Here is a 111,959-nt window from a genome sequence, read left to right as displayed (position 1 = left end):
GTCGTTCACGAACCGGCGCAGCTTGTACTCCACCTGCGGCTGCGGCGGCCCGCCCGGGTGGCGCAGCGGACGGTAGATCAGCTCGTGCGCGGCGCGGATCTGGTCCTCGGGCAGCGCCCCCGCGCCCCCCGCGTCGCCCGCGTTCCCCGCGCCGCGGCCGGGCCCGAGGTTCGCGGACGCGTGCGCGCCCGCCAGGTCGCCGAACACGAACGCGCCGATCATGTAGTTGTGCGGGACGCAGGCCAGGTCGCCCGCCGCGTACAGGCCGGGGACGGTGGTGCGGGCGTTCTCGTCCACCCACACGCCCGACGCCGAGTGGCCGCCGCACAGCCCGACCTCGGAGATGTGCATCTCCACGTCGTGGGTGCGGTAGTCGTGGCCGCGCCCGGAGTGGAAGGTGCCGCGGGTGGGCCGCTCGGTGGTGTGCAGGATCCCCTCGAGGGCGGTGAGGGTCTCGTCGGGCAGGTGGCTGAGCTTGAGGTAGATGGGGCCGCGCGCGGAGTCGATCTCCCGCTTCACCTCGGCCATCATCTGCCCGGACCAGTAGTCGCAGTCCACGAACCGCTCGCCGCCCGCGTTCACCTGGTAGCCCCCGAACGGATTGGCGACGTAGGCGCACGCGGGGCCGTTGTAGTCCTTGATCAGCGGGTTGATCTGGAAGCACTCGATGCCGCTCAGCTCGGCGCCCGCGTGGTAGGCCATCGCGTAGCCGTCGCCGGCGTTGGTGGGGTTCTCGTAGGTGCCGTACAGGTAGCCGCTCGCGGGCAGGCCCAGCCGCCCGCACGCCCCGGTCGCCAGGATCACCGCGCCCGCCGACACCGTCACGAACTCGCCGCTGCGGGTGTCGAACCCGACCGCGCCCACCGCCCGGCCCCCGGAGGTGAGGACGCGCACGGGCATCACGCGGTTCTCGATCCGCACCTTCTCCCGGATCGACCGCCGCCGCAGCACCCGGTACAGGACCTTCTTGACGTCCTTGCCCTCCGGCATCGGCAGCACGTACGACCCCGACCGGTGGACGCGCCGCACCGCGTACTCGCCGTGCTCGTCCTTCTCGAACTTCACCCCGTACCGCTCCAGCCGCTTGACCATGGCGAAGCCGCGGGTGGCGGTCTGGTGGACGGTCACCTGGTTGACGATGCCGTCGTTGGCGCGGGTGATCTCGGCGACGTAGTCCTCGGGCGTGGCCTTGCCGGGGATGACCGCGTTGTTGACGCCGTCCATGCCCATGGCCAGCGCGCCGGAGTGCCGCACGTGCGCCTTCTCCAGCAGCAGCACCGACGCGCCGTGCTCGGCGGCGGTGATCGCGGCCATGGTCCCGGCGGTGCCGCCGCCGACGACCAGCACGTCGCACTCCAGCTCCCGCCGTTCGGTCACGGAGGGGATGTCCATCACACGGTCTCCTTCGCTTCACCGCGGGCGCCGAGCGCCACGAGGATGCGGTCGCGCAGTTCCTCCACCTCGACGCCGTCGCCGGAGCCGGCCCCGACCCCGGCGCCCGCCTCCCGCGGGGCGCGCGGGTTCGGCACGGTGACCTCGGCGGCGATCCCGGCGGGGCCGAGCACGACCACCCGGTCGCCGAGGAGGAGCGCCTCGTCCACGTCGTGGGTGACGAAGACGACGGTGGCGGGGGCGTCGGAGAGCACCTCCACGAGCAGGCGCTGCATTCCGGCGCGGGTCTGGGCGTCCAGGGCGCCGAACGGCTCGTCCATGAGGACGGCCCTGGGCGCCCCCGCGAGCGTGCGGGCGAGCTGGACGCGCTGCCGCATGCCTCCCGACAGCTCGCGCGGCAGGCGGTCCCCCGCGTCGTCCAGACCGACCCTGCCGAGCCACTGCGCCGCCTGGTCGCGGCGGCGCCCGCGTGGGACGCCCCTCATCGCCAGGGGGAGTTCCACGTTGCGGCGCGCGTTCCGCCAGGGCAGCAGCGCGTCGTCCTGGAAGACCAGCGCCCGGTCTCGGGACGGGCCGGTGATGGGCTCGCCGTCCGCCAGCACCCGGCCCGCCCGCACGGGCAGCAGCCCGGCGAACGCGCGCAGCAGCGTCGACTTGCCGCATCCGGACGGGCCCACGACCACCAGCACCTCTCCGGCGCGCACCTCCAGGTCGAGCCCGGTGACCACGGCGGCCGGGCCGCCGTAGCCGAGCGTCACGTCCTCCGCGCGCAGCGACAGCCCGGTCACCGGCGCCTCCTCTCGGTCGAGCGGAACGGGCGGCGCCGCCGGGCCCCGGGCAGCCAGTGGGTGGCGCGGCGCCCGGCCACCTCGACCGCGCCCGAGGTCAGCCACCCCAGCAGCCCGATGGTGATCATCCCGACCAGCACCCCGGGGTAGTCGACGATCGTGTACGCCTGCCAGGTGCGGTAGCCGACGCCGAAGTCCCCGGAGATCATCTCGGCGGAGATCACGCAGATCCAGGAGACGCCCATGCCGACCGACAGCCCGCCGAACACGCCGGGCAGCACCCCGGGCAGCACCACCTGGGTGATGACGCGGACCCGGCCGCCGCCCAGCGTCCGCACCGCCTCCTCCCACACGGTCGGCAGGGCGCGGACCGCGTGCCGGGTGCTGACCAGGATCGGGAAGAACGCCGCGACGAAGGTGATGAAGACGATGCCCTGCTCGTTCTGCGGGAACAGCAGGATCGCCACCGGCACCAGCGCGATCGCCGGGATCGGGCGGACCACCTCGATCAGCGGTTGCAGCAGATCCCCGGCCCAACGGGAACGGGCGATCGCGATGCCCAGCGCCACGCCGAACACCGCCGCCAGCCCGAACCCGGACAGGATCCGCACCAGGCTCTGGGCGATGTCGGCGTAGAACTGGCCGTTCTGCGCCTGGCGGCCGAACTCCCGGGCCACTTCCAGCGGCCCCGGGAAGCGGTCGAAGCGCACCCACAGCCGCACGTCGCCCGCGGTCAGCAGGTGCCAGGCCGTCAGCGCGCCCGCCAGGGACGCCGCCCGCACCGCCCAGCTCGGCACCCGCCGGCCCCCGGCGCCCCCAACGACGGGCCCGCCCGTCCTGGGCTCCTCCAGCGTGACCGTCATGAGCGCCGCACCGCGTCCGCATAAGGGACGACCTTGGCCCCGGAGTGGGCGGCGATGTACTTGTCGGCGCCCTCCTGGGTGGCGAAGGGCTTGAACCGCTGCTCGGCCTTGGCGGAGGGGTCCTCGACCCAGATCTCCTTGTCGGCGAACCACCGGGTGCCGGTCACGGCGTCGGGCGCGTACACGGCCCGGACGGTCTTGCCCTCCGCCTGGACGGCCCGCACGTTGCGCAGCAGGCACACCGGGTCGGCCACCGGACGGGTCGCCGCCTCGCCCGACACCCACACCTCCCCCGCGGTCGCGGCGTCGTCCACCTGCCGCCTGCAGACCCGGTCCTCGCCCTTGATGGCCGCCGGATTGGCGGTGGACGCGGCGTCGCGGTCGTATCCGGCGCCGTAGGCCTCGCGCAGGTAGCTCTCGTTCACGAACGTGGACAGGTCCAGCGGCTGCTGGAGCACCCCGATCGACTTCAGGAACGGGACGTCCTGCGCGTGCGCGTCGCGCAGCGGCTTCTTGATCGTCGTGTCGAACGTCGCGACGCCGCCCGCGCCGTTGTAGAGGTAGACCGTCTCGGCGGGCAGCCCGGTCGTCGAGGCGACCGACTCGGCCGCCTTCATCGGCTCCTTGTGCAGGTAGGCCGTCGCCTCGATCTGCGCCTTCAGGAACTCCCGCAGCACGGCCGGGCTCTGCTTGGCGTAGGTCTTGCGGACCACGGTGCCGTGGAAGGTCGGCACGTTCAGGTCGCCGCCGTCGTACAGGAGCCGCGCCTGGCCCCGGTTCACCAGCAGGCCGGGCCAGGCGACGAACTGCGCCAGGCCCGCGACGCCGCCGGACTGGAGCGCCGAGGTCCCGACCGTGGGCTGCTGGTTCTCGACCTTGACGTCCTTGGCCGGGTCGAGGCCGTACCTCTGCAGGGCCTGGACGAGCGTGCCGTGCCCGGCGGAGCCGACGCTCGCCGAGACCGACTCGCCCTTGAGGTCGCGCAGCGTGCGGGCCTTCGAGCCGTTGGCGACGACCACGCCGTTCAGCGAGCCGCGCAGGTTGTAGCCGGTCGTGGCGACCATCTCGGTGAGGGCGTCGCCGCCCTGCGCCTGCGCCCGGGAGCCGTTGATCAGCAGCGGGTAGTCGCCCATCGAACCGATGTCGATCTTCCCGGCCAGCATCTGGGCGGTGATCGGCGCGCCCGTGTCGTAGTCCTGCCAGACGACCGTGTACGTGCGGTCCTCCGCCTTGCCCAGCGCGGCCAGGCGCTTCTCGAACAGGCCGAGGGTGCGCAGCAGCGTGCCCGCGGTGACGGTGTTGATGGTCTTGGACTGGTAGCCGATCACGACGCGGACCGCGTCGCCGCCGCCGCCCGCGGCGTTGCCCGCCACGGTGCACCCGGCCAGCACGGGGAGCACGGCGGCGGCGGCCGCCCACCGGAGTCGCGCCGGTCCTCTCATCGGGTTCGGCCCTCTCATCGGATCAGGTACGGCATGTTGACGGTGACGGCGCCGGTCGGGCAGCGGTCCGCGCAGGGGCCGCAGTACCAGCACTCGTCGACGTGCATGTACGCCTTGCCGGTCTCGGGGTGGACGGCCAGCGCGTCCAGAGGGCAGACGTCGATGCACAGGGTGCAGCCGTCGATGCAGAGGGCCTCGTCCACCGTCACGGGGACGTCGGCCCGGTACTCGACCAGGGACATGGGGCTAGCTCCAGACGCGGGGGCGGCGCAGGGTGCCGCTCATCGTGATGCGGTCGCCGCGGAACCGGATGAACTCCAGGTCGACCGGGCGGCCGTCGGACAGGTGGGTGAGGCGCTCGACCATGAGCAGCGCGGCGCCGCGCGGGGCCTCAAGGGTGGCGGCCGAGTGCGGGTCGGCGTTGACCGCCTCGACCGTGAGCTCGCCCAGGCCCAGCGGACGGCCGGAGATCCGTTCGAGCAGGACGAAGATGTCGTTGTGCGCGAGGTCCTCGGCCAGCAGCGGCTCGCCGAGGTCGCGGACGACGTAGGTGAGGTCCAGGGAGAGCGGCAGCCCGTTGAGGCGGCGCAGCCGCTCGATGTAGACCACCGGCTCGCCGGGCGGGGTGCCGAGCCGGTCGGAGATCTCGCGGGGCGGCGCGATCAGCCCGGTGGTGCGGACCTCGTTGGTGACCTCGCCGTGCTCGCGCAGCGTCTCGGCCAGGCCGAGGAGCCGCTCCAGGCCGTGCGGGTACTTCTCGGAGACGGCGACGGTGCCGACGCCGGGACAGCGCTCGATCAGGCCCTCGGCGCGCAGCAGGTCGAGGGCCTCGCGGACGGTGTTGCGGGAGGTGGCGAACTCGCGGGTGAGGTCGGCCTCGGAGGGGAGGGGCCCGGTGCGGAACTCCCCGTACAGCACCTGGCGGCGCAGCACGTCGGCCACCTGGCGGGCGCGGTCGGCGCGCAGCCGCCGGGCGTCGCCCAGCGTGAGCGCGGCGGCGGCCGCGCCTTGCGCGGTCACGGCGTCTTTCCTGGTCACACCGTTAACCTACTAAAACGGTCTGAATTACGGAATAGGCCCGGAATAACGCCACCCCGGGACAGGGCGAAGGCGCGCCCGGCCTGGCCGGACGCGCCCCAAGATCTTGATTCCGCCACCCCCGCGCCGCCCGCAGCGGCGGCGCGGGCCGGGCCGCTCGCTACTCGCGCAGCGCGTTGAGCAGCGCGGCGCCGCGCTCGGCGTCGTCCACGCTGACCGCGAACCGAGCGTCCCCGGGGCCGTGCTGGACGACCAGGCACTCGCCCTTGCGCAGCATCACCGTGGTCCCCTTCCCGCTGAGGCGGTAGCCCCACCCGCCGACCTCGACCGGACGGCGCTCCTCCACCCAGGCGCTGGAGACGGTCTCCAGCGGGATCCGCCGGACCGGTCGGCCGATCGGACCGAAGGCGACGGCGAGGCCGCGGCCGTCCACGGTCACCCGCGCCGAGGAGAGCGTGAGCCCGGCCAGCCCGGCGACGGCCAGCGCGAGCAGCGGCCCGGCCAGCGGCATGCCCGGCGTGAGCGGCTCGGGGAGGACCAGGGCCAGCAGCGCGCCCAGCACGCCCGCCACCGCGAGCGCCCCGCCGAGCAGGAACACCCAGCGGCTGCGCACGTACCCGACCCAGACCGGGCGCTGCCCGCGGCCCAACCGCGTCCGCAACCGCGGCTCCTCGCCGGGCGGCGGCGCGTCCGGCCGATCGGGGCCGGTGGCGCCCAGCATCCAGCCGACCAGCGCGATCACCACGGCGCCCAGGAGGACCAGCGCGACCGGCCCGCCGCCCAGCTCCCCGGCCTCGCGGTACGAAGGGCGGTCGAGGTTGGCGCGCACGGTCGTGGCGATCATGCCCGCGGTCAGCCCGGCACCGGCCCCCAGCGTCGCGCCGGTGAAGCCGCGCACCTTCCGGCGCCCCCAGCCGGAGAGTCCGACCGCCACCGCCGACGCGCAGAAGACCAGCCAGGTCACCGCGCACATCAGCGTCCAGGCGGTGAACGACGAGTGCCCGTCGGGGACGCCGGAACCGTCCCAGTGGGTGGCGAGCGGATCGGGCAGCCGGTCCCGCAGCGCCAGCGGCGCGACCGGGATCAGGGCCGAACCCGCCAGGGCGGCGATTCCGGCGGTCATGTACAAGGACCGTCGCGCGGCCATGCTCACACTCCTTCGATCATGGTGGCCAGCTCGGCGCGGGTGACTCCCATCCGCTCGGCCGCGGTGACCAACTCCCGTACGCGCTCCATCAGCTCCCCTTGCTCCGGGCGGGCCGCGACGCGGATGCCGCGCCCGCGGCGGAAGTCCAGCAGGCCCTCCTCGCGCAGCTCGCGCAGGGCGCGCAGCACGGTGTTGGCGTTGACGCCCAGCGCCGCCGCCAGCTCGCGGGCGGGCGGCACGCGCTCGCCCGGGGCGCACTCCCCGGCGGCGATCGCGCGCCGGACGGCCGCCGCCACCTGCTCGTGCAGCGGGCGCGCGTCGTCGTCGGCCAGGATCAGCAACATGATGCTAATGATATTAGCATCATTAGTTCCATGCAAGATGGTCCGGACCCCGCCCGTCCCGAGGTCACAGGAGGTCGCCCGGGGGTAAGGCTTGATCCAAAAGGGCGAAACCGGTCACCGGGAGGACTAACATCGTGCTACGTGACGAGCATCAGCCTGGACAGCGCAGCACCCGCCTCCCTCGACGTCGACGCGATCGTGATCGGCGTCACCCCGGCCGGCTCCGGTGACGGCTCACAGAACGGCTCGGACAGCGGCTCCGGCCCCCGCCCGGCGGGCGCCGCCGACCTGGACGAGGCCCTCAACGGCGGCCTGGCCGCCGCGCTCAAGGCGCTGGGCGCCACCGGCAAGGCCGGCGAGGTCACCAAGCTGCCCACGCTCGGCGCCGTCCCCGCCGGCGTGATCGTCGCCGTCGGCCTGGGCGGGGCGCCCTCCGCCGAGGACCTGCGCCGCGCCGCCGGCGCCGCCCTGCGCGCGCTGGCCGGCACCCGCCGGGTCGCCGTCGCGCTGCCCGCCTCCTCCGCCGAGGAGGTCGAGGCCGTCGCGCTCGGCGCGCTGCTCGGCAACTACAGCTTCGGCACCTACCGCACCGGAGAGCGCACCGAGCCGGTCGCCGAGATCACCGTCCTCGGCGACTCCGGCGACGCCTCCGTCGAGCGCGCCCGCACCCTGGCCGAGTCGGTCACCCTCGTCCGCGACCTGGTCAACACCCCGCCCTCCGACCTCACCCCCGAGGACCTGTCCGGCACCGCCGAGCGGATCGCCGGCGAGACCGGCCTGGCCGTCGAGGTCCTCGACGAGAAGGCCCTGGTCGAGGGCGGCTACGGCGGCCTCGCCGGGGTCGGGCAGGGCTCGGTCAACCCGCCCCGCCTGGTCCGCCTCGCCTACACCCACCCCGAGGCGTCCAAGACCCTCGCCCTGGTCGGCAAGGGCATCACCTTCGACTCCGGCGGCCTGTCCCTCAAGCCCGCCGACGCCATGGACTGGATGAAGTCCGACATGGGCGGCGCCGCGGCCGTGCTCGGCGCGCTGGCCGCCATCGCCCGGCTGGCTCCCAAGGTCAACGTGGTCGGCTACCTCGCCATCGCCGAGAACATGCCCAGCGGCACCGCCCAGCGCCCCTCCGACGTGCTGCGGGTGTACGGCGGCACGACCGTCGAGGTCCTCAACACCGACGCCGAGGGCCGCCTCGTCCTGGCCGACGCCCTGGTCCGCTCCGGCGAGGACTCCCCCGACCTGATCGTGGACGTGGCCACCCTCACCGGCGCCCAGCTGGTGGCGCTCGGCACCCGTACCACCGGAGTGATGGCCAACGACGACGAGGTCCGTGAGAAGGTGGTGGCGGCGGCCGACCGCGCCGGGGAGGCCTCCTGGGGGATGCCGCTGCCGGCCGAGCTGCGCAAGGGGCTCGACTCGGCGGTGGCCGACATCGCCAACATCAGCGGCGAGCGCTGGGGCGGCATGCTGGTCGCGGGCGTCTTCCTCAAGGAGTTCGTCCCGGACGGCGTCCGCTGGGCCCACCTGGACATCGCCGGTCCCGCGTTCAACAAGGGCGAGCCGTACGGCTACACCCCCAAGGGCGGCACCGGCGCCGCGACCCGCACCCTGGTGCAGATCGCCGAGGACCTGGCGGCCGGGATCCTCTGACCCGCGCCGGGTGCCGGCCGGGAGAAGTGAATAGGTTCCTCGGAACCGCGCGCAGGGCGACCCGCGACCGGCCACGGCCCGGCCGGCGGCGGTCGCGCCGGGCCCGCGGTTCGGGCACGGCAGCGACAGCGCGAGACGGGAAAAGGGAGCGTCCAGTGGCCAACAGCGGCCCCTTCGACATCGTCGTCCTGGGTGGTGGCAGCGGCGGTTACGCGTGCGCGCTGCGGGCGGCCGAGCTCGGCATGACCGTGGCGCTGATCGAGCGCGACAAGCTCGGCGGCACCTGCCTCAACCGCGGGTGCATCCCCACCAAGGCCCTCCTGCACGCGGCCGAGGTGGCCGACCAGACCCGCGAGGCCGCCGCGTTCGGCGTCAGGGCCGCCTTCGAGGGCATCGACATCGAGGGCGTCAACGCCTACAAGGACAAGGTGGTCTCCACCACCGTCAAGGGCCTCACCGGGCTGATCAAGTCCAAGGGCATCACGCTCGTCGAGGGCGAGGGGCGGCTGGCCGGGCCCACCTCGGTCACCGTCACCGAGCCCGGCGGCGGCACCGCCACGATCGAGGGCGGCCACATCGTGCTGGCCACCGGCTCCCGGCCCAACACCCTGCCCGGCCTGGAGATCGACGGCGAGCGGATCATCTCCAGCGACGACGCGCTGGAGCTGGGGCACGTGCCCGGCTCGGTCGTCATCCTCGGCGGCGGCGTGATCGGCGTGGAGTTCGCCAGCGTCTGGCGCTCGTTCGGCGCCGAGGTCACCATCGTCGAGGCCCTCCCCCACCTGCTTCCGCTGGAGGAGGAGTCCAGCTCCAAGCGGCTGGAGCGGGCGTTCCGCCGCCGCGGCATCAAGTACGAGGTCGGCACCCGCTTCCAGGAGGCCAAGCCCACCCAGGGCGGCGTCGCGGTCACCCTGGAGAACGGCACCACCATCGACGCCGAGCTGCTGCTGGTCGCCGTCGGCCGCGGCCCGGTCTCCGACGGCATCGGCCTGGCCGAGGCCGGGGTGGAGACCGAGCGCGGCTTCGTCAAGGTCGACGAGTACTGCCGGACCAGCGTCCCCACGATCTACGCGGTCGGCGACCTGATCCCGACCCTCCAGCTGGCGCACGCCGGCTTCGCCGAGGGCATCCTGGTCGCCGAGCGGCTGTGCGGGCTGGGCCCGGTGCCGATCGACTACGCCGGGGTGCCGCGGATCACCTACTCCGACCCCGAGGTCGCCTCGGTGGGACTCACCTCCGCGGTGGCCCGCGAGCGCGGCCACGAGGTCCGGGAGATCACCTACGACCTGGCCGGGAACCCCAGGAGCAAGATCCTGGGCACCCAGGGCGAGGTCAAGGTGATCGCGGCCGTGGACGGTCCCGTCCTCGGCGTCCACATGGTCGGCGCGCGCGTCGGCGAGCTCATCGCGGAGGGCCAGCTCATCTACAACTGGGAGGCGCTGCCCGCGGAGGTCGCCCAGCTCATCCACCCCCACCCGACCCAGTCCGAAGCCGTCGGCGAGGCCCTCCTGGCGCTCGCCGGCAAGCCCTTGCACGTGCACGGCTGAACGCCCGCACAGTATTTGAGAGATCTCGAAGGAGTCGCTGAGAGCCATGCCGGTCTCCGTCACTATGCCCCAGCTCGGCGAGAGCGTCACCGAGGGCACCGTCACCCGCTGGCTGAAGAAGGAGGGTGAGCACGTCGAGACCGACGAGCCGCTTCTCGAAGTGTCCACCGACAAGGTCGACACCGAGATCCCCTCCCCCGCCTCGGGCACCCTGACCAGCATCAAGGTCGCCGAGGACGAGACCGTCGAGGTCGGCGCCGAGCTGGCGATCATCGGTGAGGGCGGCGAGGCCGCCGCCCCCGCCGCCGAACCCGAGCAGCCCGCGCAGCAGGAGGAGCCGCAGCAGGCCCCGGCCGAGCCCGCCGCGCAGCAGCCCGCTCCCCCGGCCGCCCCGCAGGATCAGGCTTCCGCGCAGGAGCCGCCCGCCCAGCAGGGCCCGCCGCCCTCGGCCTGGCCGCCGCCCGCCGCCCCGCAGCAGCCGTCCCCGCCGGCGCCCGCGCCCGCCGCGCAGGAGCCCGCCGCCCCGGCGCCCGCGCCGGCCCCCGCCCCCTCGGGGGAGGGCCCGTACGTGACGCCGCTGGTGCGCAAGCTCGCCGCCGAGCACGAGGTCGACCTGGGCACCGTCAAGGGCACCGGCGTCGGCGGCCGCATCCGCAAGCAGGACGTGCTGGAGGCCGCCCGCGCCCAGCAGCAGGCCGCCCAGCAGGCCGCCCAGGCCCCCGCCGCACCCGCGGCCCCGGCCCCGGCCGCCCCCGCGGCGCCCGCCGCCCCGGCCGCCGCCGCCCGGCCCGCGCCGGCCACCGCGCCCGCCGAGCAGATCGCGCTGCGCGGCAAGACCGAGAAGATGTCCCGGATCCGGCAGACCATCGCCCGCCGGATGGTGGAGTCGCTGCACGTCTCCGCGCAGCTCACCACGGTCGTCGAGGTGGACATCACCAAGATCGCCCGGCTGCGCGACCGGGCCAGGGCCGACTTCCAGGCCCGCGAGGGCGTCAAGCTGTCGTTCCTGCCGTTCTTCGCGCTGGCGACGGTCGAGGCCCTCAAGGTCCACCCCAAGCTCAACGCCGTCATCAACAGCGAGACCAACGAGGTCACCTACCACGACGTGGAGAACCTCGCCCTCGCCGTCGACGTGCCCGAGCGCGGCCTGATGGTCCCGGTCGTCCACAACGCCGGCCAGCTCAACCTGGGCGGCCTCGCCCAGCGCATCGCCGACCTGGCCGAGCGGACCCGCACCAACAAGGTCAGCCCGGACGAGCTGGCGGGCGGCACGTTCACGCTCACCAACACCGGCAGCCGCGGCGCGCTGTTCGACACCCCGATCCTCAACCAGCCGCAGGTCGGCATGCTCGGTACCGGCGCCGTCGTCAAGCGGCCCGCCGTGATCGAGGACCCGAACCTGGGCGAGGTCATCGCGGTGCGCTCGATCGTGTACCTGGCGCTGAGCTACGACCACCGCCTCATCGACGGCGCCGACGCGGCCCGCTTCCTGGGCACGATCAAGCACCGTCTGGAGGAGGGCAACTTCGAGGCCGAGCTCGGCCTCTGAGCCCCTTCCCCCGCTCCACGCGGCCACGGCCGCCGGGGACCCCGCCGTTCCGCGAACGGCGGGGTCCCCGCGCGTTCGCACGGCCTAGGGTGGGGCCATGCGGGTGGTCGTGACAGGCGCGAGCGGACTGATCGGCACGGCCCTCGTCCGGGCCCTGGAGGACGGCGGGGACGAGGTCGTGCGGCTCGTCCGCCGCGCCCCCTCGGGCCCCGGCGAGGCACGCTGGGACCCCATGGGCGGCACCGTCGACGGCAAGGCCCTGGACGGCGCGGACGCGGTCGTCCACCTGGCCGGCGCGGGCGTCGGTGACCGGCCCTGGACGCGCGCCCGCAAGAAGCTGATCTACGACAGCCGGATCACCGGGACGCGCACCCTCGCGGAGGCGATCGCGCGGGCCGGCGACCCGCCGCGGGTGCTGGTGTCGGGGTCGGCGATCGGCTTCTACGGCGACACCGGAGGCCGCGCGGTCGACGAGTCGGCGCCCATCGGCGAGGGCTTCCTGGCCGGGCTGGTGCGCGACTGGGAGGCCGCGGCGGCGCCCGCCGCCGAGGCCGGGGTGCGGGTCGCGCACCCGCGGACCGGGATCGTGCTCTCCGCGGGCGGCGGGCTGTTCGGCCGCCTGCTGCCGCTGTTCCGGCTGGGGCTGGGCGGCAGGATCGGGAACGGCCGCCAGTGGGTCAGCTGGATCGCCCTGGACGACACCGTCGCGGCCCTGCGCCACCTGATCGGCCCGGACGCGCCCCGGGACGGCCTGGCCGGTCCGGTGAACCTGGTGGCGCCGGAGGCGGTCACCAACGCCGCGTACACCCGGGCGGTCGGCCGCGTCCTGCACCGCCCCGCGGTGGTGCCGGTGCCCGCGTTCGCGCTGCGCGCCGCGCTGCTGGGCTTCGCCGACGAGGGGCCGCTGATCAGCCAGCGGGTCGTCCCGCGGCGCCTGGAGGAGTCCGGGTTCTCCTTCGCCCACCCGGAGCTGGAGGGTGCGCTGGCCGCCGTCCTGGGGGCGCGGTGAGTCCTTCCAACATTCGTCAAAGTCCTGCCCCGCCCCAGGCCCCGGCCATAGCGTGAGGACATGAGCACCGACGGACAGCCGCACATCCTCGCCATCGGCGGCGGGAGCTTCATCCCCGACGACCGGTACGGCCTGACCCCGAGCCCCCTGCTGCGCTACGCCGTCGACCTCACCGGCCAGGACCGGCCCCGGATCTGCTTCCTGACCACCGCCACCGGCGACGGCGCCGACCAGATCGGGCGCGCCTACGCGGCGTTCAGCCGGATCGAGGCCGAGGTCAGCCATATCGCGCTGTTCCCGATGCCCAACATCGCCGACATGCGCGCCCACCTGCTGGCCCAGGACCTGGTGTACGTGTTCGGCGGCAGCGTCGCCAACCTGCTGGCCCTGTGGCGGCTGCACGGCCTGGACGAGATCATGCGCGAGGCGTGGAACGAGGGCGTGGTGCTGTCCGGGCAGAGCGCCGGGGCGCTGTGCTGGCACGTGGGCGGGAACACCGACTCCTACGGCCCGCAGCTGCGCCCGCTGACCGACGGGCTGGGCTTCCTGCCCTACTCCTGCGGCGTCCACTACGACAGTGACGCGCAGCGGCGCCCGCTGCTGCAGCAGCTGGTGGGCGAGGGCACGCTGCCGGGCGGGTACGCGGCCGACGAGGCGGTGGCGCTGCACTACGTGGGCACCGAGTTCGTCCAGGCGGTGTCGTACGTGAAGGAGGCCGGCGCCTACCGGGTGGAGCCCGACGGCTCGGGCGCGGCCAAGGAGTCGCCGATCGCCCCCCGGCTGCTCGCCTCGCTCTGACGCATAAGCTGAACGGCGTGAGCGAGCTGAAGGTAGAGCTGAAGGTACGCGGGGCGGGCGGTCAGGGCACCGGGGGCGAGGCGGGCGCGAAGGTCTCCTCCGAGAGCGCGGCGGGCGCCGCGCCGGTATCGCGCACGGGCGAGCTGGTGTTCGTGCACGCGGGCTTCGGGACGGCGGCCGTCGACTACCAGGACGGCTGGGACCTGCAGCGGCGCACGCTCGACCGGCGCGCCGACGACGAGATCCCCGACACCGTGCTGCTGCTGGAGCACCGGCCCGTCTACACCGCGGGCAAGCGCACGGGCGCGGCCGACCGTCCGATCGGCGACCCCGGCGCGCCGGTGGTGGACGTCGACCGCGGCGGCAAGATCACCTGGCACGGGCCCGGCCAGCTCACCGGCTACCCCATCCTGCGGCTGCCCGACCCGGTGGACGTGGTCGCCTACGTGCGGCTGCTGGAGCGCATGATGCAGGCGGTCTGCGCCGAGCTGGGACTGCCCACGACCGTGGTCGAGGGGCACAGCGGGCTGTGGGTGGAGGGCACCCCCCACCGCAAGATCGGCTCCATCGGGATCCGGGTCTCGCGCGGGATCACCATGCACGGCTTCATGCTCAACTGCGACTGCGACATGGGCTGGTTCGACAAGATCATCCCGTGCGGCATCCGCGATGTCGGCTCCACCTCGCTCAGCCGCGAGCTGGGCCGCCCGGTCACCGTCGCCGAGGTCACCCCGCTGGTCGAGCGGCACCTCGCCGAGGCCCTGGGCGCGACGGAGTCGTTCCACCGCACCACCGCCCAGCTCGACCTGCGCGGCTGAACGGCCGTCGCGCGATCACCGCGGACGGCCCAGGACGGTTCAGGACGGCTCGGACATGACCTTGTAGACGGCCTGCCCGTCGGTGGCCGCGCCCTGGAAGAACCGGGTCAGCCCCTCGTAGGCCGGGCGGAGCGCCGCCGCGTCGTTCCCGAGCGCCTCCGCCTCCTGCACCCCGGCGGCGGCCATGGCGGCCGGGTCGTACCGCTCGGCGGCCTTCGCGTACGGGGTGGCCACCAGATGGTCGGCGGCCGGCTTGACCCGGTCGGGCGCCAGGTAGATCACGTCCAGGCCCAGCTCGGCGGTGCCGTCCTCGGTGAGCAGCCGCCCCCCGCACACGACGTCGGCCTCCGGCGGCCGCCCGTCCCACGGGTCGCCGGTGATCAGGTAGTGCAGCGCCTGCCAGCCCCCGCCCAGGTCCAGGACCTGCGGGGCGGGCTGGCGGCGCCGCCAGTCGGCGGTACCGAAGATCAGGCGTGCGATCGCGCCGGGATCACGCTCGCCCTCCAGCACGGGCGGCACCCTGAGGTACGACATGGCCAGGCCCACGGTGGATCCTCCTGCGAACGCTCTGCGTGACGACAGGGAGTCACCTTAGGAGATCAGGTGCCGTCCTTGGCGGAAACCCGGATATCGACGGAACATGGATATCCGCCGGGTGCCGAACGTGTGATCTTCGTTGCGGGGGGCGGGGGCAGCGCCGATCGGGACGTACCCTGAAGGGGTGACGTCGGTGACACCCGAGGGGCGCAAGCTCCTGCGCATTGAAGCCCGCAACAGCCAGACCCCGATCGAGCGCAAGCCCGAGTGGATCAAGACCCGGCTGAAGATGGGACCGCAGTATCGGGAACTCATCGGGCTGGTGAAGTCCGAGGGGCTGCACACCGTGTGCCAGGAGGCCGCCTGTCCCAACATCTTCGAATGCTGGGAGGACCGCGAGGCCACCTTCCTCATCGGCGGCGACCAGTGCACCCGGCGCTGCGACTTCTGCAACATCGACACCGGGAAGCCGGCCGCGCTCGACCGCGACGAGCCGCGCCGGGTGGCCGAGTCGGTGGTGACGATGGGGCTGCACTACGCCACCGTCACCGGCGTGGCCCGCGACGACCTGGAGGACGGCGGCGCCTGGCTGTACGCCGAGACCGTGCGGCAGATCCACCAGGCCGTCCCCGGCTGCGGCGTGGAGCTGCTGATCCCCGACTTCAACGCCGACCCCGGGCAGCTGGCCGAGGTGTTCGGCTCGCGGCCGGAGGTGCTGGCGCACAACGTGGAGACCGTGCCGCGGATCTTCAAGCGGATCCGGCCCGGGTTCCGGTACGAGCGGTCCCTGGAGGTCATCACCCGGGCCCGCGAGGACGGCCTGGTCACCAAGTCCAACCTCATCCTCGGCATGGGCGAGACCCGCGAGGAGATCTCCGAGGCGCTGCGCGACCTGCACGCGGCGGGCTGCGAACTGGTCACCATCACCCAGTACCTGCGCCCCTCGCCGCGCCACCACCCGGTGGAGCGGTGGGTCAAGCCCGAGGAGTTCGTGGAGCTGTCGGCCGAGGCCGAGGAGATCGGGTTCGCCGGCGTGATGTCGGGCCCGCTGGTGCGCTCCAGCTACCGCGCCGGCCGCCTCTACAAGAAGGCCGTCGAAGCCCGCGCGTAGCCTGCCGCCCCGATCCGCACGCGAGGCATAACAACCTCAACCAGCCTGATCAGGTTGAACGGACCTCAAGCGTTGCGAGCGCGTCCGAAGGCAGGTTCAAGCGAAGCGAGAACCTGATCGCGAAGCGAGCCGCCAGGCGAGTTCGGAGCGATGCAGCGCTCGCCGCAGGCGCGACAAGCGAGGAGCGCTGGCGACGAGCGCAGCTCGCGCTTGCAATAAACTAGAGTCCATGTCGAAGAAGCCCACGGACGGGGCCCAGGAGCGTCCGGGCCGCCTCAAGCAGATCCGCATGGTCGCCCAGGTCCTCCGCCAGGCCGACCCGAAGGCCCTGCCGATCGTGTTCGCCGCCGCGATCGGCACCCTGGTCGTCGTCATCCTGATCGGGTACCTGATCGGCCAGTTGTGGTTCACGATCCCGCTGGGCATCCTGGCGGCCGCCGCCGTGGGCATGATCGTGTTCGGCCAGATGGCGCAGCGCGCCCAGTACAAGGTGATCGCCGGGCAGCCCGGCGCGGCCGCCGCGATCCTGAAGAACATGCGCGGGGGCTGGACGGTCACCGAGGCGGTCAGCGGCAACCGCAACCTCGACATGGTGCACCGCGCGGTCGGGCGTCCGGGCGTGGTGCTGGTGTCGGAGGGCCCGCGCAACCGGGTCGGCCCGCTGCTGGGCGCGGAGAAGAAGCGCATCTCCCGGGCCGCGCAGCAGGTGCCGATCTACGACGTGCAGGTGGGCACCGAGGAGGGCCAGATCCCGGTCGACAAGCTGCAGCGCCACCTGATGAAGCTCCCCCGCAACCTGACCAAGGGCCAGGTCGCCGAGCTGAACGACCGGCTGCAGGCGCTGCCGCGCTCCATGCAGATGCCGAAGGGCCCGATGCCCAAGGGCGTGCGGATGCCGAAGGGCCCCAAGCCGAAGACGCGCTGACCGCGCCGCGCCGTCCCGAACACCGAAAGCGCCCGTCTCGTCCGCCGGGCGCTTTCGCCGTTCCCGAGGGGTGGTCAGAGGTTGACGACGATGGTGTCGGCGGCCCGGTCGTGCAGGCCGCGGTTGTCGCGGTCCCAGATCAGCGCGGGCACGACCAGCAGGATCAGCACCGTCCGCGCCAGGGACCAGAGGGGGCCGACCGGGCGGCCGTCGAGGCGGACCACCCGGATGCCGCACAGGCGCTTGCCGATGGTGGTGCCGATGAGCCCGACCAGCAGCCACACCTGGATGCCGAAGATCACCAGCGTCCACAGGCTGCGCTGCGGCGGCGTCCACTCGAACAGCCGCGAGAAGAAGCTCGCCACCAGCAGCGACAGGCCCCAGTCGATGAAGAGGGCCAGGAGCCGGCGGCCGTAGCCCGCGGCCGCTCCGCTGCCCTTCTCCGGGAGGCCGAGCCGCGTCCCGGGGACGCCGAGGTCGGCCCCGGCCGAGCGCGCGCCGCCCAGCCACGTCTGCGTCCACCGCGGACCGGCGGCCTGCCGCCCCTTACCCGTGCTCATGGCCCTACGCTATCCGGTCCCCGGGCGGACTCTTTACCGGGTGGGGCCGCCACGGCGGCGCCGGGCGGGTCTACCGTGGCCGTGCGCGCCCGGTGGAGTGACGCAATCCACAGAGTGATGCGTAACACAGTAGAAACATATGAGACATGGCCGGGAAACGGCCGGTCCGTAGGCTGCCAAGAGCCAAAAAAGCGCCCCAAGGAGGCTGGATGTTCAGCAGCGCCGACGAGGTCCTGAGCTATATCAGGAACGAAGGTGTGCGATTCGTCGACTGCCGGTTCGTGGACCTGCCCGGGAAGATGCAGCACTTCACGTTCCCCGTCGAGAGCTTCGGCGAGAACGTCTTCACCGAGGGGCTGATGTTCGACGGGTCCTCGGTCCGCGGATTCCAGGAGATCCACGAGTCGGACATGCTCCTGCTCCCGGACCCGGGCACGGCGGTGCTCGACCCGTTCCGCCAGCACAAGACGCTGATCCTGAACTTCTTCGTGCACGACCCGCTGACCGGCGAGCCCTACAGCCGGGACCCCCGCAACGTCGCCAAGAAGGCGCAGGACTACCTCCGCGGCACCGGGATCGCCGACACCTGCTACTTCGGGCCCGAGGCCGAGTTCTACATCTTCGACGACGTCCGCTTCGAGACCAAGGAGCAGGCGGGCTACTACTACCTCGACTCGATCGAGGGCGCGTGGAACACCGGCCGCGAGGAGCCGGGCGGCAACCTGGGCGCCAAGCCCCCCTACAAGGGCGGCTACTTCCCCGTCCCGCCGATGGACCACTACACCGACCTCCGCTCGGAGATGGTGTCCCAGCTGCTCCAGTCCGGCATCCACGTCGAGATGCAGCACCACGAGGTCGGCACGGCGGGCCAGGCGGAGATCGACTTCCGCTTCGACACGCTGCTGAAGACGGCCGACAACCTGATGCTGTACAAGTACATCGTCAAGAACGTCGCGCGCGAGGCGGGCAAGACGGTGACGTTCATGCCCAAGCCGATCTTCGGTGACAACGGGTCGGGCATGCACTGCCACCAGTCGCTGTGGAAGGACGGCTCGCCGCTGTTCTACGACGAGGTCGGCTACGCCGGGCTGTCGGACAACGCCCGCTACTACATCGGCGGCCTGCTCAAGCACGCGCCGTCGCTGCTGGCGTTCACCAACCCGACCGTGAACTCCTACCACCGCCTGGTGCCGGGCTACGAGGCGCCGGTCAACCTGGTGTACTCGCAGCGGAACCGGTCGGCCTGCATCCGCGTGCCGATCACCGGCTCCAACCCGAAGGCCAAGCGGCTCGAGTTCCGGGTGCCCGACCCGTCCTGCAACCCGTACCTGGCCTTCTCGGCGATGCTGATGGCCGGCCTGGACGGCATCAAGAACAAGATCGAGCCCGCGGAGCCGGTGGACAAGGACCTCTACGAGCTGCCGCCGGAGGAGGCCCGCGCGATCCCGCAGGTGCCCGGCTCGCTGGAGGCCGTGCTGGAGTCCCTGGAGAGCGACCACGACTTCCTGCTGGAGGGCGGCGTCTTCACGCCCGACCTGATCGAGACCTACGTCTCGATGAAGCGGGAGTTCGAGATCGACCCGATCCGCCTCCGCCCGCACCCCCACGAGTTCGAGCTGTACTACGACATCTAAGGCATCGGGGGCGCGCTGACCTGGCCGATCCTCAGCGCGCCCCCGCCTGGTTCCGCCCCTGTTCCGCGCGAGCCTTCAGCACCGCGCCCACCGCGGAACGGGTCGACTCGTCGCGGTCCGGCCACAGATGCGCGTAGACGTCCAAAGTCGTCTTGGCGGACGCGTGCCGTAGCCGCGCCTGGACGGTCTTGACGTCGGCACCGCTGGCGATCAGCAGCGACGCAAAGTAGTGCCGTAGGTCGTGGAACCGGAAGTCCGCGGGGAGGACCGGGACGTCCTGGCCCTCCTCGCGAGCTTTCTCGGCGTCGGCCCGTACCTTGTCCCGCGCCCGGCGGAACTGCCGTTCCAGGGACCACGGGGTGAGCTGCTGCTTCCATGCGTTCGTGAGCAGCGACTCGGCCGAGTAGCCCGCGGCCACGTGCGCGGACAGCTCGGCCGACAGCTCGGCCGGGATGGGGATGGGGGTCCGCGAGACCTCCGTCTTCAGCGGCTCGGCCGGGTACTGCACGGCAGGGCTGATGACGCCCCGCATGTAGTCGACGTCTCCCTTGGTCCGTAGCCCGCATGCCTCGGCGACCCGCAGGCCGGCGAACGCCCCGAGCAGCACACCCGCGCGGTACCGCTCCCCCGTCGCGTCGAACAGCGCCCAGATCTGATCGGTCGTCGCCACGAACGGCCGAGGCTTGCCGGCGCCGGGCGAGGTACGGCGCGAGCACGGAGACTTCACCAGCACGCCGTCATGCACGGCATCGCTCATGATCTGGGCGAGGCGCGCGTGCAGCGCGTAGACGTAGGACGGGGCCGCGCCGTCCTCCTTCAGCCGGGCACACCACGCCTTCACCTGTGACGGCCGGACGGCCCCGAGCGGGAAGTCTCCGAACTCGATCTTGATCAGGGTGATGTGCACCTGGGCCTGACGCACCGTGGACGCCCGGCGGGTCGCGTAGCCCTTAAGCCAGGTGTCGCACCACTCCCCCACGGTCGTCCGGGCCGCCTTCGGGTCAATGTAGGTCTGACGCCGTACGTCGCCCTCCTGGTCCTCGGCGTACTTCTTCGCCTTCGCCTTGACCGCGAACGCCTGCGTCTTCTCCTTGCCGTCCGGCCCCTCCCAGCAGGCGAGCCACCGCTTCGCCTTCGGGTTCCCGCCCTCCTCCGGGTGCCGCTTCGTACGGACCTTGATCTTCCGCTTGCCCTCGGGATCGCTCGGGTCCCTGACCTCGGAGAACCACAGATCCTTAACCCTGGCCACGGTCGCCCCCGGCATCGACCCGGCGCCACTCCGGCCGGCGACGGAGCCGGAGTTCCTGACGACTGCCGAGGTCGACCGTCCACCGCTCCGGATCGCCCTCGGTGCGCTCGTACGTCACCGTCTCCGGCCAGTCGACCGGCCGGCCGAACTCGTGCTCCGGAACGTAGCTGGCGAAGATCCGAGCGTCCATGCCATCGAGTTCGTGCTCCCCGCGGATCCACGACCGCACGGCACGGGTGCCTTCCATGTGCTTCGGGGTGACCGGGTACTCCATGTCGTGCAACGGGATGAGCAGGTGCATGGGTGAGACCTGGAAGACGTAGGCCAGCGCGAGCCACTCGGTAACGCTCACGGCCTGCCGCTTCCCGTTCTCCAGCTTCGTGACAACCAGCCGGCCCCAGGGGACGCCGACCTTCGTCATCTCCTCGGCCAGTCGCTCGGCCGACCAACCGTTGCGGTCGCGGAGCGCCCGTACGTGTGCGGCGAGGAACGCCGTTGCTACATCTACTTCCGATCCGCTCTGTTCCATGAAGGAACAGTATCGATCCGCGTTGACACGCACAAGGGCGCCGTGCTCTGATCGGTCACGCAACGTTCGTGGTCTATCAGAGAGCAGAGATGTTTCATGGAGGAACAGTGACTGCTGTGCGACAGCCCCTCGGCGACTCGCTGGAGGTGGCGGAGTACCTCAAGGTCTCCGTGCGCACCCTGGACGACTGGGCGCACAAGGGTGTCGGTCCCGTCTACCACCGGGTTGGGAAGCATCGGCGCTACCGCTGGAGCGAGATCGAGAAGTGGCTCGACCAGCAGAGCAACGGCGGGGAGGCCGCCTGACATGGCCACCAACGAGAACCGCCCCGGCGACCAGACCGGGGCGGTGGAGGACGAGCGGCCGGGCAGGCAGGACGTCACGTCGAGTCTACGCCAGTCGGTCGTCATGGCCGCCGAGATGCTCAGCCAGGCCGCCGACCGCGAGCGGGCGATCTTCGAGATGGCATGGGCCGAGGGATACCGGGACGGCTTCGAGACCGGGGCCGAGGTAGGCCGCGGGCAGGCCGAGAACGCCATGGAGCGCGCCTGGTCGGACCTCGCCGCCAAGATCCGCCGGACGGCCAGCACGCCCAAGCACGCCGAGCTGGAGCTGATCCGCTGGGACGGCCGCCGGGAGGACTTCGGACGGCCGCGGCCCGGAGACCACCCCGGCGGGCCCAAGCCATGGAACGGCGCCGGTGCCGGACAGGAGTCGGCAGCGTGAAGCGCAGCGAGGCGGAGCGTGCGGCGGGTGCTGCCGTTCTCACGGTCATCAGCGAGATCGGGGGAAGTGGACCGCCCTTGACCAGGCAACCTCACACTTCTCACGGTTCTCACGCCGACTCCGAGGAAGTCGAGGATGACGCGCTGCTGGCCGACGTGCGCGACGGGGCATGGCTCGATGGCCAGGAGTTCCCGCCGCTGCAGTGGGCAGTGCCCGGACTCATCCCCGAGGGCCTGACGCTACTGGTCGGGCCACCCAAGGCCGGAAAGTCGTGGCTGCTGGCAAACCTGCTACTGGCCATCGCCGCCGGGAGGAACGCGGTGGGGAAGCTGGCCACCGGGCCCGCCCGCCGCGTGTTGTATCTCGCCCTGGAGGACGGCGACCGCCGGATGCAATCGCGCTGCCGAATCATCCTGGACGGCGAGCCGATCCCCGGCCTGTTCCACTACAAGACCACCGTGCCGCCTGGCCGGATCATCGCGGTGATCAACGCGTGGATGCGCCGGTACCCCGACACCGCCATGGTCGTCCTGGACACCCTCGGCAAGGTCATGCCGCAGGCGATGCAGGGGGAGTCGTCTTACCAGCGCGACTACCGGGTCGGGTCGGGACTCAAGCGGGCTGCCGATGGTACGCCCGGCCTGTCGGTGGTCGTCGTCCACCACGACCGCAAGGCCGCTTCCGAGGACTTCGTCGACAGCGTGTCAGGCACCAACGGTCTGGCCGGTTCCGCGGACTCCATCATCGTGCTGGCCCGTCAGCGCAAGTCGTCCGATGCCGTGCTGAAGGTGACCGGGCGGGACGTGCCGGAGGAGGAGTACGCCCTCCGGTTGGAGGGGGGCACCCGGTGGGTTTTGGACGGCGGGACGCTCGCCGAGGCCGCGGCCGCTGTGGAGCGGCGCGAGGAGAGCCAGAACCTCGGCGAGACGTCAACGGCGATCCTGGACTTCATCTCCCGCCGCGGCGGGACCGCACGCGCCGGTGAGGTCACCGGCGAGTTCGGCCCCAGCGCCGCCGAGTACCTCAGCCGTCTCACCTCGTCCGGGCGCCTTCTCAAGCCCAAGCGCGGGATCTACGTCCTGCCGCCGCCGCCCGGCCACCCCGAACTCGACTTCACCCCCGAGGGATGAGTGTGAGAACCGTGAGAACTGTGAGAACTGCAGGTCAGAAGCCTGTCGAAACCTCACAGTCCGATGACCAGATGGACGCCGAGCTACGGCAGGCCGTTGACGAGCGGCTCGCCGAACGGCTGGAGAGCGCCCGGCGCCGACGGGAACGGCGCGAGGCCGAACGCGCGGAACGGGCCGAGCGGAGAGCGGCCGGGTTGAGGGCCCGGCACGCCACCAAGCTCGCCCGGATCAACGACAAGGAGAAGACCATGCCCAACGCCAGGACCCCGGACGACATCGCCGCGCACATCGCCAAGCGCTACCTCGCTCACGTCAGCGTCTCCCCCGACGGCGAGTTCGGTGAGCACCTCGCACCCGAGGCCATCACGGCCGCCCTGGCGAACGTCCAGGAGGTCGCTGCCGGGCTCGACGGGCCGGTCCCGTGCTGGGAGCACGTGCCGTTCCTGGACGACAACGGCGAGGAGAAGTGGATCCTCCTGGACCACGCCGACGCCGACCGGCTGAACGAGGCGTTGATGTACGCGGCCGCCGAGCTGGCCGCACTGGTGGCCGAGATGAACAACACCGCTTCGCGCGCCGTCGGCCTGATCCGGCTGATCAAGGCCAAGCAGACCACCTGACCAACGACCGGGCCGGGCCCGCCCGAACCGGGCCCGGCCTCGGAAGGAGCATCGCATGAGAACCGAACCCGTACCTGGTGCTGAGGACCTGTACCCGCACGTCTCGCAGATCGACGCCCCCGGCGACCCCATGCACGGCGAACCCGTGATGTCCCCGCGCGTCATGGGCCTGCTGATCGCCCCGTCCATCCCGGAGTTCCTGGAGTGGTGGGAGGGCCACAAGGAGGCCGTCAGCGAGGGCCTGGCCGCCGGCCGGTGCGAGCTGCCGGAGGAGTGGCAGCGCGGCGCGCGGCGCCGGTCCAACGAGCTGCAAGCCATCTACAACTCCACCGACGTCCTGGACATCCTGCGGGGGCTCCACCGCGATCACGGCGTCTTCCCGACCGGGGCCCTGGCATGAGCAGAGAGGAGACCACCGTGCCCGAGGAGACCACCGAGATCCCGGCCGAGCCGGAGGCGCCCGAGGAGGCGCCCCCCGCCGCCGAGGCCGCCGAGGTCGAGCAGGACGGCGACCAGGAGGGCGGGAAGGCCAACCGGGAGGCCGCCCGGTACCGTACCCAACTGCGCGAGACGCGGACGCAGCTCGAGCAGGCCACCGGCCGCCTGGCCGCGATGCAGCGCGCCGAGGTCGAGCGGCTCGCCGGCCAGGGCCTGGCGCGCGGGGCCGACCTGATGGTGTACCGCGGGGAGGACATCGCCGGGTACCTCAGCGAGGACGGCACCGTGAACGCCGAGGCGGTCCAGGCCGCCGTCGCCGAGCTGGTGAAGGAGCGCGCGTACCTGTCGAGCAAGCCCAGGTTCCAGGGCGGGGCCGACCAGGGGCCCCGCCGGTCGGTGAAGGCGCCCCCGAGCCGCATGGGTGCCATCTTCGACCGCAAGCCGTCCTAGGCCGTCTGACGGCCCTGGGCGGTATCCTGGGTGACGAGGTGGCGGGCCCCCGACCCGTGGTCGGTCCCGCCGCCACGTCCGCCCCGAGGGCGACCGGCATGACGGCCCGTGGCCGCGCCGGAGACGACACTCCGTCTCTACGCACCACGGGAGAACCCTGTGACCTGGTTGACCACCACCGGCACGGCGGGCGGATCCTTCGCCCCGACCGAGGCCGCCGACTACTTCTTCGACCGCCTGGCCGCCATGTCGGTGGGGCTGGAGTCCGGCTTCCGCCGCGTTCCCACCCTCGCCGCCCGGCTCGCGATCCCGCGCGTCCTGGCCGACGGCGTGGCCAACTGGACGGCCGAGGGTGCCGAGATCACCCCGACCGACCCGAACGCCGACGTGGTGACCGCCACGCCCCGCAAGCTGGCCGCCCTCACCTACGCCAGCAACGAGCTGGTGAGCGACTCCAACCCCGAGGCGCAGAACGTCCTCGCCGAGAACCTCGCCCGCGCGGTCGCCCTCAAGCTCGACAAGTCCTTCTATGAGGGCACCGGCACCGCGCCGGAGATCCGCGGGCTGAAGAACCAGAGCGGCATTCAGACCGTGTCCATGGGCGCCAACGGGGCCGCCCTGACCACGCTGGACCCGTTCGCCGACGCGCTGGGCCTGCTCGCCGAGGCCGACGCCGAGGGCACGGCCATCGTGATGCACCCGCGCAACTGGCGGGCCATCAGCAAGATCAAGGAAGCCACCGGCTCCAACAAGCCGGTCATCACCGACGGGGCCGGCTCGCCGACCGAGGGCCCGCGCCGGTCGATCTACGGCGTCCCGGTCTGGCTGACCTCGCAGCTGGCCGTCAACGAGACCCAGGGCAGCGCCAGCACCGCCAACTCGATCTACGTCTACCAGGCCGACCAGGTGGTCGCCGTGATCCGCAAGGACACCACGGTCGACGTGGACACCTCGGCCGCGTTCTCCTCCGACCGGACCGCGGTACGGGTCACGCTGCGCGCCGACCTCGTGCTGCCCAACCCCGCCGCCGTCGTCCGCATCCTGGGAGTGATTCCGTGACCAAGGTCCGTATCGCCGAGAACCGCCAGGTCGTCACCGACCTCGGCCACCACCAGGGGGGCACCGAACTGGACGTGCCCCAGGACCTCGCCGACCAGTGGATCCGCTACGGCTGGGCCGAGCCGGTCCGCGAGCCCGGCAAGCGCGCCGGCGTCCGGGCCCGGATCCGCGAGCAGCTGGCCGCCGACCCTTCCCAGTCCAACCGCGCGGTCGCCGAGACGGTCGGGTGCGACCACAAGACCGTGGGCAGCGTACGGGCCGAGATGGAGCGCGACGGGGAGATTCCCCAGCAGCACCAGGAGCAGGAGACCGCAGGGTGATCGAGGAGACCGTGACCACCGTGCGGCGCCTCCCAGTCGACCGGCCGCACGTCATCGCCCGAGGTCAGGTGACCGAGCGCGGGCTCATGGTCGACGCCGAGGGCGGGCCCGCGGGCGTGGTCGAGCTGGGCGTGGTCACGTGGGAGACCGGTGATGCCCGGCCGTCCGGTCACCCCCTCCCGGTGGACCCCTTGATCATCTAGGGGGCTCGACCGTGCGGGAGGGCGCTGACCGGTCCGTCAGGTCCAAGGCTTCATGATCATCTCTGGTCCAACCGCTGCAGCGGTCCCCTGGAGCCCTCTCGGGCGGTCCCTCCTCGCCGTCCGAGAGGGCTCCACCCCCAGACACGGGACGGGGGCGACCGGCCGCTTCCCCAACCGGTCGCCCCCTGTAGGCCCTGGCCGTCCCCTCCCCGCGATGGATCGGCCGGCCAGGACCCACGTCCAGCCTCGCCCCCGTCCGCGCGCCGCTAGCCGGGGGCGAGGGGTTCAGGGCAGCAGCGCCGCCTGCGCTGCCTCCTCGACGCTCTCGGCGTCCACCTCGGTCAGGTTGAACGGCTCGCCGAGGTCGGTACGGACGACCTTCCACCGGTCGTCGCCGAGGTCGAGCAGGATCGCCAGGCGCTCGCCGCCGTCGGCGTCCCGGACGTTGAACAGCGTGGGCACCGTGCCGTAGGGCTGGACGATCCGCACGGCCCGACCGGCGATCGTCGCCGCGATCTCCTGGTCACTCACAGGTTGATCCCGCTTCCCGGCTCGAGCTGCGCGCGGCGGGCGTCCTCCTGGCGCTTGATCTCCGCTTCGGCCATGCCTTCGGCGAGCCGTTCAGCGGCCCGTACAAGGCCCGCTTTGACGTCCTCGGTCGTGCACGCAAGCTCCAACTCGGCGCGGCTGTTGGCGCCGACCAGGGCGCGGCATCCGTACTCGACCTGCAGGGCGCTGAGCGTGCCGCGCCGGCGGGCGAGCCATGTCCCGTTCTGGCCGGGCTCGACGTGCCAGCCGGGTATCTCGTCGTGGGGATCGTGAGCCATGAGGTTCCTCCCTGCCGGATCAGGGTCGGTCCCGCGGTCGCGGAACGTGGGCACGATGCTACGTAACCTTGCACCTCCTGTCACCGCTATGGAGGTGCTTACACCACCTGTGGAGCATTAGTGCAGGTCAGCTAGCGTCAGGATCATGGAGTGGCTTGGGCCTGAGCCGATCTATCGGCAGCTTGCGGCGTTGCTCATCGAGCGCATCGAGAGCGGCACCTACCGGCCTGGCTACCCGATCCCGTCCACGGCCGCGCTGTGCGATGAGTTCGACATCTCACACAAGACCGTGCGGGCCGCTACGGCGATCCTGGTGGAGCGCGGCCTCCTGGTTGGTGCGCCGGGCCGCGGGATGTTCGTCGTCGACCAGGACGCCCCGCCGGCCGAGTAGGGACCTGCGTTACGTTCATCAGAACGCAGGTCCTGACCATCTCCGCGGCGCCGCGGAGATGGTTCCGGACGCGAAAGAGCCCCGCCGGTCGGGACCGTACGGGGCTCTCCTCGGCGAGGTCCTTCCGGGACCTCGCGGACGAACTACCCGGCGATCTCGTCCAGCCGGGCCGCCGCCCGGTCGATCTCGCCCCGGCTCACCTCGCGTAGCAGGGCGATGCCCTCGACCTCGGGAACGGTCTCGTCGACGACCACGGCCCTGATGAGTCGCAGCGCGACGTTCGACGCCTTGGGCCCGTGGTCGCGCTCGACGCGCTTGATGCCCTCGAAGAGAGCCCACTGCGCGTCGTCGGCGATCTCCTCCAGGGTGCGCACACCGCGGGGCTCCCCGCCCGGCCAGTCGGACGACTTCCCCGCGGTGGCGTCCTGGGTATGGCGCGTGCACGCGAACACCATGGCGCCCTTGACGACGCCCACGGGGACGCTCGGCAGGCCGGTGACGGCGAGGTCGGTCCCGCACGCCACGCACGCGGTCCCGTCGCGCTGCTCGTCGGTGAGGGTGCCAGCGTCGAAGCTGATGGAGTAGGTAGGCTCGATGCCCATGGGGTGATGCCTCCTCGTAAGGCTGATCTCCTAGGGCCCGTCCAGCGCCGGAATCGCTGCGGCGGGCCCGTCCTGTTTCGGCATAGCTGCTGCTCACGCCGAATTACTGCCATTGCAGAATAAGCGGGCATAGCGGCATACGTCAACGCCGAAACCGCAGGTAGACCTAGAATCGTGCCATGGCAGAAAAGAAGCGTGGCCGTCCGGCGACCGGCCAGACCCCCAACCGCACCGTGCGCGTGCCCGATGCGGTCTGGGAGGAGGCGAAGAAGAAGGCCGCCGACGAGGGAAAGAACGTCTCGGACGTGGTGAACGACTGCCTGCGGGCCTACCTCCGCAAGAAGAAGTAGGCCCGCTCAGTTCCGCCCCAGTTCCGCCAGAGGCTCGGAAACGCTCGGAATCGACCGGAAGCGTTAGGAAGACAATGACCAGGTCAGGGGGCATGTCGCCGGATCGGCCCTGGTCACAAACCCGCAGGTCTCAGTTCGAGCTGTACTACGACATCTGAGTCGTTCGCCGGGAGCCCCGCCGCCCTGCGCAGGGCGGCGGGGCTTCGCCGTGCGCCGGGAAGAACGGGGGCGGGGAGCGTGTTGCCCCGATCAGACATCGAAAACGATCAAAGGGGCTCCGATGGCCGGCGTGAACGTGGAACGTACCGGGGACGTCTTCGAGGCGACCAACGACCGCGGGGCGCGGGTGGCGATCGGCACGGCGGAGCAGGACGGGGTGTTCTCGCCCGTGGAGCTGCTGCTGGCGGCGCTGGGCGGCTGCGAGCTGGTGACCGTGGAGCCGCTGACGGCCAAGCGCGGGCACCGGCTGGCGCGGCTGTCGGCCACGGTGCGGGCCGACAAGATCGCCACCAGCCGGCTGGGCGACATCACGATCACCTACGACGTGGAGCTGCCCGAGGGCGACGAGAAGGCGGCCGAGGTGTTCGCCAAGGTGGCGGGGCGCGTCCACGAGAGCTACTGCACGGTCGGGAACGCGCTGAAGGAGCCGATGAAGGTCGAGCAGGTCCTGCCCGAGCTCGCCGCCGACTGAGCACGGCTCAGCCGCAGACGGTGCCGTTCGGCGGGACGACGCCGTCCAGGAGGTAGCGGTCGACGGCCTTGCGGACGCAGGCGTTGCCCGTGTCGTACGCGCCGTGGCCCTGGCCCTTGAGGGTGAGCAGGACGGTCCGGCCGCCGATCTCGTCGACGAGGCCGGGCGCCCACGCGTACGGGGTGGCGGGGTCGCCGGTGTTGCCGACGACGACCATCGGCGGCGCGGACGGCGCGCTCACCTCCTTGTTGGCGTCGTCGCCCCGGACCGGCCAGCCGCTGCACTGGAGCAGGCTCCAGGCCATCGACGGCCCGAAGATCGGTGAGGCGCCGCGGAAGCGGGGCTCCAGCCGCCGCACCTCCTCGGCGGTGTGGCGTTCGGTGGTGTCGGCGCAGCTGATCGCGGTGTTGGCGGCCTGGAGGTTGGTGTAGCGGCCGTCCTCGCGGCGGCCGAGCTGGGCGTCGGCCAGGGCCAGGAGGGTGCTGCCGTCCTTGGCCCGGGTCGCCTCGGTGAGGCCGCGGGCGAGGAGCGGCCACAGCTGCTCGGAGTACAGCGCGGCCAGCACGCCCGTGGTGCCCAGGCTCTGGGTGAGGGGGGCGGGTGCGGTCGCGGGTGGGCAGGGGGTGGGCGTCCAGGCCGTTCAGGAGCCTGCCGGTGGTGGCGACGACGGCGCGGGAATCGCGGCCGAGGGGGCAGGCGGTGGTGCCGAGGCGGGCGCAGGTGGCGCCGAACGCGCCGAGCGCGCGCTGGAACGCGGCGGCCTGCTGCAGGTCCAGCTGGACGTCGCCGATCTTGGTGTCGACGGCGCCGTCGAGGACGGCGCGTCCCACGTTGCGGGGCAGCTGGTTGGCGTAGCTGCCGCCCAGCCAGGTGCCGTAGGAGACGCCGAAGTAGGAGAGGCCGCGGTCGCCGAGCGCGTCGCGGATCACGTCCATGTCGCGGGCCGCCGACCGGGTCCCGACGTAGGGGAGGACCGTTCCGGCGCGGGCCTCGCAGCCCTGGTCGTAGGAGACGCGGGTGTCGGCGAGGGCGCGTTCCTCGGCGGGGGTGTCGGGCGAGTCGTCCATGGCGGTGATCTGGTCCATCCGCCGGTCGTCCACGCAGGTGACCGGGGTGCTGCGGCCGACGCCGCGCGGGTCGAAGCCGACCAGGTCGTAGCGGGTGTTGAGGGCGGAGTAGTCGGCGGCGGACTGGGCGAGGGCGTCGACGCCGGAGCCGCCGGGCCCGCCGAAGTTGAACAGCAGCGAGCCGATGCGGCTCTCCGGCCGCGTCGCCTTGGCGCGGATCAGCGCGATGCCGATCGTGCGCTCGTCGGGCTTGGCGTAGTTGAGCGGCACCTTCACGGTCGCGCATTGGAAGGCGGGGGCGGGCTGCGCGGAGCCGGTCCCGCCGCCGGGCAGATCGCGGCACGGGCCCCAGGTCGGCCGCTGCGCGGCGATCGAGGACGGGAGGCGTTCGTGGCCGGCCAGACCCGTCCCCGCAGCCGGGGAATCGGCGCCGCCGCCCGTGCACGCGACCGTCCCGGTGCCGGTCAGCCCGCAGGCGGCCAGGGCCAGGAACGCGATCGCCGTCCGGGTCATGACTCCCCTCCGTTCCACCGCGGGGGGATGCCACTGCCCTACCCATCGTCCTGGAGGACGACTCCTCGACCGCCTCTGACCTGGCTTTCCTTCCGAACCCTGAATTAACTCACCCGAAAGTCCGGATAAAGCCTGAGGGTCGTACTACTCAAGTCTGAGAAAAAGACCGTTCGCCGCGGTGATCTCAAACTGATCACATCGCGGCAAAGTTGCCAGCATGGCGCACACCGCCCCGGCCCCCCTGGAGGGGCGCACCGACCAGGACCGACGCGCCACCGCGCGTACGGGCCGTCCCCCCCTTCCGCGAGCGCTCACCGCGCCGCCGATCTGGCGCGAGCTCCTGCTGATCGTCCTTTTCTACTCCGCCTATACGCTGACGCGGCTGCTCCTGGTTCAGGACGGCACCGGTCCGGCGTTCGCGCACGCGGACCAGATCCTGGGGGCCGAGCGGGTCCTGGGCATCGACGTCGAGCTGTGGATGAACCAGGCGCTGCTGCAGGTGCCGTGGCTGGCGCGCGCCGCCAACGTCTTCTACGCCACCGCGCACTTCGCGGTGACGCTGGCGACGGTGGTGTGGATCTACCGCAGCCGCCCGCACGACTACCGCTGGCTGCGTACGGGGATCATGGTGGCCACCGGTGTCGCGCTGGTCGGGTACTGGCTGTACCCGCTGGCCCCGCCGCGCTTCCTGGCCGACGAGGGGTTCGTCGACCCGGTCACCGCGCTGCAGTCGCTGGGCCTGTACGCGGGCGACGCCTCGGCGACGTTCACCAACCAGTACGCGGCGATGCCGTCGATGCACGCCGGCTGGGCGCTGTGGTGCGGGTTCGCGCTGGTCCGGCTGGCCACGCCGCGCTGGGCGAAGGTGTTCGGGGTGCTGTACCCGCTGACGACGGTGCTGGTCATCCTGGGCACCGCCAACCACTACGTGCTGGACGCCGTCGCCGGCTGGGCGCTGATCGGCGCCGCACTGGGCCTGTCCTGGCTGCTGTACCACCGCTACCCGGCCGAGCTGAAGGAGATGTGCCGGCAGGTGGCGGGGGTGCTGGTCCGCCGGGTGGCGTGGCCGGCGCTGATGGCGCGGCGGGCCGCCGGGCCCGCCGCGGCCTGGACCTCGTCCACCGGACGGGCGCCCGCCGCCCCGCCCGGCCCGGAGACCGTCGGGGGCGTCTCCGGGCCGGAGCAGGGGGCCCGCTCGACCGATCAGGTGACGCCGTAGAAGACCCGGTCCACGACCGCCCTGGCGCGGCGGGCGTGCCGGCGGTAGTCCTCCAGCAGGTCGCCCGTCCCGGGGTAGCCGAGGACGCGGGTGACGGCGCTGCGCTCCTTGTGGTGGTCGGTGGGGAGCAGGTCGGACGCCCGCCCGCGGACCAGCATCATCGTGCCCCTGATCCGCGTGGCGAGCTGCCACGCCTCCGACAGCACCCGGGCGTCGTCCTCGGCCAGGAGGCGGGCGGACGCGGCGGCGTCGAGGGTGGCCAGGGTGCGGGTGGTGCGCAGTGCCGGGAACTCGTGCGCGTGCCGGAGCTGGAGGAGCTGGGCGACCCACTCCACGTCCGACAGCCCGCCCGGCCCCAGCTTGGTGTGCAGCCGCCGGTCCACCCCGCGCGGCAGCCGCTCGGACTCCATCCGCGCCTTGAGCCGCCGGATCTGCCGCACGGCGTCGTCGTCGATGCCGTCCTCCGGCCAGCGGACCGGGTCGATCAGGGCGCGGAACCGCTCGCACAGCTCCGGGTCGCCGATGATCGGGTCGGCGCGCAGCAGCGCCTGGCTCTCCCAGGGCGCCGACCAGCGGGCGTAGTACGCGGCGTAGGAGGCCAGCGTGCGCACCAGCGGGCCCTGCCGCCCCTCGGGGCGCAGGTTGGGGTCGATCTCCAGCGGCGGGTCGGGGGCGGGCAGCGCCAGCAGCCTGCGCATCTCCTCGGCCACGGCGTGCGCGGCGCGTCCGGCGTCCCGCTCGTCGGCGCCGGGCAGCGGGTCGTGCACGAACATCACGTCGGCGTCGCTGCCGTAGCCGAGCTCGTGGCCGCCGAACCGGCCCATCGCCACCACCGCCATCCGGGTGGGCAGCGGCGCGCGCAGCTCCGCCTCCACCTTGCTGACGGCGGCGCGCAGCCCGGCCTCGACGGTGACGGTGGCGATGTCGGTGAGCGCCTCGCCGACGGCGCGGACGTCGGCCAGGCCGAGCAGGTCGGCGACCGCGACCCGGAACAGCTCGCGGCGGCGCAGCCCGCGGACGACGGCGACGGCGTCCTCGGCCGGCATCGCCTTGCCGCCCGGCGCTCCCTTGCCGCCCTGTGCTCCCGGCGCCCCCTTACCGCCCGGCGCCCCCCTACCTCCCGGAGTCCCCTCGCCGGCGCCCTCGGCGTGGCGGCGCACGGCCGCGAGCGCCTCGGTACGGAGCGCGTCGTACGAGCGCGGGGCCAGCTCGGCGCTCTTGCCGAGCATGGTGACCGCCTCGGGCGCGCGCAGCAGCAGGTCGGTGGCGTACTGGCTGGACCCCAGCAGCCACGCCATCCGCTCGGCCACGGTGACCTCGTCGCGCAGCAGCCGCAGGTACCAGGGGGTGGTGCCGAGCGCGTCGCTGACCTTGCGGAACCCCAGCAGCCCGGCGTCGGGGTCGGGGGCGTCGGCGAACCAGCCGAGCATCACCGGCAGCAGGGTGCGCTGGATGGCCGCGCGCCGCGACACCCCCGAGGTGAGCGCCTCGATGTGCCGCAGCGCCCCGGCCGGGTCGTTGTAGCCGAGGGCCACCAGGCGGGTGCGGGCGGCCTCGGGGGTGAGCCGGGCCCCCTCTCCGGGGAGCCGGGCCACGGCGCGCAGCAGCGGCCGGTAGAAGAGCTTCTCGTGGATGCGCCGGACCTCGCGGGCGTGCCGCCGCCACAGCGCGGTGAACTCGCCGATCGGCTCGGTGCGCAGCCCCAGGGCCCGGCCGAGGCGGCGCAGGTCGTCGGGGTCGTCGGGCACCAGGTGGGTGCGGCGGAGCCGGTGCAGCTGGACGAGGTGCTCCACGCGCCGCAGGAAGCGGTAGGCGGAGGTGAGCGCCGCGGCGTCGTCCCGGCCCACGTACCCGCCCTCCGACAGCCGGGTCAGCGCCTCCAGCGTGTTGGGCGTGTGCAGGGCCTCGTCGGCCCGGCCGTGGACGAGCTGGAGCAGCTGGACGGCGAACTCCACGTCCCGCAGCCCGCCCGGGCCGAGCTTGAGCTGCCGCTCGGCCTCGGCGCTGCGCTGGTTGAGGTGGGCCTCCACGCGGCGGCGCATGGCCTGGATGTCCTCGACGAAGCCCACGCCCGCCGCGGCCTTCCAGACCAGCGGGGTGATGGTGTCGAGGTAGCGCGCGCCCAGCTCGGCGTCGCCCGCGACGGGGCGCGCCTTGAGCAGGGCCTGGAACTCCCAGGTCTTGGCCCAGCGCTCGTAGTAGGCGCGGTGGCTGGCCAGCGTGCGGGCCAGCGGGCCGGACTTGCCCTCGGGACGCAGCGCCGCGTCCACCTCCCACAGCGAGCCCTCGATCGTGCTGGCCGAGCAGGCGCGCATCATGGCGGAGGCGAGGCGGTTGGCGGCGCGCAGGGCGACGTCCTCGGCGGCGCCGTCGCGGGCTTCCGCCACGAAGATCACGTCCACGTCGCTGACGTAGTTGAGCTCGCGCCCGCCGCACTTGCCCATGCCGATGACCGCCAGCCGGCAGGCGCCGTGGCCGGGGACCTCGGCGCGGGCCACGGCCAGGCCGGCCTCCAGCGCGGCGGCGGCCAGGTCGGCCAGCTCTGCGGCCACCTCCCCCACGCCGGCCACGCCGGTCAGGTCGCGGCCGGCCAGCGCCAGCAGGTGCCGCCGGTACTCGGCGCGCAGCGCGACCAGCGTGTCGGGGGTGGCGTCGCGGGCGACGGGCTCGGACGCGGCCGGGTCGGCGCCCACGGCGAGCAGGAGCGCCGCGCGGAGCGCTTCGGGGGGCGGACCGCCCGAGGCGCTCGGCCCCTCCCCCTCCGCCGCCTGCCGGACGGCGCCGGGGCCGCTCTCCTGGGCGAGGCCGTCCGGGGACGCGGCGTCCGCGGCGGGGGCGTCGCCGGCGGGGGCGTCGGTCGCGGAGGCGCCGGCCGCCGGGGCGAGGACCCCGACTTGGATCGGTCCATCGCCGTCCAGGGCTCGCCAGTGCCCGGGATGGCGGGCCAGGTGGTCGCCCAGGGCCGCGCTCACCCCCAGCACGACCGGCAGCCGCTCCCGGACGGGGCCGTCCTTGCCCAGCGCCCGGCGCAGTTCCTCCCCCTGCCCGGCCTGGTCGGCGGCCGCCAGCAGCCGCACCAGCCCGTCGAGGGCGAGATCGGGATCGGCCGTGGCGCCCAGTGCGTCCAGCAGATCGTCGGACGGCGCGGCGCCCCCCTCGCGCCCGGCCTCCAGCAGCGCCCGCTCGGCGCGGCCCGCATCGGTGAAACCCAGTCTGGCCAGGCGCCCGGCCAGGGTGGGACGGCGATCAGGTGTCCACGGCTCGCTCACGGCCTCAACCGTAATCGGGCGACCCCGCCCTGGAAGGCGATCCGGGCCGCGAAAGGTTTCAATTTCGCTGCGTTCGTCTCACAGCGCTCATCGGCCACGGTGGCCTCGACCATCTTGACGTGCTTTGACCGGCGTGTCCGATTCTGCGAACGCGTTGCGGGCGCGGGACGGACCTGGCCGGGTGTGGCCTGGTGCGGCCGGACGGCCGCGCGCCCGCCCCGCGCTCGCTTCGGAGTCTCGCTAGAGCACCGCGATCAGGCGCTTGCGCTCGAACTCGGTGACCTGGCGGCGGTACTCCTCCCACTCGGCGCGCTTGTTGCGCAGGAAGAAGTCGAACACGTGCTCGCCCAGCACGTCGGCCATCAGCTCGCTGCGCTCCATCGCGTGGATGGCCTCGTCCAGGCTCTGCGGCAGCGGCTGGATGCCCAGCGCCCGCCGCTCGGCCGAGGTCAGCGCCCACACGTCGTCCTCGGCGCCCGGGGGCAGCTCGTAGCCCTCCTCGATGCCCTTCAGGCCCGCGCCCAGGATCGCCGCGAACGCCAGGTAGGGGTTGGTGGCGGTGTCCAGGGAGCGGAACTCGATCCGGGTGGCGTGACCCTTGTGCGGCTTGTACATCGGGACGCGGACCAGCGCGGAGCGGTTGTTGTGGCCCCAGCAGATGTAGGACGGGGCCTCGCCGCCGGCGCCCGCCGTGGACCCCACGCCGCCCCACAGCCGCTTGTAGGAGTTGACGAACTGGTTGCAGACGGCGGTGATCTCGGCCGAGTGCCGCAGGATGCCCGCGATGAACGCGCGGCCCACCTTCGACAGCTGGAACTCGGCGCCGGGCTCGTAGAAGGCGTTGCGGTCGCCCTCGAACAGCGACATGTGGGTGTGCATGCCCGAACCGGGGTACTCGGTGAACGGCTTGGGCATGAACGAGGCGAACACCCCCTGCTCCAGCGCCACCTCCTTCATCACCAGCCGGAAGGTCATGATGTTGTCGGCGGTGGTGAGCGCGTCGGCGTAGCGCAGGTCGATCTCCTGCTGGCCGGGCGCGCCCTCGTGGTGGCTGAACTCCACCGAGATGCCCATCGACTCCAGCATCATGATCGCGTTGCGCCGGAAGTCGTGCGCCGCGCTGTGCGGGGTGTGGTCGAAGTAGCCGCCGGCGTCGACCGGCTCGGGCTCGCGGCCGTCCTCGGGCTTGTCCTTGAGGAGGAAGAACTCCACCTCGGGATGGGTGTAGAAGGTGAAGCCCAGGTCGGCGGCGCGGGCCAGCGCGCGCTTGAGGACGTACCGCGGGTCGGCGAAGCTGGGCGTGCCGTCCGGCATGAGGATGTCGCAGAACATGCGGGCGACGCCGGGCGCCTCGCTGCGCCAGGGCAGCACCTGGAACGTGGCGGGGTCCGGCTGGGCGATCATGTCGGCCTCGTAGACCCGGGCGAAGCCCTCGATCGCCGACCCGTCGAAACCGATGCCCTCGGCGAAGGCCCCCTCCAGCTCGGCGGGCGCCACCGCAACGGACTTCAGGAACCCGAGCACGTCGGTGAACCACAGCCGGATGAAGCGGATGTCGCGCTCCTCCAGCGTGCGGAGCACGAACTCCTGCTGACGGTCCAAAGCCTTCTCCCTCGACGATGCCGTGCCTGTGCCTCGTGTCGCGTGCCGTGCCGTATTCGTGCCTTGTGCGAGCCGTACCCGGTGGCGGCCGTCCGTCACCCGGACCGCCGCCGACCGGCCGCCGCCTCCCGCTCCGCCGCGTGTTTGCGCAGGTACGGGGCAGGAACCGACAGTCCAGCCACCTTGCAGTATGCCCGGCCGCTGTTACCGCGACGTTACAGGTGATGATCTCCGCGGCGGCACGGTGCAAAACCGCTCATAACACCGTTCCAAACTCTGCCATACATCCCGGAGTGCCCGTCACCGCGGCCCGGCCCCGCGCGTCGGGGGCCGGACCGCGGCCGGATCGGCGTCCCGCGGGGTCACGGAACGTTCACGCGGCGGTCACGGGGACGGCGGCCCGGCCTCGCCGACCCGCGCCGCCGCCGGGTCCAGGACGCGGGACAGGAACGCGCGGGTGCGCTCGTGCCGCGGATCGGCGATCACCCGTTCCGGCGGCCCCTCCTCCACCACGACCCCGCCGTCCATGAACACCACCCGGTCGGCCACCTCGCGGGCGAAGCTCATCTCGTGGGTGACCACCAGCATGGTCATCCCCTCCTCGGCCAGCTCCCGCATGACGCCCAGCACGTCCCCGACCAGCTCCGGGTCCAGCGCGGAGGTCGGCTCGTCGAACAGCATGACCTCCGGGCCCATCGCCAGCGCCCGCGCGATGGCCACCCGCTGCTGCTGGCCGCCCGACAGCTGCGCCGGGTAGGAGCCGAACTTGTCGCCCAGGCCGACCCGTTCCAGCACCTCCCGGGCGGTCCGGTCGGCCGCGCCCCGGTCCCGCCGCAGCACCTTGCGCTGCGCGATGGTGACGTTCCCGAGCGCGGTCAGGTGCGGGAACAGGTTGAACGACTGGAACACCATCCCGATCCGGCGGCGCACCGCGTCGATGTCGACCTCCGGGTCGGTGATCTCGGCGCCGGCCACCCGGACCGTCCCGGAACTCGGCTCCTCCAGCAGGTTCACGCAGCGCAGCAGGGTGGACTTGCCGGAGCCGGACGGCCCGATCACGCAGACCACCTCGCCCGCGCCGACGTGGAAGTCGATGCCGCGCAGCACCTCGTGCAGGCCGAACGACTTGTGCAGGTCCCTGATCTCGATGACGCCGGGGACCGCGTCCGCGGGCTCGCTCATCGCCGCTCCCTCCGTTGCCGGGCCTCCAGCCGCCGGGCCAGCAGGCTCAGCGGGATCGTCAGCAGCAGGTAGCAGATGCCCGCCACGATGATCGGGGTGGTGTTGCCCTGCTGCCCCGCCAGGTCCCGCCCGAACTTGGTCAGCTCCCGCTGCTCCAGCGTGACGCCGAGGAACAGCACCAGCGAGGAGTCCTTGCACAGCAGCACCAGCTGGTTGGTCAGCGGCGGGATGATGATCCGGAACGCCTGCGGGATGATGATCGACCGCATCGCCCGGCCGTACGACATGCCCAGCGACCGGGCCGCCTCCATCTGGCCGCGCGGCACCGCCTCGATCCCGGCCCGGATCGTCTCGGCCATGTACGCGGCGGCGGCCAGGCCCAGCGCGAGCCCGGCCTGCCCGGCCACGCCGCCGGGCACGTTGCTGCCCGGGAAGGCCAGCGGCACCCCCACGCTGACGAAGATGAAGATCAGCAGCAGCGGCAGGCCGCGGAAGATCTCGATGTAGACGGTGGCGAACCAGCGGTAGGGCGCCACCGACGACAGCCGCATCAGCGCGACGACCAGCCCGGCCACCAGCCCGAACGCGAAGCCGAGGCCGGTGTAGAGGGCGGTGTTGAGCAGCCCGACGGTCAGGATCTGCGGGAACAACTCCTTGGCCACGTCCCAGTTGGCGAAGTTGACCCGCAGCTGCGGCCAGTCGGCCAGCAGCACCACCACCAGGACGACCGCGGCGAACAGCGCGTACTGGCCGCCGAGCACGAGCCGGCGGCGGGTGCGCCGGGACAGGCCCGGGGGCGCCGCCGCCTTCGCCGGCTCGGCCGTCACGAGGTGCCGCCGGACGTGGGCATCGGCCCGATCCACTTCTCGTAGATCTTCTTGTACGTGCCGTTCGCCCTGCTCTCGGCGATCGCCTGGTTGGTCAGCTCGACGAGCTTGGCGTTGTGGCCCTTGCGCGTCCAGAAGCCGTACTGCTCACCGGTCTCCAGGTTGGCGACGATCGCGTACTTGGCGTTGTCGGCCGGGTTCTTCAGCCAGCCCTGGACGACCGGGTAGTCCTGCACGATGACGTCGACCTGGCCGGTGCGCAGCCCGTCGAGCTCGGCGAGGGAGTTGTCGAACGAGCGCGGGTCCAGGCCCTTGCCCTTGACGAAGTCCTCACCGGTGGTGGACGCCTGGGAGCCGAGCTTGAGCTTGCGGTTCTTCACGTCGTCCAGCGAGGTGATCCCGCTGTCCTTCTTGGCCATGAGGGCCTGGGTGGCGTCGAAGTAGGGCTTGCTGACGTCCATGTGCTGGACCCGGTCCGGCTTGATCGTCATGCCGCCCATGACGATGTCGCACTTGCCGGCGTTGAGCGCCGAGCCGGTCTTCATCGTCTCGAACGGGGTGTCCACGATCTTCTGGGTGACGCCGAGCTTCTTGGCCACCAGGTCGATCATGTCGACGTCGAAGCCGACCACCTTGCCGCCCTGCTCCACCTGGAACGGCGGGTAGGGCAGGTGGGTGCACGAGGTGAGCTCGCCCTTCTTGATCAGCTTGACGCCCTGCACGGTGGCGCCCTCGTCTCCGCCGCAGGCCGCGGCGGAGGTCAGGGCCAGGGCGAGCGCCGCCGCTGCGGCCATGAGGCGGCGGGGGGTCGGTCCGGACACGATTCCTCCAGTGATCGATCACGGACCGCCGTGTCGGCGCCGCGCGGCTCACCGCGCGGGACGGTCCACCCTCAGTCTCACCCATCCATTTCCCTAAAATTGACGTGGCGATCATCGGTCCGACAACGGAATGATCACTACGGTGAAGTGGTCGTGAACACCTCACTGCTGCACTCGCTCGCCGACCGGTCCGCCGCGCTGGCCGTCCCGTCGGCCATGCACGCCGACGTCTGGCAGCTCGGCGAGCGCGTCGACGCCTGGGCGCGCGGCCGGGGCCTGGTGCTCGGCGATCCGGACACCTCGCCGCTGGGCCGCGCGCGCTGCGAACGGCTGGCCGCCCGGCTGTTCCCGGACGCCGAACCGGTCCGGGTGGAACTGTTCGCCCGCTGGCTGACCTGGACCTTCGCGCTGGACGACACGCTCGACCAGGCGTCGGTGTCGGGCAGCGCCACCGCCGTCCACGCGGTCTGCGACGACCTGCTGCGGGCGATCCGGCGCGGCCAGCCCAGCCCGGGGGCGCGGCCCCTGGAGAGCACCCTGATCGAGCTGTGGCAGGACACCTCGGCGCGGATGAGCCGGGAGTGGCGGCGCCGGTTCCTGGGGCACCTGGAGGAGCACCGGACGGGCTGCTCCGAGCAGGCCGTGTTCCGCCGGATCCGCCAGACGCCCACGCCCGAGGAGTACCCGGCGCTGCGCCGCCGCGCCGCCGGCCCGTTCCTGTACGACCTGATGGAGCCCGTGCTCGACGTGGAGCTGCCGACCCGGCCGCTGGCCCTGCCCGCCTGGCAGGCGCTGCTGGAGGGCACCGCCGACGTGGTCACCTGGTCGAACGACATCGTCTCCTACGGCCGCGAGGCGGTGCAGGGGGACGTGCACAACCACGTGATCGTGCTGGCCGAGGCGTACGGTCTCGAGCCGGCGCAGGCGATGCGCCGGGTCGCCGAGCGGATCGCGGTCCTGGCGGACGAGCTGCGCGACGCGGCCGGCGCGCTGAAGGCCACCGTCGCCCGGCTGGGCCTGTCGGCACCGGACCGGGACGCGGCGGACCGGGTGATCGAGGTCCTGCTGCGGGCGCCCCGCGCGCACATCGACTGGCTCGCCGAGTCGGGACGCTACAGCCCCCCGGAGGGGACCTCCCCCGGCTACTACGGCCGGGACGGCCTCCGCCTGGACGGCCTCGCCTCGCTCCGCTAGCCCGCGTCACCGGCCGCCGCGAGGGCGTCGCCCGCACCCGTCCGCGAGTAGAGGACCCGGCGGCCCAGCCGGTGCCCGGTGACCAGGCCGCACGCGCGCAGCACGCCGAGATGCTGGCTGACCGCCCCCGCCGTCACCCCGAGCCGGCGGGCCAGCTCGGTGGTGGAGGCCGGGGTCTCCAGCGCCGCCAGCAGCTGGGCGCGGCGGCGTCCGACCAGGGCGGCCAGCGCGTCCGGCGGCGCCGCGGGCCTCGACTCCCACAGCGTCGCCACGCCGAGCGGCGGGTAGCTGAGCATCGGCTGGTACGGCGGCACCATCACCGACACCCGCGGCCACACGAACGCGCTGGGTACCAGCAGCAGTCCCCGGCCGCGCAGCTCGCTGCGGAAACTCCACGGCCGGTCCACGACCAGGGTGTCGGTGCGCCACGCCACGCCCCGGTGCAGGTCGGCGAACACGCCCTCGGCGCCGTGCGCGGCCAGCGCGCGGGTGCGGCGCAGCACATCGCCTTCGAGCAGGTCCCGGATCGGCTCCCAGTACGGCTCGACCGCCTGCGTCCAGAAACGCTCCAGCTGGTCGGCGACGCGTTCCAGGGTGCGGTCCGGCTCGCCGGCGAGGGCGCGGCGCCGCGCCCCCACGGCGACCCCCGGCCGCGCCCAGGTGATCTCCTCGGCGACGGTGCACGGCGGCGTCGCCCGCACGGTCTCCAGCTCGGCGGCGAAGTCGGGCAGCGGGGTGGCCGGGGGCGGGGTGAGGAAGTCGGGGACGTACCCCTCGGCCGGGACGAGCTCGCCGAGCAGCTCCAGGTCGAGCCCGCGCAGCCGCGGCCGCACCCGGCGCACCCACGGCAGGTGCAGCGCGTGCCGGGAGGGGTCGGCGAGGACGCGCAGGCCGTGCACGAGCTCCCACAGCGGGGAGAAGGCGAACCGCACCCGCGCGACGTCGTCCGGCGCGAACACGAACTCGATCATTTAGCCCAGGCTAAATCACTGTGCACCGCCCCGCCGCGCTCCGAGGATCGCGGTCGTGTCCACCCTCGAACCCCCCGCCCCCGCGCCCGGTCGCGTGGCCGCGTTCCTCGCCCCCCGCCTCGGCGGCCTCCCCCGCCCCTTCTGGGTGCTGTGGTCGGGCCAGCTCCTCAACCGGCTCGGCACCATGGTGGAGCCGTTCCTCGGCCTGTACCTGACCACCGTCCGCGGCCTGTCGCTGGTCCAGGCGGGCGCGGTGATGGCCGTGCTCGGCGCCGGCTCGCTGGCCGGCCAGCTGGCCGGCGGGGCCCTCGCCGACCGGATCGGACGCCGCGCCACCCTCACCGCCGCCACGGTCGCCACCGGCGCCGGGATGCTCGCGCTCGGCTACGCCGAAGGGCTCCCCGCGATCATCACGGCCGCGTTCGTGCTGGGACTCGTCCTGGACATGTACCGCCCGGCGGCCGCCGCCATGGTCGCCGACCTCATCGGCCCCGAGGACCGGCCGCGCGCCTTCGGGCTGCTGTTCTGGGCGGTCAACCTGGGCTGGGCCGCCGCGATGGTGCTCGGCGGAACCCTGGCCGGGCACGGCTTCATGTGGCTGTTCTGGATCGACGCGCTCAGCTGCGCCGCGTTCGGGATCCTGGTGTGGCGCGCCGTCCCCGAGACCCGTCCGGCCTCACCGCCCGAGGACCGGGCCGCCGGCACCTGGAGCGCGGCGCTGCGCGACCGGGTGATGGTCGCGTACACGCTGATCACCCTGGTCTACACCTTCGTGCTCATGCAGGGCCTGACCACGATGCCGCTGGCGATGAAGGAGCAGGGCCTCGGACCGCAGGCGTACGGGCTGGCGATCGCCGCCAACGGCCTGGTGATCATCGCCGTCCAGCCGCTGGTCGGCGCCTGGCTCGCCCGGCGCGACCACAGCCGCGTGCTGGCCGCCGGCTTCGCCGTCGTCGGCCTGGGCTACGGCCTCACCACCGCGGCCACCACCGTGTGGGCCTACACCGGCGCCATCCTGGTCTGGACGCTCGGCGAGGTGGTCGCCGCGTCCGTGCTGCAGGCCGTGGTCGCCGACCTCGCCCCCGAACACCTGCGCGGCCGCTACAGCGGACTGTACGGGCTGTCGTGGTCGGGCGGCTTCCTGCTCGCACCGCTCGGCGGCACCTGGCTGCTCGGCCTCGGAGCGCCCGCGCTGTGGCTGTCGTGCCTGGCCCTGGGCCTGGCCGCCGCCGCCGCACAGCTGGCCCTGGGCCCCGCCATCCGCCGCCGCACTGGCACCCCGACCCACTTTTCGTCATAATGACGATACCTATTCCCGTCACTTAGGCTGGTGGACGTGGCACAGCTCAGGATCGCTCTCGCGCAGGTGAACCCGACGGTCGGCGACCTGGAGGGCAACGCCGGCCTCCTGGTGGAATGGACCCGGCGCGCCGCCGAGGCCGGCGCGCACCTGGTCGCCTTCCCCGAGATGATGCTGACCGGCTACCCCGTCGAGGACCTCGCGCTGCGCTCCTCGTTCGTGGAGGCCTCCCAGCGCACCCTCGCCCGCGCCGCCCGCACCCTCGCCGACGAGGGCCTGGGCGACGTCCCCGTCGTCACCGGCTACCTCGACCGCCGCCCGGTCAGCATGATCCGCGCCGGACTCCCCGCCGGATCCCCCCTCGACGCCGCCGCCTGGCTCCACCACGGCGAGGTGCTGATCCGCTCCGCCAAGCACCACCTGCCCAACTACGGCGTCTTCGACGAGTACCGCATCTTCGTCCGCGGCGACACCCTCCCCGTCGTCCGCGTCCACGGCGTCGACGTCGCCACCGTCATCTGCGAGGACCTCTGGCAGGACGGCGGCCCCGTCAGCGTCACCTCCACCGCCGACGCCGGCCTGCTCCTGGCCATCAACGCCTCCCCCTACGAGCGCAACAAGGACGACGTCCGCCTCGAACTGTGCGCCACCCGCGCCCGCGAGGCCGGCTGCGCCCTCGCCTACGTCAACATGGTCGGCGGCCAGGACGAACTCGTCTTCGACGGCGACTCGGTCATCGTCGGCGCCGACGGCGAACTCCTCGCCCGCGCCCCCCAGTTCACCGAGCACCTCCTCGTCGCCGACCTCGACCTGCCCGCCGCCGCCATCGAACCCGTCACCGGCCCCGTCAACGCCCTCGACGGCACCACCATCAGCATCGACCACCACGTCGTCACCGAGGACCCCGTCCCCGCCTACGACCCGTCCCCGCCCACCGCCGCCCGGCCCCTCGACGACCTCGCCGAGGTCTACGGCGCGCTCGTCCTCGGCACCCGCGACTACGTCCGCAAGAACGGCTTCCGCTCCGTCCTGCTCGGCCTGTCCGGCGGCATCGACTCCGCCCTCGTCGCCACCATCGCCGCCGACGCCATCGGCCCCGACCTCGTCCACGTGGTCCTGCTCCCCAGCCGCTACTCCACCGAAGGCTCCGTCACCGACGCCGAAGACCTCGTCAAACGCCAGGGCCTGCACTCCCGCATCGTCCCCATCCGCGGCATGGTGGACGCCTTCGAATCCGAGCTCGAACTCCACGGCCTCGCCGCCGAGAACCTCCAGGCCCGCATCCGCGCCAACATCTGGATGGGCCTCTCCAACGAGCACGGCCACCTCGTCCTCACCGGCGGGAACAAGAGCGAGCTCGCCACCGGCTACTCCACCCTCTACGGCGACTCCGCCGGCGGCTTCGGCCCCATCAAGGACCTCACCAAGACGATGGTCTGGGCCCTGGCCCGCTGGCGCAACGACCAGGCCGGCAAGGACCACCCCGCCCTCCACCCCTTCGAGGTCGAACCCATCCCCGAGGCCATCATCGTCAAGGAGCCCTCCGCCGAACTCCGTCCCGACCAGAAGGACCGCGACACCCTCCCCCCGTACGACGTCCTCGACCCCCTCCTGGTCGACTACGTCGAACGCGACATGGGCCGCGACGCCCTCATCGCCGCCGGCCACGACCCCGCCCTGGTCGAACGCGTCATCCGCCTCGTCGACCTGGCCGAATACAAGCGCCGCCAGTACCCGCCCGGCCCCAAGATCACCCCCAAGAACTTCGGCCGCGACCGCCGCCTCCCGATAACCAACCGCTGGCGAGAGCTGCGTTGACCTGGGGGGCCACCCCCCAGACCCCCAGGGCGGGGCGATCGGCCCCTCCAGTCGCTGGCGCTCCTTACGGGTCCGCCCACCCCGGCAAGGGGCTCCGCCCCCTGCACCCCCGGCAGGAGGGGCTCCGCCCCCCTGCACCCCCCGACAAGCAACACCGCAGGGTGAACTGAGGGGACCAAGACCTTGCACAAGGCCATTGGTGCTGCGTGGGCTTGGGGGATTGAAGTCCACGTACGGATGGCCGTTGGGGGTGCAGGGGGCGGAGCCCCTTGCCGGGGGCGTGGGGGCGGAGCCCCCACCGGGGGGTGCGCGCCCTGGAGCGAGCCCCCAGGCGAGCGGAAGGGCGCGAACGCCCCGCCCCGGGGGTCTGGGGGGTGGCCCCCCAGATAAACACAGCCCGGGGGTGCAGGGGGGCGGAGCCCTCCCTGCCGGGGGGCGTGGGGGGCGGAGCCCACCACCGGGGGGAGTGGGGGGCTGCCCCCCACCGGGGTGAGGGGCCGCGTAGCGAGCCCCCAGGCGAGCGAAGGGGCCGCTCACCCCGCCTGGGGTCTGGGGGTGGCCCCCAGTTAGATGCTGTGGTGGGCCTGGCCTGGCCAGGTGCTTTGGGGTTCTGGGGGGTCCGGGTCGACGCCGGGGATGGTCTGTTCGCACCAGACGACCTTGCCGGTGGCGGTGCGGCGGGTGCCCCAGCGGTGGGCGAGCTGGCTGACGACGAGGAGGCCGCGGCCGTTCTCGTCGTCGTCGGCGGCGCGGCGGAGGCGGGGCAGGGCGGCGGAGCGGTCGAGGACCTCGCAGACGAGGGTGCGTTCGTAGAGGAGGCGCAGCTCGATGGGGCCGCTGGGGGCGTACCGCCAGGCGTTGGTGATGAGCTCGGAGGCCAGGAGCTCGGTGGTGTAGGCGAGTTCGCCGAGGTCCCATTCGTCGAGCTGGGTGCGGACGAGGCCGCGGGCGCGGCGGACGGCGGCGGGGTCGGCGGGCAGCGTCCAGGTGGTGAAGCGGTCGCCGGGGATACGGCGGAGCCGGGCGAGGAGGACGGCGATGTCGTCGCGGTGGCGGTCGGCGTAGACGCCGGCGAGGGTGGCCTTGGCGAGTTCCTCCATGGGACGGTCCACGGTGTCGGGGCCGAAGACGCCCTGGAGGCGTTCGAGGCCGTCGTCGATGTCGCGGCCGCGGTTCTCCACGAGGCCGTCGGTGTAGATGACGAAGACGCTGCCGTCCTCGACCTCGAACTCGCGGCTCTCGATGGTGGCCGAGCCGGCGACGCCGAGCGGCGGGGCGGGTGGGACCTCCAGGTACCGGGTGGTGCCGTCGGGGCCGACGAGCAGGGGCGGCAGGTGGCCGGCGGAGGCGACCTCGAGGGTGCCCGAGGTGGCGTCGTAGACCGCGTACAGGCAGGTGGCGAAGTGCGGTTCCTGCTCGCCGAGCTCGACCATCAGCTCGTGCATGACGTGCAGGGCGTCGGCGGGCGGGTGCTCGAGGTTGGCGAGGGTGTGGAGCGCGGTGCGGAGCCGGCCCATGGTGACGGCGGCGCGGACGCCGTGCCCGGCGACGTCGCCGACGATGAGGGCGACGCGGGCGCCGGGGAGCGCGATGGACTCGTACCAGTCGCCGCCGACCTCGACCAGCTGGCTGCCGGGGAGGTAGCGGTGCCGGACCTCGACGGAGGAGGGGGCCGACAGCCGGTGCGGCAGCAGGCTGCGCTGCAGCGCGAGGGCTGTGGCGCGTTCCCGGCTGAAGCGGCGGGCGTTGTCGATGACGATGGCGGCGCGGGCGGCGAACTCCATGCCGATCTCGACGTCGTAGGCGTCGAAGCGGCGGAAGCCGGGCACGCGGGTGCAGGAGATGAAGCCGAGGAGGGTGTCGCGGGCGATCATCGGCAGCAGCACCATGGAGACGCCGGTGAGCAGCTCTCCCGCGGGGGTGCGCCGCCAGCGGGCGGCGATGTCGCCGGCGACGCCGGCGTCGACGTGCGGGAGGTGGACGGGGCGGGCGCTCTCCAGGACCTCGCGGAAGGGGGTGCCCTCGGGGTAGACGAGCACCTCGCCGACCGGGAACGTGGACGTCCACAGGGCGTTGCCGTCGTCGGAGGTGACGGCGATGCGGCGCAGGACGGCCGAGCCCGACTCGCTGTGCACCTCGTCGGCGGCGACCAGGCTCTCCAGCACCAGCACCGAGGCGGTGGTGCAGAAGTGCGGGACGATCACGTCGACCAGGCCCTTGGCGGACTGGTCGAGGTCGAGGGAGGCGCCGAAGCGGGTGAGGGGGTCGTCCAGGAGGGCGCGGCGCATGAGGGCCGGGTCCTGGTAGCGCTCGCTGAGCGGGAGCGCGACGCGGACGTGCAGGAGGCCCATCGGGGCGGCGCCGGTGTCGCCGCCGACCATGGGCTGGGCGGTGACGACGGCGTCGGTGGTGCCGCCCTCGCCGTCGGGCTCCGCGTCGCCGCGGCGGACGGCCAGGACGGCGGTGCGCTCCTGGCCGGAGGCGATGGCCTCCAGCAGCGTCTCCAGCTCGGCCTTGGCCTCGTCGCAGGCCAGTTCGCCCGCGGCGCGGCCGATCAGGTCTCCGGGGGCGTAGCCCAGCACGGCGCGGGCGTTGGGCCCGCACTGCACGATCCGGCGCGTCCCGTCGATGCCCAGAACGAGGGTGCGGGACGCGGAATCGGCGGTGGACGCATCGCCTCGCGACGCCATGACGGATCTCACCAGACGCGCTCCAGACAGCCGGTCGTCCTAGCACTCCAAGCGCCAGTATGGGGCATGAGGCGCGATCAAGGGAGAAGATCACGTGCCGGACGCCGAATTAGTGCGGAAGTTCTCTTGGATGGGGCCGCGATTCTAGCGTTCGGCATTCGTCCCAAGGGCGGCTTCGGTGCCGATACCCCCGAGTACGGTGTCGACGACCGCTTCGGGAAAGCCCTCGGGCAGCCGGTCCCGCGGGGTCTTGTGGGCGAGCGCGCCGACGAGCAGCGCGATGGCGACCTCGGGGTCGACGCCGGGACGCAGCTCGCCGCGCTCCAGGCCGCGGCGCAGCACCCGCCGGAGCACTTCGCGGCGCGGTTCGATGACGTCGTTGCGGTAGCGGGCGTAGAGCCGGGGGTGCTTCTCGGCGCCGCCGACCACGTTCCAGAAGCAGCGGGCGTGCCGGTCGCCGCGCTCGGCGCCGATCTGGCGGGCGAGTTCGACCAGGTCGGCGCGCAGGGAGCCGTGCTCGGGGTCGTGCAGGGGGCGCTTGGCCGCGGCCAGCGCCCCGACGATCAGCGCCTCCTTGTTGGGCCAGCGGCGGTAGATGGTGGTCTTGCCGACGCCGGCGCGGGCGGCGACGGCCTCGATGGAGACGGCGGCCACCCCCGACTCCTCGGCCAGCAGGTCGAGGACGGCCTCGATGATCGCCTTCTCGGCGCGCTCGCTGCGGGGGCGGCCGGGGGCGCGGGCGGCGGGGTCGCGTGTCGTCGTCTCGCTCATCGGAGTCCCATTGTCACACCCCGGCGCGTTCGCGGGACGCCGCGTCGGTCCCCTCCGGTTCGGGCGTGTCGCGGGCGGCGCGGCCCGGCATCCACTTGAGCACGACCAGGGCGCCGAGCAGCGCCACGACGGCGGCGCCGCCCGCGGTAGTGCGCATGGCCTCGACGAACGCGGCGTCGGCCTGTCCGGCCAGGCCGTGCCCGGCGGCGCCGAGCCGGGCGGCGACCGCGTGCGCGCCCTCGATCGACTCCCCCGCCGCGGCGCGGGCGCCGGCCGGGAGCGCGGCCAGCGGCTCGGCGAGCCGGTCGCGGTAGATCGCGGCGAGCGCCGAGCCGAGGACGGCGACGCCCATGGCGACCGCGACCTGCCGGGCGGTGTTGTTGAGGGCCGAGCCCGCGCCGGCCTTCTCGCGGGGCAGCGCGGACATGACCGACTCGGTGGCGGGCGGCATGACGTTGGCCATCCCGGCGCCCTGCACGAAGAAGATCACGCCCAGCGCCCACAGCGGCGTCCCGGTGCCGACGCCGATCAGCGGGTAGGTGGCCAGCGCCGCGGCGATCATCAGCAGCCCGGCGGTGCAGACGGCCCTGGCGCCGAAGCGGTGGACCATGGCGGCGCTGCGGGTGGAGAAGATCAGCTGGGCGGCGGCGAACGGCAGCAGCATCGCGCCCGACTGCAGGGCGCTGAGGCCGCGCACCGACTGCAGGTAGAAGCCGGTGAAGAAGAACATCCCGGAGGCGGCGAAGAAGCACAGCGCGATCGCGGCGACGGCGGCCGACAGCCGCGGGTCGCGGAACAGCCGCACGTCGAAGGCCGGGTGGTCGATGCGCGCCTCGTTCCAGGCGAAGGCCGCGAGCACGGCGAGGCCGGCGGCGATCGGCCCGAGCACACCGGGTTCCAGCCAGGCGCCGCGCTCGCCGCCCTGGATGATGCCGTACGAGAGGGTGACCAGGCCGGCGATCGACAGCAGCACCCCGGCGGGGTCGAGGCCGCCCGGGTCGGGGTTGCGGGACTCGGGCACCAGGAGGGCGATCAGGACGGCGCCGAGCACGATGACCGGCACGTTGATCAGGAACACCGAGCCCCACCAGAAGTGCTGCAGCAGCAGCCCGCCGGTGACCGGGCCGATGGCGATGGCCAGGCCGACCGCGCCGCTCCAGATGCCGATGGCGCGGGCCCGCTCGTGCGGTTCGAAGACGTTGGTGATGATCGACAGGGTCTGCGGCATGATCGCCGCGCCGCCCAGTCCCATCAGGGCGCGGGCCGCGATCAGCTGGCCGGGGCTCTGCGCGTACGACGACAGCAGAGAGGCCACCGCGAACAGGGCCATGCCCGCGACCAGGACCCGCTTGCGGCCCAGCCGGTCGCCGATCACGCCGAAGGTGAACAGCAGCCCGGCGAACACCAGCGTGTAGGAGTTGATCGCCCATTCCAGCTGGCTCTGGGTGGCGCCGAGGCCCGCCTCGGGGTCGGCGATGGTCTTCAGGGCCACGTTGAGGATGGTGTTGTCCAGCACCACCACGAGCAGGCTGAAGTTCAGCACGCCGAGGATGTACCAGCGGCGGCGGTGGACGGTCTCGCGGTTCACGGCCCTCCCGGGGGGCTCCGATACGGAAGCGTTTCGTAATCTCGTGACGAGCGTACGCCCGGGTCGATCCGATACGCAACCGTAGCGTTTCGTAACGGCCGGGCCCCTGCTGGAACGGTCCGGCGAAGGAATCTGGGGGCTACCCGAATCGTTGGGTGAGTGGGATCATCGGATCCGTCCGGGTACGCCACCGTGGCGCCTCGAGACTGGAGGTTCTTCACCGTGTCTTCTTCCGCTGCCCCGGCCCAGCAGAACGCCCAGCAGCCGACCGCCCTGTACGGCGGCAAGGGCGGGCGACGGGTCACCGTGCGCGACATCGCCGCCGCCAAGGAGCGGCACGAGAAGTGGCCGATGCTCACCGCGTACGACGCCCTCACCGCGCGCGTGTTCGACGAGGCGGGCATCCCCGTGCTCCTGGTCGGCGACTCCGCCGCCATGGTCGTCTACGGGTACGACTCCACCATCCCCGTCACCGTCGACGACCTCATCCCGCTCACCGCCGCCGTCGTCCGCGGCTCCCAGCGCGCGATGGTCGTCGCCGACCTCCCCTTCGGCTCCTACCAGAGCGGCACCGGCGAGGCGCTCGCCACCGCCACCCGCTTCCTCAAGGAGACCGGCGCCCACGCCGTCAAGCTCGAAGGCGGCCGCCGCATCCTGCCCCAGGTCGAGGCGATGGTCGCCGCGGGCATCCCGGTCATGGCCCACCTCGGCCTCACCCCGCAGTCGGTGAACGTCTTCGGCGGCTACCGCGTCCAGGGCCGCGGCCAGGCCGGCGACGAGCTCATGGCCGACGCCAAGGCCCTCGAGGCGGCCGGGGCCTTCTCCGTCGTCCTCGAATGCGTCCCCGAGGACCTCGCCGCCAAGGTCACCACCTCCCTGTCCATCCCGACCATCGGCATCGGCGCCGGCGACAACACCGACGCCCAGGTCCTCGTCTGGCAGGACATGGCCGGCCTCACCCCGCGCACCGCCAAGTTCGTCAAGAAGTACGCCGACCTCGCGACCATCCTGGGCGACGCCGCCCGCAGCTACGCCGACGACGTCGTCGGAGGCGTGTTCCCGGCTCCCGAGCACACCTACCACTGAGCCATCCCGGGAAACCCCACCCCCGCTCGCGAGGCCGTGTCCGTGAGGACGCGGCCTCGCGGGCGTGTGGAGCGGCTACCGGGGCGCCGGGACGGCGGCGGGGACGCCGGCGATGGAGATCTCTTCGCGGAGGGTGTCCACGGCGGCGCTCAGGACGTCGGGGCCCGCCACGTTCATGAGGAGCAGGCCCAGGTTGAGGGCCATCTGGGCGTCGGTCATCTCGCTGCCCGCCAGGGCGTCCACGGCGGTTCTCAGGTCGGCCTGGTCCTCGGCGGAGACGTTCTGGAGGAGGCCCAGGCAGTAGGTGGGGAGGGCCAGGCGGGACTTGGCGAAGGAGACGCCGCGCATGATCTCGCCGGCCTCGTGCGCGCGGGTCTTGGCCTGCATGCGGTCGACGCCGCGGTCGGCGGCCGCCAGCAGCGAGGTCAGCAGCGTGCTCGGGCCGACGGCCACGTCCTCGTCGCCGACGCGGACGGTGAAGACCGCGCTGCGGAAGACCATCATCGAGCCCAGGCTGGCCACCAGGACCTGGGTGGCGCCGGCGACGTCCGGCGACTTCACGCCGAACTTCCAGTCGAAGGTGTGCAGGAGCAGCAGCGAACCGGCCCCCGCGGCCCCGTTGATCAGGACGTAGGCCCAGGTGCTGGGCACCCGTACCAGGGTGGTCGGCCGGTCCCGGTAGCGGCTGATCAGCTCGGCGACGCCGACCAGGCAGCTGAGCGAGACCGCGACCAGATAGCCGATCATTCCCGCAGCCGCACCAGCTCGTCGACCTCGCGCTCCACGGTCACCACGCCGCGATCGAGCAGCCGCTCGACGGCGTCGGCGACCTCCAGCAGGCCGAGGCCGGTGGAGTGGTGGAGCTGCTCCAGGCTCAGCGGGCCGCGCCCCTCGCCCAGCCTGGCGACCACCAGCCGGCACGCCTCGGGGAGGTCGGCGGCGTCGGGCGCGTCACCGTGGTCGGGGTGGGTCGCGGGGGGCCTCGCGGAGGTCGCGGCCAGGGCGCTGCCCCGGCCGGACGCGGTCAGGAACGTGCTCCACGGGTCGGCCGACCGGATCTGCCTCATCTTCACCTGCCCTGGGGGGCTTCCGATCATACGGGGGTCCGGCACTTGGACGCGCGGACGCCCGCTACCGCTCCCGCCACCGTCCGTTGGAGCGGGCCACGATGACGCGGTCGCCGGGCTCCAGGCGGGCGCAGGCGCCGTCGTCGTACGGCAGCGTCCGCCCGTCCCGGACCAGCGCGATCGCGGGTTCGGGCAGGTCCCGCAGCGGGCCGCCGACCTCGCCGGGGCGCACCTCGCGCTCGACCAGGTCGAGCCCGGTGCCCTGTTCGAGGAGGTCCTCGATGACCTCGCTCACGTTGGGCTGGCTGGTGGAGACGCCCAGCAGCCGTCCCGCGGCCTCGGAGGTGGTGATGACGTGGTCGGCGCCGCTCTGCCGCAGGAGGGGGACGTTCTCCGACTCCCGCACCGCCGCCTGGATCTTGGCGGACGGGTTGAGCTGCCGGGCGGTGAGCGTGATCAGCACGGAGGTGTCGTCGCGGGCGCTGGCCACCACCACGACCCTGGCGCGGTCCACGGCCGCCTGGCGCAGCACCGAGCTGCGGGTGGCGTCCCCGATGACGCCCACCAGCCCCGCCTCGGTGGCCTCGGCCACGACGCGCGGATCGGGGTCGACCACCACGATGTGCTCGCGGTCGACGCCGGCGGTCAGCAGGGTCTTGATGGCGCTACGGCCCTTGGTTCCGTAGCCGGCCACCACGATGTGGTCGCGCACCCGGCCCCTCCAGCGGGACAGCCGCCAGTCCGCGCGGGTGCGTTCGGCCAGCACCTCGAGGGTCGTGCCCACGAGGACGATCAGGAACAGCACCCGCACCGGAGTGACGAAGACGATGTTGACCAGCCGCGCGCCCTGGCTGACCGGCGTGATGTCACCGTAGCCGGTCGTGGAGACGGTCACGGTGGCGTAGTAGAAGCAGTCGAGCAGCGACAGCGGGCCGCCCGCGTTGTCGCGGTAGCCGTCGCGGTCCGCGTAGACCGCGGCGACGACCGCGAACAGCAGGAGCAGGGCGATCCCGACCCGCCGCAGCACGGCCCGCATCGGCCCGGGCCGGGACGACGGAAGCAGGACCCGGGCCGCCCCGCGCTCCGGCACGTCAGACGTCGGTGACGCGGAGCCCGGCGTGCGCCTTGTAGCGCCGGTTCATGGAGATCAGGTTGGCGGTGAACGCCTCCACCTGGCCCGCGTTGCGCAGCCGCCCGCCGTACACCCCGCGCATCCCGGGGATCCGGCCGGCCAGCGCCTGGACCAGGTCGGTGGCCTCCCGGTCGTCGCCGAGCACCAGCACGTCCAGCTCCATCTCCGCCACCTCGGGATCGAGCAGCAGCACCGCCGAGACGTGGTGGAAAGCGGCGACCACCCGGCTGTCCTCCAGGACGGCGGCGGCCTGCTGGGCGGCGCTGCCCTCCTCGACCGGCAACGGGTAGGCACCGCGCTTGTCGAAGCCGAGCGGGTTCACGCAGTCGACCACGATCTTCCCGGCGAGCTCGGCGCGCAGCGACTCCAGCGTGGGCCGGTGCCCTTCCCACGGCACCGCGATCACGACCACGTCCGCCTCGGACGCCGCGACCGGGTTCTCCGCGCCGCGCACCGGCAGCCCCTCGTCCAGGTCGTCGGCGGCCTCCTGGGCCCGCTCCGCCTTGCGCGAGCCGATGATCACCTCGTGGCCGGCCAGCGCGAACCGCCGGGCCAGCCCCTTGCCCTGGTCGCCGGTGCCGCCCAGGATCCCGATCTTCAGGCCGGTCACGTCGGGGAGGTCGTACGGGGTCTTCTGCGCCTCAGTCATGCGATCGAGTCTGCCAGGTGGGGTCACCCGCGGGTCAGACCGCCCTGCCGCATGCCGAAAACCGCCTGCGCGCGCGGCCGCGTCGGGCACCATGGAGGCCGTGGACGCCGAGCAGGTCACGATGCTGCGCGAGGTGCTGGCCGCCACCGGATGGCTGGAGCGCACCGGGGAGTTCGGGAGCGCGCTGCGCACCAGCGCGCGCACCCCCGGCGGGCTGCTGCTGGTGGGGACCCCCGCCGGGGACCCCTGGCACATGGCCGCCCATCTCGACGACGAGAGCCGCCTGGGCGGGCTGCCGGGCCTGTCCCCCACCCTGGTGCGCTGGTCGCCGCCGCCGGGCGCGCCGTCCCACCTGGCGGTGGGCCTGGAGCGCCTGGAGTCGGCCGGGCGCGGCGAGACGCTCTTCGTCGTCGCCGAGGACGAGGCCCCGGTGCCGCTGCTGGAGCGGGTCGACGACGCGCGCCGCACCGGCGCGGTCGTCCTGGCCCTGGAGGGCGGCGACCGCGACCTGCGCGGCCTGGCGCACGAGGCTCTGACCGTCCCGGCCGGGGAGGGGCTGATCACCTTCGACGGGGCCCAGCATCTGGTCAGCGCCGCCGCGGGGGACGCCGCCCCGCGGAGCGGCGGCCCCCGCGGCCTCAGGGGACGGCTCGCCCGCCTGCTGGAGGCGGTGAGCGGCCCCACGGTCGACTGACTCGCGGGGTCAGTCCTCCGGGCTCAGTCCTCTTCGTCCTGGCGGGCCCACTGCTCGTTGCGCTGGCGGGCCAGTTCCAGGGCTCCGGCGGCGGCGGTCTCGGACGCGTAGGGGCCCATCCGGTCCTTGTTGGGGCAGCCGGGCCCGTGCTCGACCTTCATGTGCTTGAGGCAGAACCACCAGTCGCCGTCGTCCTTGGCAGAGTCGCCCTTCATACCGCCTCCTCGTTTCTCGCCGCCGCCTAGGGATTCGTGCCCGGGGCGCGCTGACTACACTCCCTCACTATGACGACCCAACTACTCCGGCCTGGCCGCGTCTCCCCCATGCGCAAGGTACCGGCGCACATTCCGCGTCCGGAGTACGTAGGGAAGAAGCGCCCCAGAACGGGTGAACCGGACGTGAAGTCGCCCGAGATCATCGAGCGGATGCGGGTGGCGGGGCGGATCGCGGCGCAGGCTCTGGAGGAGGTCGGCAAGCACATCCGGCCGGGGATCACGACCGACGAACTCGACGTGATCGGCCACAAGTTCCTGCTGGAGCGCGACGCCTACCCGTCCACACTGGGGTACCGGGGGTTCCCGAAGTCGCTGTGCACCTCGATCAACGAGGTGATCTGCCACGGCATCCCGGACGACACGGTGCTGCGGGACGGCGACATCATCAACATCGACATCACGGCGTTCGTGGACGGGGTGCACGGCGACACCGACGCGACGTTCCTGTGCGGGAGCGTGGACGAGGAGTCGCGGCTGCTGGTGGAGCGGACGCACGAGGCGATGATGCGGGGCATCCGGGCGGTGGCGCCGGGCCGGGCGCTGAACGTGGTCGGCCGGGTGATCCAGTCGTACGCCAAGCGGTTCGGGTACGGGGTGGTGCGCGACTTCACCGGGCACGGGATCGGGACGACGTTCCACTCCGGGCTGGTGGTGCCGCACTTCGACGACCCGACGGCGACGACGGTCATCGAGCCGGGGATGACGTTCACGGTCGAGCCGATGCTGACGCTGGGCGTGCACGACTACGACATCTGGAACGACGGCTGGACGGTCGTCACGAAGGACCGCAGGCGCACCGCGCAGTTCGAGCACACCGTGCTGGTGACGGAGGACGGCCACGAGATCCTGACCCTTCCCTGACCCTTCCACGACCATGACCACGGGTACAAAAAGGATCTAGAGCCCAATCTCCCCAGACCGGCTCGGGAGTGCGCTTCTGATGAAAGCCCCAGTGCCGTACGAACCGCGGGTACCTTCGGACAGCATGCCGCCGGGACGCGCGGCGATGAGCGTGACCTGGGCGGCCCTGCCCTTCCTGACACTCGGTTACGCGACCCCGTTCACCTTCGCCGTCGCGGCCGTGTGGCGGCGCAGCACCCACCTGGCGGTGGCCTCGGCGGTCTACGTCGCGGTGTTCGTGCTGATGCTGACGCTGCTGCCGGGGATCGACAAGGAGCCGGACAGCACGCAGGGCGCGGTGGGGGTGCTGACGTTCCTGCTGGCGTTCGTGGGGTGCGGGCACGCGTTCGCGGTCCGGCGGAAGGTGTTCGACCCGCACGGGCTGTCGGGGGTCGACAACGAGGCGGCGATCGAGGCGGTGCGGCGGCAGCGGGCGCTGCGGCAGAAGGCCCGCGAGCTGGCCGCCGGGGATCCGGGGCTGGCCAAGGAACTGCGGATCGGCCGTCCCGACCTGCCCCGCAAGTACAACGACGGCGGCCTGGTGGACGTCAACCACGCGCCGGCGGAGGCGCTGACGCTGCTGCCGGGGGTGACGCCGGAGCTGGCGGTGCGGATCGAGCGGGTGCGGGCGGAGACCGGCGGGTTCATGTCCGCCGAGGAGCTGTCGGCGCTGGCGGGCCTGCCCGCGACGCTGACGGCGGAGGTGGCCGACTACGCCGTCTTCATCCCCTGAGGATGGGTAGGCACCGGGTGTGGCGACCGCGAAGAAGGGTGACCGGCTCGCCGAGTACCGGGGCAGGAGGGCCGCCGCGCGGACCCCTGAGCCGGTTCCGGCGGAGGGGCCGCTGCCCGAGGGCGACGACGACACGTTCGTGATCCAGGAGCACCACGCCCGGAGCCTGCACTGGGACGTGCGGCTGGAGCGGGACGGGGTGCTGGTGTCCTGGGCGGTGCCCAAGGGCGTCCCGGCCGATCCGGAGAACAACCATCTGGCCGTGCGCACCGAGGACCATCCGCTGGAGTACGCGGCGTTCGAGGGCGATATCCCCAAGGGCGAGTACGGCGCCGGGAAAATGATGATCTGGGATCGCGGGACGTACGAGACCGAGAAATGGTCGGACCGCGAGGTGAAGGTGGTCCTGCACGGCTCGCGCGTGTCCGGCCGGTACGTGCTCTTCCGGACCCGCGGGAAGAACTGGATGATCCACCGCATGGACCCGCCCGCGGATCCGGACGCCGAGCCGGTGCCCGAGGCGGTGCGGCCGATGCTGCCGGAGGAGCACGGGCGGCTGCCGCGCGACCGCACGCGGTACGCCTTCGAGTTCGCGTGGGGCGGGCGGCGGCTGCTGGCCTACGTCGAGGGCGGGCGGACCCGTTTCACCGACGGCCGCGCCCGCGAGACCGGCGGCCCGGCGGGTCTCGGGTCGCGGCTGGGGGCGGCGCTGGGCGCCCGTCCGGCCGTGCTGGACGGTGAACTGGCCGAGGTGGAGGGGCAGGAGACGTACCTGCTGTCCGACCTGCTGTACCTGGACGGGCGGCCGCTGCTGGACGAGCCGTACCGGCGGCGCCGCGAGCTGCTGGACGACCTGGACCTCAACGGCCCGCGCTGGCAGACCGCGCCGTGGTACCCGGGCGAGGCGGACGCGGTGCGGAAGGCGGCGCGGTCCCAGGGGCTTCCCGGAGTGCTCGCCAAGCGGCTGGACGCGCCGTACGAGCCGGGGAAGCGGTCCGGGGCCTGGCGCTACGTGCCGGTCTGAGCGGAATCGCCGGAGAACGGGAACCGGAAACGCCCGTACCCAATCCAAATGGACACAAGGCGTCATCGGCGCGCCGCCCCTGAAAACAGTCCTTCAGGGGTTAGAGTCCGCGAGGAGAAGGGCGGGGACGACGGGGTTGGCACAAGTGGATATCGGGGGTGACCGCGGATGATGGGGCAGACGCACGCCCTCAGCGGGGCGCTGGTGTGGCTGGGCACCGTACCGCTTCTCAGCCAGGAAAGGCTGCTCGGAGACCACGCGCTGTCGCTGTCCCCCGGTCAGCTCCTCGCGGGCGCCGTGGTGTGCGCGGGCGCGGCGCTGCTGCCCGACATCGACCACCACAACGGCCGCATCGCCAACACCTTCGGCCCGATCACCAAGAACCTGTGCAAGTGGGTCGGCAAGGCGTCGGGCGGGCACCGGCAGGCCACCCACTCGATCCTGTTCGCGGTCCTGATGGGCCTGGCGATGGACGCGCTGGCCACCCATTTCGTGTACGGCTGGTGGGCCGCCCTGTTCGTGATCGTCGGTTTCGGGCTGCGCGGCATCGGCCTGGACTTCGAGGGCAAGGAGCCGCAGTCCGCGCTGGCCGACTGCGCGGTCGCCGCCCTGGCCGTCTATCTCATGCACGACCTGGACATGAGCTTCGCGGGCTTCGCCGTCGCGCTGGGCTGCCTGGCGCACGTGGTCGGGGACTGCCTGACGCCGCGCGGCTGCCCGGTGTTCTGGCCGATGAAGTGGCGCATCGACATCCCCGTGATCCCGCGCACCGACGGCAAGGTGGAGCGCTGGGTCATCACCCCGCTGCTCACGCTCGGGGTCGCCGTGCTGACCATCCGCTCGATGCTGGGCGACATCGCCACCAACTGGCTCACCCGCGGCTAGCCCCGCCCGCGCGGGCGGGGCGGGCGGTCAGAAGCGGGTGACCAGGGCGATGCGGTCGTGGTCGACCAGGAAGCCGTCGGAGACGAAGGTGACCTCGCCGCCGTACTCCAGCGCGGTCTCGATGACGCGGTCGACCACGTCGTCCACGACGCCGTGGCCCTTGAGCGCGCCGACGGGGCCCTCGACCGGGATGGTCTCGCCGTGGTCGAGGACCGCCGCGGAGTAGAAGCCGCGCTCGACCACCAGGTGCTCGCCGCGCCCCTCCTCGACCAGGCCCATGACCTCCTCCAGGCCGCCGGCGTAGCGGCGCAGGCCGCGGGCCGCCTCCAGCTCGGCCAGCACCGCCACCTCCCGCAGGTCCTCGTAGGCCTGCAGCACCGGGCGCACCAGGTCGGCCAGGGCGCCCGCGGAGGCGCCCTCGTAGCCGCCGTCGATCCGTCCCGCCACGGTCACGTGGGGACCGGCCATCTCGTCGAAGAACGCCTGGTGCCGGGTGACGCCCGCGACGATCACCGGCCGCCGGTCGCGGGCCAGCACGGCGTCCAGGCCGGCCAGCACGTCGCGGATCAGCGCGCGGTGCCGCCGCTCCTCGGAGTGCCCGGTGCGCGGGGACCGGCGGCCCGCCTCGCCCTCCTCGCCGGGCGGCTCGGCGGTCATCGGGAACCCGCCGCGCGCCGTCTCGGTGAGCTCGCCGCCGCGCCCGTCCCACAGCCGGGTGCCGTGGTCCGACAGGACCAGCAGCCAGTAGCGGCGGGTCCGGGTGTGCGCGGCGACCAGGTCGCGGATGGCGAAGCCGGAGTCGACGATGACGCGCTCGTCCACCGGCTGGTCGATCGTGAAGGTGTGGTGCTCGCCGCCCGGGGCGGCGAACAGCAGCAGCGCGTCGGCGGCGTGCCGGGGGTCGAACTCGCCGGCCGCCCGCTCCAGGCCGCGCAGCACCTCCTCGGCGGTGTCCGGCGCGATCCGCGCGTCGGCGCGCAGCCGCCGCCGCGTCTCGGCGAGCAGGTTGCGGAGGCGGATGGGGTCCTGGCGGTTCTCCGGGGTGCGGCGGCAGGTCGGCATCAGCACCGAGACCGCCGGGTAGTCGCGCGGCTTGCGCAGGTCGGACAGGGCGACGGCGTCCATGATCCCCCGATCGGATGGCCTTCTCTGCTGTCTCTTTTGTAACGAATCGCAGGTAAATCATGCGTAAGACGGGCGGGAGAATCGGGCCGCCGCGGCGTGGGAACGCTCACACCGCGCCGATCACACCTGCCGATCACACCGTGCCGAGCAGGGCCGCGCTCGCCTCCCGCAGGCGGCGCCGCACCTCCGGGTCGTAGGCGTCGCGATGGGCCCGGGACTCCCGCGGGCCGTCGTAGAAGCGGCCGGTGACCTCCGGGGGCGCGTCGATCAGCCGGAGCACCGCCGCCGCGCCCTCGTCGACCGTCGACAGCGGCGTGACCCCCGCGTCCCGCACCATCGCGGTGTCCATGAACGTCGCCGGGTGGACGCAGTTCACCGCGATCCGGTCGGCGCGCAGTTCCTCGGCCAGGTCGAAGCTCCACGCGGCCAGGGCCAGCTTGCTCCGCCGGTACGCGACCACGCCGTCGTAGTCCCGCTCCATGTCCAGGTCGCCGAAGTCGATCGGCTCCTGGCCGAGCGAGCCCTCGTTGACGATCCTGGACGGGGCGGCGGCCCGCAGCAGCGGCAGCAGCGACCGGGTGAGCAGCACGGGCGCCAGGTAGTTGACCGACAGCCGGAGCTCGTGGCCGTCCGCGCCGGTCTCGCGGCCCGCCCCCTGCCCGCCGAAGCCCACCCCGGCGTTGTTGACCAGCACGTCCAGCCGGTCGCGGGTCTCGGCGACGCGGGCGGCCAGGGCCCGGACGCCGGCGAGGGAGGCCAGGTCGGCGGTGAAGGTGGTGAGGCGCGCGCCGTCCAGCTCCTTGGCCAGCAGGTCGAGCTTGGCGGCGTCGCGGCCGTGCGCGAGGACGGTGTCGCCCCGCTCGGCCAGGCTCCGGGCCAGGCGGCGGCCCACGCCCGCGGTCGATCCGGTGATCAGTACGGTCGTCATCACTCCATCCTCGGCGCCGGCGGAAGGGGTCAGCCAGGTTCCGCCGTACCCAGGACGGCCCGTCCTCCCCTCATCCCGGGGCCCGGTTCCTGAGACCGTCGAGCATCACGCGGGTGAGGGGGTCGTCGAAGCGGGCGCCGGGACGGCACACGGCCGCGCTGAGCACGGCGACGACCTCGTCCGGCGCCAGGTCGCCGCGGAGCGTGCCCTCCTTCTGGGCGCGCCCGGCCAGCTCGGCGATCAGCGCGTCGGAGGCTCGCTCCTTCTCGTGCCGGTCCGGGTTCGCGGAGGTCCCGCCGGACAGCTGCTTGACCAGGGCGAGCGGCTGGAGGGTGCAGTACTCGACGAAGCGCACCAGCGCGTCCCAGTGCGGCGTCGCGTCCGGGCCTTCCGGGGCGCCGCGTCCGGCCTCGCCGGCCGCCTCGGCCTCGTCGGCCACCTCGCGGCCGAAGCCGAGGAGCCGGTCGAGCGCGGTGACGGCGATCTCGTCCAGCAGCGCGCGCCGGTCGGGGAAGTGCCGGTAGAGGGTGCCGACGCCGACCTCGGCCGCCCGCGCGACCTCCTCCATCGACGCGGCGGCCCCGCGTTCGGCGAACAGCCGGAGCGCCGCGGCGGCGATGCGCTCGCGGTTCCTGCGCGCGTCGGCCCGCACGGGCGCCCTCCCCCTCAACCGGAATTTCACGTTCAGGTTAGTGTACCGTGGACGACCGGAAGCGGAATCTCCGCTTCACCTTGCTGCGTATCGGGAGGCATCATGCGGATCGGACGGTTCGTCGGCGGCGGCGGAGCCACGCTGGAGGAGCTGGTCGGGGAGATCAGGGAGGCGGCCGAGGCGGGGCTCGACAGCGCGTTCCTGAGCCAGCTGACCGACTGGGACGCGATCACGGTGGCCGGTATCGCGGGCCGCGACGTCCCCGGGATCGAGGTCGGCACCGGCATCGTCCCGACCTATCCCCGGCACCCGGTCGCGCTGGCCGGCCAGGCGCTGACCGCCCAGGTCCTCAGCGGCGGGCGGTTCACCCTCGGCGTCGGCCCGAGCCACCCGCCGCTGATCGAGGACCGGCTGGGCTACTCCTACGCCAGGCCGCTGCGGCACACCCGCGAATACCTCACGGCCCTGCTCCCGCTGCTGAACGGCCAGGAGGTCGACTACCGCGGCGAGACCATCACCGCCGTGGCCAAGGTGTCGGTGCCGGGCGCCGCTCCCCCGCCCGTCCTGCTGGCCGCGCTCGGCCCCAAGATGCTGCGGCTGGCGGGCGAGCTGGCCGGCGGCACCATCACCACCTGGGTCGGGGCGGAGGCCACCGGCGACCACATCGTGCCGGCGATCACCAAGGCGGCCGAGGAGGCGGGCCGGCCCGCGCCGCGGATCGTGTCCTCGGTGATCATCGAGCTGACCGGCGACCCGGACGGCGCCCGCCGCTCCCTGGCCGGCGAGCTCGGCTTCGCCTCCGACTTCCCCGCCTACCGCGCGATCCTGGACCGCCAGGGCCTGGACGGCGTCCAGGAGACCATCGTCGCGGGCGACGAGCGCGCCGTGACCGCGGCGATCCGCCGCTTCGCCGACGCCGGGACGACCGACCTGCTGGTCAGCCCGCGGGGCGACGCGGCCGCGCGGGCCCGCGTGATCGAGCTGGCCGGCTCGCTGCGCCGCGGCGCCTGACCGCTCCCGGACCTCATGAGGGGACGATGTAGCCGGTCTCGTAGGCGAAGATCACCGCTTGGGTGCGGTCCCGCGCCTGCAGCTTGGCCAGCACGTTCCCGACGTGCGTCTTCACCGTCTGCGGGCTGACGAACAGCTCCGCGGCGATCTCGGCGTTGGAGTGCCCGCGCGCCATCAGCCGCAGCACGTCGCCCTCCCGCTCGGTGAGCCGCCCGTGCCAGCGGGCACCGCCCGTCGCGCCGCCCCCGCCGGCGGCGCGGTGCTCGGCCGCCAGCGCCCGGATCGCCGCCGGGAACAGCAGCGTGTCGCCGTCCACCACCATCCGGACGGCCCGCAGGATGTCCTCCGGCCTGGTCCGCTTGAGCAGGAAGCCGTGCGCGCCGGCCTTGAGCGCGTCGTAGACGTACTCGTCGTTCTCGAACGTGGTGACCACGATGATGCGGGGCGGCTCCGGGACGGTCTCCAGGATGTGCCGGGTGGCCTGGATGCCGTCCAGCCTGGGCATCCGCACGTCCATCAGGATCACGTCGGGCCGCAGCCGGGACACCTGCCCGGGCACCTCGGCGCCGTCGCCGGCCTCGCCGACCACCTCCAGGTCGGGCTCGGCGTCGATGATCGCCTTCAGCCCGGCCCGGATCAGCCGCTCGTCGTCCACCAGGAGCACGCCGATCGTCATGACGCCTCACCGTGGAACGCGCGCAGCGGCAGCGCGACCTCCAGCCGCCAGTCGCCGTCGGCGCCGGGCCCGGCGTCCATGGCGCCGCCCAGCACGGTGACGCGCTCGCGCACGCCGCCGAGCCCGCGCCCGCCGCCGTGATGCCCGGCGGGCCGGGCGCCCGCCAGCGGATTGCTCATCTCCACCTCCAGCCGGTCGCCGCGCACCCCGATCCGGAGCCGGACCGGCACCTTCCCGGCGTGCCGCAGCGCGTTGGTCAGTCCTTCCTGGACGATCCGGTACGCCTCCCGCGAGACCGCGGCGGGCAGCTGCTCCAGCTCGGCGCCCACCGCCGCGTCCAGGTCGACGCCCGCGATCCTGGTCTGCTCCAGCAGCCGGTCCAGGTCCTTCAGGGTCGGCTGGGGCGCGGTGCGCGAGGAGGCGTCCTCGCGCAGCAGCCCGAGCACGTGGTCGAGATCCTCCAGCGCCGAGCGGGCCGACTCCTCGATCGCGCCGAGCGCCTCCCGGGCGAACTCCGGGTCGCTGTCCAGGACGCGTCCCGCCGCGCCCGCCTGCAGCGTGACCACGCTGAGCGCGTGGCCGACCGAGTCGTGCAGCTCGCGGGCCAGCCGGTTGCGCTCGGCCAGCCGCACCGCGCGGGCCTCCAGCTCCTCCAGCCGTTCGGCGGCGGAGGGGCCCAGCAGGCGCGGCGCCAGCCGGGACAGCAGCGCCCCCGTCACGCCGATCAGCGCCAGCACGGCGGCGAGCATGGCCACGCCGCAGAACGGCATGATCCAGTCCCACCCCGCCGGCAGGCCGTAGGGGGCGGTGAGCCGGTCCTCCCAGGACACCATCGGCGCCAGGACCAGCACCACGGCGAACGGGGGGACGGCCAGGCTCAGCCCGCTGATCACCACCCCGGCGTGCAGGTGCAGCATGAACCAGGCGCAGGCGCGGATCCGGTTCTCCCAGGTGCGGGCGGCACCGACCGGCAGCGCGGCGATGGGCCCGCCCAGCAGCTCCTTGGTCCCGGCCCCCTCCAGCAGCCGCACCGCCGGGACCAGGCCGGTGACGAACGTGCCGATCAGCGGCAGCACGATCAGGATCAGCACCAGGTTGACGGCGGCCCCCTCCAGCCGCAGGGCGGGGGTGATGCCGATGCCCAGGAACCAGTACGGCATCAGCAGCGCCCCGCCGGTGACCAGGTAGGACCAGCGCCGCCAGTACGTCCGGGTGATCAGGGGCCGGAGGAGCGCGGCGGGGCGGAGGGGGCTGCGGAACACCCCTCGATCCTGGCAGACCGCCGAGGCGGCGGCCTCATCCGCGAGACTCCGTCCCCTCCCCCGCACGGGGGAGGCGCCGGCCCGGGCGGACCGGCCGGGGCGGGCCGCTCAGGATCTGCGGGACCGTTCGTCGCGCTCGGCGAGTTTGGCCAGCCGGGCGTTGTACGCGGCGAGCTCGTCGTCCTCGTCGATCGGCTCCGGGCCTCCGCCCGCGTCCCCGCCGGCGGCGGCGCGGGCGGCGCGGCGCTCCTCGGCGCGGTCGGCCTTGCGGTCGAGCCGGCGGGCCTGCCGCTGGTCGTCGAAGTACCACTGGAACGCCATCGCGATCAGCACGATGAAGGTGGGGATCTCACCGAAGCCCCAGGCGATGGCGCCGCCGGTGTGCTGGTCGCTGATCAGCGAGGCGCCCCACGGCGGGTCGACCGCGGTGTACCAGCCGCGGGCCAGCGGCTCGCCCAGGTTCATCAGCGCGATGCCGAAGAAGGCGTGGAACGGCATCGTGACGAACAGCAGCAGGATCCGCCCGGGGTAGGGCAGCTTGCGCGGCGCCGGGTCGACCCCGATCAGCACCCAGAAGAACAGCGCGCCGGCGGCCAGGAAGTGCGCGCTCATCGCGATGTGCCCGAGGTGGTTGCGCATCGCGGACTCGAACAGCGGGGTGAAGTACAGCGCGAACGTGCCCGCCACGAAGATCACCGTGGCCACCGCCGGGTGCGCGATGACCGCCGTGGCGGGGCTGTGCAGCGCCGCGACCAGCCATTCGCGCGGGCCGCGGTCGCCGCGGGCCCGGGCCGGCTTCAGGGCGCGCAGCGCCAGCGTGACGGGCGCGCCCAGCACCAGCAGGATCGGCGTGAGCATGTTGAGCACCATGTGCTGGACCATGTGCACGCTGAACAGGATCGGCGCGTACCTGGCGATCCCGGTCTGGGTGACGATCACCATGGTGAGCACGCCGAGCAGCCAGGCGGCGGTGCGGCCGGCGGGCCAGCGGTCGCCGCGCCGCCGCAGCCGGACGACCCCGGCCAGGTAGAGCGCGGTGAGCACGGCGGCCAGCGCGGCGAAGAAGAAGTCGAACTGCCACAGCGTCGCCAGCCGGCCCGGGGTGAGCGCGGGCGGCATGTCGTACCCGATGAGGACCTTGACGGCCGACTCGTCGGCGGTGGGCGGGGGCGGCGCGGTCCGGGCCAGCGCCACCGCGAGCCCGGCGGTGGCGCCCATGACCGCGACCTCCACGGTGGCCAGCCGGGTGAACGCGCCGGGCCTGCGCTCGGCGAGGGCGGGCAGCGTCCGCCCGCGGTGCCACCAGCCGAACCAGCCGAGCAGCGCGAACGCGATCATCTTCCCGATGGCCAGCCGCCCGTAGTTGGTGCCGACCAGCTCGCCGGGATCGGGCATGCGGGCGAGGACGTTGACCAGCCCGCTGGCTCCGACGACCACGAAGCACCACAGGGCCATCCGGCTGAACCGGTCGGCGACCACGTCCAGCCGGTCGCGGCGGAGCATCGCGTGCGCGCCGACCACGGCCAGGCCGCCGACCCACGGCGCGACCGCCAGGACGTGCAGCGCCACCCCGGTGGTGGCGACCGAGTGGTTGGCCGCCGAGGAGGAGTGCCCGGTCAGCGGCGGCGGCAGCAGCGCGATCCCGGCCATGACCAGCAGGCCGAACGCGGCGGCGGGCGTGGTGGTGGTGCGGGCGAGCAGCGCCACCACCACGGCCAGCAGGACCACGATCATCAGCGCGGTGCCCTGCGGGAGCTGGCCGACGTAGCTGCTCAGCTCGCTGCCGGTGAGGATCTGCCCGACCGGCTGGCCGAGCACGTCGGCGACGGTGAACACCAGCGTCGCCGCGGCGGCGGCGGCCCAGGCGGCGGCCAGCCAGGACGCGGCGCGCAGGTAGCCGGTCGCGTCGTCGGTCAGCCGCGGCGCGTCCCTGCGCCCGCCGTTCCCGCCGCGTCCGCCGTTCAGGGGCAGCAGGGCCGCGGCGGCCAGCAGCGCGCCGACGGTGACGGCGGCCGTGAGGTTCATCGCCAGCCGCGACAGCGGCAGGCCCCAGCGGGTGACGGTGCCGGCGTCGCCCAGCCCGGGGATCACCTTCTCCGCCGCCGCGCCGCCCAGCACCAGCGCGGCCACCAGCCCGGCGACCGAGGCGGCGACGGCGATCGCGGCGGCGCGCAGCAGGTCGGGCCCGCCGCTCCGGGCGGTCCCGGACGCCGTTGCGGCCGCTTTACTCACCGCGTCCCCGCTTCCGCTCGCCCGCGCCGGGGCCGGGCATCGGGTGGTTGCGCTTCGCACGGAACACGATCACCATCCCGATGCCGATCCCGACCAGCGAGCCGACGCCGATCATGATCCAGGGGGGCGCCCCGGAGTCCTTCTTCTCGCCCTCCGCCGGCGCGGCCCCGTGCGCCGGGGCGGCGGCGACCGAGGCGGCGGCGCCGACCGGGACGGCACTGGCGGGCGCCGCGACGGCCGTGAGCGCGCCGAGGGACAGGACGAGCGCGGCGACGGCGCGGCGCGCCCGCGGCAGGGATATGAGGGTCGTCATGGGAGGCCGGGTTCTCTCGTGCGAAAGGAAGACGCTTCCTACCCTACTGAGCCCCTGTCATAGGGTCGTCAGTACGTGCGCCCGGCCGTTGGCCCGGAACTCCTCGCGCAGGGCTCCGGCCTGTTCGGGGGTGAGGGGCTCGTAGGCCAGGGCCCGCCCCGGCCGCCACCACACGTCCTCTCCCCCGCCGGGGACGTCCCAGCGGGCCTTCCGCAGGGGCCGCTTGTCGACCTTGCCGGTGGCGGTGAGGGGCATCGCCCCGACGATCCGGACGAACCGCGGCGCCCACTTGGTGCCGAGATCGGGCCTGGCCGCGAGGAAGGCGGCGAACGCCCCGGCGTCGAACGGCCGCCCGTCCCGCAGTTCCAGCGCGGCCATCACCTGGTCCCCCGTGCGCGGGTCCGGCACCGGGTAGACGGCGCACATCACCACCGGGTCCCAGCACGACAGGATGCGCTCGACCGGCGCGGCGGCGAAGTTCTCGCTGTCGACGCGGAGCCGGTCCGAGCTCCGCCCGGCGAAGTAGAAGTAGCCCTCGGCGTCCCGGTAGCCCAGGTCGCCGCTCCAGAACTTGCCGTCGCGCACCCGCTCGGCGTCGGCCTCGGGGTTGTTGTAGTAGCCCTCGAACGCGCCCGCCGCGTTGAGCCCGACGATCTCGCCGATGGCCGCGCCCGGGTTGAGCAGGCCGCCGCCGGCGTCGAAGCGGGCCCGCTCGCACTCGGCACCGGACTCCGGGTCGAGGACGGCCACCTCCACGCCCTCCTGCGGCACGCCGAGGGCGTCGGGCGGCGTGTCCGGGGTCTTCCGCAGCGAGATCGCGCCCTCGCTGGACCCGTACCCCTCGATGACGCGGCAGCCGAAGCGGGCGGCGAACCCGGCCAGGTCCTGCGCGGACGCCTCCGTCCCGAACAGGGCCTGGAGGGTGTTGTCGGCGTCGTCGGGGCGTTCGGGCGTGGCGAGGATGTAGGCCAGCGCGCGGCCGACGTAGTTGAAGTAGGTGACGCCGTACCTGCGCACGTCGGGCAGGAAGCCGGAGGCGGAGAACCTGCGGCGCAGCGCGACGGCGGCCCCGGCGTGCACGGCCATCGCCAGGTTGGCCATCACGGCGTTGCCGTGGAAGAGCGGCATCGCGGCGTAGGTGACCGCGTCGCGGGTGATGCCCATCCGCTCGGCGTGCCGGGCGATCGCGGCGAGCCTGCCCTGCCCGCACGCCACCGCCTTGGGGGCGCCGGTGGAGCCGGAGGTGAACAGCAGGAGCAGCCGGTCCGCCGGGTCGGCCGGCACCGGGTCGGCGGGCTCGGGCAGGGCGGCGGCGTACGCGGCGGACCCGGTGAGCAGGACGCGGCCGTCCGGCACGCCGGTGTCGAGGCCGTCCAGGAGCCCGGCGCGGCCGGGATCGGTGACGATCAGGTCGCAGTCGGTGTGCCGGATGTCGGCGGCCAGCTCCGCCCCGCGCCGCGTCGGGTTGATCCCGACGACGGTGGCCCCGGCCAGCGCCGCGGCGCCGATCCAGAAGACGTACTCGGGGACGTTCTCCAGCAGGACGCCGACGTGCGCGGGACGGCGGCCGGGCGAGGGCCGGCCGGGCGGGGCGGGCGCGAGGGCCGCCAGCAGCCCGGCGCGCCGCCGGGCCTCCCGGACGACCTCGGCCCAGGTGCGGGACTCGTCCTCGAACAGCAGCCCGGGACGGTCGTCGCCGGCCCGGGCCAGCAGCATCTCGGCGAAGGTCGCGTGCGCCACCCCGCGAGCGTGTCACCAAGCAGGCGCTTGGTCAAGAGCGGGTCACCCGTCGCAGGGGCAGCAGCAGCAGTCGCAGCAACCGTCGCAGCCGTCGCAGCCGTCGCAGTGCCGGGTGCACCAGCACCGCTTGCCGCAGCTCTTGCCGTGGTACTTGCTCCACTTCGGCTGGTAGACACCGCACGTGAGGCAGACCAGGGAGCCGGTGAAGCAGGGGATGGGCAGGCCCGGCCGCTGCGGCCGACCACCGTGCCCGCCGCCGTGCCCGCCACCACCGAAGCCCCAGCCACCGCCGCCACCACCGCCGCCGGACCAGTCGCCGCCACCGCCGTGGTGCCCGCCGTGCGCCGGCTGGCCGGGCTGCGGGGGCGGCGGGTAAGCACCGCCGTGCGGCTGCTGCGGCGGGTAGGGCTGCTGCGGACCGTACGCCCCCTGCTGCGGCGGCTGGCCCGGACCGCCAGGAGGCGGCGGGTACGCGGCGAAGACGCGCTCGACCGAGCGCCCCACCTCGCGCTCCAGCAGCGCCCGCACCAGCCGCGGCTGCTCCAACTCCAGGTCGGCCAGCGCCAGCCGCAGCCCGTGCAGCGCGTCATCGCAGTGGCGGCGCGCCTCGTCCGGGCCCGTCCCGGTGGCCAGGAGCGGGTTGAACGCGCCCGACTCCAGATCGTCCTGGACGTCCTCGACCGCGTCGATCAGGTGGGCCAGCCGCCCGAAGAACCGGCCCGCCTCGGCCAGGGTCTCGGCGTTGCCCTCCCGGCCCGCCAGCACCGCGGTGTGCGCGAACACCGCGGCGACGGCGGTCTCGGTCGGCTCGGTCAGCTCCACCAGGCCCAGCCCGGCGCCCGCTGCGGAGCGCGCCTCCAGCTCGGGCTGCCGGGCGACCGCCTCGCGCAGCACCGACGGGTCGAACCCGACCGCCGCGCCCGTCCCGGCGCCCGCGGCGTCCCAGCGGTCGGCCATCCGGCCCGCGGCCGCCGCGACCAGCCGCCGCCCGTACGGGCCGTCCCCGTCGGCGACGTGATCACGGGTCTTGCCCGCCGCCAGCAGCAGCGACACCGCCGCCGCGAGCCGCGCCCCCTGCGCCCGCGTCTCGACCACCTCGGCCGCCTTCATCCCGCGCAGCGCGCACGGCCCGGCCTTGCGGCGCGGCGACAGCTCCGGGCGCTGCGCCTCGACCAGCACCGAGACCAGCAGCCCGTCGTAGTTGGTGACGAGGCGGGCGGCCTGGCCGTGCTGGTCGCGCAGCGTCAGGCAGAGCCCGCACAGGTGGGCCATCCAGTCCTTGAACAGGGAACCGCACAAGACGTGCTTGCACGGCCGTACCACTCCGAACATCGGCGGCGCGCTCCTTGGTGTGGCGAGGGTGGTCGCGTCGCGACGGAACGTCGACGACACACCATCGACGCGATCATGCCGGGCCGGGTTCCTCCCGATCCGCGGGCGCCCCTCCGGCCCGGCGCCGGACACCGCCGCCGGGCCGCGCCGCCGTCAGACTCCCGCGCAGGTCAGGGCGCGGCGGTAGGCGTCCAGCCGGGGCCGCTCGGGGGCGTCGGTCTCGGCGAGCAGCTCGGCCAGGTCGAACCAGGTCTGCGCCGCCTCCCGGGACGACTCCATCTGCTCCAGGTGGGTCGCGGCCCGGGTGAGCACCTCGATCGCCCGCTCGCGGCGGCCCAGCCGGGCGCACGCCTCGCCCAGCACGGTCAGCGCCCACGCGGTCGCCCGGCGCGGCGCGTCGCCCAGCAGCTCCAGCGCCTGCTCGGCCAGCGCCACCGCCTCCCCCGGACGGCCCAGCGCCGTCTCGGCACGGGCCAGCTCGGTCAGGCACCAGGCCACGTCGATCTCCCCCGCCGAGCTGGCGTTGATCTCGGCGCGGACCTGGCCGAGCAGGTCGCGGGCGCGCGCGGCCTCGGCGGGACGGGCGCGCAGCAGCAGCCCGGCGTAGACGATCCGGAGCCGGGCCAGGTCGCGCGGGTCGTCGCTGGGCGTGACCCCGCCGGGCCCCTCCTTGCCCGCCAGCATGAGCGCGCGCTCGGCCAGCGCGACGCCGTCCTCGTACTCGCCGCGGATCTCGGCGACGTAGGCGGCCTCCCAGTACGCGGCCATCCGCGCCCGCGCGCTGCCGATCCGCTCGGCCCGCTCGACCAGCTGCAGCGCCAGCTGCCGGGCCCGGACCAGGTCGCCGCGCTCGATGAAGGCGGCCAGCAGCGCCGCGCCCAGGTGCACCGCGGCGTCGGTGGAGTCGGCGCCGCTGGCGATCAGGTGCCGCATCGCCTCCTCGGCCACCTCCACGCCCGCGCTGATGTCGCCGCGCTCGCGCAGGCAGCGGCTCAGCGCGACGTGCACCCTGGCCCAGTGGTCCAGGTCGGCCTCCGCGGACGCCTCGGCGGTGAGGGCGCGCAGCCCGGAGATCGCGTCCTCCAGCTCGCCGGCCGCCTCCAGCGCCATCGCGTGGCCCCAGCGCGCCTGGTGCAGCATGTCGGGCAGCGCCACCGCGTCGGCGTTGGCCAGCACCTCGGCGAACCGGGCCCTGGCCTCCTCCGCCGCGCCGTTCTGCAGCGCGATCTCGGCGTAGTCCAGGGTCACCCGCAGCTGGTCGACCACGTCCTCGCTGACCCCGCTCACCAGGTAGGTGGGCGAGCAGTTCAGCTTGGCGGCGAGCAGTTCGATCACGCTGGGCGCCGGCACCCGCTTGTCGCTCTCGATCAGCGAGATATAGCTGTCGGACAGCTCCGGGAAGGCCAGCTGCGCCTGGCTGACGCCCTGCCTGATCCGCAGCGCTCTGATGCGCTGTCCCAGTGTCTCCCGATCCATCGTGTGACCACCGCCTACGAGGTTGTGCTCCGAGGGTTCCCCACCGGGTCCCGCGCTCCGGCCCATCACCGCCGCGTCGCCCGCAGCGCGAGGAAGAAGTCGACCCGATCTTCCAGTGTGCCCAGATCGCGCCCCGTCAGCTCCTCGATTCGCCGGATCCGGTACCGAAGCGTGTTCACATGGACGTGCAACCGGGTGGCCGTGCGGTTCCAGGACCCCGAGCAGGACAGGAAGACCTCCAGGGTGTGCAGCAGCTCGGCCTGCCGGACGCTGTCGTACTCCTCCAGCGGCCCGAGCAGCCGGGTCCGGAACGACCAGCGGGTCTGCTCGGGCACCGAGGCGAGCAGCAGCGCGTAGGAGTCGACGTCGCCCCGGTCGCCCCGGTCGCCCCGATCACCGCCGTGCCCCGGGCCGCCGTGCCCGGTGCCGCCGCCGTGCCCGGGCTCGCCGCCGTTCCTGGAACGGTCCCTCACCCGGCCGCGGACGCCGCCTCCCGCACCCGCACGGTCGCCGAGCGCACCCACAGACTGTCGCATTCGCACCAAGGCAGGCTATAGCGGACTTGGTCCGTTACGCAGCGCTCCCCCGAAGTCGGCGGAGAGTTCACGGGCTGCTGTACTAGCCGCATGACCCCGTCCACCCCTGCGACCGAACCGGCGCCCGGGCCCGCGCCCGTCCACGTCTCCACCCATGTCCTCGACACCCAGCGCGGGCGTCCCGCGGCCGAGGTGCCGGTACGGCTCGACGCCTACGACGGCACCACCTGGCGTCCGCTCGCGGTGGGCGCGACCGACGCAGACGGCCGCTGGAGCGCCCCGTCCGGCGGCGCCGCGGATGACGGGACCGGCGGCGGAACCCCTTCCCCGGCGCCGGGGAACGGCACCTACCGGCTGCGTTTCGGCACCGGGATGTACTTCGCCGGGCTGGACACGGCCACCTTCTATCCCGAGGTGAGCATCATCTTCACCATCGCCGACACGGCCGAGCGGCACCACGTCCCGCTGCTGCTGAGCCCCTACGGCTACTCCACGTACCGCGGCAGTTAGGCGGGGCGGTCAGAGCGGGCAGCGAGACCGGGCGCCCCCTGCCGGTCCTCGGGTTTGAGCGCCGCGGCACGCGATCTGGGTGTCAAATAGTGCCTTCATGACGTAAGCAGAAGGTAGGGCCTTCCCTCCCGGCTTGAAAGGCGTGGCTGTGTCGTCCCCGGACTCTCCCCCCGACCACCCCCCGGGCGGTCACGTCCTGCTCGCGCCGGACAAGTTCAAGGGATCGCTCACCGCGCCCGAGGTCGCCCGCCATCTGGGCGCCGGGCTGCGCCGCGCCAGGCCGGGGGCGCCGATCGTGGAGCTGCCGGTCGCCGACGGCGGCGACGGCACCGCCGAGGCGGTCATCGCCGCGGGCTGGCGCCGGGTCGAGGTCGAGGTGCGCGGCCCCACCGGCCGCCCGGTCACCGCGTCGCTGGCCCTGGACGGCCGCAGCGCTGTGGTGGAGCTGGCCGAGGCGTCCGGGCTGCGCCGGCTGCCGGGCGGCAGGCCCAGCCCGCTCACCGCCACCAGCCTCGGCACCGGCCAGATGCTCGCGCACGCGCTGCGGCTCGGGGCGCGCCGGATCGTGCTCGGCGTGGGCGGCGCCGCCTGCGCCGACGGCGGCGCCGGGCTGGTGCAGGGCCTGGGCGGGCGGCTGCTGGACGGGCTCGGCAAGGACCTGCCGCCGGGCGGGGCGGCGCTGCGCGGGCTGCACCGCCTGGACCTGCGCGGGATGCCGGACCTGTCCGGGGTGGAGGTGATCGTCGCCGGGGAGCCGGAGGGCACGCTGCTGGGCCGCAACGGCTCGGCCACCGGCCAGGCGCTGCGCCGCGGCGCGGGCCGCGAGGAGGTCCGGGCCCTGGACGCGGGGCTGCGCCGCTGGGCCGATCTGGCGGAGGCGGCGTCCCGCACCGCCGCGCGCGACCGGCCGGGCGCCGGGGCCGCGGGCGGGGTGGGGTTCGCCGCGCTGGCGTTCCTGGGCGCGACCGTCGAGCCCGGCATCGGCCTGATGCTCGACCTGCTCGGCTTCGTGGACAAGGCCAGGGGCGCCCGCCTGGTGGTGACCGGGGAGGGCTGCCTGGACGTGCAGTCGCTGCGCGGCCGGGCGCCGATCGGGGTGGCCCGCGCCGCGGCCCGCGCCGGGGTCCCGGTGGTCGCCGCGGTCGGACGCCGCGGGCTGACCGGCGAGCAGGCCCGCAAGGCCCGCGTCCAGGCGGTGTACGCGCTGACCGACATCGAGCCGGACGCGGCGCGCTGCATGCGGCAGGCGGGCCCGCTGCTGGAGCAGCTGACCGTCGCGATCGCCGACGAGTGGCTGCCGCCCGGCCGCACGCCCGGCGCGGCGCGACTGTGAGCACCGTCACTTCGGACAAAGATCCATAACCGGGCGGCGCGGCGGCCCGCCCGCGTTTACGATCGTTCCGACACGGCCGTACGGGGGTCGCGCGAGGGTGGAGGGCCCGCTGATGGCGGAGCAGGAGTACGACTGGGCCTCGCTCGGGATCGACGTGACCAAGCCCAGCATCGCCCGGGCCTACGACGTCGTCCTGAAGGGCAAGGACAACTTCGAGGTCGACCGCGCCTTCGTGGACCAGATCGTGAAGATCATCCCGGAGCTGTACGACGTCGCCGCCTACAACCGCGAGATCCTCGGCCGCGGCGTGCGGTACCTGGCCGGCGAGGTGGGCCTGCGGCAGTTCCTCGACCTGGGGTCGGGGCTGCCGACCGTGCGGAACACCCACCAGGTCGCCCAGGAGGTGGCCGCCGACGCCCGCGTGGCCTACGTCGACAACGACCCGATCGTGCTGGCGCACGGCCGGGCGCTGCTGGCCGAGAACGACCGCACCACGGTCGTCACCGCCGACCTGCGCGAGCCGGAGAAGGTGCTGGCCGACGCCGACGTGCGGCGGCTGATCGACTTCGACCGGCCGGTGGCGGTGATGCTGGTCGGGATCCTGCACCACCTGCACGACGAGGAGGGGCCGCAGCGGATCGTGGAGACGCTGCTGGACGCGGTGCCCTCGGGCAGCCACCTGTTCGTCACCCACTTCTGCGCCTCCAGCGAGGAGGCCCGCGCCGCCGAGGAGCAGTACCTGGCGCTGCTGGGCACCGGCCGCTTCCGCACCCCCGAGGAGATCACCGCCTACTTCGGCGGCCTGGAGCTGCTGGAGCCGGGCGTGGTGCCGCTGCCGCTGTGGCGTCCCGACGGGGAGGTCCCGGCCGAGCTGACGGTGGGGCAGCGCCTCATGTACGGCGGCATCGCCCGCAAGCCCTGATCCTCTCCCCCGCCCACTTACAGCCTGTAAGCAAGCCGCGCCCTTCCTTTACATGCTGCCGATGGCAGCGCGGGTGCCGCAGGCCGCACCCTTGAGCGTAGAGACCGCACTCTTGAGGCGTGGAGACGGGAAGTCCTGAGGCGCGGAGGCCGGATCGCGGGCAAAGATCCGGCGGCCGCGGCCCCGGAGGGCGCAGAGGGGCAGCGATGAAGGTCGGCGTACCGCGCGAGGTCAAGAACCACGAGTACCGGGTGGCGATCACCCCCGCGGGGGCGCACGAGCTCGCCCGCCGCGGGCACGAGGTGTTCGTCGAACGCGGCGCCGGCCTGGGCTCGGCCATCCCCGACGACGACTACACCGCCGCCGGCGCCAAGATCCTGGAGGGCGCGGACGAGGTCTGGGCCGAGGGCGAGCTGATCCTCAAGGTCAAGGAGCCGATCGCCGCCGAGTACCACCGGATGCGGCGCGGCCAGATCCTGTTCACCTACCTCCACCTGGCCGCGTCCCGCGGGCTCACCGAGGCGCTGCTGGCCTCCGGCGTGACCGCCGTCGCCTACGAGACCGTGCAGCTGCCCGGCGGCGCCCTCCCGCTGCTGGCCCCCATGTCGGAGGTGGCCGGGCGGCTGGCGCCGCAGGTCGGCGCGTACTCGCTGATGCGCTCCAACGGCGGCCGCGGGGTGCTGCCCGGCGGCGTCCCGGGCGTGGCCCCGGCCCGCGTCACGGTGATCGGCGGCGGCGTCTCCGGCCTGAACGCGGCGCAGATCGCCGTCGGGATGGGCGCCGCGGTGACCGTCCTGGACGTCAACGTCGACCGGCTCCGCCGGATCGACGAGATCTACCAGGGCCGGCTGCGCACGCTGGTGTCCAACGCCTACACGGTCGAGGAGGAGGTCCGCGCCGCCGACCTGGTGATCGGCGCGGTGCTGATCCCCGGCGCCAAGGCGCCCACGCTGGTCCCCAACACGCTGGTGGCCGCGATGAAGCCGGGCTCGGTGCTGGTCGACATCGCGATCGACCAGGGCGGCTGCTTCGCCGACTCCCGCCCCACCACGCACGACGCGCCCACCTACAGGGTGCACGAGTCGATCTTCTACTGCGTGGCGAACATGCCCGGCTCGGTGCCCAACACCTCCACGCACGCGCTGACCAACGTCACGCTGCCGTACGCGCTGGAGATCGCCGACCGGGGCTGGCGGGACGCGCTGCGCGCCGATCCCGCGCTGGTCCACGGCCTGAACGCGCACGACGGCCGGCTCACCTACGACCACGTCGCCGAGGCGCACGGCCTGCCCCACGTGCCCGCGGAGGCCGTCCTCGCCTGACCCGTAGAGTGGATCGCATGGGGGAAGTGATCGTTCTGCGGCACGGCGAGACCGAGTGGAGCCGCGACAGGCGGCACACCGGACGCACCGACCTCCCGCTGACCGAGCGCGGCGAGGAGCAGGCCCGGGCGCTGGCGCCGGTGCTGCGCGACCGGCCGTTCGCCCGGGTGCTGTGCAGCCCCGCCTCCCGCGCGCTGCGCACCGCCGAGCTGGCCGGGCTGAGCGTGGACGCGACCGACCCGGACCTGTGGGAGTGGGACTACGGCGGCTACGAGGGGATCACCAGCGCGCGGATCCGCGAGGACCGCCCCGGCTGGTACCTGTGGGCCGACGGCGTGATCCCCGGCGACGCCGACCACCCCGGCGAGACGGTCGAGCAGGTGGGCGAGCGGGTCGACGCGGTGCTGGCCCGGATCCGGCCGCTGCTGGCCGATGGTGACGTGGCGCTGGTCGCGCACGGGCACGTGCTGCGCGTCCTGACCGCGCGCCGGCTCGGACTGGAGCCCGCCGACGGGCGGCTGTTCGCGCTGGAGACCGGCACCCTGTCCGCGCTCGGCACCGAGCACGACCGGCCGGTGATCAGCGCGTGGAACGTCCCGCCGTCCGCCGCGGCCGAGCACGGCTGACCGCCGCCCGCGACCCCGCCGAGAACGGTCACCGGGGGACGAAACCGGCCGGTCGCAGGGGGGACGGAACGTCGGCGCGGGCATATACGGTACCCCTAGAGGGTTGATCCCCCGGCGGGTCCCACGGAACGGCACCCTCCGGAGTGATTGCGAGGACGACGATGGCCACCAGCGAGACCCCCACCAGGGACGACAGGCCCGCACCGGAGCAGCCCGCGGCGCAGGAGCGGCCCGCGGCGCAGGGCGACAGCGCGCCCGGCGCCGCCGCCCCGGCGCGCGGCGACACTCCCACGCGGGGCTACACCGCCACCAAGGACCAGCTGCAGACGCGCCTGCGGCGGATCGAGGGCCAGGTGCGCGGCATCGAGCGGATGGTCGACGACGACCGCTACTGCATCGACGTCCTGACCCAGATCAGCGCCGTGCAGGCCGCCCTGGACAAGGTGGCGCTGGGCCTGCTCGACGGGCATGTGCGGCACTGCGTGGCCGAGGGCGCCGAAGAGGGCAAGTCGGACGTCATGTCGACCGAGCTGATGGCCGCCGTCGGCCGCCTGATGCGCCGCGGCTGAGCCCCGGCCCCTCTCCTCTTCAGGAGGCGATGACGAGGGGGCGGGCGCCGTCCTCGCGCTCGCGGATCAGCTCGCGGGCCCGCAGCGCGTCCGGCTGGTAGCGCAGCCGCTCGGGGATGACGTGGGTGGTCCGGTAGAGGCCCTTGAGCGTCAGCGTCGCCGCCAGGTCCGAGGTGGGCAGCCCGGGCAGCCCGTACATCCGCCGCGCCCAGCGCGGCAGCGTGGAGACGACCAGCAGGCCGATGCCGGGCGCCGCCAGCTTGAGCGGCAGCAGCTGCCTCGGCACGTTCGGGTTGAACATGCGCAGCAGGCCCTCGCGCGCCTCCCGGCAGGCCCAGATTCGGCCGCGCATGTCCTGGTAGTACTCCTCCATCTCGGCGACCGAGGCGGGCACGCCGGCGGGGTCGAGGCCGACGACCGCGGCGGCGCGGCGCTGCTCGTCCACGAAGCGGTCGGCGTCGGCGTCGCTGAGCGGCACCCCGGCGCGGCGGGCGACGTCGAGGTAGGAGTCGACCTCGCCCATGTGCACCCAGAGCAGGTTCTCCGGTTCGTCCACCCGGAACGTCTCGCCGGTGCGCAGGTTGAGGGCGGTCAGCTTGGAGTGCAGCTTGCGGACCCGGCGGCCCACCCGCTCGACCTCCTCGCGCGTGCCCCACGTCCGCACCCGGACGAACTCCACCGTGCGGCCGAGCCGGGCCCAGGCGGCGTGCGGGTCCATCAGCTCGGAGTTCTGCGCGGTGCCCCACATCGACTGGGGATGCAGCGCCTGCAGCAGCAGGGCGCGGATGCCGCCCACCATCAGCACGGGCTCGCCCATCACCCGCCACGTCACCGACTCCGGCCCGAACAGGCCGTGATCGCCGCGCTCGCCGTGCTCGTCCTCGTGCACCGTCGCCGACCTCCTCGCCCGGGATCTGCCGCACCCCGAACGTAACCAAGGACTTATTCTCCCCACTATGCCCCACGTCACACAAAAAGTGCATAGCGGGCGGCGGTCCGGCGAGAGATCCGCGGGCGGGGGCGGCGGTCAGTCCACCGGGACGGAGTCGTCGTCGAGGTCGCCGCCGAGGTCGTCCTCGTCCTCGTCCTCGTCCTCGTCACCGGCGGGCTCGGTCTGCTCGCTGACCCAGGCCAGGTAGTCCATGCTGCCCGCGACCACCGGGGTGGCGATGATCTCGGGGCTGTCGTAGGAGTGGCCCTCGGTGATGAGGCTGGCCAGCTCGTCGAAGCGGGCGCCGGTGGTCTTGAACACCACCATCCACTCCTCGGCCGACTCGATCTCGCCCTCCCACCAGTAGGTGCTGGCGATGGGGCCGACCAGCTGGGCGCACGCCGCGAGCCGTTCGGCGACCGCCGACCGGGCCAGCTCCGCGGCCTCCGGACGCGAGTCGGTCGTCGTCGTCACCTGTACGTACGACTGGGCCATGGCACGACTCCTTCCCCCATCGCCTGATCGTAGTCGTGCCGCCGCGGCCGCCGCGGCTACTTGGACGGGCGGACGACCAGGGCGCTCCCGCCCCCGCGCCGCACCGGCTCGGCGACGGCCTGCACCAGGCCCGGACGCAGGAACTCCAGCCCGGTCGCGGCGCCGATCACCCCGGCGGGCGGACCGGCGAACAGCTCGACCAGGTGGCCCCGTTCGGCCAGCGCCCTGCCGTACCGGTCGATGAACGCCTGCTCGGCGAACACCTGCGGGGTGTTGCGCTGGGTGGCGCGCGGCGCGGCCACCGCGGCGGGCAGGTCCATGCCGAGGTCGATCCGGTTGAGGAGGATCTGCAGCACGGTGGTGATGATCGTGGAGCCGCCTGGGGTGCCGAGCGCGAGCCGGGGCCTGCCGTCCTGCAGCACGATCGTGGGGGCCATGCTGCTGCGGGGCCGCTTGCCCGGGCCGGGCAGGTTCGGGTCGGGCGGGCTCCCCGGCGCGGGCGGCTGGAGGGTGAAGTCGGTCAGCTCGTTGTTGAGGATGAACCCGCGGCCGGGGACGGTGATGCCGCTGCCGCCGAACTGCTCGATGGTCACGTTGTAGGCGACGACGTTGCCCCACTTGTCGGCGACGACGAGGTGGGTGGTCTGCGGGCCCTCGTACGCGAGCGCGCGGGTGGCGCCGCCCGGCGGGACGCACGGGGCGTAGTCGCCGTCCGGCGAGCCGGGCGCGACGGGCGCGGCGGCGGCCCGGTCGGGCTTGATGAGGCAGGCGCGCTCGCGCGCGAAGCCGTCGGACAGCAGTTCCTTCAGGGGGACGTCGACCTTGTCCGGGTCGCCGACGTAGCGGCCGCGGTCGGCGTAGGCGAGCTTGGACGCCTCCAGGTAGTAGTGCAGCGCCTTGACCGGGTCGCCGGCGCCGAGCTGGAAGTCGTCGAGGATGTTGAGGGCCTCGCCGATGGTGGAGCCGCCCGAGGACGACGGCGGCATCCCGTACACCTCCAGGCCCCGGTACGAGACGCGGGTGGGTGCGGGCGTCCGGGACCGGTAGGCGCCGAGGTCGCCGTCCTTCATGAGGCCGGGGCGCACGTTGCGGGTGGCGGCGGGGTCGACCGGCGGCTTCTGCACGGTGCGCGCGATCTCGCGGCCGAGCCCGCCCTCGTACATCCAGGCGGGGCCGCGCCGGGCCAGTTCGCGGTAGGTGCGGGCGAGGTCGGGGTTGCGGAAGGTGGAGCCGACCGCGGGCGGCTTGCCGCCGGGCAGGAACAGCTCGCGGGTCGGGACGATGTCGCGGAAGCGGGCCTCGTTGACGGCGGTCTGGTCTCGGAACTCCTGGTCGACGGTGAAGCCGCGCTCGGCGACCCTGATCGCGGGCTTGAGCAGCGTGCCCAGGTCGCGGGTGCCGAAGCGGCGCAGCGCGGTGTCCCACTGGGCGAGGGTGCCGGGGACGCCGACGCCGAGCCCGCTGGTGACCGCCTGGTCGAACGGGATGGCCTTGCCGGTGGCCGGGTCGACGAAGGAGTCCGCGCGCATGGCCTTGGGCGCGGTCTCGCGGCCGTCGACGGTGTAGACCTTGCGGCGCTTGGCGTCGTAGTAGGTCATGTAGCCGCCCCCGCCGATCGCGGCGACGTACGGCTCGGTCACGCCCAGGGTGGCGCCCGCGGCGACGGCCGCGTCCATGGCGTTGCCGCCGTTCTTGAGCACCTCGATGGCGGTGCGGCTGGCGTCGAGGTCGACCGTGGCGACCGCGCCGCCGTATCCGGTGGCCACGGCCTGCTTGCCCGGCGCGGCGGGCGCCGCGGGCAGGACGGGCGCGGCCGGCGCGGAGGGCGCGGCGGCGGCCTGGCCGGGAACGGCCAGGGTGGCCGACAGCACCAGCGCCGCCAGCGGGGCGAGCCGCCTGCGGCGCCGGGACGCGCCCGTGGCGGACGGGCCCGACGGGCCCGACGGGCCTGATGGGGCGGCGGACGAGGCGGCGGACGCGGTCAACGGCACGGGACCTCCCGGGAGCTCAGCGGCACCACAGTGTCATTGATCTCTCCGGGGCGCCAGCGTCCCGACCGCCCCCGGCCCCGCGGGGGACCCCGCGTCCCCTCCCGTCCCGTTCCCCGCCCCCGGAACCGATCAGGGCAAAGTAATTGCGGTTTTACCGAAATGTGGTGAAGTGTTAGGGGCTTAGACATCGACTGTCTCGCGAACAGCGGCGCGGGTTCAGGGCTTGGGGAGAACCTATGACCTGGGATGGCCGCATGCGCAACACCATGTTCCGGAGACTGCCGGTCGAGCAGGCGACCGGGCAGCTGTACGGCGGCCGGCACCGGCTGCGCGTGGTCTACCGGACCCGCGACCTGGTGGTGCTCGGCCTGGGCGTCATGATCGGCGCCGGTATCTTCAAGATCTCCGGGGTGCAGGCGGCCGCCAGCGCCGGGCCCGCGGTGATCCTGTCCTTCCTCATCGCCGGCGGGGTCTGCCTGCTGGCCGCGCTCGCCTACGCCGAGCTGTCCTCGATCGTGCCGGTGGCGGGCAGCGCCTACTCCTTCAGCTACGTGGCGTTCGGCGAGGTCTGGGCGTGGGTGGTCGGCTGGTCGCTGATCCTCGAACTGCTGCTGGCCGCCTCGGTGGTGGCGCGGGCCTGGTCGCTGTACGCCGCGCAGGCCCTGTCCGACCTGGGCGTGCCGGTCCCGGAGTGGCTCGCGGGGGTGATCGGGCAGCCCAAGGGCTTCGACGTGTTCGCGCTCGGCATCCTGGTGCTGCTCGTCGTGCTGCTGGCGACCGGGAGCAGGCTCGGGCTGCGCACGCTGTGGTTCATGGTGATGGCCAAGGTGATCGTGATCGGCCTGGTCATCGCGGTCGGGCTCACCTACTTCGACCCGGGCAACCTGCGGCCGTTCGTCCCGCCCGCGCGGCCCGCCGGGGACGGCGGCGGGCAGAGCGTGCTGGACGCGCTCACCGGCGCGATCACCGGCGGTTCCCCGCAGGTGTTCGGCGTCTGGGGGATCCTGGCGGCGGCGCCCGCGATCGCGTTCGCCTACATCGGCTTCGACCTGATCGCCACCGCCTCCGAGGAGACCGACGACGCCCCGCGCAAGGTGCCCCGCGGCATGCTGACCAGCCTGGTCGTGGCGGTCGTGCTGTACGTCGGGGTGGCGGTGACCATGGTCGGGATGGTGTCCTACCGCCGGCTCGACCCGGACAAGGTCGTGCTGACCACGCCGTTCACCATGGTCGGCGCCGGCTCCATGGGGAAGATCATCGACATCGGCGCGGTGATCGCGCTGACCACGGTGATCCTGGTGGTGCTGATCAGCCTGACCCGGGTGGTGTTCTCGATGTCCCGGGACGGGCTGCTGCCGCGCGGGCTGGCCGGGATGAGCCGCTACCGGGTGCCGTCGCGGGCGACGCTGGCCGCGGGCGGCGCGGCGGCGGTGATGTCGCAGACCCTCGACGTGCTCACGCTGGAGCAGATGGTCGTGATCGGGACGCTGTTCGCGTTCCTGTTCGTGTGCGCGGCGGTGCTGGCGCTGCGCCGCGGCCGGCCCGACCTGCACCGGCCGTTCCGGATGCCGGCGGCCCCGCTCACGGCGGTGCTGGCGATGCTGGCGACCGGCTGGCTGATGCTCAACCTCAAGGTCGAGACCTGGGTCTACTTCCTGGTGTGGATGGCGGCCGGGCTGGCGCTCTACCTGCTGTACGGGCGGCGCAGCAGCGAGATGCGGCGCCTCCTCGACCTGCCCCCGCCGCCGCGCCCGGTGGCCGCCCCGATGTCGGCGCCGCCGCCGGACCTGGCCGGGCTGGCCCCGCCCGCGCCCGGCTCCCGGGTCGCGGGCCGGCCTCCGGTGATGGCCCCGCAGGCGACGGCCGGCCGGCGGGTGGACACCGTGCCGCCCGGCGGAAGCGCCCCGTACGGGACGGACGCCTACCCGGCCGCACGTCCGGCGCAGTCGCCGTACCAGGACCCGCACCAGGGCCCGCACCGGGGCCCGCACCAGGGGCAGGGGCACGGCCCGGCCCAGCCGCAGCCGCCCGCGCGGCAGTCGCCGGAGCGGCGGCCGTGGCAGCCGCAGCGCCCGCCGCAGCCGGAGCTGTCGCAGCCGCTCGAGCCCCGGGAGCCGCGCTACCGGCGGCGCCCGGACGGGCCGCAGGCGGAGCCGCCCCGGCAGGACCCGCCGCACCGGGAGCCGCCGCACCCGGGCGGACGACACCGCCGCTGACCCGCACGAACGCCGCTCCTCCCGGCCACCGGGAGGGGCGGCGTCCCCGTTTCGCCGGAATTCAGGCTGGACGAACGGTCCACCATGACCTATGTTCTTCTCATAGAGAGATGAACTCAACTTGAGACTGACTTGGATGGAGACCGGCCGCGATGACCGAGAGCGAGAGCGAGTTCCTGGAGTCCTACGACCCCCGTGACTACGACCCGGTCTCGGTCACGGTCGACGTCGTCGCGCTGACCATCCGCGACGGCGAGCTGCACGTGCTGCTGGTCCGGCGCGGGCACGCCCCGCACGCCGGGATGTGGGCGCTGCCGGGCGGCTTCGTGCGGGGCGTGCGCGACGCCGAGGACCTGCCGGACGCGGCCGTGCGGGAGCTGGCCGAGGAGACCGGGCTCAGCGCGAAGCAGGGGCCGCTGGAGCGCATCCACCTGGAGCAGCTCCGCACGTACGGGAAGCCCGGCCGCGACCCGCGCATGCGCATCATCTCCGTCGCCTACCTCGCCTTCGCGCCCGAGCTGCCCGACCCCGAGGCGGGCGGGGACGCGGCCGACGCGGCCTGGACGCCGGTCGGCCGGCTCGGCCTCACCGACGGGGGCGACCAGGCCCCGGGCACCACGCGCAGGCTCGCGTTCGACCACGCGCGGATCCTCAGCGACGGCCTGGAGCGCGCTCGCGCCAAGCTGGAGTACACCCCGCTGGCGACGGCGTTCTGCGCGCCCGAGTTCACGATCCCCGAGCTGAGGGCCGTGTACGAGGCGGTCTGGGGCGAGGAGCTGCACGCGGGCAACTTCCACCGGAAGGTGCTGTCGGTCCCCGGGTTCGTGGAGAGCACCGGCACCACCTCCGACAAGGCGGGCCGCAAGGGCGGGCCGCGTCCCAAGCTCTACCGCGCGGGGGACGCGCGCCTGCTGCACCCCGCGCTGCTCCGGCCCAGCCGGGAGGAGGAGATCCGATGACGGGCGCCCTCGGCGAGGCGCTGGCCCGGCTCGGCCGCGCCCGCACGCCCGCCGACCTGTTCGGCCTCGACACCGCAGAGGCGGCCCGCACGTACCGGCAGCTGGCCCGGCTCGTGCACCCCGACGCCACCGGCGGCCGTACCGGCGACGACTTCACCCGGCTGAACGCGCTGTGGCGCAGCTACAACCGCTCCGGCCCGGTCACCATCACCACCCGGCGCCACACCTTCCACGTGGGCGACAAGCGGGCGGGCGGCGATCTGGCCGACCTCTACGACGCGAAGCACGATAGGCCCCGCGATGGGCCCCGCGCCCAGGCCGTGGTCATCAAGCTGCCGCGCGACCCTGGAGACGGCGACCTGCTGGAGCGCGAGGCGGTGGCGCTCAGGCAGCTCCCCAAGGACGGCGACGGACGGTTCCTGCCGTACGTGCCGCGCCTGGTGGAGTCGTTCCGCCACCGCGACGCCGACACGGGGGCCGAACGGCGGGCCAACGCCATCGTGGCCCTCGACGGCTTCTCCACCCTGGCCGAGGTGCACGACGCCTACCCCGGCGGCCTCGACCCCCGGGACGCGGCATGGATGTGGCGCCGCCTCCTGGTGGGCCTCGGCTTCGCCCACCGCGCGGGCGTGCTGCACGGGGCGGTGCTGCCCGAGCACGTGCTCATCCATCCGGAGGAGCACGGCCTGGTGCTCGTCGACTGGTGCTACTCGGTGCCCGGGTGCTACGCGCCGGTCGACTCCAGCGGCCGCGTCCCGGCGCTGGTGACCCGCTACGCCGACTGGTACCCGCCGGAGGTCCCGGCCAGGGAGCGGGCGAGCGCGGCCACCGACATCTACATGGCCACCCGATGCATGACCCACCTGATGGGCGACAAGGCGCCCAAGCCGATGCGGCTGTTCGCGAAGGGCTGCCTGACGGCCCTGCAGCGCCGCCGCCCCGACGACGCCTGGCGGCTGCTGGCCGAGTTCGACGAAGTGCTCGAACGCCTCTACGGCCCGCGCCGGTTCCGCCCGTTCACCATGCCCGGCCGCTGAGCGCGGCCCCTCTCTGGGAGGAAAGCCCCAATGGGAAGCGGACACTGGTCCACCAACGTCTACGACGCGGCGAGCTCCTACCGCGCCCGTACCGGCGCCAGCGCCTTCGCCTACAGCGACGGCGGCGCCACCACCACCCACCCGTCCCTGGACCCGCGCGGCGTGACCGTCCGGGAGAGCCGCGACTCCGACGACCACCCCGAGTCGCTGGCCATCGCGGTGCTGTTCGACGTCACCGGGTCCATGGGCACGGTGCCGCGCACCCTGCAGACCAAGCTGCCCAGCCTGCTCGGGCTGCTGCAGCGCAAGGGCTACGTGGAGCACCCGCACATCATGTTCGGCGGGATCGGGGACGCGACCTGCGACCGGGCGCCGCTGCAGGTCGGCCAGTTCGAGGCCGACAACCGGATGGACGACGACCTCGGCAGAATCCTGCTGGAGGGCGGCGGTGGCGGCCAGATGATGGAGTCCTACGAGCTGGCCATGTACTTCATGTCCCGGCACACCGCGATCGACTGCCACGAGAAGCGCGGCCGCCGCGGGTACCTGTTCATGATCGGCGACGAGCTCGCGTACCCGGCCGCCAAGCGCCGCGAGATCGAGAAGGTGATCGGCGAAAGCGTCCCCGAGGACGTCCCGGTCCGGGAGCTGGTGCGCGAGCTCCAGACCCGCTTCGACGTGTACTTCATCATCCCCGAGGGCGCCCACCACGCGCGCAGCCGCAAGCTGAAGGACTTCTGGCAGGACCTGCTCGGCCAGAACGTGCTCTACCTGGACGACCTGGACGCGGTCTGCGAGACGATCGCGCTCACGGTCGGGCTGGGCGAGGAGGCCATCGACCTGGAGGAGGGGCTGGGCCACCTGGACGAGGTGGGCTCGGAGGCAGGTGCCTCGGTGTCGCGCGCGCTGGCCCGGCTGGAGGCCTCCCGCGCGTCGGTGGCGGTGTCGCCGGGGCCGCGCGGGCTGGGGTCCGCCCCGTCCGGCACGACCCGCCTGTGAGCCGGCGGAGGCCGCGGAGGGCAGCGGGCACATGGGGCACGTGATCGTCGTCGACCTCGGGTTCGGGGACGCCGGCAAGGGCACGGTGGTGGACTGGCTCTGCTCGCGGGGGCCGGAGCCGGTTCACGCCGTCGTCCGCTTCAACGGCGGCGCGCAGGCGGCGCACAACGTGGTGGCGCCGGACGGCCGCCACCACACGTTCGCGCAGTTCGGGTCCGGGACGTTCGTTCCGGGCGTGCGGACCCACCTGTCGCGGTTCATGCTGGTCGACCCGCTGGCGCTGGCCGCCGAGGCCGCCCATCTGCGGGACCTGGGCGTGCACGACGCGCTGGACCGCCTCACCGTCGACCGCGGGGCGCTGCTCACGACGCCGTACCACCGGGCCGCCAACCGGGCGCGCGAGAGCGCCCGTGGCGGGGCCCGGCACGGGTCGTGCGGCATGGGCATCGGCGAGACCGTCGCATACTCCCTCGCGCACGTGGACGCGCCCCGCGCGGGCGACTGCCTCTCCCCCGCGCGCCTGCGCCGCGGCCTCACCGCCGTGCGCGACTGGTATCGCGAGGAGTTCCCGGGCGGGGAGGCGGTGCCGCCGGTGGACGACTGCGTGGACGCCTTCACCGCGTTCGCCGAGCGGGTCCGCATCGTGGGCGAGGAGCACCTCCACCACCTCCTCCGCACCGGCGACGTGGTGTTCGAGGGGGCGCAGGGGGTTCTCCTGGACGAGTGGCACGGCTTCCACCCGTACACCACCTGGTCCACCACCACGTTCGCGAACGCGGACACGCTCCTGGCGGAGGCGGGCGTGGCGCCCGGATCCGCGACCCGTCTGGGCGTGCTCAGGACCTACGCCACGCGCCACGGCCCCGGGCCCTTCGTCACGGAGGACCCCGCGCTCACGGCGGACCTGCCCGACCGCCACAACGGCACGGGGCCGTGGCAGGGCGCCTTCCGCGTCGGGCACCTGGACGCGGTGGCCCTGCGCTACGCCCTCGACGTCACCGGCCCAGTCGACGCACTGGCCGTCACGCACCTGGACGTGGCGCAGGAGCGCACGGACCTGAAACTGTGCGTCGCCTACGAGGGCATGGAGCGCATCCCCGTGCACCCTGCGGGCGACCTGGAAGCCCAGGCCGCGCTCACCGAACGCCTTCTGACGGCCCGTCCCGTCTACGCGCCGCTCACGTCCAACCCCCTGGCGACGATCTCAGAGGCCCTGGACACGCCCGTGGCGCTGGGGTCGTACGGTCCCACCGCCTTCGACAAGAGCAGGGCCTACTCCTTCGGGGAACTCGGGCGCCAGACCCGGCGCAGTGCGATGTAGCCGAGCGCGGCCAGGAGGAAGCCCACGAGGGCGGTGATGTCACCGACCGACTCGACGTGCTTGGGCACGAGCCCCACGTACAGCTCCTGGTTGGAGAACAGCAGGACCGACACGGCGATGGCCGCGGCCATCGCGATCGGCCCGGCCGGGTTGCGGTGCCGGGTGTCGAAGAAGAGGGCGTCGACGGGCTCGCCTCCCCGCCGCAGCCACAGGTCGGCCAGGACGACTCCAAGCCACGGCGCGATCCAGTACGCGATGATCAGTAGGAACGCCTCGTAGTCGTGGCCCGCGTCGTCCAGCCCGAAGTAGGCCACGACCAGGCCCAGGACGCCGAACGCGAGCGCGGCCATCGCGCGCTGCAGCGCCACCGGCAGCCGCACGCCCAGCGTCACGAACGACATCGCGCCCGAGTAGATGTTGATGGCGTTGGCGCAGATGGCGCCGAGGGTGATGGCCAGCAGCGTCAGGTCGGCGACCAGCGCGGGCAGGTGGCCGGTGAACGTCCCGGTCGGGTCGCCCAGCGCGTCGCCGCCGATGGTGACGGCCGCGGCCCCGACGATCTGCAGGCTGACGCAGCCGAGGAAGACGCCCAGCCCGGCGTAGAGGCCGACGGAGCGCCGGTCGGTGCCGGGCGGCAGGTAGCGGGTGAAGTCGGCGGCGTAGGGGTTCCAGCCGGCCGCGTACCCGAAGGCGGCGGCGGTCGCGATGATGAACCCGCCCAGGCCCCCGCCCTCGCCGCTCGCCGGGGCGCCGAAATTCGCCTTGCTGAGGATGATGAAGGAGGCGACGGCGAACACGACCGCCAGCACCGGGAACGCGTAGCGCTCCACGGTGTGCACCAGGTTGTGCCCGAAGAACCCGATCGTCACCTGGAGCGCGACGACGACGAGCAGGCACAGCGGCTTGGGCAGTCCGGTGAGGGTGGCCAGGGCGAGGGTGGCGCTGACGCTGTTGACGGCGAACCAGCCGACGCCGCCGGCGATGGTGTTGAGCGTCGCGGGCAGCGCGTTGCCCCGGTAGCCGAACGGGACGCGTCCGAGCACCATCTGGCCGACCCCGTGCCGGGGGCCGCGGGCCGACAGCACGCCGTGCGTGAGCGCGCCCAGCGCGGTGCCCAGGACCGCCGCGGCCGCCGCCTGCCAGAACGACAGGCCGAACGCGGCGACGGCCAGCACGCCGAGGAAGATGGTGGCGAACTCCAGCTGCGGCGACGTCCACGTCCACAGCAGCTTGAGCGGGCGGCCGTGCCGCTGGTCGAGCGGGATGAACTCGGCGCCGCCCGGTTCCACGGCGGCGAGCCGGTCGCCGTAGTCGCCTTCCCGCACGACCACGCCGGCGGGCGGATCGGTGTGCTGCCTACCGGCCTGGAGGTCGGTCATGTGGAGCCTTTCAGTCAGCCGACGGTGATGGCGTCGAGCCTTTCGAGCAGGAAGTCGTGGGCGCGCACCGGTTCGAGCGCGGTGCGGCCGATCGGCGGGGCCAGGGGCTGGATGCGGGCGCCGGGGTCGCACTCGTAGAAGAAGATGAGCGACAGCAGCTCCTCGTCGGGCGCGCTGGGATCGGGCGGCAGGACGCGGTGCCGGTTGGACTTCCAGCGGTTCCCCGACCAGACGGCCAGCAGGTCGCCCACGTTGATGGTGAAGGAGTCCTCGACGTAGGGCGCGTTCACCCACCCCGACTCCTCCGAGTACACCTGCAGGCCGCCCACGCCGTCCTGGCGGTCCAGCACCGTGACGGTGCCGAAGTCGGTGTGCGGCCCGATCCGGAACTGCCCGGGCTCGGGCTCGCCGAGCTGCGACAGCGGCGGGTAGCGGTTGATGTTGAGCGTGTACGAGGGGTGCCCGGTGTAGTCGGTGAAGTGGCCGGGGTCGAGCCCCAGCGCGGCCGCGCAGAGGACGAGGAGCTCGTCGGAGAGTGCGCGCATCCGCGCGAGGTAGTCGGTGAGGAGCCCCTCCAGCTCGGGCACCTCGGAGGGCCAGACGTTGGGCAGGAACCACTCCCGGTCGAAGAGCGGGTCGCCGATCCGCCGGTCGGCGCCCACGGCGAAGGTCTCCTTGAGGTCGGGCGGGGTCTCGGTGCCCTCGGCGTAGGCGTTGGCCTCCACGCCCGGGGGCAGCCAGCCGCGCTCCCCCACGGTGACCGCGTAGGCGCGTTTGACCTCCTCGGGCTGGGCGAAGAACCGCCGGGCGGCGTCCCGGATGGCGCTCCTGACGCCGGGCGGCACCCCGTGCCCGGTGACCACCAGGAAGCCGATCGCGCTGAGCGCGGCGTCGACCCGGGCGGCCACCGCCCTGCGGTCGTCCTCGCCGCCGTGGAACCAGGGGGTGAGATCGATGGTCGGGACCGCGTCCATGGAACGTTCCTCCTCGGTGACTCCGCAGACGACGGGCCAACTATCACCCGACGGCGGCGTCTTGAGAAGCCCCGAAACCGACCCGCAACGGCCCGGCCGGGCGATTTAACACCCGCGAAACAAGATCGTTTCGGCCGCGCGGCGGGGGCGGGCGGGAAAAGTGCGAACGCACAAGGCCGCCGGCCGTCCGTTGTGCGAAGGCCGATTGACCGGTCCAGGGCCATGCGGTCTGATCACCACGGAATCCCCGATGGCGACGTCAGGGCCAGCCCGCGGCGTCCGGCAATGGAGGTCGGCCTTGCGCACCCGAGTCCTGCGCGTCGCGGCGGCGGCCCTGGCGCTCTTCACGGCGGTGCTCGTCGCGCCGTCGTCCCCGGAGGCCCAGGCCGCGCCCGGCGCCGCGTCCGCGTCCCCGGCGTCGGGCGACGGATGCGACCCGATCGACCCGGCGGCGTGCCTGCTGCCGTTCCCCAGCGACTGGTACACGGTCCGGGACGGCTCCACCGCCACCGGGCGCCGCGTGAACATGCGGACCACGCTCCGCAACGCGCTCGGCGTCCCGGTCCGCCCGGAGGAGTGGAACCGCGCCGACGGCTTCTCCCCCGGCTCGATGCTGCTCGGCCACGTACCGGGCGTCGACCTGGCGCGCAGCGGCGCCGCGCCCGTCACCGACATCGGCGCCTCGCTGCGCCGCGACGCGCCCATCGTCGTCATCGACACCGCGACCGGCGAGCGCTGGCCGTACTGGGCGGAGCTGGACGCGAACGCGGACCGGCCCGAGCGGCGGGCGCTGATCGTCCGGCCCGCCCGCAACTTCCGCGAGGGCCACCGGTACGTGGTCGCGCTGCGCGGCCTGCGGGACTCCGGCGGGGATCTCCTCAGGCCGAACGCGGCGTTCGCCAAGGTCCTCGGCCCCACGCTGCCCTCCTCCGACCCGCTGCACGAGCGGCAGCGCGCCGGCCGCGCCGTGCTGGCCGACCTGGACCGCCACGGCATCGGCCGGGACGGGCTCTACCTGGCCTGGGACTTCACCGTCGCCAGCCGGCAGAGCCTGACCTCGCGGATGCTGCACATCCGCGACGACGCCCTGAAGCGCCTCGGCCGCTCCTCCCCCACGTTCCTCGTCACCCAGGTGACCGACGACGTCGACGAGCGGATCGGCCGCGAGGTCAAGGGCCTGGTCTTCGCCCCCAGCTACCTCGACCTGCCCGGCGGGCCGCCCGGGTCGCGGTTCCACCTCGGCCGCGACGGCAGGCCCGCCCGCCTGCCCGGCAACACCCAGCCCGTCCCGTTCCAGTGCGAGATCCCGCGGTCGGCGTTCGACGGGCGACCGGCCAGGCCCGCCCTGTACGGGCACGGTCTGCTCGGCGGCGAGGGCGAGGTGGCGGCGGGCAACGTCAAGGCCATGGCGGCCGAGCACGGCTTCGCGTTCTGCGCCACCAAGTGGATCGGCATGGCCAGTGAGGACATACCCAACGTCGTGACCGCGCTGGCCGACCTGACCCGCTTCCAGACGGTCGCGGACCGCCTCCAGCAGGGCATGCTCGGCTTCACCTTCCTCGGCCGCGCCATGACGCGGGGGTTCACCGGGCACGAGGCGTTCCAGACCGCCGACGGACGGCCGCTCATCGACACCCGCGCCGAGCTCACCTTCGACGGCAACAGCCAGGGCGGCATCATGGGCGGCGCGCTCACCGCCGTCTCCCCCGACATCCGCCGCGCCGTCCTGGGCGTGCCCGCGATGAACTACAGCACGCTGCTCAACCGCAGCTCCGACTACCCGACCTACGGGCAGGTCCTGGGCACCTTCTACCCGGACAAGCTCGACCAGCAGATCGCCTTCGGGCTCATCCAGATGCTGTGGGACCGCGGCGAGGCCAACGGCTACGCGCACCACATGACCAACCGGCCCCTCCCGGGCACGCCCCGGCACAGGGTCCTGATGCACGTCGCGTTCGGCGACCACCAGGTGGCGCCGGTCGCCGCGGAGGTCCAGGCCCGTACGATCGGCGCCCGCATCCACACCCCGGCCGTGCGCCCCGGACGCCTGCCCGACAAGGTGCCGTACTGGGGGATCCCGTCCATCCCCTCCTCCCCCTACAACGGGTCCGCGCTCGTCATCTGGGACAGCGGCGCCCCTGTGCCGCCCCTGACGAACACCCCGCCCACGGAGGGACGCGACCCGCACTCCGACCCGCGCAACACACCCGAGGCGCGCCGCCAGAAGGCGGTCTTCCTCACCACGGGACAGGTCGTGGACGTCTGCGGCGGGGCGCCCTGCGTCATCACCCCCGCCCGGTAGCGCAGCCCGCTACCTGTTGAGCCTCTGGTGGGCCAGCGCCCACCAGAGCTCGGCGAGGGTCCGGTGGTCGCGCAGGTCCGCGCCGGTCAGCTCCTCGAAGCGCCGCAGCCGGTTCCGCAGCGTGTTCGGGTGGACGAACAGGCTGCGCGCGGTGTCCTCCACGTGCATCCCGCCCTCCAGGTACGTGACGACAGTGCGCTCGATGTCGGGGAGCCCCTTCAGGGGCGCGAGGTAGCGCTCGTGAAGGAACTCCCCGACCTCGGACTCCGCGACGACCGCCGCGTGCAGGCCCAGATCGGCCAGGTCGTACACGCCGTTCATGCTGAACCGCGACGCGGTGTCCAGCGCGCGTGTGGCGCGTTCGAAGGCTCCCGCCGCCTCCGCGAGCCGCACGGCCGGGCCGATCCCCACCACCAGGTCGCCGCGCGCACGGCCGACCGGCCGCCGGGCGAGGAGCCCCGCCACGTCCCCGTCGATGAGGGTGACGGGCGGGGTCGTGTGGGGGAAGTAGGGCACCAGTGCCTTCACCACCGCCCGCACGTCCCGGCCGCCCCGCGCGCGGAACGGCACGTACTCCCTGTCCGGGTCCAGCCCGAACGCCGCCGACTGCAGGTGCAGCCCGGCCCGGTCGAGCGTGCCCGACAGCAGGGCGCGGATGAAGGCGCCGCGCCTCTGCTGCGCGTCCAGGGCCGCCTCCAGGTCGACCCTGCGATGCTCCCTGGCGGCCCGTACCATCACGCCGTCGGCCCACTCCCACACCCGCTCGGCCAGGGCGAGGACCTCTCCGGGGTCCGCGTCGTTGCGCCTGGCCGCCGTGGCGAACCGCTCCCAGACCGTGCGGACGCCGATCCGGTAGGCGTGCAGAAGGTCCTCCACCGGGATGCCGCGCTCGGCCCGGTCGGCGCCCACGGCCGCCGCGTCCACCGCGGCGGCCAGGGACGTCCCGCCGGGGAACCCGCCGTCCAGGAGGAAGCCGATCCCGTCGTGCACGCTGGCCGCCACCCCGGGGCGCAGCCGCTCGCGCGGCACGGCGGCGTACGACGGGATCTCCTCGACGATGCGGTCGACCACCAGGTCCACGACCGTCTCCGCCTCCTGCCGCAGCGACGCGACGGTCGCGGCGACCACCGTGGACCTGTCCACCGGGAGCCTCCGGAACGGTGTCGGGACGTGCGCGGCGTCGGGAGCGCCGCCGCAAGGAATGTCTGACAGGTTACGAAGATCTACCCGCCCGGTACAGGGGCAGCAGACGCAGGTCGAACGCGATCGCGTCGCCGGGCTCGGTCTCCAGCACGACCGCGGGCACCGGCCGACCGGGAAAAACCCTGGCAGGACGGGTCGCGCCGGAAGTAGGCGGCGCACCGGCGCGCGAAGCCCGGCTCATGGGACCCCGGCACGACCAGCAGCGCGACCGCCGAACGCCTCGCGCGGCACCACGTACCCGAAGGTCTCGAAATGCATGATCTCCTGCTGGCCGAACACGATCCTCTCCTTCGTCGTCTCGAAGCCGTCGTGTGCGAACCGGATCGAGACGGACGAGGGGCACGTGCGCGGGGAGGTCAGCGTCAAGTGAAGCCGGAGCTCATGCCCCGCCCCTGACCCGGGGAGCGGGTCAGCGGACCTCGATGGGTGCGGTGGGATCGTCGTGGTCCTGCTGGGCCACCTCCGCGACGCCGTTGCCCGGCACCGACACGGGACCGGGCAGCCGCCAGCCGTGCGCGTCGAGGGCGCGCAGGAACGCGGCCACCACCACCGGGTCGAAGTCGGAGCCGGAGCAGCGCCGCAGCTCCTCGACGGCCTCCTCCACGGAGCGGGCGGGCCGGTAGGAGCGGGTGGAGGTCATCGAGTCGAACGCGTCGGCCACCGAGATCACCCGCGCGAACTCGGGGATCTCGTCGCCGGCCAGGCCCATCGGGTAGCCGCGGCCGTTCATCTTCTCGTGGTGGTGCATGATCCCGGCCAGCGCCTCGTCCAGGAACCCGATCTCCCGCACGATCTCCAGCCCCCGCATCGGATGCAGCTGGATCGCCGCGAACTCCTCCTCCGACAGCGACCCCGACTTCTGCAGCACCTTGGTGGGGACGCCGAGTTTGCCCACGTCGTGCAGCATGCCCGCGTACCGGATGGCCTCCACCCGGTCCGGGCGCATCCCGATCTCGCGCGCGATCATCACCGAGCCGCGCGACACCCGCTCGGAGTGGCCGCGGGTGTAGTAGTCCTTGGTCTCCACCGCCTGGCACAGCGCCGCCAGCGTCGCCGCGTGCGCCTGCTGCTGCGCCTGCGTCTGCTCGAGCGCCCACCGCGCGATGAACAGCGGCAGCAGCACCAGCACCGCCGCGAGCGGACCGACGCCCACCCGCGACCACAGCCCGGCGACCAGCAGCCCGAACATGCCGTACCCGAGGCATCCGGTCGCCAGCCGGCCGCTCCCGCTCACCAGCTCCCGCACCGACGCCTGCCTGCTCAGCAGCAGCGCTCCGCCGGTGAGCGCGAGGTTGACGAAGACGAAGGTGACCAGGGAGCCCAGGAACGGCCCGATCACCTGCTCCACCCACCGGGCGTGGCCGGGCCGCACCCGGTCGCCGCCCAGCAGCGCGAACACCGTCCCCGCGAAGTAGCCGCTGAGGGCGAACTGGGCGCCGTTGAACAGCCGCTTGACGAACGGGACGAGGCGCTGGCAGGTGACGACCGCGCACACCCCCAGCAGCGCCGCCCCGGCCGGACCCAGCAGCACCACCGACGCCAGGCTGGCCGCGAAGCCCAGCGACACCCGCGCGCGGCGGACGGTGAGCCGGGCGGGCGCCGAGTCGCAGACCAGGAAGAGCAGGGCCAGCACGACCAGCGTGGGCCAGTCCATCCCCTCGAACGACGCCGTCGCGATCAGCCCGGCGGCCAGCGCGACCACTCCGCAGACGTACGCCCAGGCGGCGAGCGGGAGTCCGGGCACTCGGCCTCCTCCACGGTCGACTCTCCCGCGCCAGCCTAACCGATCCGTGCGCGCTAGGTGAGCGATTCGTCACCTACAGCATCGGAGGTCGCGTCGAGCGTCTTCGCCCGTGGCGGTGACGGCGGCGAGAAGTCCTGCTTCACTTGAGGGGCGAACGTGGAGGAACTCTTGTGTCACCGCGAGCCAGAGTGAGGACACCATGAAGGACACCGCCGTCGACATGGTCGTCGTGGAGGGTGAGCGGCACACCCACGTGCTCCTCTCCGGCGAGATGGACCTGCTCTCCGCGCCGTCGGTACGGGAACGCCTGTGGGAACTGGTCTCCGAGCGCCCGCTCGTGGTCGACGTCTCCGGCGTCTCGTTCTTCGACGCGGAGGGGCTGCGCATCGTGGCGGCCACCGCCCGGCGCGGCCTGGAGTGCGGCACCGGGATGGCGCTGGTCGGGATGCGGCCCTTCCCCGAGAAGATGTTCCGCATCCTGCGGATGCACGAGGAGGTGCCGCTGTGCTCGTCGGCACGCGAGGCGCTGTGGTGCCTGCTGCCGCGCACCGACGAGGAGATCGAGGGCTGGCTGGACTGAGCCGGGTCACCCCCCGGCCAGATGCCGCTCCACGCTCTCGACCTTGGCGTTCAGCGCGTCGGTGACCCCGGGGCGCAGGTCGGCCTTCAGCACCAGGCTGACCCGCGGCGCGACCGCCGCCACCGCCTCGGTGGCGGCCTTCACCACCGCCATCACCTCGTCCCACTCCCCCTCGACGGTGGTGAACATGGCGTCGGTGCGGTTGGGCAGGCCACTGGCCCGCACCACCCGGACCGCCTCCGCCACGGCGGCTCCGACTTCCTCCCCCGTGCCGAGCGGGGTCACCGAGAACGCGACGAGCACAGCGCACCTTCCGTCAAGGCTGGACGACCTGCCGTACCACGATCTCATCCAGCCGCCGCTCGACGATCACCCCCACCGGCCAGTCGCGCACCAGGATCCGCAGCAGCGCGGCCTCGTGCTCGGCGAAGGAGGGGTCGCAGCCCTGCTGCTCCAGGCTGGAGCGGATGGCCAGCACGTAGTCGGCGTCGCTGAACCCGGGCACCTCGCGGACCATCGCGGTCGTGGTGGCCCGGTGCGAGTTGAGCCCCGCGAACGAGCGCCCGCAGCCGCACCCGCCGTCGGGGTCGCCCTCGTCGCGCGGGCAGACCACGCCGATGTGCACGAGCTCGCCCTCCACGCACCAGGCGAAGTCGTTGTCGCGGTAGCCCTGGGTGGCGTTCGTGGCGGTGAGCAGCTTCAAGGCACTACCCCCTTGCGCGTCCATCGACCACGCCTACCGTACGACGCGGCTCCGACATCACGAGCAGGCGCCTCGGGCACCGGCCGGATCCGGCACCAGCGCGGGCACCAGCTCCGGCAGTTCGGCGGCCCGGCCCGTCTCCACCCGGGCGTACACCACGCCGTAGAGCGCGTTGACCGTCAACTCGGCGGCCAGGTCGGGCGAGCGGGCCCCCGACCGCCGCATCTCCGCGGCGAGCAGCCCGGTGAGCGTGCGCAGCAGCGCGTCCTGCCGCCGCATGGCCTCCGGGCCCGCGGCGGCGACGACCCCCGCCAGGATGCGGCGCCGCTGGTCGTCCCGTACGACGTGGCGCGGCAGGCCGTGCCGGCCCCCGGGCAGCTTCCCGCCGACGATGGACTCCACCACGTGCCGTCACGCGCCCTTCCCGTGCTCGCCAGGACTCCCCAGCCTAGGCACCTCCGGCCGCCCGTGCGGGAGAAGCGACGATGACGTAGCGTCACATTATGAGCGATGTCCTCGTCGAGCGCGACGGCCCCTTCATCACGATCACGATGGACCGCCCGCGGCGCCGCAACGCGCTGTCCCGGGACTTCCTCCTCACCCTGACGGAGGCGTTCCGCGAAGCGGGCGGAACGGACGCGCGCGGGATCGTCCTGGCGGCCAACGGCCCGGCCTTCTCCGCCGGGCACGACTTCGCCGACATGGCCGGGGCCGCGCACGCCGACGTGCGCTCCCTGCTCCAGACCTGCACCGACCTCATGCGGACGATCCAGTCCGTGCCGCAGGTGGTGGTGGCCCGGGTGCACGCGCTGGCCACCGCGGCGGGCTGCCAGCTGGTGGCCTCCTGCGACCTGGCCGTCGCCGCCGAGAGCGCCGCCTTCGCCGCCCCCGGCGGCAAGGGCGGCTGGTTCTGCCACACCCCGATGGTCCCGATCTCCAGGAACGTGGGCCGCAAGCGCGCCATGGAGATGGCGCTGACCGGTGACGTCATCGACGCCCGGACGGCCGCCGACTGGGGCCTGATCAACTACGCGGTCCCCGACGACGAACTGGAGAAGGCCACGCGGGAACTGCTCGAACGCGCCACACGGGGCAGCGCCCGCAGCAAGGCGCTGGGCAAGCAGGCCCTGTACGCGCAACTGGACCGTCCGGAACAGGACGCCTACACCTACGCGATCGAAGTGATGGCCGCCTCCAGCCAGACACCGGAAGCACAGGAGGGCATGCGGGCCTTCCTGGACAAGCGCCCACCCACCTGGCCCGCCTGACCGCCGCCCCGGCATGATGCGGCCATGGACCTCAGCCAGTTCCTCGGCCGATCCCCCGGCCCGTTCGACGGCCTGATCGGCCTGACCCTCACCAGCGCCGACACCACACGCGTCGAGGCGGCCCTGCCGGTCACCCCCGACCTGCTCCAGGGCCACGGCATCGTGCACGGCGGCGTCTACTGCTCGGCCATCGAGACGACCACCAGCATCGGCGCCTCCCTCCGCGCCGGCCTGGACCGCCAGGTCGTGGGCATCAGCAACCGCACGCAGTTCCTCCGCGCCACGTCCGGCGGCACGCTCACCATCGTGGCCACCCTGAACTCCGACGACGACGGCCGCTACCTGTGGGACGCGGAGATCACCGACGACCAGACCCGCAAAGTGGCCGTAGGCCAGGTCCAACTCCTACGCCTGGAAAAGCCGACCCCCACGCCCTGACCAACCCGCCCCCAAGGGGGGCAAGGGGGCGAAGCCCCCAGGAAACCGGGGGCTAGGGGCGAAGCCCCAGCGGGGGGTGCGGGGGGCGAAGCCCCCTGCCAAGGGCCGGGTGCCCCCGTAAGGAGCGCCAGCGACTGGAGGGGGCGCGCGGCCCGGCCTGGGGTCTGGGGGTGGCCCCCAGTTAGACACAGTAGGGCGGGCGGGACTCGAACCCGCGACCCAGAGATTATGAGTCTCCTGCTCTGACCAGCTGAGCTACCGCCCCGTGCGTGCGGGCCTTGGATCGCGGTGATGGATGATCCCGGGCACGCCGGGATTCATCCTAGCGGCGGCGCCGGTTCGGGGGCCACTGGGAATGGGCCGGGTGGCGGGGGTCGGCCGTCCGGGGGATCGCGAGGGGGCGCCGAATCATACTCGGTACGGAGTGACGGGGCGTGGGGGTGGTCTGTAGGGTCCCGCCTATGTCCAGTGCGCGCGGTCGTCTTGTGCTGCTGATCCCGGTTCTGTGCCTGCTGCTGGTGGGTTCGGTGCTGACCGGCTGTGACGGGGACGGTGGTGGGGGCGGTGACGGCGGGGCGGCGGCGAAGCCCGCGTTCGACGCCGCGGAGACGCTGCGCAAGTCGTCGGCCGCGATGGCGAACGTGAAGAGCGCGGCGTTCACGCTGGCCGCGGAGGGCAAGCCGCCGATCATGGTGCAGGGCGGTGATCTGAAGCTGCTGCGCGAGGGTGACGCCGAGGGGACGCTGACGATCGAGCAGTCGGGCCAGGCGGTCGAGATGCGGGTCGTGGTGCTGGGCGACGCGGTGTACATCAAGGCGGTGACGGGCGGCTGGCGGCAGGTGCCGAAGGCGCTGGTGGCGACGTGGTACGACCCGTCGGCGGTGCTGGATCCGCAGCGGGGGATCTCCAAGCTGCTGGGGTCGGTGACGCAGCCGAAGGCGGAGGCGACGGAGAAGGTCGGGGGGAAGGACGCGCACCGGGTGGGCGTGGTGCTGCCGCGGGCGGCGATCGGCGGGCTGGTTCCGGGGGTCGACTCGGACGTGCGCGGGCAGGTGTGGGTCGGTGCGGCCGACCACCGGCTGCTGAAGGTGCGGGGGGAGATCCCGTCGGCGGCCGAGGGCGGTGACAAGGGGGCGGTGGTCATCACGTTCACCGAGTTCGACGCGCCGTACTCGATCAAAGCGCCGGCGTGAACCGGCGCCGCATCGCCGTCGGGGCGGGCGGCGCGGTGGTGCTGCTGGCCGCGCTGGACGCCTATGTGGTGACCACGATCCTGGTGTCGGTGGTGGAGGATCTGCGGATCCCGGTCAACCGGCTGGAGCGGGTGACCCCGGTGCTGACGGGGTTCCTGCTGGGGTACGTGGCGGCGATGCCGCTGCTGGGGCAGTTGTCGGACCGGTTCGGGCGGCGGGTGCTGCTGCAGGGCTGCCTGGTGTTCTTCGCGGTGGGGTCGGCGGTGACGGCGCTGGCGGACGGTGTGCCGCTGCTGACGGCGGGCCGGGTCGTGCAGGGGGTGGCGGGCGGCGCGCTGCTGCCGGTCACGATGGCGCTGGCCGGGGATCTGTGGGACGAGCGGCGGCGCGCGGTGGTGCTGGGCGCGGTGGGGGCGGCGCAGGAGCTGGGCAGTGTGCTGGGTCCGCTGTACGGGGCCGGGGTCGTGGCGCTGACGGGTGACTGGCGCGTTGTGTTCTGGGTGAACCTGCCGTTGACGGCGCTGGCGATGGTGGCGGTGCACGTGTCGGTCCCGGCCGGGCGCCCGGCCTCCGCCGTGAAGGTGGACGTGGCCGGGGGGCTGCTGCTGGCGGCGGGGCTGGCGCTGCTGGTGGGCGGTCTCTACAACCCCGAGCCGGAGGAGTCGGCGCTGCCTCCGTGGGGGCTGCCGCTGGTGGCGGCCGGGGGCGCCGTGCTGGTGGTGTTCGTGCTGTGGGAGGTCAGGGCGCGGACGAGGCTGTTCGATCTGTCGGGGGTGCGGCGCGGGCCGCTGCTGGCGACGCTGGGCGTGAGCTTCCTTTCGGGGGCGGCGCTGATGGTCACGCTGGTGGACGTGGTGCTGGTGGCGGAGACGCTGCTGGGCAAGGACACGTTCGAGGGCGCGCTGGTGCTGACCCGGTTCCTGGTGGCGCTGCCGGTGGCGGCGGTGCTGGGCGGGATGCTGGCGCGGCGGGTGGGCGAGCGGTGGCCGATGGCGGCGGGGATGGCGGTCGCGGCGGTGGGCTACCTGCTGATCGCGGGCTGGCCGGAGGATCCGGAGGCGGCCGGGTACGGGCCGCTGCCCCGGATGGACGTGGACCTGGTGGTGACGGGGCTGGGACTGGGGCTGGTGATCGCGCCGGTGTCGTCGGCGGTGCTGCGGGCGGTTCCGGCGGCGCGGCACGGGGTGGCCTCGGCGGCGGTGGTGGTGGCGCGGATGCTGGGGATGCTGCTGGGGATCTCCGCGCTGTCGGCGTGGGGTTTCCACCGTTTCCACGCGCTGACGGCCGATCTGCGTCCACCGCTGCCGTTCCTGATGCCCGCGGACGAGTTCGCGCGGCGGCTGGCGGAGTACCGCGCGGCCGTGGAGGAGGCGCTGCGCACCGAGTACCGGGAGATCTTCTGGATCACGGCGGGGTTGTGCGCGCTGGGGGCGGTGCTGGCGCTGGCGACCGCCGTCCGGGAGCGCGGCCGGGACGTCTCGGAAGGCGCTGACCGGCTGATTGGACCGGGTCTGGCCGGGAAGCACTGAACGAACCCATTTCCGGTGTGGCTGGACGGTACGGCATGACAGACAACGGCGACGTCGGGCGGAGCGGCTGGGAGCGGCTGGGCGGGCTGGACGCCGGTTTCTTCTTCGCCGAGTCGGAGGACACGCCCCTGCACATCGCCTCGGTGACGGTGTTCGAGGGGCCCGCGCCCTCGTACGGCGACCTGGTCCGGGCGGTGCTGGGCAAGCTCGGCGAGGTGCCCCGCTACCGGCAGCGGGTGCGGACGGTGCCGCTGCACCTGGGCAGTCCGGTGTGGGCGGACGACCCGCATTTCAACATCCTCTACCACGTGCGGCACACCGCCGTCCCGGTGCCGGGCGGGGCGGAGCAGCTGCGCAACCTGGCGGGCCGGGTGCTGTCGCAGCGCCTGGACCCGGCCAAGCCGCTGTGGGAGATCTGGCTGGTCGAGGGGCTGGAGGGGGGCCGCTGGGCGGCGATCACCAAGGTGCATCACTGCGTCGTCGACGGGGTCGGCGGGGTGGACCTGCTGACCGCGCTGTTCGATCTGAGCCCGGAGGAGGGGCGGCCGGAGCCGGGCGAGCCGCCGGTGACCCTGCCGGAGCCCGGCCCGGCGCCGTCGGGGGCGGCGCTGCTGGCGCGGACGGCGCGCGGCGCGGCGACCGCGCCGCTGCGCGGGGCCGCGGGGCTGCCGCGGCTGGCGCGCCGGCTGGCCAGCCCGCGGACGCTGCGCGGGCTGGGCGTGGAGGTGCCGCGGGTGCTGGGGCGGCTGGCGCGTCCCACGACCGGGTCGTTGAACGGCCCGATCGGCCCGCATCGCCGCTGGCTGTGGACGCACGCCGAGCTGGAGGAGATCCGGCGGGTGCGCAAGGCGTTCGGCGGGACGGTCAACGACGTGATCCTGGCGGCGGTCGCGCAGGGGTTCCGCGCCGTGCTGGAGGGCCGCGGCGAGCTGGAGCCGGGTGACCGGGTGCGGGCGCTGGTGCCGGTGTCGGTCCGGGCCGGGGACGAGCGCGGCGAGGTGCGCAACCGGGTGTCGGGCGTGCTGGTGGAGCTGCCGGTGGGCGAGGAGGATCCGCTGCGGCGGCTGTTCGAGGTGCGCGAGCAGATGAACGACGTGAAGCGCACCCACCAGGCGGCGGGCGGGGAGGCGCTGGCGCGGCTGGCGGGGTTCGCGCCGACGCTGCTGGCGCTGGGGTCGCGGTACGCGCTGAGCCAGACGCAGCCGCTGGTGCAGACGGTGGTGACCAACGTGCCGGGTCCGCCGTTCCCGCTGTACGTGCTGGGCCGCAGGCTGGTGGAGCTGTACCCGTTCGTGCCGCTGGCGATGGGCATGCGGGTCGGGGTGGCGGTCTTCTCCTACGAGGGGCGGCTGACGTTCGGGCTGACCGGCGACTTCGACGGGATGCCCGATCTGGAGGTGCTGGCCGCGGGGATCGAGGCCGGCTTCGGCGAGCTGCTCCGGCTGGCGCGGGCCGCGTGAGGCGCGTGCGGGAGCGTCCGGCCGTTCCGGCCCGTCCGGCGGGCGCGGGCCGGAGACCGGAACCCGCTCGGGGGCTGTGCCGATCATGGGGTGGAGGAATACGCTGGGAGGCGAAGGCTGACTGCCTCTTACCGGGAGGGCGCTCCCCGGGGAGGTGACGACGATGCGCGATTCCGGCATCGGAGGAGGCATGCCGCGCGGGCCCGGCGGCCCGCGAGATCACCGGCCGCCCCGGTCGCGGCGGCGGCTGCGCCCCTTGCTGGGCCTGGAGCGCAACCGGCTGCGCCGGCCGGTCGACCGGACGCAGCGGGTGATCGCGCTCTGCCTGCTGTTCCTGCTGCTGGCCCTCGCTCCGCCGGCCGCCGTCTGGGGCGGGTCCCTGGCCTACGGCTCGGGGCTGCGCGCCGAACGGGCCGAGCGCGCCGAGCGGCAGCAGGTGGTCGCCACGGTGCTGGCCACCGGCGGGCTGGCCTCGACGGGCGACCGGTACGTCCACGAGACCGTCCAGGCGACCTGGCCGCGGCCGGGCGCGGCGGGGCAGGACGCGAAGCCCCGCACGGGGACGCTGCCGTCCTGGAAGGGCGCCAGGGCCGGCGCGAAGAAGCCGATCTGGGTGGACCGGGCGGGCGATCCGGTCGTGCGGCCCCGCCCGCACAGCCGGACGGTGACCGACGCGGCGTACGCGGGCGGCGGGGCGGCGATCGGGGCCGGGCTGCCGCTGCTGGGCGTCTACCTGCTGGTGCGGCGCCGCTGCGACCGGCACCGCTACGAGCTGTGGGAGGACGCCTGGGCCCGGCTGGACGCCGACCGGGGCCGGCACCGCCCGTTCTGACGCTCAGAGGCGGCCGGTCCGGCGCTGGGCGGCCAGCAGCCAGACCAGGTAGGCGCCGCCGATCAGGCCGGTCACCACGCCGACCGGGAGCTGGTGGCCGGGGAAGAGCCGCTGCCCGGCGAAGTCGGCGGCGACCATCAGCGCGGCGCCCATGACCAGCGACGGCACCAGGTTGGGGCCGGGCTCGCGGGTCAGCATCCGGGCCAGCTGCGGCGCGGTGAGCGCGACGAACGCCACCGGCCCGGCCGCCGCGGCGGCGAAGGCGCACAGCAGCACGGCGGCGGCCAGCAGGCCCAGCCGGATCCGCGTGATCGGGACGCCGAGGGCCCGCGCGGCGTCGTCGCCCAGTTCCAGGATCCGCAGCGGGCGCGCGCAGCCGGCCAGGACGGCCGGCACCAGGACGGCCATGACCGCCAGCAGCGGCCCGGCCTCGCCCCAGTCGCGGCCGTCCAGGCTGCCGGTGAGCCACAGCGCGGCGCGGGCCGCGTCGGTGATCTGCGCCTTGGTGATCAGGTAGCCGTTCACGCCGGTGAGGATGGCGGCGACGCCGATGCCGACCAGCACCAGGCGGGCGCCGTGCGCGCCGTGCCGGCCGGTCAGCGCGTAGATCGCCAGGCCGGTGGCCACGCCGCCGCCGACCGCGCCGGAGGCGACCGCGGGGCCGCTGGCGCCGAACAGCACGATCATGGTGAGGACCCCGGCGGAGGCGCCCTGGGTGAAGCCGAGGAGGTCGGGGCTGCCCAGCGGGTTGCGGGAGAGCGACTGGAAGATCGCGCCGGCCAGGCCCAGCGCGGCGCCGGTGGTGAGCGCGGTGGCCACCCGGGGCAGCCGCAGCTCGTGGACGATGAACGCCTGCGCCGGGTCGCCGTTGCCCAGCAGCGCGGACAGCACGGCGCCGGGGCCCATCGGGTAGTCGCCGGAGCCGATGAGCAGCACGGCCACCGCGAGCGCCGCCAGCGCGCAGCCGAGGGTGGCGGCGACGGCGCGCGGCGCGTACCGCAGCGAGGTCCCGCGGGGGCCGCGGACGGTGGGAGGCGCGCCCCTGTCTTCCTCCCTGGGGGCGGTTCTTTGTGGGGGGACGACCCCCCACACCCCCCGGCAACAACGCCCGACCGCCCTCCGGGCGCTCGGGCGGTCGTGCCCCCGGACCCCCCGAACGGCTCCGCCGCTCATGCGGCGGCCACCCGGCGCCTGCGGACGAACGACAGGAACAGCGGGCCGCCCAGGACCACCGTGACCACGCCCACCTGGATCTCCGAGGGGCGGGCGACCACGCGGCCGATCACGTCCGCGGCCAGCATCAGCGCGGGCGCCAGCACCGCCGAGTACGGCAGCACCCAGCGCAGGTCGGGGCCGGTGAGGGCGCGGACCAGGTGCGGCACCATCAGCCCGACGAAGATGATCGGGCCGCAGGCGGCGGTGGCGGCGCCGCACAGCAGCGTCACGGCGACGATCGCGGCGGCGCGGGTGCGGGCGGGCCCGGCGCCCAGCGCGCGTGCGGTGTCCTCGCCCATGGCCATGGCGTTCAGCGGCCGGGCCAGGGCCAGCGCCAGCAGCGTCCCGGCGAGGATGAACGGCGCGACCCGCGCGATGGTGGCGGGCTGGGCGGCGGCGAGCGAGCCGACCGTCCAGAACCGCATCCTGTCCAGCGAGGCGGTGTCGAGGAGCTGGACGGCGTTGACGTAGGAGTAGAGCGCGGCGTTGAGGGCGGCGCCGGCCAGCGCGAGCCGCGCGGGGGTCGCGGTGCGGCCGCCGCCGACCGCGTACAGCAGGACGGCGACCGCGCCCGCCCCGGCGAAGGCGAACCACACGTACCCGGTGATGGAGCCGATGCCGAGGAAGGAGATCGCCGACACGACCGCCGCGGAGGCGCCCGCGTTGATCCCGAGGATGCCGGGGTCTCCGAGCGGGTTGCGGGTGAGTGACTGCATCACCGCCCCGGCCAGGCCGAGCGCGGTGCCGGCCAGCAGGCCGAGCAGCGTGCGCGGCAGCCGCATATGGTGGACGACGGTGTAGCCCTCCGAGCCGGCGTCGAACAGCCCGTTCCAGGTCTGCGCCGGCGACAGCTGCCGGGCGCCGACGGCCAGGCTGAGCAGGACGACGGCGGCCAGGACGGCGAGCGCGGCGAGCAGCCCGGCCGCCCGGGGCGGTGCCGTGGTGGGGCCGGCGGCCTGGCGGTTCATCGGGGGCGTGACCTTGATCTCTGGACAATGACTTAGGTTAGGTTAACCTAATTCGAGATCATCGTTGCAAGCAGGACGGAACGCTCCATGTCGCACAACCCCCTCCCCCGGTTCTCCCGCCGCGGAGTCCTCGCCGCCGGCGGCGCCGCCGCCCTCGGCGCCCTCGTCAGCGCCTGCGGCGGCGACGGCGGAACGGTGTCGTCGGCGGGCGGCGGCGCGTGGACGTGGACCGACGACCGGGGCGAGAAGGTCTCCCTCAAGGCCCGCCCGCAGCGGATCGTCGCCTACGTCGGGGCGGCCTCGGCGCTGTACGACTTCGGCGTCGACCAGCAGATCGTGGGCGTGTACGGCCCCGTCACCCTCAAGGACGGCCGGCCCGACCCGCAGGCCGGCGACCTGCCGATGAGCGGGCGCACCGTGATCGGCAACGCCTACGGCGAGTTCAACATCGAGAAGTACGCCAGGCTGCGGCCCGAGCTGCTCATCGACAACATGTTCGTGGACGGGCAGCTGTTCTACGTCCCGGCCGAGAGCAAGGACAAGATCTTCGCGCTGGCGCCCCAGGCGGCCGTCTCCACCGGCGCGGTCGCGCTGCCCAAGCCGGTCGAGCGGTACGCGGCGCTGGCCGCCTCGCTGGGCGCCGACCTGAACGCGCCCAAGGTCACCCAGGCCAGGGCCCGGTTCGAGAAGGCCGCCGAGACGCTGCGCGGCGCGGCCAAGGAGGCCGCCGGGCGCGGGATCAAGGTGCTGGCCGCCTCCGGCAGCCCCGACCTCTTCTACGCCTCCAACCCGGGCAAGAACACCGACCTCATCTACTTCAAGGAGCTGGGCGTCGATCTGATCGTCCCGGACAAGGTCGGCAAGGACGGTTATTTCGAGGAGCTGAGCTGGGAGAACGCCGGCAAGTACGCGGCCGACGTGATCATCCTGGACAGCCGCACCCAGGCCCTCCAGCCCAAGGACCTGGCCGCCAAGCCGGCCTGGCGCGACCTGCCCGCGGTCAAGGCCGGGCAGGTCGTGCCCTGGCAGCCCGAGCCCCGGTTCTCCTACGCGGGCTGCGCCCCGATCCTCGAAGCCCTCGCCAAGACCGTCCAGACCGCCGAGAAGGCCGTCTGAACTCCCCGTTCACACCAGACCTCCACCGACCCGAGCCGACCCTCCGATTCTGAGCCGACCGCCTGACCTTCGGGAGAGCCACTCGTGAGCACGGGAACCACCACCACCGCCGCCCCCTTCCTGTTCTTCAACCTCGAGGTCGTCGCCACCGAGCGCCTCAGCCCCACCATGCTGCGCGTCACGCTGGGCGGCGAGGGCATCGCCGGGTTCGCCTCCGGCGGCCGCGACCAGCGCGTCAAGCTGTTCCTGCCGCATCCGCACCAGGAGGCGCCGCTGGTCCCGGCCGAGGCGGGCGACGACTGGTTCGCCGCCTGGCGGGCGATGGACCCCGCCGAGCGCGGGATCATGCGGTCGTACACGGTGCGGCGGCAGCGGCAGGGGCTGCTGGACGTCGACTTCGCGCTGCACGGCCACCGCGGTCCGGCCTCACGCTGGGCCGCGGCCGCCCGCCCGGGCGACCGGATCGCCGTCCTCGGCCCGACCGACGCCGACAACGCCGGGGTGGACTTCCGCCCGCCCCCGGCCGCCGACTGGGTGCTCGTGGCCGGCGACGAGACCGCGCTGCCCGCGATCGGCGGGATCCTGGAGGCGCTGCCGGACGGCCCGCCCGTCAAGGCGTGGATCGAGGTGCCCTGCCAGGCCGACGCCGACGGCTACGACCTGCCCGCCGGCGCCGAGATCACCTGGCTGCTCCGGGACGCCGGCGGCAGCCTCGCCGCCGCCCTCCCGGCCGCCGAGTTCCCGGCCGGCGCCCCGTACGCGTGGCTGGCGGGCGAGGCCAAGACGACCCGGACCCTGCGCCGCCACCTGGTCAACGAGCGCGGGCTGGACCGGAGGTCGATCTCGTTCACCGGCTACTGGCGCCGCGGCGCCGCCGAGGAGGACCTGCTCGCCGAGGTGCTCGCGGGAGGCACCCCCCACACCGAGGAGTGACCTCCCGCGCCGGCACCGCCGGGTTCTCGACCGCCCGTCGCTACTGGTAGGCGGGGACGAACCAGCGCACCTTGTAGAACTGGGCGCCCGGAAGGGTCCGGGTGGCCTTCTGCGAGGCGCTGCCGAAGAACTCGGCGGTGTCGGTGCACCAGGTCGTGGCGCAGCCCTCCCTGGGACGGGTCAGCACGACCTGCCTGGTGGAGGGGTTGTCGCCCACCGCCTTCACGATCGGCAGGTCGATGTCCGCGGAGCCGCGGTAGGAGGCGGTGTAGCGCTTGGTGGACTTCACGTACTGGTAGACGCCGTAGTTGGTGGTGATCCAGAGGCGGTCGCGGTCGCCGTACACCGGGGCCAGGTCGTGGCCGCCCTGGCTGGGCAGGGCGGACCGGCTCACCTCCTTGAGGGTGGGCTTGCCCGCCGTCCCGCCCACCTTGAGGCTGACGAGGTGGTCGTCGCCGATGGCCCACAGCACCTTGCGCCGGGGGTCCCACAGGACGCCGTGCCCGCCCTTGAGCGCGAACTGGGTGTAGGCGGAGGCGGCGCGTCCCTGGGACGCGGCGTACACGCGGATCCACCCGCCCGTGCTGGCGGCCGCGGCGACGTTGCCGTTGGGGAGCAGTTCGGTGGCGTGCGGGTTGCTGGGGGCTCCGGCGTCGGTCGCCCACAGCCGCTTGCCCGAGGGGTACTCGACCGCGCCGAGGAAGCCCTTGGAGTCGGCGGAGAGCACGTAGGTCTTGCCCTTGGCCTTGCGGACCCGCACGTCGGAGGGCAGGCTCCACGCGTGGGCGACGTCGGCGAAGCCGTTGGAGGCGGTGGGAGTCCACTTCCACTTGGCGGACGCGGTCGTCCAGGTCTTCTTGGCGGCGTCCAAGACGACGATCCGGTGGCCGCCCTGGTCCCCGCCGATCACCAGGCCGCTGGCCGTGCCGCCGGCGGCCTTGACCGAAGGCTTGGCCCGGGCCGCGCGCAACTCGTCCGGGAGCGGGTCGGTGCGGGGCACGAAGCCGGGCGGCGTGGGGGTCGGCGGGGGCGTGGGGGCCGCGGCCTGCACGGGGACGGCCAGGGCGGGGGCGGCCGGCACCGGGACGGCCAGGAGGGCGCCGCCCAGGACAGTGAGGGTTTTGCGCAGCATGAACGCTCCTGCACTCGATGTCGTGCCAGGAGCGTCTCTGCCGCAAATGTCGAGAGCCGGACCGGTCGGTGATCAGCAATCGACGGCGGCGGGAAGCTGTCCGCGATTTCCGTCAGATCACAGGTCATCCGTTCTTCATGAAAGGCCCCGACCGACCCGCCGCTACGCGTAGAGGGCGTCGTGGAAGGCGATCTCGGCCTCGAGCATGCCGGTGAACCATCCGGCGAGCACCGGATCGGGCTCGGTGAGCCGGTCCACCTGCGCGGCCAGCGCCGCCACCCCCTCGCGGAACGGGTCGCGGGCGTGCAGCGCGACCCACTCGGCGATCGGCCCCGACCGTACGGCTCCGCCCTCGTGCGCCCGCGTGCACCAGGTGAGGTAGAGCGTCTCGGCGGCGAACAGGATCGTCGTCACCGCCGCGTAGCCGCCCGTGCGCGCGGCCTCCAGGCTGTACTCGGAGAGCCGGTCCGCCTGGGCGAGCGCCCCCGCGCCCAGGTCCGCCCGGACGGGCCAGGCCGCGCGGGCCGCGCGGAAGTAGTCGGTCTGCTCGGTGGTCAGGGCGTGGACGGCGCGCGCGTTGCGTTCCAGGGCGTCGCGGTCGGGGGCGTCCCAGACCGCCAGCCCGTGCAGGCGCGTCGCCGTGTCGACGAAGCCCTCCTCGATGAGCAGGTAGTCGGCATAGGTCTGGTCCGTGACGGCGCCGGTGCGCACCTCCTGGATGAAGCGCAGTCCGAGGGCGCGGTCCAGGGGGTCGGCGCAGCCGTCCAGGAGTCGTTGGACGCGGGTCATCCGGCGAGCCATTCGACGAGGCCGCCGAAGACCTTCGCGTACCCGTCCCAGTCCTCGCAGAAGTGCGTGGGCGCCCAGTGCGGGGAGCAGTCGGAGGTGAAGACCGCCGAACGGCCCCGCCCGTGGCCGGCGACCGCGACGAGCGGGTCGCCGTTGAGGGTGGCCAGGACGTCCGTACCGGGCCGGGTCCGTACGCGGTTGTAGCCGAGCAGCGACGGCCACTCTCCTGAGACGCCCCCCAGCGCGGGGTGGGACGCGTCGGTCACGGTGGCGTTCGCCCCGGCGGGAAGCTCCACGCGGTCGTCCTCTGGCAGCAGCTCGACCGGGAGCACCTCGTGCAGGACGGTGTTGCGGAACGCCGCCTTGCCCTCGAACCCGGTGAACGACAGGTAGCCGCCCACCATGAGCAGCCCGCCGCCGCCGGAGACCCAGTCGCGCAGTCCCGCGAGCCGGTCGGCGCCGGGGCGCGCCTGCTCGAACACCTCCGGGGCGAGCTGGATCGAGTTCGCGCCGATGTCGGACAGCACGACCACGTCGTACTCGGACGGGTCGGCGGGGAACTCGGCGGGGACGAGATGCGCCGGCAGGTGCACCACCTCATGGCCGCGGCTCCGCAGCGCCTCGCGCAGCGGCCCGACGCCGACGACGTACGAGCTGGTGGTGAAGTGGTCCACGCCCTTGATGTGGGTGGACTGGGTGACCCAGCTCTCGCCTGCGATGAGAACGCGGCTCATATGTCTCGCACTCCTTCTGTGTTGGTCATGCCGGGGCGGTCGCCGTGGCTTGGTCTGTGTCAGCGTGCGGCCGCCGCTTGGAACAGCCGGACGGGATTGCCCCGCAGCAGGTCCTCGGCGACCTCCCGCGAGGTGCCCAGGCCGACGAGGCGCTGCAGGAACAGGGTCGGTACGTAGCGGAAGCCGTTGCCGCCGTACCGGGTGAGCATCCCCTTGAGGAACACGTCGTGGCTCAGCAGGAGCTGGTGGCCGTGCCCCCGTTCGATGAGGGCCGCCACGGCGCGGGCGGTCTCGTGGGGCGCCGGGGACTGGCCCTCGCCGGGATACAGGAACGGCATCCCGACCATGTCGAACTCCAGCCACACCTCCCGGTCGGCCACCGCGCGCTGATAGGCGGGGTCGTCGCCGGAGGGATCCATGTGGCACAGCACCACGGCGCCCGGCGGCACCCCGTACTCCCCCAGCACGATGTCGAGCACCTCGTGCGCGCGCCGCTGCCACCCGGGCAGGTGGATGTAGAGGGGAACGCCCGTCTCACGCTGCGCGCGCGCCGCCGCCCTCAGGGAACGATGCTCGGCGGGCGTGAAGTCCGAGGAGACGCCGATCTCGCCGATGACGCCCGGGGCGATCCCCGTACCGTCCGCGCCGTGCTCGAACTCGGCCACCAGTTCCGCGGCCAGGTCCTGCTCCGAGGTGGAGGCCAGGTGCGGCGGGTGGAAACGCTCCAGGTACCAGCCCGACCCCATGACAACGCGCAGCCCGCTCCGCTCGGACAGGGAGCGGAGCACCCGCGGGTCGCGGCCCAGGCCCGCCGGGGTGACGTCCACGATCGTGCCGCCGCCGGACGCGGCGAACGCGACCAGGTCCTCCAGCATCGCGCCGGTGTCGTCCAGCACGCAGTGGTCCAGGCACGCGTACGGGTTCTCGCGCAGCAGCCACGCCAGCTGCGGCGAGGTCCTGGCCTCGCGCAGGAACCCCAGTTCGGGATCCGCGGGCGGGCTCACCGCGTCGCGCACGTCGTTCCACAGGTGCTCGTGGGTGAGGGTGAGACCGAGCCCCGCCGCGGGGACGGGGCCGGTCACGGTCGTCACCGTCATGGCGTGCCGGTCACCGTTTCCCTGAGAGATGCTGGAACAGGTCGGCGAGCGTGCGCCCGCGCAGGTTGATCCAGATCGCCGCGATCAGCACCAGCCCGGTGACGATCGGGGTCAGGAACGGGCTCACCCCGAGCAGCGTCAGCCCGTTGGCGATCACGCCGGTGATCAGCGCGCCGATGATGGTGCCGACCACCGTGCCGCGCCCGCCGAACAGGTTGGTGCCGCCCAGCACCACCGCGGCGATCACGGTCAGCTCGAAGGCCTCGCCGGAGTTGGCCGAGCCCGAGCCCAGCCGGGCCGCGGTGAGGATCCCGGCCGCGCCCGCCGCGAGCCCGGTCAGCATCAGCGTGATCATCTTGATCCGGTCGGTGTTCACGCCCGCGCGGCGCACCGACTCCTCCTGCGAGCCGATGCCGTTGACGTAGGTGCCGAACCGCATCCGCGCCAGCAGCACCGCGCCCACGACCACGACCGCCAGGGCGATCCAGGCCAGCACGGAGAAGCCGAGGAACTTGGCCTCGCCGATCCGCGCCACGAACAGCCGCTTGTCGATGGGCACCGAGAAGCCCTGCGTCCACAGCTGCGCGATGCCCCGGATCACCGACATGGTCGCCAGCGTGACGATGAACGGCGGGATCTTCTGGTAGGCCGACAGCCAGCCGTTCACCGCGCCCCAGAACAGGCCCGCGGCCAGCCCGGCCACGATGACCAGCGAGGAGTCCCAGCCGGCCTGGAGAAGCTCGGCGGTGGCCACCGCCACGAACGCCACGGTCGACCCGACCGAGAGGTCGATCTGCCCGGTGCTGATCACGAACGTCATCGCCACCGCCACGATCAGCGTGATCGCGACCTGGGTGGCCAGGTTGGAGAGGTTGCCGAAGGTCAGGAAGTTGTCGGCGGCCACCCCGAAGCCCAGGAACACCGCCACGGTGACGGCGGCCATCGCCACCGTCGCCTTGTTGGCACGTTCCCACAGGCTCGGGTTCGAGGCCGTCACCGTGGCCGTGGCCGGAGCCGTCTGTACGCTCACGCCGTGTCCCCCGCTCGCTTCCGGGGCGCCTCATGGCGCCGCCTTCCCTCCTCGCTCGTTCCTCGCTCGTCAGTCCAGGCGACGCCGCGCCCCTCCAACTCGCTCACGCCGCCTCCTCCCCGTCGTCCATGCCGGAACGGGTGATCATGGCGACCAGCCGCTCGATGTCCAGGTCGGCGATCCGCTCGTCCTCGACGCTGCGGCCCTCGTACATCACGGTGATGCGGTCGCAGACCTCGAACAGGTCCTGCAGCCGGTGGGTGATGAGGATGACCCCGACGCCCTGCGCCGCCACCCGGCGGATCATGCTCAGCACCTGGCGGACCTCGGCCACCGCGAGCGCGGCGGTCGGCTCGTCCAGGATCAGCACCCGGGGTTGGAACGACACCGCGCGGGCGATCGCGACCGCCTGCCGCTGCCCGCCGGACAGGTGCCCGATCTCCTGGTGCGTGGACTTCACCCTGACGTGCAGGTCCGACAGCATCTGCGCGGCCCGGCGGTGCATCTCCCGGCGGTCCACGAACGGCCCGCGCCGCGGCTCGCGGCCCAGGAACAGGTTGCTGCCGACGTCCAGGGTGTCGCACAGCGCCAGGTCCTGGTAGACGATCCCGATCCGCTCCGCCCGCGCGTCGGCGGGGCTGGCGAAGCGGACCTCGCGGCCGGCCACGCTGATCGTCCCGGAGTCGTGCCGCAGCGCGCCCGCCAGGACCTTCATCAGCGTCGACTTGCCCGCGCCGTTGTCGCCGACCAGGCCGAGCACCTCCCCCTCGTGCAGCGTCAGGTCCACGCCGCGCAGGGACCGCACCGCGCCGAAC

At 73.5% G+C, this 111,959-nt stretch carries 112 protein-coding genes, 1 tRNA gene and 1 pseudogene (2 of these 114 only partly in view); 53 read left to right on the top strand and 61 right to left on the bottom strand.

The window, feature by feature from the left end; all coding sequences use genetic code 11:
* The 8 genes from ACZ466_RS35940 to ACZ466_RS35905 all read right to left on the bottom strand — a co-directional run.
* Positions 1-1,392, bottom strand: partial view of a fumarate reductase/succinate dehydrogenase flavoprotein subunit gene (locus ACZ466_RS35940; RefSeq protein ID WP_378291602.1) — the 5' portion only. The gene continues 1,383 nt to the left of window position 1, outside the view; only the first 1,392 of its 2,775 coding nucleotides appear in the window; it begins with the start codon at positions 1,390-1,392; its stop codon lies beyond the left edge, outside the window.
* On the bottom strand, positions 1,392-2,180 hold the full coding sequence (locus tag ACZ466_RS35935) for an ABC transporter ATP-binding protein (RefSeq protein WP_378291600.1): 789 nt from the start codon (positions 2,178-2,180) through the stop codon (positions 1,392-1,394). The genes ACZ466_RS35940 and ACZ466_RS35935 overlap by 1 nt, the downstream gene beginning before the upstream one ends.
* Positions 2,177-3,043, bottom strand: coding sequence for an ABC transporter permease (locus tag ACZ466_RS35930; RefSeq protein WP_378291597.1), 867 nt, complete (start codon positions 3,041-3,043; stop codon positions 2,177-2,179). The genes ACZ466_RS35935 and ACZ466_RS35930 overlap by 4 nt, the downstream gene beginning before the upstream one ends.
* On the bottom strand, positions 3,040-4,485 hold the full coding sequence (locus ACZ466_RS35925; RefSeq protein WP_378291595.1) for an ABC transporter substrate-binding protein: 1,446 nt from the start codon (positions 4,483-4,485) through the stop codon (positions 3,040-3,042). The genes ACZ466_RS35930 and ACZ466_RS35925 overlap by 4 nt, the downstream gene beginning before the upstream one ends.
* A 14-nt stretch (positions 4,486-4,499) precedes the next feature.
* Positions 4,500-4,727 carry a 4Fe-4S dicluster domain-containing protein gene (locus tag ACZ466_RS35920; RefSeq protein ID WP_378291593.1) on the bottom strand — a complete coding sequence of 76 codons (228 nt, stop codon included), beginning with the start codon at positions 4,725-4,727 and terminating at the stop codon, positions 4,500-4,502.
* Between the two features lie 4 nt (positions 4,728-4,731).
* Entirely contained in the window at positions 4,732-5,523 is a 792-nt protein-coding gene (locus tag ACZ466_RS35915; protein WP_378291591.1) for a GntR family transcriptional regulator, read from the bottom strand.
* Between the two features lie 160 nt (positions 5,524-5,683).
* Entirely contained in the window at positions 5,684-6,646 is a 963-nt protein-coding gene (locus ACZ466_RS35910; protein WP_464041813.1) for a DUF1648 domain-containing protein, read from the bottom strand.
* A gap of 26 nt (positions 6,647-6,672) precedes the next feature.
* Positions 6,673-7,014, bottom strand: coding sequence for a GntR family transcriptional regulator (locus ACZ466_RS35905; protein WP_378291587.1), 342 nt, complete (start codon positions 7,012-7,014; stop codon positions 6,673-6,675).
* Between the two features lie 141 nt (positions 7,015-7,155).
* Here ACZ466_RS35905 and ACZ466_RS35900 point away from each other — a divergent pair, with 141 nt between their 5' ends.
* From ACZ466_RS35900 to lipB, 6 genes are all read left to right on the top strand, one after another.
* Positions 7,156-8,661, top strand: coding sequence for a leucyl aminopeptidase (locus ACZ466_RS35900; RefSeq protein ID WP_378291585.1), 1,506 nt, complete (start codon positions 7,156-7,158; stop codon positions 8,659-8,661).
* A 155-nt stretch (positions 8,662-8,816) separates the two neighbouring features.
* Positions 8,817-10,208, top strand: coding sequence for a dihydrolipoyl dehydrogenase (lpdA, locus tag ACZ466_RS35895; RefSeq protein WP_378291583.1), 1,392 nt, complete (start codon positions 8,817-8,819; stop codon positions 10,206-10,208).
* Positions 10,209-10,254: 46 nt separating this feature from the next.
* On the top strand, positions 10,255-11,757 hold the full coding sequence (gene sucB, locus ACZ466_RS35890; RefSeq protein WP_464041812.1) for a 2-oxoglutarate dehydrogenase, E2 component, dihydrolipoamide succinyltransferase: 1,503 nt from the start codon (positions 10,255-10,257) through the stop codon (positions 11,755-11,757).
* Positions 11,758-11,854: 97 nt separating this feature from the next.
* Positions 11,855-12,766, top strand: coding sequence for a TIGR01777 family oxidoreductase (locus ACZ466_RS35885; protein ID WP_378290333.1), 912 nt, complete (start codon positions 11,855-11,857; stop codon positions 12,764-12,766).
* A gap of 60 nt (positions 12,767-12,826) precedes the next feature.
* Positions 12,827-13,564: a Type 1 glutamine amidotransferase-like domain-containing protein gene (locus ACZ466_RS35880; RefSeq protein WP_378290335.1), complete on the top strand. Its 738-nt coding sequence runs from the start codon at positions 12,827-12,829 to the stop codon at positions 13,562-13,564.
* Between the two features lie 143 nt (positions 13,565-13,707).
* Positions 13,708-14,382: a lipoyl(octanoyl) transferase LipB gene (lipB, locus tag ACZ466_RS35875; protein ID WP_378290405.1), complete on the top strand. Its 675-nt coding sequence runs from the start codon at positions 13,708-13,710 to the stop codon at positions 14,380-14,382.
* Between the two features lie 39 nt (positions 14,383-14,421).
* On the opposite strand, the gene ACZ466_RS35870 is transcribed toward lipB, so the two are convergent.
* A complete protein-coding gene (locus ACZ466_RS35870; protein ID WP_378290337.1) occupies positions 14,422-14,928 on the bottom strand; it encodes a YfbM family protein in 507 nt (168 codons plus the stop codon).
* 175 nt (positions 14,929-15,103) lie between these two features.
* Here ACZ466_RS35870 and lipA point away from each other — a divergent pair, with 175 nt between their 5' ends.
* Both lipA and ACZ466_RS35860 read left to right on the top strand, forming a co-directional pair.
* Entirely contained in the window at positions 15,104-16,030 is a 927-nt protein-coding gene (gene lipA, locus ACZ466_RS35865; RefSeq protein ID WP_378290339.1) for a lipoyl synthase, read from the top strand.
* 229 nt (positions 16,031-16,259) lie between these two features.
* On the top strand, positions 16,260-16,955 hold the full coding sequence (locus ACZ466_RS35860; RefSeq protein ID WP_378290341.1) for a DUF4191 domain-containing protein: 696 nt from the start codon (positions 16,260-16,262) through the stop codon (positions 16,953-16,955).
* 74 nt (positions 16,956-17,029) lie between these two features.
* On the opposite strand, the gene ACZ466_RS35855 is transcribed toward ACZ466_RS35860, so the two are convergent.
* Positions 17,030-17,515: an RDD family protein gene (locus ACZ466_RS35855; RefSeq protein WP_378290343.1), complete on the bottom strand. Its 486-nt coding sequence runs from the start codon at positions 17,513-17,515 to the stop codon at positions 17,030-17,032.
* 209 nt (positions 17,516-17,724) lie between these two features.
* Between ACZ466_RS35855 and glnA (ACZ466_RS35850) the strand changes: the two genes are divergently transcribed.
* Positions 17,725-19,149: a type I glutamate--ammonia ligase gene (gene glnA / locus ACZ466_RS35850; RefSeq protein ID WP_378290345.1), complete on the top strand. Its 1,425-nt coding sequence runs from the start codon at positions 17,725-17,727 to the stop codon at positions 19,147-19,149.
* A 31-nt stretch (positions 19,150-19,180) separates the two neighbouring features.
* On the opposite strand, the gene ACZ466_RS35845 is transcribed toward glnA (ACZ466_RS35850), so the two are convergent.
* Positions 19,181-20,398 carry a tyrosine-type recombinase/integrase gene (locus ACZ466_RS35845; protein WP_378290347.1) on the bottom strand — a complete coding sequence of 406 codons (1,218 nt, stop codon included), beginning with the start codon at positions 20,396-20,398 and terminating at the stop codon, positions 19,181-19,183.
* On the bottom strand, positions 20,385-20,927 hold the full coding sequence (locus tag ACZ466_RS35840) for a helix-turn-helix domain-containing protein (protein ID WP_378290349.1): 543 nt from the start codon (positions 20,925-20,927) through the stop codon (positions 20,385-20,387). The genes ACZ466_RS35845 and ACZ466_RS35840 overlap by 14 nt, the downstream gene beginning before the upstream one ends.
* Before the next feature lie 107 nt (positions 20,928-21,034).
* Here ACZ466_RS35840 and ACZ466_RS35835 point away from each other — a divergent pair, with 107 nt between their 5' ends.
* The 9 genes from ACZ466_RS35835 (at position 21,035) to ACZ466_RS35795 (ending at position 25,873) form a co-directional block, all read left to right on the top strand.
* The gene (locus tag ACZ466_RS35835) at positions 21,035-21,232 is read left to right on the top strand and encodes a helix-turn-helix transcriptional regulator (protein WP_378290351.1); all 198 of its coding nucleotides are present in this window, start codon (positions 21,035-21,037) and stop codon (positions 21,230-21,232) included.
* A 1-nt stretch (position 21,233) separates the two neighbouring features.
* On the top strand, positions 21,234-21,653 hold the full coding sequence (locus tag ACZ466_RS35830) for a hypothetical protein (RefSeq protein WP_378290353.1): 420 nt from the start codon (positions 21,234-21,236) through the stop codon (positions 21,651-21,653).
* Between the two features lie 77 nt (positions 21,654-21,730).
* The gene (locus ACZ466_RS35825; RefSeq protein WP_378290355.1) at positions 21,731-22,783 is read left to right on the top strand and encodes an AAA family ATPase; all 1,053 of its coding nucleotides are present in this window, start codon (positions 21,731-21,733) and stop codon (positions 22,781-22,783) included.
* 71 nt (positions 22,784-22,854) lie between these two features.
* Positions 22,855-23,403: a hypothetical protein gene (locus ACZ466_RS35820; protein ID WP_378290357.1), complete on the top strand. Its 549-nt coding sequence runs from the start codon at positions 22,855-22,857 to the stop codon at positions 23,401-23,403.
* A gap of 55 nt (positions 23,404-23,458) precedes the next feature.
* Positions 23,459-23,803 (top strand): hypothetical protein, encoded by a 345-nt coding sequence (locus ACZ466_RS35815; RefSeq protein ID WP_378290359.1) that lies wholly within the window; start codon positions 23,459-23,461, stop codon positions 23,801-23,803.
* Positions 23,800-24,291: a hypothetical protein gene (locus tag ACZ466_RS35810; protein ID WP_378290361.1), complete on the top strand. Its 492-nt coding sequence runs from the start codon at positions 23,800-23,802 to the stop codon at positions 24,289-24,291. The genes ACZ466_RS35815 and ACZ466_RS35810 overlap by 4 nt, the downstream gene beginning before the upstream one ends.
* A gap of 159 nt (positions 24,292-24,450) precedes the next feature.
* Complete coding sequence (locus ACZ466_RS35805; protein WP_378290363.1) at positions 24,451-25,350, top strand: phage major capsid protein; 900 nt, start codon at positions 24,451-24,453, stop codon at positions 25,348-25,350.
* Positions 25,347-25,670, top strand: a complete 324-nt coding sequence (locus ACZ466_RS35800; RefSeq protein ID WP_378290365.1) for a hypothetical protein — start codon at positions 25,347-25,349, stop codon at positions 25,668-25,670. The genes ACZ466_RS35805 and ACZ466_RS35800 overlap by 4 nt, the downstream gene beginning before the upstream one ends.
* On the top strand, positions 25,667-25,873 hold the full coding sequence (locus tag ACZ466_RS35795; protein ID WP_378290367.1) for a hypothetical protein: 207 nt from the start codon (positions 25,667-25,669) through the stop codon (positions 25,871-25,873). Before ACZ466_RS35800 ends, ACZ466_RS35795 begins: the two co-directional genes overlap by 4 nt.
* A gap of 285 nt (positions 25,874-26,158) precedes the next feature.
* On the opposite strand, the gene ACZ466_RS35790 is transcribed toward ACZ466_RS35795, so the two are convergent.
* Both ACZ466_RS35790 and ACZ466_RS35785 read right to left on the bottom strand, forming a co-directional pair.
* Positions 26,159-26,404 (bottom strand): hypothetical protein, encoded by a 246-nt coding sequence (locus tag ACZ466_RS35790; RefSeq protein WP_378290369.1) that lies wholly within the window; start codon positions 26,402-26,404, stop codon positions 26,159-26,161.
* On the bottom strand, positions 26,401-26,700 hold the full coding sequence (locus ACZ466_RS35785) for a hypothetical protein (RefSeq protein ID WP_378290371.1): 300 nt from the start codon (positions 26,698-26,700) through the stop codon (positions 26,401-26,403). The genes ACZ466_RS35790 and ACZ466_RS35785 overlap by 4 nt, the downstream gene beginning before the upstream one ends.
* 145 nt (positions 26,701-26,845) lie before the next feature.
* On the opposite strand from ACZ466_RS35785, the gene ACZ466_RS35780 reads away from it, so the two are divergent.
* Positions 26,846-27,091 carry a winged helix-turn-helix domain-containing protein gene (locus ACZ466_RS35780; RefSeq protein ID WP_378290373.1) on the top strand — a complete coding sequence of 82 codons (246 nt, stop codon included), beginning with the start codon at positions 26,846-26,848 and terminating at the stop codon, positions 27,089-27,091.
* A gap of 143 nt (positions 27,092-27,234) precedes the next feature.
* Here ACZ466_RS35780 and ACZ466_RS35775 read toward each other — a convergent pair whose 3' ends face one another.
* Complete coding sequence (locus tag ACZ466_RS35775) at positions 27,235-27,693, bottom strand: hypothetical protein (RefSeq protein ID WP_378290375.1); 459 nt, start codon at positions 27,691-27,693, stop codon at positions 27,235-27,237.
* A gap of 179 nt (positions 27,694-27,872) precedes the next feature.
* Between ACZ466_RS35775 and ACZ466_RS35770 the strand changes: the two genes are divergently transcribed.
* On the top strand, positions 27,873-28,043 hold the full coding sequence (locus tag ACZ466_RS35770; protein WP_378290377.1) for a hypothetical protein: 171 nt from the start codon (positions 27,873-27,875) through the stop codon (positions 28,041-28,043).
* A gap of 280 nt (positions 28,044-28,323) precedes the next feature.
* A complete protein-coding gene (locus tag ACZ466_RS35765; RefSeq protein ID WP_378290379.1) occupies positions 28,324-28,734 on the top strand; it encodes an OsmC family protein in 411 nt (136 codons plus the stop codon).
* Between the two features lie 7 nt (positions 28,735-28,741).
* Here ACZ466_RS35765 and ACZ466_RS35760 read toward each other — a convergent pair whose 3' ends face one another.
* Complete coding sequence (locus tag ACZ466_RS35760; RefSeq protein WP_464041811.1) at positions 28,742-29,299, bottom strand: alpha/beta hydrolase; 558 nt, start codon at positions 29,297-29,299, stop codon at positions 28,742-28,744.
* Positions 29,300-29,507: 208 nt separating this feature from the next.
* Positions 29,508-30,314: pseudogene (locus tag ACZ466_RS35755) on the bottom strand (alpha/beta fold hydrolase); the annotation flags it as partial.
* A gap of 217 nt (positions 30,315-30,531) precedes the next feature.
* On the opposite strand from ACZ466_RS35755, the gene ACZ466_RS35750 reads away from it, so the two are divergent.
* Entirely contained in the window at positions 30,532-31,533 is a 1,002-nt protein-coding gene (locus tag ACZ466_RS35750) for a phosphatase PAP2 family protein (protein ID WP_378290383.1), read from the top strand.
* On the opposite strand, the gene ACZ466_RS35745 is transcribed toward ACZ466_RS35750, so the two are convergent.
* From ACZ466_RS35745 to ACZ466_RS35725, 5 genes are all read right to left on the bottom strand, one after another.
* Complete coding sequence (locus tag ACZ466_RS35745; protein ID WP_378290385.1) at positions 31,518-34,802, bottom strand: bifunctional [glutamine synthetase] adenylyltransferase/[glutamine synthetase]-adenylyl-L-tyrosine phosphorylase; 3,285 nt, start codon at positions 34,800-34,802, stop codon at positions 31,518-31,520. The genes ACZ466_RS35750 and ACZ466_RS35745 overlap by 16 nt on opposite strands.
* Before the next feature lie 240 nt (positions 34,803-35,042).
* A complete protein-coding gene (glnA, locus tag ACZ466_RS35740; RefSeq protein WP_378290388.1) occupies positions 35,043-36,404 on the bottom strand; it encodes a type I glutamate--ammonia ligase in 1,362 nt (453 codons plus the stop codon).
* A gap of 384 nt (positions 36,405-36,788) precedes the next feature.
* Positions 36,789-37,586, bottom strand: coding sequence for an amino acid ABC transporter ATP-binding protein (locus tag ACZ466_RS35735; protein WP_378290390.1), 798 nt, complete (start codon positions 37,584-37,586; stop codon positions 36,789-36,791).
* Entirely contained in the window at positions 37,583-38,449 is an 867-nt protein-coding gene (locus tag ACZ466_RS35730; RefSeq protein WP_378290392.1) for an amino acid ABC transporter permease, read from the bottom strand. The genes ACZ466_RS35735 and ACZ466_RS35730 overlap by 4 nt, the downstream gene beginning before the upstream one ends.
* Positions 38,410-39,234 carry a transporter substrate-binding domain-containing protein gene (locus ACZ466_RS35725; protein ID WP_378290394.1) on the bottom strand — a complete coding sequence of 275 codons (825 nt, stop codon included), beginning with the start codon at positions 39,232-39,234 and terminating at the stop codon, positions 38,410-38,412. The genes ACZ466_RS35730 and ACZ466_RS35725 overlap by 40 nt, the downstream gene beginning before the upstream one ends.
* Positions 39,235-39,387: 153 nt before the next feature.
* Here ACZ466_RS35725 and ACZ466_RS35720 point away from each other — a divergent pair, with 153 nt between their 5' ends.
* A complete protein-coding gene (locus tag ACZ466_RS35720; RefSeq protein WP_378290397.1) occupies positions 39,388-40,428 on the top strand; it encodes a terpene synthase family protein in 1,041 nt (346 codons plus the stop codon).
* On the opposite strand, the gene ACZ466_RS35715 is transcribed toward ACZ466_RS35720, so the two are convergent.
* Positions 40,425-41,399 carry an ArsR/SmtB family transcription factor gene (locus tag ACZ466_RS35715; RefSeq protein ID WP_378290399.1) on the bottom strand — a complete coding sequence of 325 codons (975 nt, stop codon included), beginning with the start codon at positions 41,397-41,399 and terminating at the stop codon, positions 40,425-40,427. The genes ACZ466_RS35720 and ACZ466_RS35715 overlap by 4 nt on opposite strands.
* 55 nt (positions 41,400-41,454) lie before the next feature.
* Between ACZ466_RS35715 and ACZ466_RS35710 the strand changes: the two genes are divergently transcribed.
* Positions 41,455-42,699: an MDR family MFS transporter gene (locus ACZ466_RS35710; protein ID WP_378290401.1), complete on the top strand. Its 1,245-nt coding sequence runs from the start codon at positions 41,455-41,457 to the stop codon at positions 42,697-42,699.
* 36 nt (positions 42,700-42,735) lie between these two features.
* On the top strand, positions 42,736-44,517 hold the full coding sequence (locus ACZ466_RS35705; RefSeq protein WP_378290403.1) for an NAD+ synthase: 1,782 nt from the start codon (positions 42,736-42,738) through the stop codon (positions 44,515-44,517).
* Positions 44,518-45,083: 566 nt separating this feature from the next.
* Here ACZ466_RS35705 and ACZ466_RS35700 read toward each other — a convergent pair.
* From ACZ466_RS35700 to ACZ466_RS35690, 3 genes are all read right to left on the bottom strand, one after another.
* Positions 45,084-47,207: a SpoIIE family protein phosphatase gene (locus tag ACZ466_RS35700; RefSeq protein ID WP_378288855.1), complete on the bottom strand. Its 2,124-nt coding sequence runs from the start codon at positions 47,205-47,207 to the stop codon at positions 45,084-45,086.
* A gap of 144 nt (positions 47,208-47,351) precedes the next feature.
* Positions 47,352-47,978, bottom strand: coding sequence for a TetR/AcrR family transcriptional regulator (locus ACZ466_RS35695; RefSeq protein ID WP_378288853.1), 627 nt, complete (start codon positions 47,976-47,978; stop codon positions 47,352-47,354).
* Between the two features lie 13 nt (positions 47,979-47,991).
* Positions 47,992-49,566, bottom strand: a complete 1,575-nt coding sequence (locus ACZ466_RS35690; RefSeq protein WP_378288851.1) for an MFS transporter — start codon at positions 49,564-49,566, stop codon at positions 47,992-47,994.
* Between the two features lie 222 nt (positions 49,567-49,788).
* On the opposite strand from ACZ466_RS35690, the gene panB reads away from it, so the two are divergent.
* Positions 49,789-50,652, top strand: a complete 864-nt coding sequence (gene panB / locus ACZ466_RS35685; RefSeq protein WP_378288849.1) for a 3-methyl-2-oxobutanoate hydroxymethyltransferase — start codon at positions 49,789-49,791, stop codon at positions 50,650-50,652.
* A gap of 75 nt (positions 50,653-50,727) precedes the next feature.
* Here panB and ACZ466_RS35680 read toward each other — a convergent pair whose 3' ends face one another.
* From ACZ466_RS35680 to npdG, 4 genes are all read right to left on the bottom strand, one after another.
* Positions 50,728-51,399 carry a hypothetical protein gene (locus ACZ466_RS35680; protein WP_378288847.1) on the bottom strand — a complete coding sequence of 224 codons (672 nt, stop codon included), beginning with the start codon at positions 51,397-51,399 and terminating at the stop codon, positions 50,728-50,730.
* A complete protein-coding gene (locus tag ACZ466_RS35675) occupies positions 51,396-51,719 on the bottom strand; it encodes a hypothetical protein (protein ID WP_378288845.1) in 324 nt (107 codons plus the stop codon). Before ACZ466_RS35675 ends, ACZ466_RS35680 begins: the two co-directional genes overlap by 4 nt.
* Positions 51,720-51,783: 64 nt before the next feature.
* Positions 51,784-52,809 carry a potassium channel family protein gene (locus tag ACZ466_RS35670; RefSeq protein WP_378288843.1) on the bottom strand — a complete coding sequence of 342 codons (1,026 nt, stop codon included), beginning with the start codon at positions 52,807-52,809 and terminating at the stop codon, positions 51,784-51,786.
* A 1-nt stretch (position 52,810) separates the two neighbouring features.
* Positions 52,811-53,500: an NADPH-dependent F420 reductase gene (gene npdG, locus ACZ466_RS35665; protein ID WP_378288841.1), complete on the bottom strand. Its 690-nt coding sequence runs from the start codon at positions 53,498-53,500 to the stop codon at positions 52,811-52,813.
* 91 nt (positions 53,501-53,591) lie between these two features.
* Here npdG and ACZ466_RS35660 point away from each other — a divergent pair, with 91 nt between their 5' ends.
* Positions 53,592-54,194, top strand: a complete 603-nt coding sequence (locus ACZ466_RS35660; RefSeq protein WP_464041810.1) for a hypothetical protein — start codon at positions 53,592-53,594, stop codon at positions 54,192-54,194.
* A 23-nt stretch (positions 54,195-54,217) separates the two neighbouring features.
* Here ACZ466_RS35660 and ACZ466_RS35655 read toward each other — a convergent pair whose 3' ends face one another.
* Positions 54,218-54,409 carry a hypothetical protein gene (locus ACZ466_RS35655; protein ID WP_378288837.1) on the bottom strand — a complete coding sequence of 64 codons (192 nt, stop codon included), beginning with the start codon at positions 54,407-54,409 and terminating at the stop codon, positions 54,218-54,220.
* A gap of 69 nt (positions 54,410-54,478) precedes the next feature.
* On the opposite strand from ACZ466_RS35655, the gene map reads away from it, so the two are divergent.
* The 4 genes from map (at position 54,479) to ACZ466_RS35635 (ending at position 58,011) form a co-directional block, all read left to right on the top strand.
* A complete protein-coding gene (map, locus tag ACZ466_RS35650; RefSeq protein WP_378288834.1) occupies positions 54,479-55,330 on the top strand; it encodes a type I methionyl aminopeptidase in 852 nt (283 codons plus the stop codon).
* 124 nt (positions 55,331-55,454) lie between these two features.
* Positions 55,455-56,102 carry a ComEA family DNA-binding protein gene (locus ACZ466_RS35645; RefSeq protein WP_378288832.1) on the top strand — a complete coding sequence of 216 codons (648 nt, stop codon included), beginning with the start codon at positions 55,455-55,457 and terminating at the stop codon, positions 56,100-56,102.
* A gap of 19 nt (positions 56,103-56,121) precedes the next feature.
* On the top strand, positions 56,122-57,126 hold the full coding sequence (locus ACZ466_RS35640) for a DNA polymerase ligase N-terminal domain-containing protein (RefSeq protein ID WP_378288830.1): 1,005 nt from the start codon (positions 56,122-56,124) through the stop codon (positions 57,124-57,126).
* Positions 57,127-57,294: 168 nt separating this feature from the next.
* Positions 57,295-58,011, top strand: a complete 717-nt coding sequence (locus tag ACZ466_RS35635) for a metal-dependent hydrolase (protein ID WP_378288828.1) — start codon at positions 57,295-57,297, stop codon at positions 58,009-58,011.
* 27 nt (positions 58,012-58,038) lie between these two features.
* Here ACZ466_RS35635 and ACZ466_RS35630 read toward each other — a convergent pair whose 3' ends face one another.
* From ACZ466_RS35630 to ACZ466_RS35620, 3 genes are all read right to left on the bottom strand, one after another.
* Entirely contained in the window at positions 58,039-59,136 is a 1,098-nt protein-coding gene (locus ACZ466_RS35630; RefSeq protein ID WP_378288826.1) for a baeRF3 domain-containing protein, read from the bottom strand.
* 133 nt (positions 59,137-59,269) lie between these two features.
* Positions 59,270-60,064, bottom strand: a complete 795-nt coding sequence (locus tag ACZ466_RS35625; RefSeq protein ID WP_378288824.1) for an SDR family NAD(P)-dependent oxidoreductase — start codon at positions 60,062-60,064, stop codon at positions 59,270-59,272.
* 70 nt (positions 60,065-60,134) lie between these two features.
* Positions 60,135-60,716 carry a TetR/AcrR family transcriptional regulator gene (locus tag ACZ466_RS35620; protein ID WP_378288822.1) on the bottom strand — a complete coding sequence of 194 codons (582 nt, stop codon included), beginning with the start codon at positions 60,714-60,716 and terminating at the stop codon, positions 60,135-60,137.
* Between the two features lie 102 nt (positions 60,717-60,818).
* On the opposite strand from ACZ466_RS35620, the gene ACZ466_RS35615 reads away from it, so the two are divergent.
* Entirely contained in the window at positions 60,819-61,727 is a 909-nt protein-coding gene (locus ACZ466_RS35615) for an LLM class F420-dependent oxidoreductase (RefSeq protein WP_378288820.1), read from the top strand.
* Positions 61,728-61,740: 13 nt separating this feature from the next.
* Here ACZ466_RS35615 and ACZ466_RS35610 read toward each other — a convergent pair whose 3' ends face one another.
* The 8 genes from ACZ466_RS35610 to ACZ466_RS35575 form a co-directional block, all read right to left on the bottom strand.
* Positions 61,741-62,403: a response regulator transcription factor gene (locus ACZ466_RS35610; RefSeq protein WP_378288818.1), complete on the bottom strand. Its 663-nt coding sequence runs from the start codon at positions 62,401-62,403 to the stop codon at positions 61,741-61,743.
* Positions 62,400-63,665: a sensor histidine kinase gene (locus ACZ466_RS35605; protein ID WP_378288816.1), complete on the bottom strand. Its 1,266-nt coding sequence runs from the start codon at positions 63,663-63,665 to the stop codon at positions 62,400-62,402. The genes ACZ466_RS35610 and ACZ466_RS35605 overlap by 4 nt, the downstream gene beginning before the upstream one ends.
* A 108-nt stretch (positions 63,666-63,773) precedes the next feature.
* Positions 63,774-65,897: a bifunctional copper resistance protein CopD/cytochrome c oxidase assembly protein gene (locus tag ACZ466_RS35600; RefSeq protein ID WP_378288814.1), complete on the bottom strand. Its 2,124-nt coding sequence runs from the start codon at positions 65,895-65,897 to the stop codon at positions 63,774-63,776.
* On the bottom strand, positions 65,890-66,210 hold the full coding sequence (locus ACZ466_RS35595) for a hypothetical protein (protein WP_378288812.1): 321 nt from the start codon (positions 66,208-66,210) through the stop codon (positions 65,890-65,892). The genes ACZ466_RS35600 and ACZ466_RS35595 overlap by 8 nt, the downstream gene beginning before the upstream one ends.
* Positions 66,211-66,267: 57 nt before the next feature.
* On the bottom strand, positions 66,268-67,950 hold the full coding sequence (locus ACZ466_RS35590) for an AMP-binding protein (RefSeq protein ID WP_378288810.1): 1,683 nt from the start codon (positions 67,948-67,950) through the stop codon (positions 66,268-66,270).
* Between the two features lie 42 nt (positions 67,951-67,992).
* A complete protein-coding gene (locus tag ACZ466_RS35585) occupies positions 67,993-69,282 on the bottom strand; it encodes a DUF5685 family protein (protein ID WP_378288808.1) in 1,290 nt (429 codons plus the stop codon).
* A 153-nt stretch (positions 69,283-69,435) separates the two neighbouring features.
* Positions 69,436-70,758, bottom strand: coding sequence for a tetratricopeptide repeat protein (locus ACZ466_RS35580; protein WP_378288806.1), 1,323 nt, complete (start codon positions 70,756-70,758; stop codon positions 69,436-69,438).
* Positions 70,759-70,823: 65 nt separating this feature from the next.
* Positions 70,824-71,294 carry a PucR family transcriptional regulator gene (locus ACZ466_RS35575; RefSeq protein ID WP_378288804.1) on the bottom strand — a complete coding sequence of 157 codons (471 nt, stop codon included), beginning with the start codon at positions 71,292-71,294 and terminating at the stop codon, positions 70,824-70,826.
* Between the two features lie 90 nt (positions 71,295-71,384).
* Here ACZ466_RS35575 and uraH point away from each other — a divergent pair, with 90 nt between their 5' ends.
* The 6 genes from uraH (at position 71,385) to ACZ466_RS35545 (ending at position 76,576) form a co-directional block, all read left to right on the top strand.
* Positions 71,385-71,804 (top strand): hydroxyisourate hydrolase, encoded by a 420-nt coding sequence (gene uraH / locus ACZ466_RS35570; protein ID WP_378288802.1) that lies wholly within the window; start codon positions 71,385-71,387, stop codon positions 71,802-71,804.
* A 142-nt stretch (positions 71,805-71,946) separates the two neighbouring features.
* The gene (locus ACZ466_RS35565; RefSeq protein WP_378288861.1) at positions 71,947-73,137 is read left to right on the top strand and encodes a glycerate kinase; all 1,191 of its coding nucleotides are present in this window, start codon (positions 71,947-71,949) and stop codon (positions 73,135-73,137) included.
* 112 nt (positions 73,138-73,249) lie between these two features.
* The gene (locus ACZ466_RS35560; protein WP_378288800.1) at positions 73,250-74,059 is read left to right on the top strand and encodes an SAM-dependent methyltransferase; all 810 of its coding nucleotides are present in this window, start codon (positions 73,250-73,252) and stop codon (positions 74,057-74,059) included.
* A 206-nt stretch (positions 74,060-74,265) separates the two neighbouring features.
* Positions 74,266-75,381 (top strand): alanine dehydrogenase, encoded by a 1,116-nt coding sequence (gene ald / locus ACZ466_RS35555; protein ID WP_378288798.1) that lies wholly within the window; start codon positions 74,266-74,268, stop codon positions 75,379-75,381.
* 17 nt (positions 75,382-75,398) lie between these two features.
* Positions 75,399-76,007, top strand: coding sequence for a histidine phosphatase family protein (locus ACZ466_RS35550; protein WP_378288796.1), 609 nt, complete (start codon positions 75,399-75,401; stop codon positions 76,005-76,007).
* Positions 76,008-76,327: 320 nt separating this feature from the next.
* Positions 76,328-76,576, top strand: coding sequence for a metal-sensitive transcriptional regulator (locus ACZ466_RS35545; protein WP_378288859.1), 249 nt, complete (start codon positions 76,328-76,330; stop codon positions 76,574-76,576).
* Positions 76,577-76,595: 19 nt separating this feature from the next.
* Here the strand turns inward: ACZ466_RS35545 and ACZ466_RS35540 are convergent, their stop codons facing one another.
* From ACZ466_RS35540 to ggt, 3 genes are all read right to left on the bottom strand, one after another.
* Positions 76,596-77,465: an oxygenase MpaB family protein gene (locus tag ACZ466_RS35540; RefSeq protein ID WP_378288794.1), complete on the bottom strand. Its 870-nt coding sequence runs from the start codon at positions 77,463-77,465 to the stop codon at positions 76,596-76,598.
* Positions 77,466-77,603: 138 nt separating this feature from the next.
* On the bottom strand, positions 77,604-78,002 hold the full coding sequence (cutA, locus tag ACZ466_RS35535) for a divalent-cation tolerance protein CutA (protein WP_378288792.1): 399 nt from the start codon (positions 78,000-78,002) through the stop codon (positions 77,604-77,606).
* A 56-nt stretch (positions 78,003-78,058) separates the two neighbouring features.
* Entirely contained in the window at positions 78,059-79,993 is a 1,935-nt protein-coding gene (ggt, locus tag ACZ466_RS35530; protein WP_464041809.1) for a gamma-glutamyltransferase, read from the bottom strand.
* Between the two features lie 236 nt (positions 79,994-80,229).
* Here ggt and ACZ466_RS35525 point away from each other — a divergent pair, with 236 nt between their 5' ends.
* From ACZ466_RS35525 to ACZ466_RS35505, 5 genes are all read left to right on the top strand, one after another.
* Positions 80,230-82,209 (top strand): amino acid permease, encoded by a 1,980-nt coding sequence (locus tag ACZ466_RS35525; RefSeq protein ID WP_378288790.1) that lies wholly within the window; start codon positions 80,230-80,232, stop codon positions 82,207-82,209.
* 152 nt (positions 82,210-82,361) lie between these two features.
* Entirely contained in the window at positions 82,362-83,168 is an 807-nt protein-coding gene (locus ACZ466_RS35520) for an NUDIX hydrolase (RefSeq protein WP_378288787.1), read from the top strand.
* Complete coding sequence (locus tag ACZ466_RS35515) at positions 83,165-84,205, top strand: serine/threonine-protein kinase (protein WP_378288785.1); 1,041 nt, start codon at positions 83,165-83,167, stop codon at positions 84,203-84,205. Before ACZ466_RS35520 ends, ACZ466_RS35515 begins: the two co-directional genes overlap by 4 nt.
* 30 nt (positions 84,206-84,235) lie before the next feature.
* A complete protein-coding gene (locus ACZ466_RS35510; RefSeq protein WP_378288783.1) occupies positions 84,236-85,204 on the top strand; it encodes a hypothetical protein in 969 nt (322 codons plus the stop codon).
* A gap of 31 nt (positions 85,205-85,235) precedes the next feature.
* Positions 85,236-86,525, top strand: a complete 1,290-nt coding sequence (locus ACZ466_RS35505) for an adenylosuccinate synthetase (protein ID WP_378288781.1) — start codon at positions 85,236-85,238, stop codon at positions 86,523-86,525.
* Here ACZ466_RS35505 and ACZ466_RS35500 read toward each other — a convergent pair.
* Both ACZ466_RS35500 and ACZ466_RS35495 read right to left on the bottom strand, forming a co-directional pair.
* Positions 86,477-87,904, bottom strand: coding sequence for a purine-cytosine permease family protein (locus tag ACZ466_RS35500; RefSeq protein ID WP_378288779.1), 1,428 nt, complete (start codon positions 87,902-87,904; stop codon positions 86,477-86,479). The genes ACZ466_RS35505 and ACZ466_RS35500 overlap by 49 nt on opposite strands.
* A 14-nt stretch (positions 87,905-87,918) precedes the next feature.
* Entirely contained in the window at positions 87,919-88,878 is a 960-nt protein-coding gene (locus ACZ466_RS35495) for an isopenicillin N synthase family dioxygenase (protein ID WP_378288777.1), read from the bottom strand.
* Positions 88,879-89,176: 298 nt separating this feature from the next.
* Between ACZ466_RS35495 and ACZ466_RS35490 the strand changes: the two genes are divergently transcribed.
* A complete protein-coding gene (locus tag ACZ466_RS35490; protein ID WP_378288775.1) occupies positions 89,177-91,180 on the top strand; it encodes a hypothetical protein in 2,004 nt (667 codons plus the stop codon).
* Positions 91,181-91,189: 9 nt separating this feature from the next.
* On the opposite strand, the gene ACZ466_RS35485 is transcribed toward ACZ466_RS35490, so the two are convergent.
* Together ACZ466_RS35485 and ACZ466_RS35480 are read right to left on the bottom strand one after the other, a co-directional pair.
* Positions 91,190-92,323: a PucR family transcriptional regulator gene (locus ACZ466_RS35485; RefSeq protein ID WP_378288773.1), complete on the bottom strand. Its 1,134-nt coding sequence runs from the start codon at positions 92,321-92,323 to the stop codon at positions 91,190-91,192.
* Positions 92,324-92,792: 469 nt separating this feature from the next.
* Positions 92,793-94,127: an HD-GYP domain-containing protein gene (locus ACZ466_RS35480; protein ID WP_464041808.1), complete on the bottom strand. Its 1,335-nt coding sequence runs from the start codon at positions 94,125-94,127 to the stop codon at positions 92,793-92,795.
* A 199-nt stretch (positions 94,128-94,326) separates the two neighbouring features.
* Between ACZ466_RS35480 and ACZ466_RS35475 the strand changes: the two genes are divergently transcribed.
* The gene (locus tag ACZ466_RS35475; protein WP_378293403.1) at positions 94,327-94,707 is read left to right on the top strand and encodes an STAS domain-containing protein; all 381 of its coding nucleotides are present in this window, start codon (positions 94,327-94,329) and stop codon (positions 94,705-94,707) included.
* 6 nt (positions 94,708-94,713) lie between these two features.
* On the opposite strand, the gene ACZ466_RS35470 is transcribed toward ACZ466_RS35475, so the two are convergent.
* The 3 genes from ACZ466_RS35470 to ACZ466_RS35460 are packed head-to-tail and all read right to left on the bottom strand — an operon-like array spanning position 94,714 to position 95,815.
* Positions 94,714-95,010 (bottom strand): MTH1187 family thiamine-binding protein, encoded by a 297-nt coding sequence (locus tag ACZ466_RS35470; RefSeq protein ID WP_378293401.1) that lies wholly within the window; start codon positions 95,008-95,010, stop codon positions 94,714-94,716.
* 13 nt (positions 95,011-95,023) lie between these two features.
* A complete protein-coding gene (locus ACZ466_RS35465; RefSeq protein WP_378293399.1) occupies positions 95,024-95,410 on the bottom strand; it encodes a DUF7715 family protein in 387 nt (128 codons plus the stop codon).
* Between the two features lie 57 nt (positions 95,411-95,467).
* Positions 95,468-95,815 (bottom strand): hypothetical protein, encoded by a 348-nt coding sequence (locus ACZ466_RS35460; protein ID WP_378293397.1) that lies wholly within the window; start codon positions 95,813-95,815, stop codon positions 95,468-95,470.
* A gap of 98 nt (positions 95,816-95,913) precedes the next feature.
* Here ACZ466_RS35460 and ACZ466_RS35455 point away from each other — a divergent pair, with 98 nt between their 5' ends.
* A complete protein-coding gene (locus ACZ466_RS35455) occupies positions 95,914-96,678 on the top strand; it encodes an enoyl-CoA hydratase-related protein (RefSeq protein ID WP_378293395.1) in 765 nt (254 codons plus the stop codon).
* A gap of 24 nt (positions 96,679-96,702) precedes the next feature.
* Complete coding sequence (locus ACZ466_RS35450) at positions 96,703-97,116, top strand: PaaI family thioesterase (protein WP_378293393.1); 414 nt, start codon at positions 96,703-96,705, stop codon at positions 97,114-97,116.
* Between the two features lie 191 nt (positions 97,117-97,307).
* On the opposite strand, the gene ACZ466_RS35445 is transcribed toward ACZ466_RS35450, so the two are convergent.
* Positions 97,308-97,381, bottom strand: a tRNA-Ile gene (locus tag ACZ466_RS35445).
* 196 nt (positions 97,382-97,577) lie between these two features.
* Here ACZ466_RS35445 and ACZ466_RS35440 point away from each other — a divergent pair.
* The 4 genes from ACZ466_RS35440 to ACZ466_RS35425 all read left to right on the top strand — a co-directional run bounded on the left by ACZ466_RS35440 (position 97,578) and on the right by ACZ466_RS35425 (position 102,130).
* Positions 97,578-98,309, top strand: coding sequence for an LppX_LprAFG lipoprotein (locus ACZ466_RS35440; protein ID WP_378293391.1), 732 nt, complete (start codon positions 97,578-97,580; stop codon positions 98,307-98,309).
* On the top strand, positions 98,306-99,838 hold the full coding sequence (locus ACZ466_RS35435; protein ID WP_378293389.1) for an MFS transporter: 1,533 nt from the start codon (positions 98,306-98,308) through the stop codon (positions 99,836-99,838). The genes ACZ466_RS35440 and ACZ466_RS35435 overlap by 4 nt, the downstream gene beginning before the upstream one ends.
* 35 nt (positions 99,839-99,873) lie before the next feature.
* A complete protein-coding gene (locus ACZ466_RS35430) occupies positions 99,874-101,298 on the top strand; it encodes a WS/DGAT/MGAT family O-acyltransferase (RefSeq protein WP_464041807.1) in 1,425 nt (474 codons plus the stop codon).
* Between the two features lie 163 nt (positions 101,299-101,461).
* On the top strand, positions 101,462-102,130 hold the full coding sequence (locus ACZ466_RS35425) for an Rv1733c family protein (RefSeq protein ID WP_378291007.1): 669 nt from the start codon (positions 101,462-101,464) through the stop codon (positions 102,128-102,130).
* Between the two features lie 3 nt (positions 102,131-102,133).
* Here the strand turns inward: ACZ466_RS35425 and ACZ466_RS35420 are convergent, their stop codons facing one another.
* Together ACZ466_RS35420 and ACZ466_RS35415 are read right to left on the bottom strand one after the other, a co-directional pair.
* On the bottom strand, positions 102,134-103,222 hold the full coding sequence (locus tag ACZ466_RS35420; protein ID WP_464041806.1) for a FecCD family ABC transporter permease: 1,089 nt from the start codon (positions 103,220-103,222) through the stop codon (positions 102,134-102,136).
* 77 nt (positions 103,223-103,299) lie between these two features.
* The gene (locus ACZ466_RS35415) at positions 103,300-104,313 is read right to left on the bottom strand and encodes a FecCD family ABC transporter permease (protein ID WP_378291003.1); all 1,014 of its coding nucleotides are present in this window, start codon (positions 104,311-104,313) and stop codon (positions 103,300-103,302) included.
* An 87-nt stretch (positions 104,314-104,400) separates the two neighbouring features.
* Here ACZ466_RS35415 and ACZ466_RS35410 point away from each other — a divergent pair, with 87 nt between their 5' ends.
* Both ACZ466_RS35410 and ACZ466_RS35405 read left to right on the top strand, forming a co-directional pair.
* On the top strand, positions 104,401-105,429 hold the full coding sequence (locus ACZ466_RS35410; RefSeq protein ID WP_378291001.1) for an ABC transporter substrate-binding protein: 1,029 nt from the start codon (positions 104,401-104,403) through the stop codon (positions 105,427-105,429).
* Positions 105,430-105,513: 84 nt separating this feature from the next.
* The gene (locus ACZ466_RS35405) at positions 105,514-106,362 is read left to right on the top strand and encodes a siderophore-interacting protein (protein WP_378290998.1); all 849 of its coding nucleotides are present in this window, start codon (positions 105,514-105,516) and stop codon (positions 106,360-106,362) included.
* Between the two features lie 40 nt (positions 106,363-106,402).
* Here ACZ466_RS35405 and ACZ466_RS35400 read toward each other — a convergent pair whose 3' ends face one another.
* The 6 genes from ACZ466_RS35400 to ACZ466_RS35375 form a co-directional block, all read right to left on the bottom strand.
* Positions 106,403-107,494 (bottom strand): DUF6528 family protein, encoded by a 1,092-nt coding sequence (locus ACZ466_RS35400; protein ID WP_378290996.1) that lies wholly within the window; start codon positions 107,492-107,494, stop codon positions 106,403-106,405.
* Positions 107,495-107,656: 162 nt separating this feature from the next.
* Complete coding sequence (locus tag ACZ466_RS35395; protein WP_378290994.1) at positions 107,657-108,283, bottom strand: TenA family protein; 627 nt, start codon at positions 108,281-108,283, stop codon at positions 107,657-107,659.
* Positions 108,280-109,017 (bottom strand): glutamine amidotransferase, encoded by a 738-nt coding sequence (locus ACZ466_RS35390; RefSeq protein WP_378290992.1) that lies wholly within the window; start codon positions 109,015-109,017, stop codon positions 108,280-108,282. The genes ACZ466_RS35395 and ACZ466_RS35390 overlap by 4 nt, the downstream gene beginning before the upstream one ends.
* Positions 109,018-109,076: 59 nt before the next feature.
* Positions 109,077-110,114, bottom strand: coding sequence for a phosphotriesterase family protein (locus tag ACZ466_RS35385; protein WP_378290990.1), 1,038 nt, complete (start codon positions 110,112-110,114; stop codon positions 109,077-109,079).
* A gap of 10 nt (positions 110,115-110,124) precedes the next feature.
* Positions 110,125-111,144 carry an ABC transporter permease gene (locus tag ACZ466_RS35380; protein WP_378290987.1) on the bottom strand — a complete coding sequence of 340 codons (1,020 nt, stop codon included), beginning with the start codon at positions 111,142-111,144 and terminating at the stop codon, positions 110,125-110,127.
* A gap of 103 nt (positions 111,145-111,247) precedes the next feature.
* Positions 111,248-111,959: the 3' portion of an ATP-binding cassette domain-containing protein gene (locus ACZ466_RS35375; RefSeq protein ID WP_378290985.1), read on the bottom strand. The gene runs 44 nt beyond the window's last position; the window shows 712 of its 756 coding nt (coding positions 45-756); its start codon lies off the right edge, out of view; the stop codon is at positions 111,248-111,250.

This window comes from Actinomadura rugatobispora, from assembly GCF_055379765.1.
Note: the sequence above shows the minus strand (reverse complement) of the source record. Positions and strands in the feature narration are given on the sequence as shown.

Coding starts and splice junctions, on each gene's coding strand:
- ACZ466_RS35635 (WP_378288828.1), top strand. CDS start 57,295: ATGATGGGGCAGACGCACGCCCTCAGCGGGGCGCTGGTGTGGCTGGGC.
- ACZ466_RS35395 (WP_378290994.1), bottom strand. CDS start 108,283: ATGACCCGCGTCCAACGACTCCTGGACGGCTGCGCCGACCCCCTGGAC.
- ACZ466_RS35500 (WP_378288779.1), bottom strand. CDS start 87,904: ATGACCGACCTCCAGGCCGGTAGGCAGCACACCGATCCGCCCGCCGGC.
- ACZ466_RS35815 (WP_378290359.1), top strand. CDS start 23,459: ATGAGAACCGAACCCGTACCTGGTGCTGAGGACCTGTACCCGCACGTC.
- ACZ466_RS35910 (WP_464041813.1), bottom strand. CDS start 6,646: ATGACCGCCGGAATCGCCGCCCTGGCGGGTTCGGCCCTGATCCCGGTC.
- ACZ466_RS35830 (WP_378290353.1), top strand. CDS start 21,234: ATGGCCACCAACGAGAACCGCCCCGGCGACCAGACCGGGGCGGTGGAG.
- ACZ466_RS35860 (WP_378290341.1), top strand. CDS start 16,260: ATGTCGAAGAAGCCCACGGACGGGGCCCAGGAGCGTCCGGGCCGCCTC.
- sucB (WP_464041812.1), top strand. CDS start 10,255: ATGCCGGTCTCCGTCACTATGCCCCAGCTCGGCGAGAGCGTCACCGAG.
- ACZ466_RS35525 (WP_378288790.1), top strand. CDS start 80,230: ATGACCTGGGATGGCCGCATGCGCAACACCATGTTCCGGAGACTGCCG.
- ACZ466_RS35680 (WP_378288847.1), bottom strand. CDS start 51,399: ATGATCGGCTATCTGGTCGCGGTCTCGCTCAGCTGCCTGGTCGGCGTC.
- ACZ466_RS35880 (WP_378290335.1), top strand. CDS start 12,827: ATGAGCACCGACGGACAGCCGCACATCCTCGCCATCGGCGGCGGGAGC.
- ACZ466_RS35655 (WP_378288837.1), bottom strand. CDS start 54,409: ATGAAGGGCGACTCTGCCAAGGACGACGGCGACTGGTGGTTCTGCCTC.
- ACZ466_RS35840 (WP_378290349.1), bottom strand. CDS start 20,927: ATGGAACAGAGCGGATCGGAAGTAGATGTAGCAACGGCGTTCCTCGCC.
- ACZ466_RS35715 (WP_378290399.1), bottom strand. CDS start 41,399: ATGATCGAGTTCGTGTTCGCGCCGGACGACGTCGCGCGGGTGCGGTTC.
- ACZ466_RS35400 (WP_378290996.1), bottom strand. CDS start 107,494: ATGCTGCGCAAAACCCTCACTGTCCTGGGCGGCGCCCTCCTGGCCGTC.
- ACZ466_RS35775 (WP_378290375.1), bottom strand. CDS start 27,693: ATGGGCATCGAGCCTACCTACTCCATCAGCTTCGACGCTGGCACCCTC.
- ACZ466_RS35770 (WP_378290377.1), top strand. CDS start 27,873: ATGGCAGAAAAGAAGCGTGGCCGTCCGGCGACCGGCCAGACCCCCAAC.
- ACZ466_RS35455 (WP_378293395.1), top strand. CDS start 95,914: ATGAGCGATGTCCTCGTCGAGCGCGACGGCCCCTTCATCACGATCACG.
- ACZ466_RS35905 (WP_378291587.1), bottom strand. CDS start 7,014: ATGTTGCTGATCCTGGCCGACGACGACGCGCGCCCGCTGCACGAGCAG.
- ACZ466_RS35735 (WP_378290390.1), bottom strand. CDS start 37,586: ATGAGCGAGCCCGCGGACGCGGTCCCCGGCGTCATCGAGATCAGGGAC.
- ACZ466_RS35550 (WP_378288796.1), top strand. CDS start 75,399: ATGGGGGAAGTGATCGTTCTGCGGCACGGCGAGACCGAGTGGAGCCGC.
- ACZ466_RS35855 (WP_378290343.1), bottom strand. CDS start 17,515: ATGAGCACGGGTAAGGGGCGGCAGGCCGCCGGTCCGCGGTGGACGCAG.
- ACZ466_RS35520 (WP_378288787.1), top strand. CDS start 82,362: ATGACCGAGAGCGAGAGCGAGTTCCTGGAGTCCTACGACCCCCGTGAC.
- ACZ466_RS35515 (WP_378288785.1), top strand. CDS start 83,165: ATGACGGGCGCCCTCGGCGAGGCGCTGGCCCGGCTCGGCCGCGCCCGC.
- ACZ466_RS35385 (WP_378290990.1), bottom strand. CDS start 110,114: ATGACGGTGACGACCGTGACCGGCCCCGTCCCCGCGGCGGGGCTCGGT.
- ACZ466_RS35505 (WP_378288781.1), top strand. CDS start 85,236: ATGGGGCACGTGATCGTCGTCGACCTCGGGTTCGGGGACGCCGGCAAG.
- ACZ466_RS35625 (WP_378288824.1), bottom strand. CDS start 60,064: ATGACGACCGTACTGATCACCGGATCGACCGCGGGCGTGGGCCGCCGC.
- ACZ466_RS35580 (WP_378288806.1), bottom strand. CDS start 70,758: ATGGATCGGGAGACACTGGGACAGCGCATCAGAGCGCTGCGGATCAGG.
- ACZ466_RS35630 (WP_378288826.1), bottom strand. CDS start 59,136: ATGGACGCCGTCGCCCTGTCCGACCTGCGCAAGCCGCGCGACTACCCG.
- ACZ466_RS35615 (WP_378288820.1), top strand. CDS start 60,819: ATGCGGATCGGACGGTTCGTCGGCGGCGGCGGAGCCACGCTGGAGGAG.
- map (WP_378288834.1), top strand. CDS start 54,479: ATGACGACCCAACTACTCCGGCCTGGCCGCGTCTCCCCCATGCGCAAG.
- ACZ466_RS35785 (WP_378290371.1), bottom strand. CDS start 26,700: ATGGCTCACGATCCCCACGACGAGATACCCGGCTGGCACGTCGAGCCC.
- ACZ466_RS35930 (WP_378291597.1), bottom strand. CDS start 3,043: ATGACGGTCACGCTGGAGGAGCCCAGGACGGGCGGGCCCGTCGTTGGG.
- ACZ466_RS35415 (WP_378291003.1), bottom strand. CDS start 104,313: ATGAACCGCCAGGCCGCCGGCCCCACCACGGCACCGCCCCGGGCGGCC.
- ACZ466_RS35695 (WP_378288853.1), bottom strand. CDS start 47,978: ATGAGCGAGACGACGACACGCGACCCCGCCGCCCGCGCCCCCGGCCGC.
- ACZ466_RS35660 (WP_464041810.1), top strand. CDS start 53,592: ATGGAGGCCGTGGACGCCGAGCAGGTCACGATGCTGCGCGAGGTGCTG.
- ACZ466_RS35920 (WP_378291593.1), bottom strand. CDS start 4,727: ATGTCCCTGGTCGAGTACCGGGCCGACGTCCCCGTGACGGTGGACGAG.
- ACZ466_RS35750 (WP_378290383.1), top strand. CDS start 30,532: ATGGCGCACACCGCCCCGGCCCCCCTGGAGGGGCGCACCGACCAGGAC.
- ACZ466_RS35765 (WP_378290379.1), top strand. CDS start 28,324: ATGGCCGGCGTGAACGTGGAACGTACCGGGGACGTCTTCGAGGCGACC.
- ACZ466_RS35475 (WP_378293403.1), top strand. CDS start 94,327: ATGAAGGACACCGCCGTCGACATGGTCGTCGTGGAGGGTGAGCGGCAC.
- ACZ466_RS35410 (WP_378291001.1), top strand. CDS start 104,401: ATGTCGCACAACCCCCTCCCCCGGTTCTCCCGCCGCGGAGTCCTCGCC.
- ACZ466_RS35450 (WP_378293393.1), top strand. CDS start 96,703: ATGGACCTCAGCCAGTTCCTCGGCCGATCCCCCGGCCCGTTCGACGGC.
- ACZ466_RS35425 (WP_378291007.1), top strand. CDS start 101,462: ATGCGCGATTCCGGCATCGGAGGAGGCATGCCGCGCGGGCCCGGCGGC.
- ACZ466_RS35575 (WP_378288804.1), bottom strand. CDS start 71,294: ATGCGACAGTCTGTGGGTGCGCTCGGCGACCGTGCGGGTGCGGGAGGC.
- ACZ466_RS35780 (WP_378290373.1), top strand. CDS start 26,846: ATGGAGTGGCTTGGGCCTGAGCCGATCTATCGGCAGCTTGCGGCGTTG.
- ACZ466_RS35495 (WP_378288777.1), bottom strand. CDS start 88,878: ATGGACGCGGTCCCGACCATCGATCTCACCCCCTGGTTCCACGGCGGC.
- ACZ466_RS35810 (WP_378290361.1), top strand. CDS start 23,800: ATGAGCAGAGAGGAGACCACCGTGCCCGAGGAGACCACCGAGATCCCG.
- ACZ466_RS35585 (WP_378288808.1), bottom strand. CDS start 69,282: ATGTTCGGAGTGGTACGGCCGTGCAAGCACGTCTTGTGCGGTTCCCTG.
- ACZ466_RS35610 (WP_378288818.1), bottom strand. CDS start 62,403: ATGACGATCGGCGTGCTCCTGGTGGACGACGAGCGGCTGATCCGGGCC.
- ACZ466_RS35645 (WP_378288832.1), top strand. CDS start 55,455: ATGCCGCCGGGACGCGCGGCGATGAGCGTGACCTGGGCGGCCCTGCCC.
- glnA (WP_378290345.1), top strand. CDS start 17,725: ATGTTCAGCAGCGCCGACGAGGTCCTGAGCTATATCAGGAACGAAGGT.
- ald (WP_378288798.1), top strand. CDS start 74,266: ATGAAGGTCGGCGTACCGCGCGAGGTCAAGAACCACGAGTACCGGGTG.
- ACZ466_RS35390 (WP_378290992.1), bottom strand. CDS start 109,017: ATGAGCCGCGTTCTCATCGCAGGCGAGAGCTGGGTCACCCAGTCCACC.
- ACZ466_RS35430 (WP_464041807.1), top strand. CDS start 99,874: ATGACAGACAACGGCGACGTCGGGCGGAGCGGCTGGGAGCGGCTGGGC.
- uraH (WP_378288802.1), top strand. CDS start 71,385: ATGACCCCGTCCACCCCTGCGACCGAACCGGCGCCCGGGCCCGCGCCC.
- ACZ466_RS35675 (WP_378288845.1), bottom strand. CDS start 51,719: ATGAGGCAGATCCGGTCGGCCGACCCGTGGAGCACGTTCCTGACCGCG.
- cutA (WP_378288792.1), bottom strand. CDS start 78,002: ATGGCCCAGTCGTACGTACAGGTGACGACGACGACCGACTCGCGTCCG.
- ACZ466_RS35440 (WP_378293391.1), top strand. CDS start 97,578: ATGTCCAGTGCGCGCGGTCGTCTTGTGCTGCTGATCCCGGTTCTGTGC.
- ACZ466_RS35595 (WP_378288812.1), bottom strand. CDS start 66,210: ATGACGACCCTCATATCCCTGCCGCGGGCGCGCCGCGCCGTCGCCGCG.
- ACZ466_RS35925 (WP_378291595.1), bottom strand. CDS start 4,485: ATGAGAGGACCGGCGCGACTCCGGTGGGCGGCCGCCGCCGCCGTGCTC.
- ACZ466_RS35560 (WP_378288800.1), top strand. CDS start 73,250: ATGGCGGAGCAGGAGTACGACTGGGCCTCGCTCGGGATCGACGTGACC.
- ACZ466_RS35820 (WP_378290357.1), top strand. CDS start 22,855: ATGGACGCCGAGCTACGGCAGGCCGTTGACGAGCGGCTCGCCGAACGG.
- ACZ466_RS35700 (WP_378288855.1), bottom strand. CDS start 47,207: ATGGCGTCGCGAGGCGATGCGTCCACCGCCGATTCCGCGTCCCGCACC.
- ACZ466_RS35510 (WP_378288783.1), top strand. CDS start 84,236: ATGGGAAGCGGACACTGGTCCACCAACGTCTACGACGCGGCGAGCTCC.
- npdG (WP_378288841.1), bottom strand. CDS start 53,500: ATGACTGAGGCGCAGAAGACCCCGTACGACCTCCCCGACGTGACCGGC.
- ACZ466_RS35885 (WP_378290333.1), top strand. CDS start 11,855: ATGCGGGTGGTCGTGACAGGCGCGAGCGGACTGATCGGCACGGCCCTC.